The sequence below is a fragment of the Burkholderia sp. LAS2 genome, from assembly GCF_018417615.1.
Classification (GTDB): domain Bacteria; phylum Pseudomonadota; class Gammaproteobacteria; order Burkholderiales; family Burkholderiaceae; genus Burkholderia; species Burkholderia sola.
In genome coordinates, this window is record NZ_CP071052.1 from 168,591 (window position 1) to 282,521 (window position 113,931).

101 protein-coding genes and 1 pseudogene (2 of these 102 running past the window's edge) are annotated in these 113,931 nt (G+C 68.4%); 63 read left to right on the forward strand and 39 right to left on the reverse strand.

What is annotated here, in order from left to right:
• Positions 1–2,150: the 3' portion of a methionine synthase gene (gene metH, locus JYG37_RS00810; RefSeq protein WP_050017797.1), read on the forward strand. It extends 568 nt beyond the left edge of the window; only the last 2,150 of its 2,718 coding nucleotides appear in the window; its start codon lies beyond the left edge, outside the window; the stop codon is at positions 2,148–2,150.
• Between the two features lie 94 nt (positions 2,151–2,244).
• On the opposite strand, the gene JYG37_RS00815 is transcribed toward metH, so the two are convergent.
• Positions 2,245–2,568, reverse strand: a complete 324-nt coding sequence (locus JYG37_RS00815) for a DUF1840 domain-containing protein (protein ID WP_006489103.1) — start codon at positions 2,566–2,568, stop codon at positions 2,245–2,247.
• Between the two features lie 200 nt (positions 2,569–2,768).
• On the opposite strand from JYG37_RS00815, the gene argS reads away from it, so the two are divergent.
• The 6 genes from argS (at position 2,769) to JYG37_RS00845 (ending at position 10,935) form a co-directional block, all read left to right on the forward strand.
• On the forward strand, positions 2,769–4,550 hold the full coding sequence (gene argS, locus JYG37_RS00820) for an arginine--tRNA ligase (RefSeq protein ID WP_050017796.1): 1,782 nt from the start codon (positions 2,769–2,771) through the stop codon (positions 4,548–4,550).
• 121 nt (positions 4,551–4,671) lie between these two features.
• Positions 4,672–5,571: an SPOR domain-containing protein gene (locus JYG37_RS00825; RefSeq protein ID WP_124556186.1), complete on the forward strand. Its 900-nt coding sequence runs from the start codon at positions 4,672–4,674 to the stop codon at positions 5,569–5,571.
• 70 nt (positions 5,572–5,641) lie between these two features.
• Positions 5,642–6,280, forward strand: coding sequence for a thiol:disulfide interchange protein DsbA/DsbL (locus tag JYG37_RS00830; RefSeq protein ID WP_011694426.1), 639 nt, complete (start codon positions 5,642–5,644; stop codon positions 6,278–6,280).
• A gap of 19 nt (positions 6,281–6,299) precedes the next feature.
• Positions 6,300–7,073: an SDR family oxidoreductase gene (locus JYG37_RS00835; RefSeq protein WP_050017794.1), complete on the forward strand. Its 774-nt coding sequence runs from the start codon at positions 6,300–6,302 to the stop codon at positions 7,071–7,073.
• Positions 7,074–7,494: 421 nt separating this feature from the next.
• Positions 7,495–9,090 carry an ABC transporter substrate-binding protein gene (locus JYG37_RS00840; protein ID WP_089488859.1) on the forward strand — a complete coding sequence of 532 codons (1,596 nt, stop codon included), beginning with the start codon at positions 7,495–7,497 and terminating at the stop codon, positions 9,088–9,090.
• Between the two features lie 192 nt (positions 9,091–9,282).
• On the forward strand, positions 9,283–10,935 hold the full coding sequence (locus JYG37_RS00845) for an ABC-F family ATP-binding cassette domain-containing protein (RefSeq protein ID WP_050017792.1): 1,653 nt from the start codon (positions 9,283–9,285) through the stop codon (positions 10,933–10,935).
• A gap of 13 nt (positions 10,936–10,948) precedes the next feature.
• On the opposite strand, the gene JYG37_RS00850 is transcribed toward JYG37_RS00845, so the two are convergent.
• The 3 genes from JYG37_RS00850 to JYG37_RS00860 form a co-directional block, all read right to left on the reverse strand.
• Positions 10,949–11,197 carry a DUF6429 family protein gene (locus JYG37_RS00850; protein WP_176016579.1) on the reverse strand — a complete coding sequence of 83 codons (249 nt, stop codon included), beginning with the start codon at positions 11,195–11,197 and terminating at the stop codon, positions 10,949–10,951.
• 30 nt (positions 11,198–11,227) lie between these two features.
• Positions 11,228–13,015, reverse strand: a complete 1,788-nt coding sequence (locus JYG37_RS00855; protein WP_089488861.1) for an SWIM zinc finger family protein — start codon at positions 13,013–13,015, stop codon at positions 11,228–11,230.
• 76 nt (positions 13,016–13,091) lie between these two features.
• Positions 13,092–14,168: an MBL fold metallo-hydrolase gene (locus JYG37_RS00860; protein WP_050017789.1), complete on the reverse strand. Its 1,077-nt coding sequence runs from the start codon at positions 14,166–14,168 to the stop codon at positions 13,092–13,094.
• 303 nt (positions 14,169–14,471) lie between these two features.
• Here JYG37_RS00860 and aceK point away from each other — a divergent pair, with 303 nt between their 5' ends.
• The 9 genes from aceK to bioB all read left to right on the forward strand — a co-directional run bounded on the left by aceK (position 14,472) and on the right by bioB (position 24,578).
• Positions 14,472–16,289: a bifunctional isocitrate dehydrogenase kinase/phosphatase gene (gene aceK / locus JYG37_RS00865; RefSeq protein ID WP_050017788.1), complete on the forward strand. Its 1,818-nt coding sequence runs from the start codon at positions 14,472–14,474 to the stop codon at positions 16,287–16,289.
• Between the two features lie 56 nt (positions 16,290–16,345).
• Entirely contained in the window at positions 16,346–17,113 is a 768-nt protein-coding gene (gene can / locus JYG37_RS00870; protein WP_069620181.1) for a carbonate dehydratase, read from the forward strand.
• Between the two features lie 111 nt (positions 17,114–17,224).
• Positions 17,225–17,902, forward strand: coding sequence for an SDR family oxidoreductase (locus JYG37_RS00875; protein WP_050017786.1), 678 nt, complete (start codon positions 17,225–17,227; stop codon positions 17,900–17,902).
• A gap of 39 nt (positions 17,903–17,941) precedes the next feature.
• Positions 17,942–18,379, forward strand: coding sequence for a YchJ family protein (locus tag JYG37_RS00880; RefSeq protein WP_050017785.1), 438 nt, complete (start codon positions 17,942–17,944; stop codon positions 18,377–18,379).
• 106 nt (positions 18,380–18,485) lie between these two features.
• The gene (locus JYG37_RS00885) at positions 18,486–19,757 is read left to right on the forward strand and encodes a dienelactone hydrolase family protein (protein WP_050017784.1); all 1,272 of its coding nucleotides are present in this window, start codon (positions 18,486–18,488) and stop codon (positions 19,755–19,757) included.
• Positions 19,758–20,269: 512 nt separating this feature from the next.
• Entirely contained in the window at positions 20,270–21,616 is a 1,347-nt protein-coding gene (gene bioA, locus JYG37_RS00890) for an adenosylmethionine--8-amino-7-oxononanoate transaminase (RefSeq protein WP_176016582.1), read from the forward strand.
• A complete protein-coding gene (gene bioF, locus JYG37_RS00895) occupies positions 21,613–22,800 on the forward strand; it encodes an 8-amino-7-oxononanoate synthase (protein ID WP_213345798.1) in 1,188 nt (395 codons plus the stop codon). The genes bioA and bioF overlap by 4 nt, the downstream gene beginning before the upstream one ends.
• A complete protein-coding gene (gene bioD / locus JYG37_RS00900; protein ID WP_050017781.1) occupies positions 22,797–23,519 on the forward strand; it encodes a dethiobiotin synthase in 723 nt (240 codons plus the stop codon). The genes bioF and bioD overlap by 4 nt, the downstream gene beginning before the upstream one ends.
• Positions 23,520–23,558: 39 nt before the next feature.
• Positions 23,559–24,578: a biotin synthase BioB gene (gene bioB / locus JYG37_RS00905; protein ID WP_050017780.1), complete on the forward strand. Its 1,020-nt coding sequence runs from the start codon at positions 23,559–23,561 to the stop codon at positions 24,576–24,578.
• A gap of 78 nt (positions 24,579–24,656) precedes the next feature.
• Here the strand turns inward: bioB and JYG37_RS00910 are convergent, their stop codons facing one another.
• Entirely contained in the window at positions 24,657–25,574 is a 918-nt protein-coding gene (locus JYG37_RS00910; protein ID WP_050017779.1) for a LysR family transcriptional regulator, read from the reverse strand.
• A gap of 259 nt (positions 25,575–25,833) precedes the next feature.
• Here JYG37_RS00910 and JYG37_RS00915 point away from each other — a divergent pair, with 259 nt between their 5' ends.
• The 6 genes from JYG37_RS00915 to JYG37_RS00940 all read left to right on the forward strand — a co-directional run bounded on the left by JYG37_RS00915 (position 25,834) and on the right by JYG37_RS00940 (position 31,777).
• Positions 25,834–26,616: a 5-oxoprolinase subunit PxpA gene (locus JYG37_RS00915; protein WP_050017778.1), complete on the forward strand. Its 783-nt coding sequence runs from the start codon at positions 25,834–25,836 to the stop codon at positions 26,614–26,616.
• 22 nt (positions 26,617–26,638) lie between these two features.
• Positions 26,639–26,881: an acetyl-CoA carboxylase gene (locus tag JYG37_RS00920; protein ID WP_213345799.1), complete on the forward strand. Its 243-nt coding sequence runs from the start codon at positions 26,639–26,641 to the stop codon at positions 26,879–26,881.
• A 4-nt stretch (positions 26,882–26,885) separates the two neighbouring features.
• The gene (locus JYG37_RS00925; RefSeq protein ID WP_050017777.1) at positions 26,886–28,343 is read left to right on the forward strand and encodes an acetyl-CoA carboxylase biotin carboxylase subunit; all 1,458 of its coding nucleotides are present in this window, start codon (positions 26,886–26,888) and stop codon (positions 28,341–28,343) included.
• Positions 28,340–29,215, forward strand: coding sequence for a 5-oxoprolinase subunit B family protein (locus tag JYG37_RS00930; protein ID WP_006495445.1), 876 nt, complete (start codon positions 28,340–28,342; stop codon positions 29,213–29,215). The genes JYG37_RS00925 and JYG37_RS00930 overlap by 4 nt, the downstream gene beginning before the upstream one ends.
• On the forward strand, positions 29,205–30,200 hold the full coding sequence (locus JYG37_RS00935; protein ID WP_006483468.1) for a 5-oxoprolinase subunit C family protein: 996 nt from the start codon (positions 29,205–29,207) through the stop codon (positions 30,198–30,200). The genes JYG37_RS00930 and JYG37_RS00935 overlap by 11 nt, the downstream gene beginning before the upstream one ends.
• 221 nt (positions 30,201–30,421) lie before the next feature.
• Positions 30,422–31,777 carry a purine-cytosine permease family protein gene (locus tag JYG37_RS00940; RefSeq protein WP_089488865.1) on the forward strand — a complete coding sequence of 452 codons (1,356 nt, stop codon included), beginning with the start codon at positions 30,422–30,424 and terminating at the stop codon, positions 31,775–31,777.
• A gap of 23 nt (positions 31,778–31,800) precedes the next feature.
• Here JYG37_RS00940 and JYG37_RS00945 read toward each other — a convergent pair whose 3' ends face one another.
• From JYG37_RS00945 to JYG37_RS00965, 5 genes are all read right to left on the reverse strand, one after another.
• The gene (locus tag JYG37_RS00945) at positions 31,801–32,889 is read right to left on the reverse strand and encodes a suppressor of fused domain protein (protein ID WP_089488866.1); all 1,089 of its coding nucleotides are present in this window, start codon (positions 32,887–32,889) and stop codon (positions 31,801–31,803) included.
• A 61-nt stretch (positions 32,890–32,950) separates the two neighbouring features.
• The gene (locus tag JYG37_RS00950; RefSeq protein WP_124593463.1) at positions 32,951–33,676 is read right to left on the reverse strand and encodes a copper homeostasis protein CutC; all 726 of its coding nucleotides are present in this window, start codon (positions 33,674–33,676) and stop codon (positions 32,951–32,953) included.
• Positions 33,677–33,785: 109 nt separating this feature from the next.
• Positions 33,786–34,190 carry a hypothetical protein gene (locus JYG37_RS00955; protein WP_213345800.1) on the reverse strand — a complete coding sequence of 135 codons (405 nt, stop codon included), beginning with the start codon at positions 34,188–34,190 and terminating at the stop codon, positions 33,786–33,788.
• The gene (locus tag JYG37_RS00960) at positions 34,187–34,573 is read right to left on the reverse strand and encodes a hypothetical protein (RefSeq protein WP_050014335.1); all 387 of its coding nucleotides are present in this window, start codon (positions 34,571–34,573) and stop codon (positions 34,187–34,189) included. The genes JYG37_RS00955 and JYG37_RS00960 overlap by 4 nt, the downstream gene beginning before the upstream one ends.
• A gap of 150 nt (positions 34,574–34,723) precedes the next feature.
• Positions 34,724–36,010, reverse strand: a complete 1,287-nt coding sequence (locus JYG37_RS00965) for a sensor domain-containing phosphodiesterase (protein ID WP_050014334.1) — start codon at positions 36,008–36,010, stop codon at positions 34,724–34,726.
• A gap of 312 nt (positions 36,011–36,322) precedes the next feature.
• Here JYG37_RS00965 and JYG37_RS00970 point away from each other — a divergent pair, with 312 nt between their 5' ends.
• Positions 36,323–37,984 (forward strand): Na+/H+ antiporter, encoded by a 1,662-nt coding sequence (locus JYG37_RS00970; RefSeq protein ID WP_213345801.1) that lies wholly within the window; start codon positions 36,323–36,325, stop codon positions 37,982–37,984.
• Between the two features lie 378 nt (positions 37,985–38,362).
• On the forward strand, positions 38,363–39,784 hold the full coding sequence (locus JYG37_RS00975) for a glycoside hydrolase family 1 protein (protein WP_213345802.1): 1,422 nt from the start codon (positions 38,363–38,365) through the stop codon (positions 39,782–39,784).
• A 94-nt stretch (positions 39,785–39,878) separates the two neighbouring features.
• Here JYG37_RS00975 and JYG37_RS00980 read toward each other — a convergent pair whose 3' ends face one another.
• Together JYG37_RS00980 and JYG37_RS00985 are read right to left on the reverse strand one after the other, a co-directional pair.
• Positions 39,879–43,451, reverse strand: coding sequence for an indolepyruvate ferredoxin oxidoreductase family protein (locus JYG37_RS00980; protein WP_089488870.1), 3,573 nt, complete (start codon positions 43,449–43,451; stop codon positions 39,879–39,881).
• Between the two features lie 1,644 nt (positions 43,452–45,095).
• The gene (locus JYG37_RS00985) at positions 45,096–45,653 is read right to left on the reverse strand and encodes a DapH/DapD/GlmU-related protein (RefSeq protein WP_050014330.1); all 558 of its coding nucleotides are present in this window, start codon (positions 45,651–45,653) and stop codon (positions 45,096–45,098) included.
• 337 nt (positions 45,654–45,990) lie between these two features.
• On the opposite strand from JYG37_RS00985, the gene JYG37_RS00990 reads away from it, so the two are divergent.
• On the forward strand, positions 45,991–46,605 hold the full coding sequence (locus JYG37_RS00990) for a glutathione S-transferase family protein (protein ID WP_050014345.1): 615 nt from the start codon (positions 45,991–45,993) through the stop codon (positions 46,603–46,605).
• 31 nt (positions 46,606–46,636) lie between these two features.
• Here the strand turns inward: JYG37_RS00990 and JYG37_RS00995 are convergent, their stop codons facing one another.
• Both JYG37_RS00995 and JYG37_RS01000 read right to left on the reverse strand, forming a co-directional pair.
• On the reverse strand, positions 46,637–47,605 hold the full coding sequence (locus JYG37_RS00995) for an ion channel (protein WP_050014329.1): 969 nt from the start codon (positions 47,603–47,605) through the stop codon (positions 46,637–46,639).
• A 165-nt stretch (positions 47,606–47,770) separates the two neighbouring features.
• Positions 47,771–48,790 (reverse strand): sulfate ABC transporter substrate-binding protein, encoded by a 1,020-nt coding sequence (locus JYG37_RS01000; protein WP_050014328.1) that lies wholly within the window; start codon positions 48,788–48,790, stop codon positions 47,771–47,773.
• Positions 48,791–49,241: 451 nt separating this feature from the next.
• On the opposite strand from JYG37_RS01000, the gene dapA reads away from it, so the two are divergent.
• Positions 49,242–50,135 carry a 4-hydroxy-tetrahydrodipicolinate synthase gene (gene dapA / locus JYG37_RS01005; RefSeq protein WP_050014327.1) on the forward strand — a complete coding sequence of 298 codons (894 nt, stop codon included), beginning with the start codon at positions 49,242–49,244 and terminating at the stop codon, positions 50,133–50,135.
• Positions 50,136–50,138: 3 nt separating this feature from the next.
• Here the strand turns inward: dapA and JYG37_RS01010 are convergent, their stop codons facing one another.
• Positions 50,139–51,182 (reverse strand): LysR substrate-binding domain-containing protein, encoded by a 1,044-nt coding sequence (locus tag JYG37_RS01010; RefSeq protein ID WP_213345803.1) that lies wholly within the window; start codon positions 51,180–51,182, stop codon positions 50,139–50,141.
• Positions 51,183–51,287: 105 nt separating this feature from the next.
• On the opposite strand from JYG37_RS01010, the gene JYG37_RS01015 reads away from it, so the two are divergent.
• The gene (locus JYG37_RS01015; protein ID WP_213345804.1) at positions 51,288–52,568 is read left to right on the forward strand and encodes an MFS transporter; all 1,281 of its coding nucleotides are present in this window, start codon (positions 51,288–51,290) and stop codon (positions 52,566–52,568) included.
• 55 nt (positions 52,569–52,623) lie between these two features.
• On the opposite strand, the gene JYG37_RS01020 is transcribed toward JYG37_RS01015, so the two are convergent.
• Positions 52,624–54,825, reverse strand: a complete 2,202-nt coding sequence (locus JYG37_RS01020; protein WP_213345805.1) for a TonB-dependent receptor — start codon at positions 54,823–54,825, stop codon at positions 52,624–52,626.
• A gap of 142 nt (positions 54,826–54,967) precedes the next feature.
• The gene (locus JYG37_RS01025) at positions 54,968–55,606 is read right to left on the reverse strand and encodes a glutathione S-transferase family protein (protein WP_124557506.1); all 639 of its coding nucleotides are present in this window, start codon (positions 55,604–55,606) and stop codon (positions 54,968–54,970) included.
• Positions 55,607–55,717: 111 nt separating this feature from the next.
• On the opposite strand from JYG37_RS01025, the gene JYG37_RS01030 reads away from it, so the two are divergent.
• Positions 55,718–56,638, forward strand: coding sequence for a LysR substrate-binding domain-containing protein (locus JYG37_RS01030; protein ID WP_213345806.1), 921 nt, complete (start codon positions 55,718–55,720; stop codon positions 56,636–56,638).
• A gap of 15 nt (positions 56,639–56,653) precedes the next feature.
• On the opposite strand, the gene JYG37_RS01035 is transcribed toward JYG37_RS01030, so the two are convergent.
• The 3 genes from JYG37_RS01035 to JYG37_RS01045 are packed head-to-tail and all read right to left on the reverse strand — an operon-like array spanning position 56,654 to position 60,650.
• On the reverse strand, positions 56,654–58,879 hold the full coding sequence (locus JYG37_RS01035) for a xanthine dehydrogenase family protein molybdopterin-binding subunit (protein WP_213345807.1): 2,226 nt from the start codon (positions 58,877–58,879) through the stop codon (positions 56,654–56,656).
• Positions 58,876–59,877 (reverse strand): FAD binding domain-containing protein, encoded by a 1,002-nt coding sequence (locus tag JYG37_RS01040; protein ID WP_209926721.1) that lies wholly within the window; start codon positions 59,875–59,877, stop codon positions 58,876–58,878. The genes JYG37_RS01035 and JYG37_RS01040 overlap by 4 nt, the downstream gene beginning before the upstream one ends.
• A gap of 17 nt (positions 59,878–59,894) precedes the next feature.
• A complete protein-coding gene (locus tag JYG37_RS01045; RefSeq protein ID WP_213345808.1) occupies positions 59,895–60,650 on the reverse strand; it encodes a (2Fe-2S)-binding protein in 756 nt (251 codons plus the stop codon).
• A 559-nt stretch (positions 60,651–61,209) separates the two neighbouring features.
• On the opposite strand from JYG37_RS01045, the gene JYG37_RS01050 reads away from it, so the two are divergent.
• Complete coding sequence (locus JYG37_RS01050; RefSeq protein WP_213345809.1) at positions 61,210–61,494, forward strand: hypothetical protein; 285 nt, start codon at positions 61,210–61,212, stop codon at positions 61,492–61,494.
• Between the two features lie 267 nt (positions 61,495–61,761).
• Here the strand turns inward: JYG37_RS01050 and JYG37_RS01055 are convergent, their stop codons facing one another.
• Positions 61,762–62,385, reverse strand: a complete 624-nt coding sequence (locus tag JYG37_RS01055; RefSeq protein ID WP_050014317.1) for an RBBP9/YdeN family alpha/beta hydrolase — start codon at positions 62,383–62,385, stop codon at positions 61,762–61,764.
• A gap of 356 nt (positions 62,386–62,741) precedes the next feature.
• Between JYG37_RS01055 and JYG37_RS01060 the strand changes: the two genes are divergently transcribed.
• The 4 genes from JYG37_RS01060 to JYG37_RS01075 are packed head-to-tail and all read left to right on the forward strand — an operon-like array spanning position 62,742 to position 65,382.
• Complete coding sequence (locus JYG37_RS01060) at positions 62,742–63,683, forward strand: 2-hydroxyacid dehydrogenase (RefSeq protein WP_213345810.1); 942 nt, start codon at positions 62,742–62,744, stop codon at positions 63,681–63,683.
• A 30-nt stretch (positions 63,684–63,713) separates the two neighbouring features.
• Positions 63,714–64,646: a hydroxymethylglutaryl-CoA lyase gene (locus tag JYG37_RS01065; protein WP_213345811.1), complete on the forward strand. Its 933-nt coding sequence runs from the start codon at positions 63,714–63,716 to the stop codon at positions 64,644–64,646.
• A gap of 26 nt (positions 64,647–64,672) precedes the next feature.
• Positions 64,673–65,179, forward strand: coding sequence for a YbaK/EbsC family protein (locus JYG37_RS01070; protein WP_089488878.1), 507 nt, complete (start codon positions 64,673–64,675; stop codon positions 65,177–65,179).
• Positions 65,176–65,382 (forward strand): DUF1289 domain-containing protein, encoded by a 207-nt coding sequence (locus JYG37_RS01075; RefSeq protein ID WP_006477621.1) that lies wholly within the window; start codon positions 65,176–65,178, stop codon positions 65,380–65,382. The genes JYG37_RS01070 and JYG37_RS01075 overlap by 4 nt, the downstream gene beginning before the upstream one ends.
• 254 nt (positions 65,383–65,636) lie before the next feature.
• Here JYG37_RS01075 and JYG37_RS01080 read toward each other — a convergent pair whose 3' ends face one another.
• Positions 65,637–66,539, reverse strand: a complete 903-nt coding sequence (locus tag JYG37_RS01080) for a DMT family transporter (protein WP_069620148.1) — start codon at positions 66,537–66,539, stop codon at positions 65,637–65,639.
• A 112-nt stretch (positions 66,540–66,651) separates the two neighbouring features.
• Here JYG37_RS01080 and JYG37_RS01085 point away from each other — a divergent pair, with 112 nt between their 5' ends.
• Positions 66,652–67,143, forward strand: a complete 492-nt coding sequence (locus JYG37_RS01085) for an Lrp/AsnC family transcriptional regulator (RefSeq protein ID WP_050014344.1) — start codon at positions 66,652–66,654, stop codon at positions 67,141–67,143.
• A gap of 49 nt (positions 67,144–67,192) precedes the next feature.
• Here the strand turns inward: JYG37_RS01085 and JYG37_RS01090 are convergent, their stop codons facing one another.
• A complete protein-coding gene (locus JYG37_RS01090) occupies positions 67,193–68,089 on the reverse strand; it encodes an alpha/beta fold hydrolase (RefSeq protein ID WP_050014311.1) in 897 nt (298 codons plus the stop codon).
• A gap of 239 nt (positions 68,090–68,328) precedes the next feature.
• Here JYG37_RS01090 and JYG37_RS01095 point away from each other — a divergent pair, with 239 nt between their 5' ends.
• Positions 68,329–69,288: an NAD(P)H-dependent flavin oxidoreductase gene (locus tag JYG37_RS01095; protein ID WP_213345812.1), complete on the forward strand. Its 960-nt coding sequence runs from the start codon at positions 68,329–68,331 to the stop codon at positions 69,286–69,288.
• 117 nt (positions 69,289–69,405) lie between these two features.
• On the opposite strand, the gene JYG37_RS01100 is transcribed toward JYG37_RS01095, so the two are convergent.
• From JYG37_RS01100 to JYG37_RS01110, 3 genes are all read right to left on the reverse strand, one after another.
• A complete protein-coding gene (locus JYG37_RS01100) occupies positions 69,406–70,368 on the reverse strand; it encodes a LysR family transcriptional regulator (protein WP_050014309.1) in 963 nt (320 codons plus the stop codon).
• A 196-nt stretch (positions 70,369–70,564) separates the two neighbouring features.
• Positions 70,565–71,641 (reverse strand): porin, encoded by a 1,077-nt coding sequence (locus tag JYG37_RS01105; protein WP_011546370.1) that lies wholly within the window; start codon positions 71,639–71,641, stop codon positions 70,565–70,567.
• A gap of 345 nt (positions 71,642–71,986) precedes the next feature.
• Complete coding sequence (locus JYG37_RS01110; RefSeq protein ID WP_050014308.1) at positions 71,987–72,478, reverse strand: hypothetical protein; 492 nt, start codon at positions 72,476–72,478, stop codon at positions 71,987–71,989.
• Between the two features lie 345 nt (positions 72,479–72,823).
• Here JYG37_RS01110 and JYG37_RS01115 point away from each other — a divergent pair, with 345 nt between their 5' ends.
• From JYG37_RS01115 to JYG37_RS01140, 6 genes are all read left to right on the forward strand, one after another.
• Positions 72,824–73,855 (forward strand): bile acid:sodium symporter family protein, encoded by a 1,032-nt coding sequence (locus JYG37_RS01115; RefSeq protein WP_050014307.1) that lies wholly within the window; start codon positions 72,824–72,826, stop codon positions 73,853–73,855.
• A 187-nt stretch (positions 73,856–74,042) separates the two neighbouring features.
• Positions 74,043–75,887, forward strand: coding sequence for an EAL domain-containing protein (locus tag JYG37_RS01120; protein ID WP_213345813.1), 1,845 nt, complete (start codon positions 74,043–74,045; stop codon positions 75,885–75,887).
• Positions 75,888–76,274: 387 nt separating this feature from the next.
• Positions 76,275–77,294: a LacI family DNA-binding transcriptional regulator gene (locus tag JYG37_RS01125; protein WP_050014304.1), complete on the forward strand. Its 1,020-nt coding sequence runs from the start codon at positions 76,275–76,277 to the stop codon at positions 77,292–77,294.
• A complete protein-coding gene (locus tag JYG37_RS01130; protein WP_089488881.1) occupies positions 77,291–78,571 on the forward strand; it encodes an AGE family epimerase/isomerase in 1,281 nt (426 codons plus the stop codon). Before JYG37_RS01125 ends, JYG37_RS01130 begins: the two co-directional genes overlap by 4 nt.
• Complete coding sequence (locus JYG37_RS01135) at positions 78,568–79,476, forward strand: carbohydrate kinase family protein (RefSeq protein ID WP_089488882.1); 909 nt, start codon at positions 78,568–78,570, stop codon at positions 79,474–79,476. The genes JYG37_RS01130 and JYG37_RS01135 overlap by 4 nt, the downstream gene beginning before the upstream one ends.
• Positions 79,477–79,594: 118 nt before the next feature.
• Complete coding sequence (locus JYG37_RS01140; protein WP_027785622.1) at positions 79,595–79,816, forward strand: hypothetical protein; 222 nt, start codon at positions 79,595–79,597, stop codon at positions 79,814–79,816.
• Between the two features lie 22 nt (positions 79,817–79,838).
• On the opposite strand, the gene JYG37_RS01145 is transcribed toward JYG37_RS01140, so the two are convergent.
• Positions 79,839–80,033 (reverse strand): DUF2905 domain-containing protein, encoded by a 195-nt coding sequence (locus JYG37_RS01145; RefSeq protein ID WP_021163761.1) that lies wholly within the window; start codon positions 80,031–80,033, stop codon positions 79,839–79,841.
• Between the two features lie 18 nt (positions 80,034–80,051).
• Positions 80,052–81,242 (reverse strand): class I SAM-dependent methyltransferase, encoded by a 1,191-nt coding sequence (locus tag JYG37_RS01150; RefSeq protein WP_213345814.1) that lies wholly within the window; start codon positions 81,240–81,242, stop codon positions 80,052–80,054.
• Positions 81,243–81,255: 13 nt separating this feature from the next.
• Here JYG37_RS01150 and JYG37_RS01155 point away from each other — a divergent pair.
• The 9 genes and pseudogenes from JYG37_RS01155 to JYG37_RS01195 all read left to right on the forward strand — a co-directional run bounded on the left by JYG37_RS01155 (position 81,256) and on the right by JYG37_RS01195 (position 88,413).
• Positions 81,256–81,997, forward strand: a pseudogene (locus tag JYG37_RS01155) (SDR family oxidoreductase).
• 75 nt (positions 81,998–82,072) lie between these two features.
• On the forward strand, positions 82,073–82,477 hold the full coding sequence (locus JYG37_RS01160; RefSeq protein ID WP_027785625.1) for a dihydroneopterin aldolase: 405 nt from the start codon (positions 82,073–82,075) through the stop codon (positions 82,475–82,477).
• Entirely contained in the window at positions 82,474–83,469 is a 996-nt protein-coding gene (gene ttcA / locus JYG37_RS01165; protein ID WP_050014299.1) for a tRNA 2-thiocytidine(32) synthetase TtcA, read from the forward strand. The genes JYG37_RS01160 and ttcA overlap by 4 nt, the downstream gene beginning before the upstream one ends.
• A gap of 136 nt (positions 83,470–83,605) precedes the next feature.
• Entirely contained in the window at positions 83,606–84,967 is a 1,362-nt protein-coding gene (glmU, locus tag JYG37_RS01170) for a bifunctional UDP-N-acetylglucosamine diphosphorylase/glucosamine-1-phosphate N-acetyltransferase GlmU (protein WP_124630947.1), read from the forward strand.
• 54 nt (positions 84,968–85,021) lie between these two features.
• Positions 85,022–86,839 carry a glutamine--fructose-6-phosphate transaminase (isomerizing) gene (gene glmS / locus JYG37_RS01175; RefSeq protein WP_124630948.1) on the forward strand — a complete coding sequence of 606 codons (1,818 nt, stop codon included), beginning with the start codon at positions 85,022–85,024 and terminating at the stop codon, positions 86,837–86,839.
• Positions 86,840–86,969: 130 nt separating this feature from the next.
• Positions 86,970–87,335 carry a type II toxin-antitoxin system RelE/ParE family toxin gene (locus tag JYG37_RS01180; protein WP_011546384.1) on the forward strand — a complete coding sequence of 122 codons (366 nt, stop codon included), beginning with the start codon at positions 86,970–86,972 and terminating at the stop codon, positions 87,333–87,335.
• On the forward strand, positions 87,328–87,648 hold the full coding sequence (locus JYG37_RS01185; protein WP_050014296.1) for a helix-turn-helix domain-containing protein: 321 nt from the start codon (positions 87,328–87,330) through the stop codon (positions 87,646–87,648). Before JYG37_RS01180 ends, JYG37_RS01185 begins: the two co-directional genes overlap by 8 nt.
• 70 nt (positions 87,649–87,718) lie before the next feature.
• Positions 87,719–88,195 (forward strand): hypothetical protein, encoded by a 477-nt coding sequence (locus tag JYG37_RS01190; RefSeq protein ID WP_124630949.1) that lies wholly within the window; start codon positions 87,719–87,721, stop codon positions 88,193–88,195.
• Positions 88,195–88,413: a DUF6566 family protein gene (locus JYG37_RS01195; protein WP_006477594.1), complete on the forward strand. Its 219-nt coding sequence runs from the start codon at positions 88,195–88,197 to the stop codon at positions 88,411–88,413. The genes JYG37_RS01190 and JYG37_RS01195 overlap by 1 nt, the downstream gene beginning before the upstream one ends.
• Before the next feature lie 128 nt (positions 88,414–88,541).
• On the opposite strand, the gene JYG37_RS01200 is transcribed toward JYG37_RS01195, so the two are convergent.
• Together JYG37_RS01200 and JYG37_RS01205 are read right to left on the reverse strand one after the other, a co-directional pair.
• A complete protein-coding gene (locus tag JYG37_RS01200; RefSeq protein WP_050014294.1) occupies positions 88,542–89,378 on the reverse strand; it encodes an FTR1 family iron permease in 837 nt (278 codons plus the stop codon).
• A gap of 12 nt (positions 89,379–89,390) precedes the next feature.
• Entirely contained in the window at positions 89,391–89,723 is a 333-nt protein-coding gene (locus JYG37_RS01205) for a cupredoxin domain-containing protein (protein WP_006488047.1), read from the reverse strand.
• Between the two features lie 323 nt (positions 89,724–90,046).
• Between JYG37_RS01205 and JYG37_RS01210 the strand changes: the two genes are divergently transcribed.
• Entirely contained in the window at positions 90,047–90,247 is a 201-nt protein-coding gene (locus JYG37_RS01210) for a heavy-metal-associated domain-containing protein (RefSeq protein WP_050014293.1), read from the forward strand.
• Positions 90,248–90,319: 72 nt separating this feature from the next.
• Here JYG37_RS01210 and JYG37_RS01215 read toward each other — a convergent pair whose 3' ends face one another.
• Positions 90,320–91,810, reverse strand: coding sequence for an aldehyde dehydrogenase (locus JYG37_RS01215; protein ID WP_124630951.1), 1,491 nt, complete (start codon positions 91,808–91,810; stop codon positions 90,320–90,322).
• 88 nt (positions 91,811–91,898) lie between these two features.
• Positions 91,899–92,450 carry a cupin domain-containing protein gene (locus JYG37_RS01220; RefSeq protein ID WP_011546390.1) on the reverse strand — a complete coding sequence of 184 codons (552 nt, stop codon included), beginning with the start codon at positions 92,448–92,450 and terminating at the stop codon, positions 91,899–91,901.
• A gap of 455 nt (positions 92,451–92,905) precedes the next feature.
• On the opposite strand from JYG37_RS01220, the gene JYG37_RS34715 reads away from it, so the two are divergent.
• The 11 genes from JYG37_RS34715 to JYG37_RS01270 all read left to right on the forward strand — a co-directional run bounded on the left by JYG37_RS34715 (position 92,906) and on the right by JYG37_RS01270 (position 105,759).
• Positions 92,906–93,088 (forward strand): hypothetical protein, encoded by a 183-nt coding sequence (locus JYG37_RS34715; protein WP_006488040.1) that lies wholly within the window; start codon positions 92,906–92,908, stop codon positions 93,086–93,088.
• Between the two features lie 283 nt (positions 93,089–93,371).
• Positions 93,372–94,157 carry a gamma-glutamyl-gamma-aminobutyrate hydrolase family protein gene (locus tag JYG37_RS01225; RefSeq protein WP_050014291.1) on the forward strand — a complete coding sequence of 262 codons (786 nt, stop codon included), beginning with the start codon at positions 93,372–93,374 and terminating at the stop codon, positions 94,155–94,157.
• A 28-nt stretch (positions 94,158–94,185) separates the two neighbouring features.
• Positions 94,186–95,523 carry a glutamine synthetase family protein gene (locus JYG37_RS01230; RefSeq protein WP_050014290.1) on the forward strand — a complete coding sequence of 446 codons (1,338 nt, stop codon included), beginning with the start codon at positions 94,186–94,188 and terminating at the stop codon, positions 95,521–95,523.
• A gap of 35 nt (positions 95,524–95,558) precedes the next feature.
• On the forward strand, positions 95,559–97,001 hold the full coding sequence (locus JYG37_RS01235) for an aspartate aminotransferase family protein (RefSeq protein ID WP_050014289.1): 1,443 nt from the start codon (positions 95,559–95,561) through the stop codon (positions 96,999–97,001).
• Between the two features lie 62 nt (positions 97,002–97,063).
• Positions 97,064–98,179 carry a polyamine ABC transporter substrate-binding protein gene (locus tag JYG37_RS01240; RefSeq protein WP_050014288.1) on the forward strand — a complete coding sequence of 372 codons (1,116 nt, stop codon included), beginning with the start codon at positions 97,064–97,066 and terminating at the stop codon, positions 98,177–98,179.
• Positions 98,180–98,365: 186 nt separating this feature from the next.
• Positions 98,366–99,520 carry an ABC transporter ATP-binding protein gene (locus JYG37_RS01245; protein ID WP_089488887.1) on the forward strand — a complete coding sequence of 385 codons (1,155 nt, stop codon included), beginning with the start codon at positions 98,366–98,368 and terminating at the stop codon, positions 99,518–99,520.
• Positions 99,521–99,530: 10 nt separating this feature from the next.
• A complete protein-coding gene (locus JYG37_RS01250; protein ID WP_050014286.1) occupies positions 99,531–100,517 on the forward strand; it encodes an ABC transporter permease subunit in 987 nt (328 codons plus the stop codon).
• Positions 100,514–101,353: an ABC transporter permease subunit gene (locus JYG37_RS01255; RefSeq protein ID WP_027813303.1), complete on the forward strand. Its 840-nt coding sequence runs from the start codon at positions 100,514–100,516 to the stop codon at positions 101,351–101,353. Before JYG37_RS01250 ends, JYG37_RS01255 begins: the two co-directional genes overlap by 4 nt.
• A 114-nt stretch (positions 101,354–101,467) precedes the next feature.
• Positions 101,468–103,033: a DUF3138 family protein gene (locus tag JYG37_RS01260; RefSeq protein ID WP_050014284.1), complete on the forward strand. Its 1,566-nt coding sequence runs from the start codon at positions 101,468–101,470 to the stop codon at positions 103,031–103,033.
• 94 nt (positions 103,034–103,127) lie between these two features.
• Positions 103,128–104,432, forward strand: a complete 1,305-nt coding sequence (locus JYG37_RS01265; RefSeq protein ID WP_089488888.1) for an NAD(P)/FAD-dependent oxidoreductase — start codon at positions 103,128–103,130, stop codon at positions 104,430–104,432.
• Positions 104,433–104,457: 25 nt separating this feature from the next.
• Positions 104,458–105,759 (forward strand): NAD(P)/FAD-dependent oxidoreductase, encoded by a 1,302-nt coding sequence (locus tag JYG37_RS01270; RefSeq protein WP_213345815.1) that lies wholly within the window; start codon positions 104,458–104,460, stop codon positions 105,757–105,759.
• A gap of 55 nt (positions 105,760–105,814) precedes the next feature.
• Here JYG37_RS01270 and gor read toward each other — a convergent pair whose 3' ends face one another.
• The 6 genes from gor to JYG37_RS01300 all read right to left on the reverse strand — a co-directional run bounded on the left by gor (position 105,815) and on the right by JYG37_RS01300 (position 111,464).
• Positions 105,815–107,170 (reverse strand): glutathione-disulfide reductase, encoded by a 1,356-nt coding sequence (gor, locus tag JYG37_RS01275; protein ID WP_089488890.1) that lies wholly within the window; start codon positions 107,168–107,170, stop codon positions 105,815–105,817.
• A gap of 241 nt (positions 107,171–107,411) precedes the next feature.
• Positions 107,412–107,636: a hypothetical protein gene (locus JYG37_RS01280; protein ID WP_050014343.1), complete on the reverse strand. Its 225-nt coding sequence runs from the start codon at positions 107,634–107,636 to the stop codon at positions 107,412–107,414.
• A gap of 373 nt (positions 107,637–108,009) precedes the next feature.
• Positions 108,010–109,131, reverse strand: coding sequence for a porin (locus JYG37_RS01285; RefSeq protein ID WP_050014280.1), 1,122 nt, complete (start codon positions 109,129–109,131; stop codon positions 108,010–108,012).
• A gap of 335 nt (positions 109,132–109,466) precedes the next feature.
• On the reverse strand, positions 109,467–110,213 hold the full coding sequence (locus JYG37_RS01290; RefSeq protein WP_050014279.1) for a YoaK family protein: 747 nt from the start codon (positions 110,211–110,213) through the stop codon (positions 109,467–109,469).
• 58 nt (positions 110,214–110,271) lie between these two features.
• A complete protein-coding gene (locus tag JYG37_RS01295; protein ID WP_050014278.1) occupies positions 110,272–110,799 on the reverse strand; it encodes a chromate transporter in 528 nt (175 codons plus the stop codon).
• Positions 110,796–111,464: a chromate transporter gene (locus JYG37_RS01300; protein ID WP_176017039.1), complete on the reverse strand. Its 669-nt coding sequence runs from the start codon at positions 111,462–111,464 to the stop codon at positions 110,796–110,798. Before JYG37_RS01300 ends, JYG37_RS01295 begins: the two co-directional genes overlap by 4 nt.
• Positions 111,465–111,560: 96 nt before the next feature.
• Here JYG37_RS01300 and JYG37_RS01305 point away from each other — a divergent pair, with 96 nt between their 5' ends.
• The gene (locus tag JYG37_RS01305) at positions 111,561–112,445 is read left to right on the forward strand and encodes a transcriptional regulator GcvA (RefSeq protein ID WP_050014276.1); all 885 of its coding nucleotides are present in this window, start codon (positions 111,561–111,563) and stop codon (positions 112,443–112,445) included.
• 119 nt (positions 112,446–112,564) lie between these two features.
• On the opposite strand, the gene tssF is transcribed toward JYG37_RS01305, so the two are convergent.
• Positions 112,565–113,931, reverse strand: partial view of a type VI secretion system baseplate subunit TssF gene (tssF, locus tag JYG37_RS01310; RefSeq protein WP_213345816.1) — the 3' portion only. Its footprint extends 511 nt past the window's final position; 1,367 of the gene's 1,878 nt are visible here — the last part of the coding sequence; its start codon lies beyond the right edge, outside the window; it ends in the stop codon at positions 112,565–112,567.

Consider the following 113,931-nt stretch of genomic DNA (forward strand, 5'->3'; position numbering starts at 1 on the left):
ACATCTTCGCGGTCGCGACCGGCATCGAGGAGCACAACAACTACGCGGTCGACTTCATCGAGGCGACCCGCTGGATCAAGCAGAACCTGCCGTTCGCGAAGGTGAGCGGCGGCGTGTCGAACGTGTCGTTCTCGTTCCGCGGCAACGACCCGGTGCGCGAGGCGATCCACACCGTGTTCCTGTACCACGCGATCCAGGCGGGGATGGACATGGGCATCGTGAACGCGGGCCAGCTCGGCGTGTACGCCGATCTCGACCCGGAGCTGCGCGAGCGCGTGGAAGACGTGATCCTGAACCGCCGCGACGATTCCACCGATCGTCTGCTCGAAATCGCCGACAAGTTCAAGGCGGGCGGCGCGAAGAAGGAAGAGAACCTCGAGTGGCGCAACCAGCCGGTCGAGAAGCGGCTTTCGCATGCGCTCGTGCACGGCATCACGACCTTCATCGTCGAGGATACCGAAGAAGTGCGCGCGAAGATCGCCGCGGCCGGCGGCCGTCCGATCAACGTGATCGAAGGGCCGCTGATGGACGGGATGAACATCGTCGGCGACCTGTTCGGCCAGGGCAAGATGTTCCTGCCGCAGGTCGTGAAGTCGGCGCGCGTGATGAAGCAGGCGGTCGCGCACCTGATCCCGTTCATCGAGGAAGAAAAGCGGCTGCTCGCGGAAGCGGGCGGCGACGTGCGCGCGAAGGGCAAGATCGTGATCGCGACCGTGAAGGGCGACGTGCACGACATCGGCAAGAACATCGTGTCGGTCGTGCTCCAGTGCAACAACTTCGAAGTCGTCAACATGGGCGTGATGGTCCCGTGCAACGAGATTCTCGCGAAGGCGAAGGTCGAGGGCGCGGACATCATCGGGCTGTCGGGCCTCATCACGCCGAGCCTCGAGGAAATGGCGTACGTCGCGTCCGAAATGCAGCGCGACGACTACTTCCGCGTGAAGAAGATTCCGCTGCTGATCGGCGGCGCGACGACGTCGCGCGTGCACACGGCCGTGAAGATCGCGCCGCACTACGAAGGCCCGGTCGTCTACGTGCCGGACGCGTCGCGCTCGGTGTCGGTCGCGTCGAACCTGCTGTCGGACGAAGGCGCGGCGAAGTATCTCGACGAGCTGAAGTCCGATTACGAACGCATTCGCGACCAGCACGCGAACCGCAAGGCGCAGCCGATGGTCACGCTCGCCGACGCGCGCGCGAACAAGACGAAGATCGACTGGGCCGGCTACCAGCCGGTGAAGCCGAAGTTCATCGGCCGCCGCGTGTTCAGGAACTACGACCTGAACGAACTCGCGAACTACATCGACTGGGGCCCGTTCTTCCAGACCTGGGATCTCGCGGGCCCGTACCCGGCGATCCTGAACGACGAGATCGTCGGCGAATCGGCGCGGCGCGTGTTCTCCGACGCCAAGTCGATGCTCGCGCGCCTGATCCAGGGCCGCTGGCTGACCGCGAACGGCGTGATCGCGCTGCTGCCGGCCAACACGGTCAACGACGACGACATCGAGATCTACAGCGACGAGTCGCGCTCGGAAGTGCTGCTCACGTGGCGCAATCTGCGCCAGCAGAGCGTGCGCCCGGTGGTCGACGGCGTGATGCGGCCGAACCGTTCGCTCGCCGATTTCATCGCGCCGAAGGAGTCGGGTGTGGCCGACTACATCGGGATGTTCGCGGTGACGGCCGGCCTCGGCGTCGACGTGAAGGAAAAGCAGTTCGAAGCCGATCACGACGACTACAGCGCGATCATGCTGAAGGCGCTCGCCGACCGCTTCGCGGAAGCGTTCGCCGAAGCGATGCACGCACGCGTGCGGCGCGAGCTGTGGGGCTATGCGAGCGGCGAGACGCTCGACAACGACGCGTTGATCGCCGAGAAGTATGCGGGCATCCGCCCGGCGCCCGGCTACCCGGCCTGCCCCGACCACCTCGTGAAGCGCGACATGTTCGACGTGCTGCACGCGGACGAGATCGGCATGAGCGTGACCGATTCGCTGGCGATGCTGCCGGCGGCGAGCGTGTCGGGCTTCTACCTCGCACATCCGGACAGCCGTTACTTCTCGGTCGGGAAAATCGGACAGGATCAGCTGGAGGACTACGCGCAACGTATGGCGCTGTCGCTCGACGACGCGCGCCGCGCGCTCGCGCCGCAGCTCTGATCGACGCAAATTTCATCAGACAAAAGAAAAAGCCCGCTCGAACGCGGGCTTTTTTCGTGTCGGGCGAACCGTTCGATCCGCCAGGCAAGGACGCTCAGAAGCCCCAGTGCACGTCGGCCTGGCCGGCCTTCGCTTCGCGCAGCATCGTCAGGAACGGCGCGACGCGCTGGGCCAGGCTCGGCGGCACTTCATGGTGCGCGTGGTCGGCTTCGTCCTCGTGGAAATGGCCGGCGTGCTCGGCGCGCTCCTGCTTCGCCTGCGCGACCGCGCCTTCCAGCTTGGCGATCGCGTGGTCCAGTTCGTCGTGCGTAATGACACCGCGCTCGCCCAGCTGCTTGCCGACGAGACCCAGCACATACACGGCGAAATCCTTCAGCACGTCGAGATCCTGTGCCGCCTTGCTCTTGAACGTAATCATGACAATTCCCTTTTCATCTTGTTGTGCCTGCGCGGCGCGGTTGGGGAACGCCGACAGACCGGCGTCCGGCCTCGCGGACGCGGGCCGCCTGAGCGGCATATTAGCACCTGTTAAAATTCTGCGATCCCTGAAACGCGCGCTTAAAAAGCGCGCCGGCGGGCCCGCGTTTCCGGCCGCCACCAACGAAGCCTTCTACCAGCATGCTGCCAGCACACAAACAGACCCTCGAAGCCCTGCTCGCGGATAGCGTCAAGCAGGTCGCACACGCGCTGAAAGGCGCCGACGCGGCGTTCGTCGCCCCCGCCATCACGCTGGAGCGCCCGAAGGTCGCCGCGCACGGCGACGTCGCGTGCAACGTCGCGATGCAGCTCGCGAAGCCGCTCGGCGCGAACCCGCGCCAGCTCGCCGAGCAGATCGTCGCCGCACTGACCGCGCAGCCGGCCGCGCAAGGCCTCGTCGAAGCCGCCGAGATCGCCGGCCCCGGCTTCATCAACCTGCGCCTGTCGGCCGCCGCGAAACAGGCGGTGATCGCCGCCGTGTTCGACCAGGGCCGCGCGTTCGGCACGTCGGATCGCGAGAAAGGCAAGCAGGTGCTGCTCGAATTCGTGTCGGCCAACCCGACCGGCCCGCTGCACGTCGGCCACGGCCGCCAGGCCGCGCTCGGCGACGTGCTCGCGAACGTGATCGCGAGCCAGGGCTATGCGGTACACCGCGAGTTCTACTACAACGACGCGGGCGTGCAGATCGGCAACCTGGCGATCTCGACGCAGGCGCGCGCCCGCGGCCTGAAGCCGGGCGACGCGGGCTGGCCGGAAGCCGCGTACAACGGCGAGTACATCGCCGACATCGCGCGCGACTACCTGAACGGCGAAACGGTCGCCGCGTCGGACGGCGAGCCGGTGAAGGGCGCGGGCGACGTCGAGGATCTCGACGCGATCCGCAAGTTCGCGGTCACGTACCTGCGTCGCGAGCAGGACATGGACCTGCAGGCGTTCGGCGTGAAGTTCGACCAGTACTACCTCGAGTCGTCGCTGTACAGCGAAGGCCGCGTCGAGCAGACGGTCGACGCGCTGGTCAAGGCCGGCATGACCTACGAGCAGGACGGCGCGCTGTGGCTGCGCACGACCGACGAAGGCGACGACAAGGATCGCGTGATGCGCAAGTCGGACGGCACGTACACGTACTTCGTGCCGGACGTCGCGTACCACGTGACGAAGTGGGAGCGCGGCTTCACGAAGGTGATCAACATCCAGGGTTCGGACCACCACGGCACGATCGCGCGCGTGCGCGCCGGCCTGCAGGGGCTGCACATCGGGATCCCGAAGGGCTATCCCGACTACGTGCTGCACAAGATGGTCACGGTGATGCGCGACGGCCAGGAAGTGAAGATCTCGAAGCGCGCGGGCAGCTACGTGACGGTGCGCGACCTGATCGAATGGTCGGGCGGCGCGGCCGCGGGCCAGGAAGCGGCACCCGACCTGATCGACGAGGCGACCATCACGCGCGGCCGCGACGCGGTGCGTTTCTTCCTGATCTCGCGCAAGGCCGATACCGAGTTCGTGTTCGACATCGACCTCGCGCTGAAACAGAACGACGAAAACCCGGTCTATTACGTCCAGTACGCGCATGCGCGGATCTGCTCGGTGCTCAACGAACTGAAGTCGCGCTACAACGTCGACGTCGCGCAACTGCCAGGCGCCGACCTGTCGCAACTGACGAGCGCGCAAGCGGCATCGCTGATGCAGAAGCTCGCCGAGTATCCGGACATGCTCACGCACGCGGCGAACGAGCTGGCGCCGCACGCGGTCGCGTTCTACTTGCGCGATCTCGCTGGCGAATTCCACTCGTTCTACAATGCGGAGCGCGTGCTGGTCGACGACGAAGCGCCGCGCAATGCGCGCGCCGCGCTGCTCGCCGCGACCCGGCAGGTGCTCGAGAACGGTCTGGCGGTGCTCGGCGTATCCGCGCCCGCCAAGATGTAAGGATGTCAGCGCGGCCCCGAACCGGGCCGCGAATGGCCGCGGCAGCACCGGCCGGCGGATGCCCGTCGCCCGGATGCCCGCCGCGGCCCTCTCACGATTCTTTTTGCAGGTGACTCAAGCAATGGCACAACCACGCCGAACTTCGAAGCAATCGAAACAAGCAGGAGGGACATTTCTTGGAATCGTGCTGGGCCTGATCGTCGGCCTCGCGATCGCGGTGGTGGTGGCGCTGTACATCACGCGTTCGCCGTCGCCGTTCGTGTCGAAGGTCGCGCCGCCGCCGGCCGACAACGGCGCGAGCCAGCCGCAGCAGTTCGACCCGAACCGCGCGCTGCAGGGCAAGACGCCCGGCCAGCCGGTGCCGCAGGCCGCGCAATCCGCGCCGCCCAACACCGCGCCCGGCCAGGCCGCGAACCAGACCCAGAACGGCCTGCTGCCCGAGCCGCAGATCGTCGAAGTGCCGCCGTCGGGCAACACGAACGGCGCCACCGGCTCGAACAACACCGCCGCGTCGAACAATCCGTCGTCGGGCAACGGCGTCGCCGTCGCACCGAAGCCGGCCGACACCACGCCGCCGCCGAAGAAGACGCAGCAAGCGCAGCAGCAACAGCAGCAAGGCGGCGAGGACGACCTCGCACGCTTCGCCGCGCAGAAGCAGGCGCAGCAGGCCGCCGCGCAAAAGCAGCAGCAACAGCAGCAGGCCGCGAACACGCCGAAGCCGACGTCGTCGGCCGCAGCCGCCGCGGCAACCACGGCGAAGCCGCCGACCGCGAACGACGCGAACACCGGCTACTTCCTGCAGGTCGGTGCATACAAGACGGAAGGCGATGCCGAGCAGCAGCGTGCGCGCCTCGGCTTCCAGGGCTTCGAGTCGAAGGTGTCGAAGCGCGACGTCAGCGGCGTGACCTACTTCCGCGTGCGCGTCGGCCCGTTCTCGAAGTTCGAGGATATGAACTCGGCCCGTCAGCGCCTGTCCGATGCAGGTGTCGACACGGCGGTGATCCGCTTCACGAAGCAGTAAGCCAACCGGCCGCGTCCACGCAGAACCCGTTACGTTCCGTAACCCGAGCAACTGATTCGACGTTCACAACATGAAAAAACTACTTAGCACGCTCCTTCTGTCCCTGGGCCTGGCCGCCGGCCTCGCGCAGGCTTCGCCTGCCGCGCCGGCCGCCGGCAAGGACTTCGAGGTGATGAAGTCGCCGCAGCCGGTGTCCGCGCCGGCCGGCAAGGTCGAGGTCATCGAGTTCTTCTGGTACGGCTGCCCGCATTGCTACGAATTCGAGCCGACGATCGAGGCCTGGGTGAAGAAACAGGGCAACAACATCGACTTCAAGCGCGTGCCGGTCGCATTCCGTGACGATTTCCTGCCGCACTCGAAGCTGTTCTACGCGGTGTCCGCGCTCGGCATTTCCGAGAAGGTCACGCCGGCGATCTTCAACGCGATCCACAAGCAGAAGAACTATCTGCTCACGCCGCAGGCGCAGGCCGACTTCCTGGCCACGCAAGGCGTCGACAAGAAGAAGTTCATGGATGCGTACAACTCGTTCAGCGTGCAGGGCGAGGTGAACCAGTCGGCCAAGCTGCTGAAGGACTACGCGATCGACGGCGTGCCGACGGTCGTCGTCCAGGGCAAGTACAAGACGGGCCCCGCTTACACGAACAGCATCCCGGGTACCGCGCAGGTGCTCGACTTCCTCGTGAAGCAGGTTCAGGACAAGAAGCTCTGATCCCCACCCGCGCGCCGGCATGACTACTCCGCTGAAGGTCTTCATCACCGGCGCGTCGAGCGGCCTCGGCCTCGCGATGGCCGAGGAATACGCCCGCCAGGGCGCCACGCTCGCGCTCGTCGCACGGCGCACCGATGCACTCGATGCGTTCGCGCGGCGGTTCCCGAAGCTGTCCATCTCCGTCTATTCCGCCGACGTGCGCGACGCCGACGCGCTCGCGACGGCCGCCGCGTCGTTCATCGCCGCGCACGGCTGCCCCGACGTCGTGATCGCGAACGCGGGCATCAGCCAGGGCGCCGTCACGGGCCAGGGCGATCTCGCCACGTTCCGCGACGTGATGGACATCAACTACTACGGGATGGTCGCGACGTTCGAGCCGTTCGTCGGCCCGATGACGGCCGCCCGCCACGGCACGCTGGTCGGCGTCGCAAGCGTCGCCGGCGTGCGCGGGCTGCCCGGCTCCGGCGCGTACAGCGCGTCGAAATCGGCCGCGATCAAGTATCTGGAAGCGTTGCGCGTCGAGCTGCGTCCGGCCGGCGTCGGCGTCGTGACGATCGCGCCCGGCTACATTCGCACGCCGATGACCGCGCACAACCCGTACAAGATGCCGTTCCTGATGGACGCCGACCGCTTCGCCGCGCGTGCGGCGCGCGCGATCGCTCGGCAGCACGCGTTCCGCGTGATTCCGTGGCAGATGGGCGTCGTCGCGAAAGTGCTGCACGTGCTGCCGCGCTGGCTGTACGATCGCCTGTTCGAAAAGGCGCCGCGCAAGCCGAAGGCCGGCGCGCACTGAGTGCGTCGCGGATCCGGCGCGCGTCTCGCCGGATCGCTGTCGCGCCGCAGCCTGATCTGCATCGCCATACCGCGCGAATCCGCGCGGATCTCTCCCCTCGTGTCGCACCGCTGCGGCGACCTGTTGGTTCCATTGAGCGCGCTGCGCCGCGCATTTCCGTCGCGCATTCGCAGCCGCCCGCCTCGCCCCGACCCGGAACGTCGCCTCCCACGCCGCGCTCGCACTACCCGCTCCGCCGCATCAACACCCGTTCCGTCGCGAACGCAGCCGTTTTTCGGTCAATTCGCTGCGTTCCGACGCCTTTTTTCACGCGTCGCGCGCTTTGACGGTATCCTATTCGCCAGCCGCGCGGCCCTGCCCGCTTCCGGGCCGCGCCTGCCTCCGTCATCCAGCGAAAAACACACGCCACGTGGGAGATCCTATGCACGTCAAGCCGTTCGCCGTGGCCGCGCTCGCGGTCGCCCTTGCCGCCCCCGGCCTCGCCGCCGCCAAGCCGCTTACCGTCTGCACGGAATCGAGCCCGGACGGCTTCGACGTCGTGCAGTACAACTCGCTCGTCACGACCAACGCATCGGCCGACGTGATCTTCAACACGCTCGTGTCCTACGACGAAGCCGCGAAGAAAGTCGTACCCGCGCTCGCGGACAAATGGGAAGCGAGCGCCGACGGCCTCACGTACACGTTCCACCTGCGCCCGAACGTCGCGTTCCAGACCACCGACTATTTCAAGCCGGGCCGCGCGCTCAATGCGGACGACGTCGTGTTCACGTTCGCGCGGATGCTCGACGACGCGAATCCGTGGCACAAGGTGGCCGGCGCGAGCGGCTTCCCGCATGCGCAGTCGATGGGCCTCGTGAAGCTCGTGAAGTCGGTCACGAAGGTCGACGACAGCACGGTGAAATTCGTGCTGAACGAGCCGAACGCGACGTTCGTGCCGATCCTGACGATGGGCTTCGCGTCGATCTACTCGGCCGAATACGCGGACCAGCTGCTGAAGGCCGGCAAGCAGGCCGACCTGAACGCGAAGCCGGTCGGCACCGGCCCGTTCGTGCTGAAGAGCTATACGAAGGACGCGCTGATCCGCTACGACGCGAACCCGACGTACTGGGGCACGAAACCGAAGGTCGACCGGCTGATCTACGCGATCACGCCCGACCCGTCGGTGCGCCTGCAGAAGGTGAAGGCCGGCGAATGCCAGATCGCGCTGTCGCCGAAGCCGCAGGACGTGCTCGCCGCGAAGGGCGAAAGCGCGCTGAAGGTCGTGCAGACGCCCGCGTTCATGACCGCGTTCGTCGCGCTGAACACGCAGAAGAAGCCGCTCGACAACGACAAGGTGCGCGAGGCGCTGAACCTCGCGTTCGACCGCGCGACCTACCTGAAGGTCGTGTTCGACAACACCGCGACGGCCGCGAACAATCCGTATCCGCCGAACACGTGGAGCTACGCGAAGGACGTCGCGCCGTATGCGTACGATCCCGCGAAGGCGAAGCAGCTGCTCGCGCAGGCCGGCTTCCCGAACGGCTTCTCGACGACCATCTGGACGCGCCCGACCGGCAGCGTGCTGAACCCGAACCCGAAGGTCGGCGCGGAACTGCTGCAGGCCGACCTCGCGAAGGTCGGCGTGAAGGCCGAGGTGAAGGTGATCGAATGGGGCGAGCTGATCAAGCAGGCGAAGCTCGGCCAGCATGACATGCTGTTCATGGGCTGGGCCGGCGACAACGGCGATCCGGACAACTACCTGTCGCCGCTGTTCAGCTGCAACGCGGTGAAGTCGGGCATCAACTTCGCGCGCTTCTGCGACGCGCAGCTCGACAAGCTGATCGCCGACGGCAAGTCGACCGCCGATCAGGCCAAGCGCGCGAAGCTGTACGAATCGGCGCAAAAGATCATCCACGATCAGGCGCTGTGGATTCCGCTCGGCTACCCGACCGCGGCCGCGTTGACGCGCACGAACGTGAGCGGCTATCACGTGAGTCCGTTCGGCCGGCAGAACTTCACGACGGTCGCCGTGCAGTAACCGTGCGTGGCGCGCAAGCGACGGCGTTCGCGCCGCTCGCTTGCGGCCCGCGCGCCGCGCTTGCTACACTGCGCGCTCATTCCTCATACCGGACGCCAGCCAAAGTGAACAACTAAGCCTTCCCGAAATGTTTTCGCCGCCCGTGCCACGCACGCCGCGCGCGAAGGTCTTCATGCATTTTTGGAGGTGCTTATGGCTGCAGCCACGCCCACCGGCGCGCTCGTCGCGCTTCATCACGTTTCCTTCCGCTTCGACGACGGCGTCACGCTGTTCGATTCGCTCGACCTGTCCATCGACCGCACGCCGACCGGCATCGTCGGCCGCAACGGCGTCGGCAAGAGCCTGCTCGCGCAACTGATCGCGGGGCGGCGCACGCCGAGCGCGGGGACGATCGAGCGACATACGCACGTCGTCTACGTCGCCCAGCAGCACGATCTCGACCGCGACGACGCGGCCGCCGCCCCGCCGACCGTCGCGCAGATCGCGGCGCTCGATGCGCCGCTCGGCGCGCTCGCGCGTCTCGCGGACGGTCGTGCGACGCCGCACGACTTCGACCTGATCGGCGATCGCTGGGATCTCGCGGAGCGGCTGCGCACGGCGCTCGACGCGGCCGGCCTGCACGACGTCCACGCCGACATGCCCGCGCATGCGCTGAGCGGCGGCCAGCTCGCGCGCGTCGCGCTGATCGGCGCGCTGCTGTCGGGCGCCGGCCTGCTCGTGCTCGACGAACCGACCAACCATCTCGACGCCCCGGGCCGCGCGTGGCTGCGCGCGGCGCTCGACGGTTGGCGCGGCGGCGTCGTCATCGTGAGCCACGACCGTGCGCTGCTCGCCGGCGTGCAGCGCATCGTCGAGTTGACGCCGCACGGCGCGCGCTCGTATGGCGGCAATTACGCGCTCTACCGCGCGCAGCGCGACGCGCAACAGGAGGCCGCACACGCGGCGCTCGACCATGCACGCACCGAGCGCGGGCGCGTGCGGCGCAGGCTCGAACAGGAACACGACACGATCCAGCGCCACGCGGCCGCCTCGCTGCGCGACGCGAAGACGGCCAACCTGTCGTCGATGGCGCGCCAGAGCCGCAAGGGCGCGGCGCGCGCGATCATGGGGTCGGTCCGGCGTCATCAGAGCGACTTCAAGGCGACACTCGACACGCGCGTGCAGGAGGCAGCCGCGCGCATCGAAGCCGACGCGCCGGTGCTCGTCTCGCTGCCGGGCACGGAAGTCAGCGCGCGCCGCCAGCTGTTCACGCTCGAGCGCGCGCGATTGCCGTGGCGCGTCGCGGGCGACGCCGACGCGATCACGTGGTCGGCGAGCGGCGCCGTGCGCATCGCGCTGACGGGCCCGAACGGCTGCGGCAAATCGACGTTGCTGAGGATGCTCGCGGGCGAGCTCGCGCCGCGCTCAGGTACCTGCACGACGCACGTGAGCGCCGCGTATCTCGACCAGCGGCTCGCGCTGCTCGACCCGGAGCGCTCGATCGTCGAGCAACTGGGCCTGCTCGATACGCCGCTCGCCGAAGGCGATCTGCGCAGCCGTCTCGCGCTGCTGCAGCTCGACGCGACGCGCGCGACGCAACCGGCGCGGCAACTGAGCGGCGGCGAACGGCTGAAGGCCGCGCTCGCCTGCGCGTTGTGGCGCGGCACGCCCGCGCAATTGCTGCTGCTCGACGAGCCGACCAATCACCTCGATCTCGAATCGGTGCGCGCGATCGAAGCGGCGCTGGCCGGCTTCCCCGGCGCGATCGTGGTCGCGTCGCACGACGCCGCGTTTCTCGCGGCGCTCGAACCGACGCACACGATGCAATGGCATCGCGACGGGTGGCGCTACGAACCCGCCGCGTGATTGGCGCTGACGATCACTTATCTGTGCGCGCACCGCCCGAAACGACGAATTTCTGCGTGAAGAGACGCTCCGATTCCCGCAGGCCTTCCTCCGTCAGGAGGACAGATTTCGCCTTGTTGATCGAGTCGCCGATCAACCCGCGCTCATGCAACCGATTCAGCACATCCCAATCGAAGCCTTTCCATGCGCGATTGCCGTCGTGCAGCGTCAGACGCAAGAGCGCGAGGACGGTGTCGTCGACTGCCTGCAGATCGATATTCATTTCCATGCCCTCCCGTGCCTGTCAGCCGGATCACGCGTCGAGCTTCCCGAGCAGCTTGATGAAATTGCGCTTCGCGCGGTAGGTCTTGCGAATCGCTTCGAGTTCGTCGTCGAATACCGTCTGCTGGCGATGCGCAACGCGCAGCGCGCGAATTTCGCGCACGACGCCGAACGCCTCGTCGTATCGTGCGCTGCCCGCGCCATGGTCGAGCGCGAACGGCAGATAGCGGTGATACAGCGCGATCGCGTCCTCGGGATGCGTCTTCGCCCGCGCAGCGGCCACCGCCGGCCATACGAGGGCTTCGACCGGCCCCTCCTGGAACGCGGCCCACGCTGCGTTGTCGTCCCGCTCCGCAAGCAAGAGCTTCACCAGCTCGGTGCGCGGCGGCGGTTCCCAGCGTCGTGCGCCGTTGCCGGGCCTCCCGGCCGCTTCGCGCTTGCGAGCAGCAGACTGCAGATGCGAGATCGCGCGCGCCTTCACGGTAGCGTCCCGCCCCGTCCGCTTTGCGACCTTCATCAATGCACGGAATGCGTCGGCCGTCGGGTGGTCCGCGAAGCGCTCCCACGCCAGTGCGTCTGCTCGATCGAACGCACGCCGGCGCAAATATTCGTCGATGCAGAAGCCCATCAGCCGATCGTCGTGCCGGTCCTTCATCTCGCGCATTCCGCGTTCGGCCCAGGCCAGCCCTTCATCGAATCGACGGTGCTCCGCGCACAGTTCCGCGATCTGCGCATACCGGTACGAAGCGGACAGATCCTTCGACCAGATGCCGATCAGCGCGTCGACATCACCATCGTGCCTCGCCAGCGACTCCAGCGCATGCTCGAGATTCAGGCGCGCCGTTTCGTACGAGCCCCGATCGTCCCGCCCCGGCAGCAGCGGCGGCAACTCGGCCCAACGAGCCTCGACCTGTTCCCGATAATGGGTCAGACCCGCATCGCCCAATACTTCCGCATAGGCCGGCACCACGTCGCGAAACGTATCCCACTGCCCGCCGGCCTGCAGGCGGAACAGGCGTTCGGCCAGTTTCACCGGATCCGGCCGCGTCTGAATGCATGCGTCGAGATGCAATGCCGCGAGTTCCTCAATCCCCGGCGCCACGCTGCCGTCCGAGTCGTCGATCTGCTCGAGACTCGCTTCGGCCTCGGCAATCGCCAGTTCCGCCAGCTCGACCACCTGCGCGGCATGGGATCTCGTCAGTTGCCGCCGCAGCATGTCGGCGAGCTCGAACAGGCCTTCTCCGTAGGTGTGCGCCTCGTCCCAGCCGAGCGGCCGCGACACGCGCGCCAGTTGTCGGACGGCGGCACGCAGGCTCGCCACATCATCGACATTCGCGCTGCGTGCGTCGAACAGCAGCCTGTCTCGCAACGAGCGGTCGCGCTCGGCCGCATCGAGCAGCCAGTGCCGCAACGCGCGCTCGTCGAGCGTCTCCAGATAGTCACGAATCAGCTCCGTCTGCGTCTTGCGCTTGCGACGCGGCTTCGACGACGGCTCGCGCTCCGCTTCACGGAAGACTTCCTCTCCGCTGTTTTCGAGCCACGACAACGCGACGGCCACCGCATGCTTGCAGAACGCGCCTTCGCCGCCCACCGGGCAATTACACGTGTAGCCGAGCGTGTCGTCGTCGCCCACCGACAATTCGACGCGATAGCGATACGTGCCGCGCACGGTCGCCGACAGCTCGCCGTCGCGCTCGGTCAGCCGCGAGACGGCGCCGTCGTGGTAGTACGCGGTACCGCGCTCGAAGGATTTCGGGTCGGCCAATGCGCGTATTTCCGCGAGCGTGATGACGTCGGCTAGAGAGGTATTGCGAGACATGGATCGCTACGGGTATTCGGATCGGGATCTGGAAATCGCACCAAAGCGCGCCGCGCAACTGCGCCAATGCGCATGCTCACGGTCGCACGAAGCGAATCACGCCGTCGTCCCCCTGCTCGCGCACGAGCTCGCCCGCGAGCCACAGCAGGTTCAGGTGCGCGAGCGCCTCGCCGAGCGCGAAAGTCATCTGGTGGATGTCGAGCTCGCGGCGGCGGAACATGATCGGCACGATATCGGCCGCGCTCATCGGCTGCTCCGCGCACGCGACGCGCACTTCGGCCAGGCGCGCATCGTGGTGTTCGCGCAGTTGCGCGATGCGCGTGCGCACGCCGCGGAACGGCTTGCCGTGCGACGGCAGCACGAGCGTGTCGGGCGCCATCGTCTCGTAGCGGCCGAGCGATTCGAGGTACAGCGCGAGCGGGTTCGCTTCCGGCTCGAGATCGAACACCGACACGTTCGTCGAGATGCGCGGCAGCACCATGTCGCCGGAAATCAGCACGCCGTCCGCTTCGCTGTGGAGCGCGCAATGTTCAGGCGAATGGCCGAAGCCGGTGACGACGCGCCACGTGCGCGCGCCGATCGTCACCGCGTCGCCTTCGCGCAGGCGCCGGTAGCGCGGCGGCACGGCCGGCACGAGGTCCGAGTAATAGCCGCGGCGGTTGCGCAGCTTGTCGAGCGCGGCCGGATCGGTCAGCCCGTGGCGCGCGAAGTGCTCGGCAGCCGCCGCGCCGCCCGCGTTCGAACCGTTGCCGGCCGCCATCAGGCAGCCGAACAGATATTCGCCGAGCGTCATCCACAGCCGCACGTTCCAGCGGCCCTTGTCGCCGCCTTCGCACAGCCAGTTCGCGAGGCCGAAGTGGTCGGGGTGGCAGTGCGTGACGAGCACGCGCAGCACGGGCAGGCCGTCGAGCTGCGTGTCGAAGATCTGCTCCCAGTGCGTGCGGATCGCGTCGGACGAGATCCCGCAATCGACGATCGTCCAGCCGGCCTGCCCGTCGATTTCGTCGCGCAGCAGCCAGAGATTGATGTGGTCGAGCGAGAACGGCAGCGGCATGCGCAGCCAGCGCACGCCGGGCGCGACCTCGAACGTGTCGCCCGCGGCGGGCAGCGTATCGGCGAAGGGATAGTCGAGTTGGTGTTCCAGGGCGTTCATCGGTGGGGCGTCTCGTCGTTATCGGTGCGAATGCGCGCCGGCGGCAGGCGCGGCGGGCGGTGCGTCGATTCTATCGCCGTCGCGCGAAACAGGTTCTCGACGACCGCCGGCCCGCCGCAAAAAAGTTCGTGTCAGAATCGGCTCCGTACCCGTATCTTTACGCGAAGATGCACCGAACGGCGCCCAACGGCGAACAACACGCCGATTGACGGCCGCTCGCGCGTCACCCCGAAAGTCATTGAAACGCCGACTTGGGCGCTAAAATGGCGGGTGCTTACAGCCCCTTGAACGAGCCTGCACGCGATGAATCACTTCCCCAAACTGCTGTCGTCGCAGATCGGTTTCGACGTCGCGCAGACGATGCTCGAATACTTCGATCGCCATTACCGGATCTTCCGCGAAGCGGCGGTCGATGCGAAGACGCTGTTCGAGCGCGGCGACTGGCACGGGCTGCAGCGGCTCGCGCGCGAGCGGATCACGTCGTACGACGATCGCGTGAAGGAATGCGTCGAGGTGCTGGAAGACGAATACGACGCGGAGAACATCGACGACGAAGTGTGGCAGCAGATCAAGCTGCACTACATCGGGCTGCTCACGTCGCACCGCCAGCCCGAGTGCGCGGAAACCTTCTTCAATTCGGTGTGCTGCAAGATCCTGCACCGCTCGTATTTCAGCAACGATTTCATCTTCGTGCGCCCGGCGATCTCGACCGAGTATCTGGAGAACGACGAGCCGGCCGCGAAGCCGACCTACCGCGCGTACTATCCGGGCACCGACGGGCTCGCGGTCACGCTCGAGCGCATCGTCACGAACTTCCAGCTCGAGCCGGCGTTCGAGGATCTCTCGCGCGACATCGGCTGCGTGATGCAGGCGATCGACGACGAATTCGGCCGCTTCGACGAAGCGCCGAATTTCCAGATCCACGTGCTGTCGTCGCTGTTCTTCCGCAACAAGAGCGCGTACATCGTCGGCCGCATCATCAACGCCGACCGCGTGCTGCCGTTCGCGGTGCCGATCCGCCACGTGCGCCCGGGCGTGCTCGCGCTCGACACCGTGCTGCTGCGCCGCGACCTGCTGCAGATCATCTTCAGCTTCTCGCATTCGTACTTCCTCGTCGACATGGGCGTGCCGTCCGCGTACGTGGATTTTCTCTGCACGATCATGCCGGGCAAGCCGAAGGCCGAGATCTACACGTCGGTCGGGCTGCAAAAGCAGGGCAAGAACCTGTTCTACCGCGACCTGCTGCACCACCTGTCGCATTCGAGCGACCGCTTCATCATCGCGCCCGGGATCAAGGGCCTCGTGATGCTCGTGTTCACGCTGCCGTCGTTCCCGTACGTGTTCAAGATCATCAAGGATCACTTCCCGCCGCCGAAGGAAACGACGCGCGCGCAGATCATGGAGAAGTACCAGCTCGTGAAGCGCCACGACCGCCTCGGGCGGATGGCCGACACGCTCGAGTATTCGAGCGTCGCGCTGCCGCTCGCGCGGCTCGATCATGCGCTCGTGCGCGAACTCGAGAAGGAAGTGCCGTCGCTGCTCGAGTACGAGGACGACAAGCTCGTGATCGAGCACCTGTACATCGAGCGCCGGATGACGCCGCTGAACCTGTATCTGCAGAACGGCAGCGACGCGGACGTCGAGCACGGCGTGAAGGAATACGGCAACGCGGTGAAGGAGCTGATGAAGGCGAACATCTTCCCCGGCGACATGCTGTACAAGAACTTCGGCGTCACGCGCCACGGCCGCGTCGTGTTCTACGACTACGACGAGATCGAGTACCTGACCGACTGCAACGTGCGACGCGTGCCGCCGCCGCGCAACGAGGAAGACGAACTGTCCGGCGAACCGTGGTATACCGTCGGCCCGCACGACATCTTTCCGGAGACCTACGGACCGTTCCTGCTCGGCGACCCGCGCGTGCGCGACGTCTTCATGAAGCATCACGCGGACTTTTTCGATCCCGTGCTGTGGCAGGCGAGCAAGGACAAGCTGATGCAGGGCGAATTGCCCGATTTTTATCCGTACGACACGGCCCTGCGCTTCAGCGTGCGCTACCCCGCGCGCTTCGACGCGACGGGCCGCAACGACGGCGCAGGCGACGCGCAGCGCGCCGCCTGACGCCGGCAACACCCGATCCGATATCGACTTGATTTCCGCCAACGGAATCCACACCGATGACTACCCAAGACAATCCGCTTTCACATCTGTTCGACAATAACGATGCCTGGGTCAAGCGCCAGCTCGCCGACGATCCCGATTTCTTCGCACGGCTCGCCGACCAGCAGGCGCCGGAATATCTGTGGATCGGCTGCTCCGATTCGCGCGTGCCGGCGAACCAGATCATCGGCCTGCCGCCGGGCGAAGTGTTCGTGCACCGCAACATCGCGAACGTGGTCGTCCACAGCGATCTGAACTGCCTGTCGGTGATCCAGTTCGCGGTCGACATCCTGCGCGTGAAGCACATCATGGTCGTCGGTCACTACGGCTGCTCGGGCGTGAACGCGGCGCTGCACAACCGCCGCGTCGGCCTCGCCGACAACTGGCTGCATCACGTGCAGGACGTGCGCGAACGCCATGCGGCGCTGCTCGACGAATGGCCGGTCGGCGAAGCGCGGTATCGCCGCCTGATCGAGCTCAATTCGATCGAACAGGTCGTCAACGTGTGCCGCACGACGATCGTCAACGACGCGTGGGCGCGCGGCCAGTCGCTCACCGTGCACGGGCTCGTGTACGGCGTGCACGACGGCCGGATGCGCAACCTCGGGATGTCCGTGTCGAACTTCGACGCGCTCGACGCCACCTACAGGCGCTGCGTGGCGGCGCTGACCGCACGCGGCCAGCACGCGCCCGACAACGACATGGTCGCGGCCGACGCCGCGCAGCTCGAAGACGTCGCGCAGGCGGTCGCCGCCACGCTGAAGCCGTGCGACGATGCGCAGTAACGTGCAGTGACGCGCCAGTCGCCTGACGGCGGCTGCCACGCGGGCGCGGCGCGCATCGAACGAATCTGACACCGGCACTGCCTCGGCGGCGCCTACCCAAGGAGCGACGGCATGAAAACCGTATTGATCGTCGGCGCATCGCGCGGCCTCGGCCGCGAATTCGTCCGGCAATACCGGCGCGACGGCTGGAACGTGATCGCCACCGCGCGCGACGCGGCGTCGCTCGATGCGTTGCGTGCGCTGGGCGCGCAGCCGCATGCGCTCGATATCGCGCAGCCCGCGCAGATCGCGGCGCTCGGCTGGAAGCTCGACGGCGAGCGGCTCGATGCGGCCGTGCTCGTGTCGGGCGTGTACGGGCCGCGCACCGAAGGCGTCGAGACGATCACCGCCGAGGATTTCGACGCGGTGATGCATACGAACGTGCGCGGGCCGATGCAGTTGCTGCCGATCCTGCTGCCGCTCGTCGAGGACGCGCGCGGCGTGCTGGCCGTCGTGTCGAGCCGGATGGGTAGCATCGCCGAGGCGACCGGCACGACCGGCTGGCTGTACCGCGCGAGCAAGGCCGCGCTGAACGACGCGCTGCGCATCGCGTCGCTGCAGACGCGCCATGCCGCATGCATTGCGCTCCATCCCGGCTGGGTGCGCACCGACATGGGCGGCGCGCAGGCCGCGATCGATCCGGAAACGAGCGTGACCGGCATGCGTCGCGTGATCGCCGAATCCGGTTCGGACGTGTCTCAGGCGAACGGCCGGTTCTTCCAGTACGACGGCATCGAGCTCAGTTGGTGAGCCGCGCCGGCAACCGGGCGTTGTTAATTCACATTGCGCATGATTTCGAACCGACCTGACGCGTGCCCGTGCGGCGGCGCATCCCCCGCGCCCGCCGGCAACGCGCCGGCACCGCGCTACGCGGCCTGCTGCGGCCGCTTCATCGACGGCGGCGAAGCCGCCCCGACCGCACTCGAATTGATGCGCTCGCGGTACAGCGCGTACGTGCTCGGCGCGACCGATTACCTGCGCGCGACATGGGCCGCGCGCACCTGCCCGCCCGATCTCGACACCGACCCTGACGCGCCGGACGCGCCGCGCTGGCTCGGCCTCGCGGTCAAACGGCACGTACCGCTCGACGACCGGCATGCGGAGGTCGAATTCGTGGCGCGCTACAAGGTCGGCGGACGCGCTTACCGGCTGCACGAGACGAGCCGTTTCGAGCGCGACGAGCAGGGATTCTGGCGCTATGTCGACGGCGAAGTAAGTGAACGCTGACAAATAGTTGCCATGTCAGACGCCGGGTAATTCCCGCATTGCACAACCTGATTTTGTCGGGCTACGATGGGCTCGACTTGGTCATGTTGCATGGCAGGGCTTACGGATGGCGTTCAGCAAGGTATTGGTGGGATGGATGGCGGCGTGTGCGCTGTCGGCCGCTCAGGCCGGTACGCTGCCGAGCGCCAATACGGGTGCGGGCGCCAGCGGGTCGCTCGCTCATGCCGAGCATTTCGACTACGCCGACTCGAACCTGCCGCAGGTCGCCGCCGATCTCAACGAGCAGATCCTTCGCATTCCGGCCGATGCGTCGGGCGCCATCACGCTCGAGGCCACGCTGTTCAAGCCGAACGGCCCCGGCCCGTTCCCGCTCGTCGTCTTCAACCACGGCAAAAATACCGGCGATCTCCATCTGCAGCCGCGCAGCCGGCCGCTCGCGTTCGCGCGCGAATTCGTGCGCCGCGGCTATGCGGTGATCGCGCCGAATCGCCAGGGCTTCGCCGGTTCCGACGGCACGTACCAGCAGGAAGGCTGCAACGTCGGCAAGAACGGCCTCGCGCAGGCCGCCGACGTCGATGCGACGGTGCGCTACATGTCGCGCCAGCCGTACGTCGATGCGTCGCGCATCGTCGTCGCCGGCACGTCGCACGGCGGGCTCGCGTCGGTCGCGTACGGCACCGAAGCCGCGGCCGGCGTGCGCGGCATCATCAACTTCTCCGGCGGGCTGCGCCAGGACCTGTGCGACGGCTGGCAGCGCAACCTCGTCGACGCGTTCGACCACTACGGCGCGCATACGGCCGTGCGGTCGCTGTGGCTGTACGGCGACAACGATTCGGTGTGGACGCCCGCGCTGGTCGCGCAGATGCACGATGCGTACGTGTCGCACGGCACGCAGGCCCGCTTCATCGATTTCGGCCGCTACAAGGACGATGCGCACCGGCTGATCGTCGATCGCGACGGCGTGCCCGTGTGGTGGCCGGCCGTGAACGCATTCCTCGCCGAACTGAACCTGCCGACCGCGGTGCGCTATGCGGTCGCGGACCCGCACGAGCCGAAGGCCACCGGCTACGCGTCGATCGATGCGGTCAACGCGGTGCCGTACGTCGACGAAGCCGGCCGCGAAGGCTATCGCCGCTTCCTGAACCAGCATCCGAGCCGCGCGTTCGCGGTGTCGTCGGAAGGCGCGTGGTCGTGGGCCGAAGGCGGCGACGACCCGATGGCGCTCGCGCTCGACAACTGCGCGAAGCAAGGCGCCGGCGCGTGCCGGCTGTATGCGGTCAACGACCGCGTCGTGTGGAACGCCAACACGACGCAGACGGCCGACAACGGCGACGATCGCACCCGCGATACCGATACGCGCGCGCTGGCTTCGCGCTGACGCTCGGCTGTCGTTCCTCTCGCTTCCCCTTTGCGCACCGTCGATTCAAGATCATCGCGGTGCTCCGCCGCATGCTCGTCAAATCGAGCACGCACCGCGTAATGCTCGTTTTTACGAGCAATCGACTTGAATTCGCGCCAGATCTCGTCCAGCCGTCCGGGCCTTCCGCGCCCCTGTCGATCTGACGATGCACGAAGCAAGACCGCCCCTCGTCGCCGCCCAACCCGCACCATCATCGTTCCCCATATTTCGCCACCCGGCCGCCCCTCGCCCTGCGATTTTTTCTGTCGGGGGCGTCACTCGAACGTCGTCATCTGCGCGCATTTCGCCCGATCCGCCGCGTTCCGTTCCGAGCCCCTCCGAACTGCGTCGAACTCCCGCCCAGCAAGGCTGTGCGGCGTTTGTAACCGCTAGTGCAACGCGCGGCGGAACACGCTAATCTCTGCGCGTTTCGTATCCCGCCGCGCGGCATCCCGTCGATGCCGCGCGGTCGTTTTACCCCCGGAGTCGCCTTGAGTACGCCAGCCACCGACGACTGGGTCGCGCGCAGCCTGCGCGCGGTCTGGCATCCCTGCACCCAGATGAAGCACCACGAGCGCCTGCCGCTCGTCCCCGTCGCGCGCGGCGCGGGCGTGTGGCTGGTCGACCGTGACGGCCGCCGCTACTTCGACGCGATCAGCTCGTGGTGGGTCAACCTGTTCGGCCATGCGAACCCGGACATCAACGCGGCGCTGAAGGACCAGCTCGACACGCTCGAGCACGCGATGCTCGCCGGCTGCACGCACGAACCGGCGATCGAGCTCGCCGAACGCCTGCATGCGCTGACCGCGCGCACGCTGGGTCATGCGTTCTTCGCGTCGGACGGCGCGTCGGCCGTCGAGATCGCGCTGAAGATGAGCTTCCACGCGTGGCGCAACCGCGGCCGCGCGAACAAGCAGGAATTCGTCTGCGTCGCGAACAGCTATCACGGCGAGACGATCGGCGCGCTCGGCGTGACCGACGTCGCGCTGTTCAAGGATGCGTACGACCCGCTGATCCGCCACGCGCACGTGGTCGCGTCGCCCGACGCGCGCGGCGCGCTGCCGGGCGAGACGGCCGCCGACGTCGCGGGCCGCGCGCTCGCGGACGTGCGGCGCCTGTTCGCCGAACGCGGCGACCGGATCGCCGCGCTGATCGTCGAGCCGCTCGTGCAGTGCGCGGCCGGCATGGCGATGCACGATCCGTCGTACGTGCGCGGGCTGCGCGCGCTGTGCGACGAATTCGGCGTGCACCTGATCGCCGACGAGATCGCGGTCGGGTGCGGGCGCACCGGCACCTTCTTCGCGTGCGAGCAGGCCGGCGTCTGGCCCGATTTCATGTGCCTGTCGAAAGGGATCAGCGGCGGCTACCTGCCGCTGTCGCTGGTGCTCACACGCGACGACGTGTTCGCGGCGTTCTACGACGACGACACGACGCGCGGCTTCCTGCACTCGCATTCGTACACCGGCAATCCGCTCGCGTGCCGCGCTGCAGTCGCGACGCTCGACCTGTTCGCGCGCGACGACGTGCTCGCGAGCAACGCGCGCAAATCGGCGACGCTGCGCGCGGCGCTCGCGCCGCTCGACGCGCACCGCCAAGTGCGCCATCTGCGCGAGCGCGGCACGCTGTTCGCGTTCGACGTCGCGCTCGACGGCGACGCGGCGCGCGGCTTCTCGCGGCGCTTCTTCGAACACGCGCTCGAACGCGAGCTGCTGCTGCGCCCGATCGGCACGACCGTGTACCTGATGCCGCCGTACGTGATGAATGACGACGACATCGCGTGGCTCGCGCAGCGCACGCGCGACACGCTCGACGCGACGCTGGAGGACCTCGGCCGATGAGCCTGCTCGACACCCTGCAACGCGGCCTCGCCGACCTCGACGCGCAAGGGCTGCGCCGCGTGCGCCGCATCGCCGACACCGCGTGCGACGCGCGCATGACCGTGAACGGCCGCGAGATCGTCGGCTTCGCGAGCAACGACTACCTCGGCCTCGCCGCGCATCCGGCGCTCGTCGCCGCGTTCGCGGAAGGCGCGCAGCGCTACGGCTCCGGCAGCGGCGGCTCGCACCTGCTCGGCGGCCATTCGCGCGCGCACGCCAAACTGGAAGACGAACTCGCCGGCTTCGCGGGCGGCTTCTCCGATGCGCCGCGCGCGCTGTACTTCAGCACCGGCTACATGGCGAACCTCGCGGCGATGACGGCGCTGGCCGGCAAGGGCGCGACGATCTTCTCCGACGCGCTGAACCACGCGTCGCTGATCGACGGCATGCGGCTGTCGCGTGCGAACGTGCAGGTCTATCCGCACGCCGATACGGCCGCGCTCGCCGCGCTGCTCGACGCATCGGATGCGGAAACGAAGCTGATCGTCAGCGACACCGTATTCAGCATGGACGGCGACCTCGCGCCGCTCGCCGAGCTCGTCGCGCTGGCCGAGCGCCACGGCGCGTGGCTCGTCGTCGACGACGCACACGGCTTCGGCGTGCTCGGCCCGCAGGGTCGCGGCGCGCTCGCGGCCGCCGCGCTGCGTTCGCCGCATCTGGTGTACGTCGGCACGCTCGGCAAGGCGGCCGGTGTCGCAGGCGCGTTCGTGATCGCGCATGAGACCGTGATCGAATGGCTGATCCAGCGCGCGCGCAGCTACATCTTCACGACGGCCGCGCCGCCGGCCGTCGCGCATGCGGTATCGGCAAGCCTGAAGGTGATCGCGGGCGACGAAGGCGACGCGCGCCGCGCGCACCTCGCCGCGCTGATCGGCCGCACGCGCGCGCTGCTGCGCAATACGCGCTGGCAGCCGGTCGATTCGCACACGGCCGTGCAGCCGCTCGTGGTCGGCAGCAACGACGCGACGCTCGCGGCGATGCGCGCGCTCGACGCGCACGGCCTGTGGGTGCCGGCGATCCGGCCGCCGACGGTGCCGGCCGGCACGTCGCGGCTGCGCGTGTCGCTGTCGGCCGCGCATTCGTTCGACGATCTTGCTCGGCTCGAAGCCGCGTTGATCCAGGCCAGCGAGGAGGCCGCGGCATGACCGCCGCCCCGCTGTCCGTCTTCGTCACCGGCACCGACACCGAAATCGGCAAGACCTTCGTGTCGGCCGCGATGCTGCACGGCTTCGCACGGCATGGCCTGCGCGCGGCCGCGCTGAAGCCGGTCGCGGCCGGCGCGTACGAACGCGACGGCGTGTGGCGCAACGAGGACGCGGACCAGCTCGACGCGGCCGCGAACGTCGTGCTGCCGCCCGAGCTGCGCACGCCGTTCCTGCTGAAGGCGCCGGCCGCGCCGCATATCGTCGCCGCGCAGGAAGGCGTGACGCTCGACCTCGACACGATCGTCGCGTGCCATCGCGAAGCGCTGACGCGCGCGGACGTCGTCGTCGTCGAAGGCGTCGGCGGCTTTCGCGTGCCGCTGAACGACACGCAGGACACCGCCGATCTCGCGGTCGCGCTCGGCCTGCCCGTCGTGCTCGTCGTCGGCGTCCGGCTCGGCTGCATCAGCCACGCGTTGCTGACGGCCGATGCGATTCGCCAGCGCGGCCTCGCGCTCGCGGGCTGGGTCGCGAACCATGTCGACCCGGCCATGTCGTTCGCCGACGAGAACGTCGCGACGATTCGCGACTGGCTCGCGCGCGAGCACCGCGCGCCGCTCATCGGCCGCATTGCGCACATGACGCCGGCCGCCCCCGAATCCGCCGCGGCGATGCTCGACATTGCCGCGCTCGTCGAGTCGCTGCGCACCGCGCGGCCTTGACCCAACCGATCCCCCATCCCGCCAGGACAGGAAAACGAAATGACCCAAGCCCAGACCGCCACCGTGCAACCCGACGCGATTCCCGTGGCTGCACCGGCCCCGCAGCGCTGGCGCGTCGCCGACGTCGTCGCGCTGTTCGCGCTGCCGTTCAACGACCTGATGTTCCGCGCGCAGCAGGTGCATCGCGAGCACTTCGACGCGAACGCGGTGCAGCTGTCGACGCTGCTGTCGATCAAGACGGGCGGCTGCGAGGAAGATTGCGGCTACTGCTCGCAGTCGTCGCATCACGACACGGGCCTGAAGGCCGAGAAGCTGATGGACGTCGACACGGTGCTCGACGCCGCGCGCGCGGCGAAGGCGAACGGCGCGAGCCGCTTCTGCATGGGCGCCGCGTGGCGCAATCCGAAGGAGCGCCACATGCCGGCGCTGACCGAGATGGTGCGCGGCGTGAAGGAGCTCGGCCTCGAGACCTGCATGACGCTCGGCATGCTCGAAGACGAACAGGCTCGGCAGCTCGCCGACGCGGGCCTCGACTACTACAACCACAACCTCGACACGTCGCCGGAGTTCTACGGCCAGGTGATCTCGACGCGCACGTACCAGGATCGCCTCGACACGCTCGACCGCGTGCGCGACGCGGGCATCAACGTGTGCTGCGGCGGCATCATCGGGATGGGCGAATCGCGCCGCGAACGCGCGGGCCTGATCTCGCAGCTCGCGAACCTGAACCCGTATCCGGAATCGGTGCCGATCAACAACCTCGTCGCGATCGAAGGCACGCCGCTCGAAGGCACCGCGCCGCTCGACCCGTTCGAGTTCGTGCGCACGATCGCGGTCGCGCGCATCACGATGCCGAAGGCCGTCGTGCGCCTGTCGGCCGGGCGCGAGCAGCTCGACGACGCGATGCAGGCGATGTGCTTCCTCGCGGGCGCGAACTCGATGTTCTACGGCGACCAGTTGCTGACGACGAGCAACCCGCAGACGCAGCGCGACCGCGCGCTGTTCGAGCGCCTCGGCATCCGCGCGAGCCAGGCCGACGCGCTGGCGGAAAACGCGTAAGCGGCAACGGCCGGCGCGCCGCGCCCGCCAACGAAAAGCCGGGGCGCGCCCCGGCTTTTTCACGCCCGCGCGCACGGTTCAGGTCGCGCCGCCCAGTACGCGCGGCTCCATGAACGTGTGCCGGAAATAGTCGCGCACCGCGTGCATCGCGGGACTCAGCTCGATGTTCTTGCGCCAAGCGAGGCCGACGCTCATCGGCGGCACCGGGTCGCGCAGCACGATCGTCTCGATGCGCCGCCCTTCGAGCGACCACGGGCGATACACCATGTCGGACAGGATCGCGACACCGCTGCCGTTCGCGACCATGCTGCGCACCGCCTCGACCGACGAGGTGCGCAGGATCACGTTCGGCCGGTACGGCGTCTCGTTCCAGTAACGCAGCGCGGTCTGCCCGGCCTCGTCCACCGTCAGCATCACGAACGGCTCGTGCGCGACCTCCGCGAACGTGACGCTCTCGCGCCGCAGCAGCGGATGATGCGCGCCGACCCACAGCCTGCGCACCGAATGGATCACCGGCTCCAGCACGAGCTCCGGATTCGACACGTTCGACGTGAGCAGCACGGCCATGTCGTAGCGGCCCGCGATCAGCCCTTCCTCGATCGACTCGCGGTTCAGCTCGTGCAGGTGGATCGTCAGGCGCGGATAGAGCGTATTGAGCCGCAGCACGTGATGCGGCAGGAAGTAGCCGAGCACCGTGTAGCTCGCGGCGATCGCGAGCGTGCCGGTCAGCGTGCTTTCGAGATTCGGGATCCGCATCGCCTCGTCGACCGACGACAGGATCGTGTACGCGTGATTGAGAAAACGCCGCCCGGTATCGGTCAGCGTCACGCCCGCCGACGTGCGCACGAACAGCTGCGTGCCGAGACTGTCCTCCAGTTCCTTGATCGCGCTCGTCACGGCCGACTGCGAGATGGTGAGCTGGATCGCGGCCTGCGAGATCTGTCCGAGCTCGGCGGTCGCGACGAAGTACTTGAGCTGTCTGAGCGTCAGGGCCATGCGCGGTGGAAAACTGATGGGGGCATGGCAACCATCATATCAACCGTCCGTTTCGCGGCAATCCGGGCCCGCCCGACCCGCGCGCATCCGCCTGCCGCGGCGCCGGGCGGCCGCTTTCGGCGATATCTGAAAAATCGATACGCTCGCATATAAAAATAGAACTATTTTGACGCACCCCGCACGGCTAACCTGCGTTCAACACGGTGTCGACACGCGCTGCAGCGCACGCGAAACCGGAGAACCTGGAGGAACGAACCGTATGAGGAAGCACAGTGTCGACCTGAATTCGGACATGGGCGAAGGTTTCGGCCCGTGGACGATCGGCGACGGCGTCGACGAGCAGATCATGCCGCTCATCAGCTCGGCGAACATCGCCACCGGTTTTCATGCCGGCGACCCGAACATCATGGCGCGCACGGTGCAGCTCGCGCGCGACGCCGGCGTCGGGATCGGCGCGCATCCGGGCTTTCGCGATCTGGCGGGCTTCGGTCGCCGCACGATCACCGAAACGCCGCAGGCGCTCGTCCACGACATCCTGTATCAGCTCGGCGCGCTGCGCGAGTTCGCGCGGCTCAACGGCGTGGGCCTGCAGCACGTCAAGCCGCACGGCGCGCTCTACATGCACGCGGCGGCCAACGAGGCGTTCTCGCGGCTGCTGATCGAGACGCTGCAGCGCGTCGATCCCGGCCTGTGGCTGTACTGCATGGAAGCGTCGGTCACGTATCGCGTGGCGCGGGAGTACGAACAGCCGGTGATCCGCGAGTTCTACGCCGATCGCGACTACGACCGCAGCGGCTCCATCGTGTTCACGCGCCGCGTCGGGCGCCCCGACCCGCAGCAGGTGGCCGACAAGGTGCTGCGTGCGTGCATCGACGGCAAGGTGCGCACGATCGACGGCGACGACATCGACATCGATTTCGATTCGGTCTGCATCCACAGCGACACGCCCGGCGCGCTCGAACTCGTGCGCGAAACGCGCGACGCGCTGGTCCGAGAAGGCATCCGGACCGCCGGCCCGCAACCGCTCGCCGCTCATCACTGAACCCGATTCAAGGAGACGCAAGATGGCATTGCACGACATCGTCAGCCCGCTGCCGGGCACGTTCTACCGACGCCCGTCGCCCGAGGCGGACTACTACGTCGCGGTGAATGCGACGGTCGCGGCCGGCGCGGTGGTCGGCCTCGTCGAAGTGATGAAGCAGTTCACCGAGATCGAAGCCGATGCGGCGGGCCGCGTCGTCGAGCTGCTCGTCGACGATGGCGAGCCGGTCGACGCCGGCCAGGTGCTGATGCGGATCGAGGAGTGATGCGATGAAGCCGGCAAACGCCCCCGACACCTTCTATCGACCGTCGCGGATCAAGACCGTGCTGGTCGCGAACCGCGGCGAAATCGCGGTGCGCGTGATCCGCGCGGCACGCGAGCTCGGCATGCGTGCGGTCGCCGTGGTCAGCGACGCGGACCGCGACAGCCTCGCCGCGCGCATGGCCGACGAAGCGATCCACATCGGGTCGTCGCATGCGGCGAAGAGCTATCTGAATCCGGCCGCGATCCTCGACGCCGCGCGGCAATGCGGCGCGGACGCGATCCATCCGGGCTACGGCTTCCTGTCCGAGAACGCGGCCTTCGCCGCGCAGGTCGAGGCGGCCGGGCTGATCTTCGTCGGCCCGGACGCGCAGGTGATCGCGACGATGGGCGACAAGGCGCGCGCCCGCGACACCGCGCGGCGCGCGAACGTGCCGACCGTGCCCGGCAGCGACGGCGTCGTCCAGTCGCTCGACGCGGCCCGCGCGGTCGCCGCGCGCATCGGCTATCCGATCATGATCAAGGCGGCCGCGGGCGGCGGCGGGCGCGGCATCCGCGTCGCGCACGACGCCGCGCAGCTCGACGCCGAACTGCCGCTCGCGCAGCGCGAGGCGCAGGCCGCGTTCGGCGACGGCGGCGTCTATCTCGAACGCTTCATCGCGCGGGCGCGGCACATCGAGGTGCAGGTGCTCGGCGACGGCCGCGACGTCGTCCACCTGTTCGAGCGCGAATGCTCGCTGCAGCGGCGCCGCCAGAAGATCCTCGAGGAAGCGCCGTCGCCGTCGCTCACGCCGGCGCAGCGCGACGCGCTGTGCGCGTCGGCCACGCGGCTCGCGCGCGAGGTCGGCTACCGCAGCGCGGGCACGCTCGAATACCTGTTCGACGATGCGCGCGGCGAGTTCTACTTCATCGAGATGAACACGCGCATCCAGGTCGAGCATCCGGTGACCGAGGCGATCACCGGCATCGATCTCGTGCGCGAAACGCTGCGCATCGCCGACGGCGAGCGGCTGCGGTTCGCGCAGGCCGACATCGCGATGCGCGGCGCCGCGCTCGAATGCCGGATCAACGCGGAAGATCCGCTGCAGGATTTCCGCCCGAATCCGGGCCGGATCGACGCACTGGTGTGGCCGACCGGGCCCGGCGTGCGCGTCGATTCGCTGCTCTACCCGGGCTACGTCGTGCCGCCGTTCTATGATTCGCTGCTCGCGAAGCTGATCGTGCACGACGAGAGCCGCGCGGCCGCATTGCGGCGTCTGTCTCGCGCGCTCGGCGAGCTGCAGGTCGGCGGCCTGAAGACCACCGCGCCGCTGCACGTCGCGCTGCTCGCGGACGACGACGTGCGCGCGGGCCGCTATCACACGAATTTTCTCGAAGCGTGGATGCCGTCATGGCGCGAGGCCGCGACGGCCGCCGCCCGGCAGCACGAAACTGCGGACGCCGCGCGCGTCGGGGAGGCCCTGTGACGACCCGTTATACGTTCGGCGGCGACGAATTCGTGTTCGTCGAGATCAGCGAGGCGATGTCGCTCGACGCCTTCTTCAAGGGCACGGCGATCACGCGCGAATTGCAGCGGCGCGCGGTGCCGGGCATTACCGAGATCTGTCCGGCGAACGCGTCCTACCAGGTGCGCTACGACCCGGACGTGATCGAGCCCGACACGCTCGTCGCGCTGCTCAAGGCGATCGAGGCCGAGGTCGGCGACGCGCCGCTCGAACTCGATACGCGCATCGTCGAGGTGCCGGTGCTGTACAACGACCCGTGGACGCACGAGACGCTGATGCGGTTTCGCGAGCGTCATCAGGACCCGTCGTCGACCGACCTCGAATATGCGGCGCGGATCAACGGCAAGCGCGACGTCGACGACTTCATCGCCGCGCACTCGGGCTCGCCGTGGTTCGTGTCGATGGTCGGCTTCGTCGCGGGCCTGCCGTTCATGTACCAGATGGTCGAGCGCGCACGCCAGCTCGAAGTACCGAAATACCTGCGGCCGCGCACCGACACGCCGAAGCTGACGGTCGGCCACGGCGGCTGCTTCGGTTGCATCTACTCGGTGCGCGGCGCGGGCGGCTACCAGATGTTCGGCGTGACGCCGGCGCCGATCTTCGATCCCGCGCAGCGGCTCGACTACCTGCGCGATTTCATGGTGTTCTTCCGGCCCGGCGACATCGTGAAGTTCCAGCCGATCGATCGCGACGCCTATGACGCCGCGGTGGCGGCCGTCGAAGCGGGTACCTTCTCGCTGCGCGTGCGCCCCGTGAAATTCTCGCTCGACGCGTTCCGGCGCGATCCCGATGCGGTCAACCGTTCTCTCGTCGAGGTGCTGCATGCCCGCTGACGCGCACAACCTGATCGAGGTCGTGAAACCCGGCCTCGCGACGTCGGTCCAGGATACGGGCCGGCAAGGCTACTACCACGTCGGCATCCCGCCGTCGGGCTCGCTCGACCAGTACGCGTCGCGCGCGGCGAACCTGCTGGTCGGCAATCCGGAACAGGCGGCCGTGCTCGAATGCACGCTGCTCGGCCCGGAGCTGCTGTTCCATGCGGACGCGCTGGTCGCCGTCACGGGCGCCGAGATGACCCCGAAGATCGACGGCGTCGGGCAGCGCTGCAACGTCGCGCTGTGGATTCGCGCGGGCAGCGTGCTGTCGTTCGCCTACGTGAAGGGCGGCGCCCGCGCGTACCTGGCCGTCGCGGGCGGCATCGACGTGCCGGTCGTGCTCGGCAGCCGCTCGACCTACACGCTCGGCGCGATCGGCGGCCACGCGGGCCGGCGCCTGCAGAAAGGCGACCGTTTGCCGATCGGCGCGGCGCGCGGCACGCTTCGCGAAGGGCGCGAACTGCCGGCGTCGGTCAGCCGGCCGCTGGACAGCCAGGTCGAACTGCGCGTGCTGCCGGGGCTGTACCACTACCGGCTCACCGACGCGTCGGCGCACACGTTCTTCGATGACGAATGGACGGTCGCGCCCGAGGCGGACCGCATCGGCTACCGCTACAAGAACGGCCGGCCGCTGCAGTTCCGGCCGCGCGAGCAGCCGTTCGGCGCCGGGGCCGATCCGTCGAACATCGTCGACGCGTGCTATCCGATCGGCTCGATCCAGGTGCCGGCCGGGGTCGAGCCGATCATCCTGCATCGCGATGCGGTGTCGGGCGGCGGCTACGCGACGATAGGCACGGTCATCAGCGCCGACATGGACCTGATCGGCCAGATGCAGCCGAACCATCGCGCGCGCTTCGTGCGCGTGACGATGGCCGACGCGCTCGCCGCGCGCCGCGAGTACCAGCGGCGCCTCGCGCTGCTGCGCGCCGTACTGAAGGACTGAGCGCCACGCGCCCGGCCGTCGCGCCGGGCGCCGTGCGCCGCCCTCCGCTTTCATCCTTCGCTTCCGTTTCCCGTCCGTGCGGCCGCGCGCGGCGCGGCGGGGACGCCTGCGCGCCGTTTTCGCCGGACCGGTTGCCCGCCCCGACGTCGGGGCAACCCCGCGGCTCGCATGGGCCGCGGCCCAGACGTCGTCCGCTGTTTCGCTCATCGAGGAGCACGCTCATGGCCAACCTGGCTCAGGCCCGCACCGACGAGGATCTCGACCTGTCGACGCTCGCCATTCCCGATCACGCACGCATGCCGCCCTTTGCGCTGACGATGGCGTGGTGGGCCGTCTGCAGCGCGGTGTTCTACATCGTCGTCGGTGCGACGCTCGCGCTCACCTACGGCGCGCGCAACGCGCTGATCGGGATGGCGCTGTCGGTCGTCTCGTACGGCATCGTCAATTCGATCATCAGCCGCTACGCGATCCGTACCGGCCTGTCGGTCGCGCTGTTCTCGCGCGTGCTGTTCGGCAGCGCGGGCGCGGCGCTCGCGACGCTGATCTTCTTCGCGACGGCGATCTACTACGCGGTGTTCGAGGGCTCGGTGATCGCGGTCGCCGCGCATCATCAGTTTCCGGCGCTCGACTACAAGTGGGCCGCGCTGATCGTCGTCTGCTACAGCGTGCCGCTCGTGTTCGGCAGCGTGCAGCACTGGCTCGACAAGTTCAACGGCGTGCTGCTGCCGTTCTACCTGTTCGGGTTGCTCGCAGCGGTCGGGCTCGCGACGGCCGAGTACGGCTATCACGCCGCGTGGCTCGATTTCGGGCCGGCGGGCGGCGCCCCGGCCGGCGGCTGGTGGCAGTGCTTCGTCTACTACATGGGCGTATGGGTGCTGATGATGTTCACGTTCGACTACGCGCGCTTCGGCCGCAAGGCCGACGCCCGCTATCACGGCCGCTTCAACTTCGGGATGCCGTTCTACCTCGTCACGTTCCTCGTCAACGGCGCGGCCGGCATCTATCTCGTCAGCACGATTCCCGGGCTCGGCACGCTGTCGGAAGTGTCGGTCGTGCTCGCGCTGCTGAAGCTGATGGGCGTGTGGGGGCTGCTGTTCGTGTGGGTCACGCAGTCGCGCATCAATACCGCGAACTACTACCTCGCGACCGTCAACATGCAGGCGTTCTTCCAGAAGGTCGCGGGCGTGCGCGCGCCGAAATTCGTGTGGGCGGTCGTGGTCGGCGCGGTCGTCTATGCGCTGATGATGGCCGACATCTTCTCGCGGATCCTGCAAGCGCTCGCGTACCAGGGCATCTTCGTCGTCGCGTGGGTCGGCGTCGCGCTCGCGCACATCCTGTCGGCGCGCTACGGGCAGCTCGTCGGCGACGACGTCGAATGCCGCGACGCGCACGTGCCGGTGTTCAATCCGGGCGGCCTGACCGCGTGGTTCGCGGGCGCGTTCGCGGGGCTCGCGCTGAACCAGGCGACCGGGTTCGCCGCGTCGCTGTCGGCGCCGGCCACCTTCGTCGTGTCGTGGCTCGTCTATCGCGCGCTGCTCGGCACCGCGAAGCGGACCTGGTTCGTGCGCAACACGTGACGCGCCGCGGCTCGGCGCCGGCCCTAGCCGATCGTCTGCACCGGATGGCCCTGCGCGTCGCGGATCACCGTCGGCTCGACCCGCCAGCGCACGCCGTCGAGCCCGTCGATCGCATACTCGCCGGCGCGCGGCTTCAGCGTGCGCGCCAGCGCCTGCACCGTCGCGTCGGTGAGCCGCAGCGTCAGCGTGCCGTCTTCGTCGCTCACGCCGTTCGCGTCGCCGCGCACGAACCGCACCGCGCCGTCGTGACCGACGAGGCGAAACGGCCGGTCGAACGGCAGCCGCAGCGGCAGTAGCGTGACGAGTTCGTCGACCTGCCGCGCGCCGACGGTGATCTCGATCACCGGCGCGCGCAGCAGCCGCTTGCGGGTGCCCCAGCCGAGCACGTCGGTGAACAGGTAACCGCTCGCCGAGCCGTCGCGCTGCGTGCCCGCGTCGACCTGCTCGCGCACGTCCGCGCGTTCGAGCAGCGACGCGCGGACGAGATCGGTCACCCACAGCGGCATGTGCGGCAGCAGCGTGTCGAGCAGCGCACGCGTGCGCCAGCGCTTCGCGGCGCGTTCCTCGTCGAGCGTCAGCCCGACGACCTGCAGGAACGCGAGACGGCCGTGCGGCGTGTCGATCGCCGGCAGCTCCGGATCGAACGCGAAGCCCATCGAACAGAGCGCCGTATCGGTATCGAGCGCGATCGGGCCGTTGGCCGTCATCCAGTGGCCGTCGTCGAACGCGTTGCCGCTCTGGAACACGTAGCGCGCGAGATTCTGCAGGAAGCTGAACACCCAGCGCGGCGGCTCGTCGTCGCCAGCCACGCACGCGACGCGCATCGTCAGCTCGAAGCCGAAGCCGCTGACGGCCGGATCGTCCGACTCCTTCGCATACAGCTCGCTCAGCCCGTACGTGACGAAATGCCAGTGCGGCACGGGCGCCGCGCGCCGCCACACGCTGATCCCGTCGAGCGGATCGGGGCCGCCGAGCCGCCACTTGACCAGCGTGCCGTAGTGCTTCGGCTCCTGCCCCGGATAAAGGCGCGCGAGCGCGGCGTCGATCGCGTCCCAGCCGGGCGCGGCATCGTCGTCCGCGCCGTCGTGCGTGTCGTGCGTGGCGTCCGTCATGTGGCCCGCTCTCCCCGATGATGTCGTGTCGTGTTTGTGTCGTGCGGTGTCGGAACGTACGTCACACGTGCGACGCCGCGCCGTCGAGCGCCGCGCGCACGCGCTCGACGTGCAGCGCGTCGACGGGCGCCAGCACCTCGCCGCGCGGCCGCACGCCCGAACCGAAATGCACCGCGCGCACGCCGGTCGCGCGCACGAAATCGCCGACCGCGTCGATCGTGAGCCCGGAGCCGGCCAGCACCGTGCAGGTCGTGCCCGCCGCCTGCCGCACGAGCCGCGTGATCGTCGCGACCGCGTCGAGCACCGACGGATGGCCACCCGACGTCAGCACGGACGTGACGGCCGGCACGCGCAGCAGCGCGTCGAACGCGGCGTTCAGATCGCGCGCGACGTCGAACGCGCGGTGGAACGTGAGCGCGCGCCCGTCGGCGGCGGCCGCGATCCGGGCGAGCGCGCCGAGATCGACGTCGCCGCGCGGATCGAGCGCGCCGAACACGACGCCGTTCGCGCCGGCCGCGACTGCCGCGCGCACGTCGCGCTCGATCACGCGCAGGTCGTCGGCGTCATAGACGAACGAGCGGCTGTGCGGACGCACGATCACGTTGACGGGAATCGGCACGGCGGCCACGACGGCCTCGATCAGGCCGACGCTCGGCGTCAGCCCGCCTTCGGTGATCGCGGTCACGAGTTCTAGGCGGTCGGCGCCCGCGCGGGCGGCGACCTTCGCATCGCCGACGGTCGTGGCGATCACTTCGAGGAGAATGGGAGAAGCGGCATGTCGGTTCATGGGCGGCCCGCGAATCGTCTGGACAATTCGCGCATCCTAGCCGAGCCGCGCGACGGACGCCAGCGTGCCGGCCGCCGCAGACTTCAGCCGCGCATTTCAGCCCGGTACGTCAGCCGCGCCGCACGAGCCAGACGCCGACGAGCGCGGACAACGCCGTGACGGCGGTGCCGGGTACGAACCGGAACATGCGCGCGTTGAAGTACGCGCCCTGCTGCTGCATCACGTCGACGATCGCCGGCGTGAGCACGAGCATCGCCCAGCCGATCATCCCGAAGGCGGTGGTCGCGGCCGCGACGAGCAGCACGATGCCCGCGCCGCGCGCACGCGGCCGGAATGCGCCGGCAAACATGCCCGCGGCGAGCAGCACGGCCGACACCGCGAACAGCACGGCGACGAATACGGTCGTCGCGCCCGCCTGACCGACCTTCATGAACGCGACCATCTGCGCGGCGATCACGCAGAAGCCGGCGATCGAGAACAGCACGATCGCCAGCGCGTTGCGCACGACGCTCACGCAACGGCCTGCCGGAAATACGCGGTCGCCGGGCGCCGGAACAGCAGGTAGACGAACACCGCGAACAGCAGGACGCCCGGGATCAGCACTGCGAGCATCGACGCCGGCATGTTGATCAACGAGAACGCGATGCCGAACACGAACGTCACGATATAGGCGTTGCGCGACCATTCGCGCCCCTTGAGGATCGCGATGCCGATCACGACATTCGCGGCCTCGACGATCATGCTGATGCCGAACGTCGCCCACACGGGCAGCAGGTAGTGCGACATCAGCGCCTGGGTGGTCGGCATGCCGATCGAGAACGGCGTATAGACGCAGGTGATCGCGTTGGTCACGATGATGATCCACGCGAGGATGGTCAGCGAAATCGGTCGCTTCATGGCGTTTTCCTTTTATATTCGCCGCCATGGTGGCCCCCGGGACGGCGCGCGCGGTCACGACGGCCGCGGTCGCGCCATTGTCGGGGAAGCGCGCGGCGAACGCAACGGCCGCCCCCGCGCCGTGGGTCGCCGCATCCCGACCGTGTGCCGCTACGCCGCTTGCGCGTCCTCGTCGATCCAGTCGATATCGCCGCACAGCACGCGCTGCGCATCGCCGACGCGCACGGCCACCGACAGCGTCACGCACGGCTGCGCCTCGTTGATCGACAGGTACGGCCGCGTGACCTGCACGCGCCCCGGTTCGGCGATCGCCGAGCGGAAATACGGCCGGCGCAGCCAGTTCGCGCCCTGCGCGTCCGCCAGCGGCGAAAAGCGCGCCTCGGCGAGCGCGCGATCGGCGCGCAGCACGACGTTGCGGCCCGACTGCCGGCCCTGCGCGTCGAGCAGGAAGCAGCGTGCGGCCGCGTCCAGCGCGAGGAAGTTCCAGCACACCTCGTCGAGCGGCTCGCCGCCCGCGAGGCGCTCGGCCGCCCGTTCGAACGCGCGCAGGTACGGTGCGAGCCGCTGCGCGTCGCGCCGCTCGCGCGCTTCGGTCTGCTGACGAAAGCGCTCGGTCAGCTCGCCGATGCAGCCGGTCGCGGCCGCGCTGTCGGGCAGCCCCGGCGCCGGGCGGCCGAAGTAGTAGCCCTGCACGAAATCGGCCTCGCACGACAGCGCGATCTGCGCTTCGTGCTCGGTCTCGATCCCTTCGACGAGCACCAGCTTGCCGGCCTCGTGCAGCAGCGTCACGAGCCCGTGCAGGATCGCGGTGAGCCCCGTGCGGTGCGCCGCGTGCGACAGCATGATCCGGTCGAGCTTCACGATGTCCGGGTTCAGCTGCCAGATCCGTTCGAGGTTCGAGTGACCCGCGCCGAAATCGTCGAGCGCGATCAGGAAGCCGTGCGTGCGGAACTCGCGCACGGCCTCCGCGAGCCGCTCGACGTCCTCCGCGCGCTGTTCGAGCACTTCGAGCACGATGCGCCGCGGCGGCATGCCGAGCCGTTTCAGGTTCGCGAGCAGCGCGGCCGCCTGGAACGGATCGGTGAGCACGCCCGGATGGACGTTGAGAAACAGCCACTCGCGCTCCGCGCCGAGCAGCGCGAAGTTCTCCAGATGCAGCGCCTGCGCGAGCCGGTCGAGCTGCAGCAGTTCGTCCCGGCGCGCGGCTTCGCCGAACACGTCGAGCGGCGACACGGCGCGGTCGAGCGCATCGTGCGCGCGCAGCAGCGCCTCGTAGCCCACCGCACGCTGGTGCGACAGGCTGAATATCGGCTGGAACACGGTCGTGAGCGTCAGGTCGCGGTGCTGCGTCGCCAGCCGTTCCAAGCCCGAGCTCATCTCCCGCTCGAACCGGTACGGCGACGCGGCGGCCGGACGCTCCTGTTGCACGATCGTCATACCTTCCTCCTGGTGATGCAGTCGAACGCGACGTCCGGCGTCCGGCGAAAACGACGAACGGGACGGCGCGCCATGTCATTGGTTGGACCCTCGGTGACCCGGCGCAAGCCGGGCGGCTGCTCTCCCTCAAGCAAGCTCCGTGCGAGGTGCCGACAACCCGTGCGCCATGCGGCTGTGCCGGGCGGCCGCACCACCGTGGCGCGTGTTCGACGCACCATTCCCGTGCGCACGCACCGGCCACTCGAGCGCACCCGTTACGCCGACACGCTACACTCCGTACGATCGTTTCATTCCGCGTTATTCGCCGTCTCGATGGAAATCGTTTTCACAGTCCTCATCCTGCTGCTGACCGTCGCGCTGTCCGGCGCCGTCACGCGTCTCCTGCCGTTGCAACTGCCGCTGCCGCTGATGCAGATCGCGTTCGGCGCGATGCTCGCGTGGCCGAAGCTGAACCTGCACGTCACGTTCGACCCCGAGATCTTCATGCTGCTGTTCATTCCGCCGCTGCTGTTCGCGGACGGCTGGCGGATTCCGAAACGCGAGCTTTACCTGCAGCGCCGCGCGATCCTGATGCTCGCGTTCGGGCTCGTGTTCATGACGGTACTCGCAGTCGGCTACTTCGCGCATTGGCTGATTCCCGAGTTGCCGCTGCCGATCGCGTTCGCGCTCGCGGCGGTGCTGTCGCCGACCGACGCGGTCGCGCTGTCCGGGATCGCCGGCAAGGGTCGCATTCCGCCGCAACTGATGCACATCCTCGAAGGCGAGGCGCTGATGAACGACGCGTCGGGCCTCGTCGCGCTGAAATTCGCGATCGCGGCCGCGCTGACGGGCGTATTCTCGCTGCGCGCCGCGTCGGTCACGTTCGTGATCGTCGCGGCCGGCGGGCTCGCGACGGGCGCGATCGTCGCGTGGCTGTTCAGCGCGCTGTCGACGCGCTTCCTGAATGCCGAGCAGGAAGGCGACCCGGCGCCCGGCATCGTGATGACGCTGCTGGTGCCGTTCGCGGCCTACCTGTTCGCCGAGCACCTCGACCTGTCGGGCGTGCTCGCGGCCGTGTCGGCCGGGATGATGATGAACTACACGAGCTTCTCGCGTAAAAGCACCGTCGCGTCGCGCGTGCGCGCCGAAAGCACGTGGGCGCTGATCGAGTTCGTGTTCAACGGCATGGTGTTCATCATGCTCGGGCTGCAGCTGCCGCACATCATCGGCCGTGCGCTCGTCGACGCGCACCATACGAGCGACGCGCTGGTCGGCCGGATGATCTTCAACGTGTGCGCGATGATGCTCGCGCTGTATGCGATCCGCTTCCTGTGGGTGTGGCTGCTGCGCTGGTTCGCGAGCCGCCGCGCCGCGCGCCATGGCCTCGCCGGCACGATGGCCGGCGTGCGCACGATCGCGGTGATGACGGTCGGCGGCGTGCGCGGCGCGGTCACGCTCGCCGGCGTGCTGTCGATCCCGGTCGCGCTGTCCGACGGCGCGCCGCTGCCGGGCCGCGACACCGCGGTCTTCATCGCGTCGGCCGTGATCCTCGGCTCGCTGATCGTCGCGGTGATCGGCCTGCTGCTGCGCGGCGTGCGCTCGTCGCGCAACCCGCTCGGCGACGAGGAGCGCATCGCACGCTCGGCCGCCGCGCAGGCCGCGATCCGCGCGATCGATGCGTCGCACGACGCGATCTCGACCGATCTCGACGAATCGGGCGCGGCGCGCTGCGCGGACATCTCCGCACGCGTGATGGATCAATACCGCCGACGGCTCGCCGCGCTGGCCGACGACGGCCCCACGCCGCGCGCGGAAGCGAAGCAGGCCGAAACGATGGAGCTGCAGATGCGGATCGCGGCCGTGCGCGCGGAACGCTCGGCGCTGTACCGGCTGCGCGGCGACAGCAAGATTTCCGACGAGACGCTGACGAAGCTGATTCGCGAGATCGACCTGTCGGAAACCGCGCTGTCGACGCGCAAGAAAGGGATCGTCTGACAGTAAGGCAGCGCGGTGCGCCGACCGTGCAGCCACGTGTGAAGCCCCTGCCTGCCGGCAGCCCGAGGCCGAGCCCCGTGTCATACGGCGCTCGGCCTCGTTGTTTTGGCCGATGCATGCGCGGCGCGGTCTTCAGCGGCTTTCAAAAAAATTAAACAATACATCCTTATTATTTTCTGCACGCCGACGCGATACCGATTCCCGCTCGTGCGTCGAGACGATCGACGCCATGCAAATCGGTCTCGTCACGTGTCATCGCTAACCGGGGCCGCACGGAATCGTTGATGCGATGCATGCGAAGTGTCCCCGGCTCCATGCCCATTTAATTGCTCTCCTAATCAAAATGCGCACGTCATTCCGCGCGAAACGACCGAACCCATGATCAAACCCCTCTCGCTCCAGAGCCGGCGACGCTTTCTCGCACAAGGCGCCGCCGCCCTCGGCAGCGGCATGCTGTCCGCCTGCGGCGGCGATTCGATCGACTCCGCGGACGCATCGGCCCGCTTCGCCAACGATTTCGTGTGGGGCGTCGCCACCGCGGCGCCGCAAATCGAAAGCCGCGACGGCCGAGGCCGAAGCAACTGGGATGTGTTCGCCGACCAGCCCGGCACGATCGCCGACGGCTCGACGAACGCACGCTGCATCGAATTCGAGCAACGCTACGCGGGCGACTTGTCGCTGCTCGCGAACGCGGGCGTCCGGGCGTTCCGTTTCTCGACCGCATGGCCGCGCGTGCAGCCGGACGGCGCCGGCACGCCGAGCGAAGCGGGGCTTGCCACCTATGACCGCATGGTCGATGCGATGCTGGCGCGCAACCTCACGCCGTACCTGACGTTGTTTCACTGGGACATCCCCGTATGGGCCGGCGATTTCCGCGACCGCGACATCGCGTACCGGCTGGCCGACTACGCGCAGATCGTGGCGCGCCGCGTCGGCGATCGCGTCAAGCACTGGATGATGCTGAACGAACCGAACGGCGTCGCGCTGTCGGGCTACGCGTACGGCGCATCGCCGCCGCGTGCGCAGTCGATGGGGGCGATGTTCGCCGCGATCCACCATCAGAATCTCGCGCAGGGATTGATGTTCCAGGCCGTGCGCGCGAACGTGCGGGGCGCCGCGCAGATCGGCACGACGATCAGCGGGCGGCCCGTCCTCGCGGTGACGAATTCGGCCGCCGACCAGGCCGCCGCCGCGCAGTTCGATGCGATCTGGCATCGCGCGTTTCTCGATCCGCTGTACGGCAAGGGCTATCCGGCAGAGCTGCAGACGGCGCTGGCGCCGCTCGTCCGGCCGGGCGACATGACGACGATCGCCGCGAACCCGGATTTTCTCGGCGTGCAGTATTACAACTGCTTCTACGTGAAGGCCAACGCCGGCGGCACGGGTTTCACGCTGGCCGCCAGCCCGGCAAACGAAATCCAGACGATGGGCTACCCGGTCGAGCCGTACGGGATGTCCGAGATGCTGCTGCGCGTCCACCGCGACTATGGCGCACCGCGCATCCTCGTCACCGAGACCGGGTTCGCGATCGCCGAACCCGCGCCAAGCGGCGGTTTCGTCGACGACGGCCCGCGCATCGACTATCTCGCGCGCTATCTGAACGCCGCGCACGATGCGTATCGGCAGGGCGTCCGCCTGGGCGGACTGTTCTGCTGGGCCGGCATGGACAGCTGGGAATGGTCGAGCGGCTTCGCGAAGAAATTCGGGCTGGTCCACGTCGACCCGGCAACGCAGGAACGCCTGCCGAAACGCAGTCTCGCGTACTACTCGCGCTGCATCGCCGGCAATCGCGTCGCGTAGGCGGCAAGAGCGACGCGGGCGAGGATGCCGCGAGCCGACGCGCCCGCCAGCCGTCGCGTGGCGCGGCACCCGATTGCCGCGCCGCGCGTTCGCGTTACTTCGCGACGACGACCGGAATCCCCTTCAGCATCCCCGCGCCCTTCATCTCGTCGAGCGCGTGCTGAACGGCCGCGCTCGTCGCCGCGTCGATGCCGAGCTGCAGCGCGAGCTCGCGTTCCGTGCGCTTCACGCCGGCCAGGTTGCGCACCTTCACGTGGCCGAAGCCGCGTACGCGCGCGTGCAGGTCGGCCAGTTGCACGACCTGCGCCGCATTGCCGGCGGTCAGCACGGCGAGCGCACGCGTGAGCGTGGTCTCGTAGTCGTCGGCCAGCGCGCGCTCCATCTTCCGCTCGACCGTGCGGCCGAACGGATCGAGCCACGTGCCGCGCAGGCTGCGCACGCGCGCGAGCATGCCGAGCACCGGCCACATCCACTGGCCGAACACGCGCTTCTTCGGCGTGCTGCCGTCGCTGCCGGCCTTCGCGACCGTCGGCGGCGCCAGGTTGAACTTCACGCGGTACGTCTGCCCCGGCACGCCTTCGAACTGCGCTTCGAGCGCGGTGCGGAACGCGTCGTCCGTGTACAGCCGCGCGACTTCGTATTCGTCCTTCACCGCGAGCAGCCGGTAGAACGTCGTCGCAACCGCGCGCGTCAGCGCGTCGTCGCCCTTCGCGCGCGCCACGTTCACCAGTGCCCGATAGCGCTCGACGTAGCGCGCACCGCCGTACGCGTCGAGACGCGCCTCGCGATCGGCGATCAGCTCGGCGAGCGTCTCCGGCGCCACGTGGGCGGCCACCGCGTGACGTGCGTTCCACAACGCATCGAGGCTCGCCGCGTCGCCGGCCGCCATCCGGCCGATCGAGAACGCGAGCTTGTTCATCGGCACCGCGACGTTGTTCAGCTCGATCGCGCGCATCATCGCGGCGAGCGACACCGGCACGAGGCCGAGCTGCCACGCGTAGCCGAGCATCAGGATGTTCGCGCCGATCGAATCGCCGAGGAACTTCGCGGCGAGCGCCTGCGCGTCGCAGCTCGACAGGTAGCCGTCGCCGGCCGCGTGGCGCATCTTCTCGAGCAGCGCATCCGCATGCAGGTTCGCGTCGGGGTTCTGCACGAATGACGCGTTCGGGATCCGGTGCGTGTTGACGACGATCCGCGTGCGCGCGTGACGCACCGTCTGCAGCGCCTCGGCGCTCGCACCGACGACCATGTCGCACGCGAGCAGCACGTCGGCCTGCTGCGTATCGATGCGCACCTGGTTCAGCCAGCGGTCGCTCGACGCGATCCGCACGAACGACAGCACCGAGCCGCCCTTCTGCGCGAAGCCCATGAAGTCGAGCACCGACGCGCTCTTGCCTTCGAGGTGCGCGGCCATGCTGATCAGCGCGCCGACCGTCACGACGCCCGTGCCGCCGACGCCCGTCACGAGCATGTCGAACGGCGCCGCGTCGAGGTGCGTGGCCGGCACCGGCAGCGCGTCGACGCGCGCGGCGAGCGCCGCTTCGTCGAACGCCGCGCCAGCGGCCTTCTTCAGCGCCGCGCCTTCGACCGTCACGAAGCTCGGGCAGAAGCCGTTCACGCACGAATAGTCCTTGTTGCACGACGACTGGTCGATGCGGCGCTTGCGGCCGAGCGGCGTCTCGAGCGGCTCGACCGACAGGCAGTTCGACTGCACGCCGCAGTCGCCGCAGCCTTCGCACACCGCGTCGTTGATGAACAGACGCTTGTCCGGGTCGGGGAATTCGCCCTTCTTGCGGCGGCGGCGCTTCTCGGCCGCGCAGGTCTGGTCGTAGATCAGCACGGTGACGCCCGGCGTCTCGCGCAATTCGCGCTGCACCGCATCGAGTTCGCTGCGGTGATGGAACGTCGTGCCGGTCGGGAACTGCCCGTGATGGCCGTCGTACTTCTCCGGTTCGTCGGACACGACGACGAAGCGCGACACGCCTTCCGCCTCGACCTGCCGCGCGATCTGCGGCACCGAGATGCTGCCGTCGACCGGCTGGCCGCCCGTCATCGCGACCGCGTCGTTGTAGAGGATCTTGTACGTGATGTTCGCTTTCGCGGCGACCGCCTGGCGGATCGCGAGGATGCCCGAGTGGAAGTAGGTGCCATCGCCGAGGTTCTGGAACACGTGCTTCGTGTTCGTGAACATCGCGTGCGCGGCCCAGTCGACGCCTTCGCCGCCCATCTGGATCAGGCCGGTGGTGTCGCGCTCCATCCACGACGCCATGAAGTGGCAGCCGATGCCGGCCTGCGCGATCGAGCCTTCGGGCACCTTCGTCGACGTGTTGTGCGGGCAGCCCGAGCAGAAGTACGGCGTGCGCTTCACCGCATCGGCCTCGTTCGACAGGATCTGCGGCGCGACGAGATCGACGACGCGCTCGCGGCGGTCGAGCGCCGGCTTGTGCCGCGCGAGCCAGTCGGCGAACACCGGCAGGATGCGCGACGGACGCAGTTCGCCGAGTTCGGACAGCAGGCACGCGCCCGCCGCATCGTGCTTGCCGAGCACGCGCGGGCGCGCGCCTTCGGTGCGGTTGTACAGGTAATCCTTGATCTGCTGCTCGATCACCGGCCCCTTTTCCTCGATGACGAGCACTTCCGACAGACCGTCGACGAAGGTTTCGATCCGTGTCATTTCGAGCGGATACGACAGGCCAACCTTGTAGATTCGCACGCCGGCCGCGTCGAGATCGGCGACCGTCAGGTCGAGGCGGCGCAGCGCTTCCATCAGGTCGAGGTGCGCCTTGCCGCAGGTGACGATGCCGACGTTCGCGTGCGTGCTCGGCGCGATCCACTTGTCGATGCTGTTGGCACGCGCGAAATGGCGGACCGCGTCGAGCTTCGCCGCGAGGCGCGCCTCGATCGTGAGGCTCGGCAGGTCGGGCCAGCGGTTGTGCAGGCCGCCCGCCGGCGGCGTGAAGCCTGCCGGCGCCGGCCAGCGCGTCTGCAACGCATCGAGGTCGACGGTGGAGCCGGACTCGACCGTTTCCGAGATCGCCTTGAAGCCGACCCATGCGCCCGAGTAGCGCGACAGTGCCCAGCCGTACAGGCCGAATTCGAGCATGTCGGCGATGTTCGACGGGTTCACGACCGGCATGTGCCACGCCATCATCGCGAAGTCGCTCTGGTGCGGCATCGACGACGACACGCAGCCGTGATCGTCGCCGGCGACGACCAGCACGCCGCCATGCGGCGACGAGCCGTACGCGTTGCCGTGCTTCAGCGCGTCGCCCGCGCGATCGACGCCCGGGCCCTTGCCGTACCACATCGCATACACGCCCTCGACCGTGCGTTCGGGGTCGGCCTCGACCCGCTGCGTGCCGAGCACGGCCGTGCCGCCGAGTTCCTCGTTGATCGCGGGCAGGAAGTGCACGCCGCTCGTGTCGAGGAGTTTCTTCGCCTTCCACAGCTGCTGGTCGACCATCCCGAGCGGCGAGCCGCGGTAGCCGCTGACGAAGCCGGCCGTGTTGAGACCTTGCTCGGTATCGACCGTGCGCTGCATCAGCAGCAGGCGGATCAACGCCTGCGTGCCGGTCAGGAAGATCCGGCCGCGCGTCGCGGTCAGGTTGTCGGTCAGGCGGTAGTCGGACAGGGCGGGCGGGCCGTCGACGGGCAGGCGGGCGGTCATGTGGGGAAGTCTCCGGATTGTGCTGTTGTGCTGTTCTCGGCCGTGCGCGGCGGGCGCCGGGTGACGCATGAGTGCGGCAGCGAATGGCTCTATTTTTTCGCGCGCCGCCGAGAATGTTTTTTCTCATCTTGCTCGGACCGGCGTGCGGTGAGAAAAACTGTGCAGCTTTTTAGCGGGATTTGAGAGAGTTTTCGCGCGGGGTGCCGGAGTGGGATGGGTCGGTGCTTCGCAGCGGTCGGGCAGTCTGGCGGAAAAGGCGGCGCGGGCCGTCAGGCGCGCAGCTTGGCCGGAGAATGCCGCTCGACGCCCGTGCGACAAGGGTTTCAGCGGCATCGGACCATCACTCTCACCATTGAAATGCACAGGATTCCGATTGATCGGCGGCGACGGATGTCCACAATGTCGCGCCCTTCGGCCGACCGGGCTCGCGCGCTCACCGTTCGATTGCACAGCGTTTCGAGTGGCGTCGGGGGCGGGATGTCCACATCCGGAATCGGCATGCAGGGCACTCGGGGCAGCGACGCTCACCGTTGAAATTCACAGCGCGGCAAGTGGGTTGCGGCGGTGGATATCCACATGGGAAATCGCGCGTTTCGTCGGTCCGACTTTCGCACTCACCGTTCGAATACCCTGGGCTTCGACTGGCTGCGGTGGCAGTTGTCCACGTCCGGATCTGCATTGCCTCGTGACCATCCGCGCACCCTCACCGTTGAAAACCACAGCGCTTCGAGTGTTTGAGTGGGCTGGATATCCACATGGACGGGCGCTCCCCGATGTATGGCAAAGGCACGCTTCGAAGGGTACCGACGACGGGCAATCCATGCCGGAAGCGGCTCATCACCCGATCGGGCGCCGATGCTCACCGTCGAAATACACAGTGCCGCGAGTCGTTTCGGCGGACGGATATCCACACGAGCATGCACATCGTCGTTGCTCCCGCTCTTGCGCTCGAACCTGACAGAAACACCGTTTCGCGCGGCATCGGCGGTCCAACGGCCGCATCCTGACGGGCTGCACGCCGATCGCGAGCTGACGCTCACCATTGAATTACACAGCGTGCCGAGTCGCTGGAGAAGGCGACCGGCGCATCGAAATCCGCACGTTGCGAACCGCGCGCCTGCGCTCACCGTTAGAATGCACAGCCCTTCGATTGGGGGCCGGAGCCGGATATCGACGTCGCGCGGCCCGGAGGTGATGGTCACGCATTCACGCCATTCGGCTAGAATGCGCGTCGCCCCGAGCCACGGCAACGGCTGGAAACCCACGCCAGTGCGGGCGCACCGCCAGATCGGGCGCGACACTCACCGTTGAATTTCACAGCATTTCGCTTCGTCTTGCCGCGAGTTGTCCACAACCCGCTTGATGTCTCGCGCACCGTCCGGTCTCCTCACCTGTGAAAACCACAGGTCGCCGACTCGTTTCGATGCCCGGATATCCACAACCGGGCGCACGACCAGATCTTCATCTGCCGATCGACGGACGACCCGGCGCGCGACAACCGCGAAATGCCGCAATGGCTTGTCCGGACGGCCTCAGCGGCACACTCACCGTTCAAATGCACAGCGTTTCGACTCGCTCTGGCGGAGGGTTGTCCACATCCCTCCGTCGACGCTTCATCACGCCGGCACGCGGGCCCGGGCGACTTTATTCCGCAATCGCTCGAATGATCTTCGCCGGATTGCCGCCGACCAGCGTATTCGGCGGAACGTTCCGGGTGACGACGGCTGCGGCCGCGACGACCGCGTTCTCGCCGATCGTCACGCCGCCGATGATCGTCGCGCCCGCGCCGATCCATACGTTGCGGCCGATCACGATCGGCTTCGCGACCACGCAATCGCGCCGCCGCGAAGGCTCGACCGGATGGCCGGACGTGATCAGGCTGACGTTCGGGCCGATCATCACGTCGTCGCCAATCTCGAGCCCGCCCAGGTCGTAGAACGTGCAGTTCTGGTTGACGAACACGTTGCGCCCGACCTTCATGCCGGTGCCGCCCGTTGCGTAGAACGGCGGGATCAGCGTGAAACCGTCGTCAACCTGCGTGCCGATCAGTTCACCGAACAATGCGCGTACGTCCGCCGCATCGTCGAACGTCAGGCGGTTGAGCCGCGCAGTGATCGCCATTGCTCGTTGAACCTCGGCCACCATGGCCGCCGATTCGGGCGTTCTGCGCGGAATGATCGTGATGCGGTCGTCGTTTGCCATGCGTGAGAGGGGCTCCGGTGAGTGCGGCGTTGGGTGATGCGTCGGCGATCGCGGACGGCGATGGCGTTCCTCTGTGCGGGTACGACCGAACGGGTCGGGCATCGCGTAGTCATGCGGATTTACGCCGGGGATTTCGATGAATTTTCATCACTAGTTTTTATATAACCAGTTACCCACTGAACGCCCATTGTGCAAGGCGCTACGCGGTATTTCGCCCGATTCACCGGATGCAATCGAACCGGACGCCCCCCGCCGCGCGCCCCTGTCCCAACCTCCTGCGCTCGGGTACGCTTGAGCATCCACCGGATCGACACCTGCACCCAAACGCGGAGGCATGATGAAGCTCTACTACTGGCCGAAGACCCGGGCATTCCGGGCGCTGTGGATGCTCGAGGAAATCGGCGTGGTGTACGAACTCGTGCCGATCGACCTGCGCTCGCACGAACAGGGCAGCGATGCGTTCGTGCAGGTCAACCCGATGGCCAAGCTGCCCGCGCTCGACGACGGCAGCGCGCCGTTCGCCGAATCGGGCGCCGTGCTGCTCTATCTCGCCGACCGCTGCTCGGCTGCCGGGCTCGGTGTCGCGCCCGACGATCCGCTGCGCGGCCGGTTCCTCCAGTGGATGTTCTTCACGCCGACCTGCCTCGAACCGGCGATGGCCGAGAAATTCACCGGCGCGTCGGGCAACCCCGTCGCGTTCGGCTGGGGCAACATCGCGCGCGTGCAGCGCGCCCTCGCGCAAGCGCTCGCCCATAGCCGCTGGCTCGTCGGCGAACGCTTCACCGCCGCCGACCTGCTGCTCGCGAGCACGCTGAAGATCGCGTTCGACGCGCATCTGCTGCCGCACGAAGGCGTGCTCGGCGACTACGTCGCGCGCGCCGAGGATCGCGACGCGTTCCGCCGCGCGGTCGCGATCGAACAGCGCGAAGCGGCGCGCCTGCTGCACGCGTGACGCGCAGCGGGGCCGCACCCGCCGCCCTCGATCACGCCTGCCCGACGGGCCCCGGCGCCGACGTGTCCGCGTCGATCACCACGCCCGGCGAACCGCGTTCGTCGGTGTCGTCGTCGATCGGCACGACTTCATGAAAATGCGTGTAATCGATGTGCGTGATGCCGTCCTCGTCGTGCATCAGGTCGACATAGCGGTGGCGCCAGCGGATCTCGCCATGCGCCCACGCATGACGCGCCTGCATGACCTGCGCGGTGGTCTCGTCCGAACCCTCGATCGTGATCAGCAATTGCGCGTCGCGCGCGGCGAGCGATTCGGGCGTCTCGCCGAACAGCGCGCTCGACTCGTCGATCACGTGCATCAGGTTCCAGCCGAGCAGGAAGATCGGATGCTCGTTGCGCACGAGCGGCAGGTCGTGAATCTTGCGCAGCGCGTAGCCCTCGTGCGTGCCTTCGACGCGCATCAGCCGCAGTTTCGCCTGCGCCTCGGCAATCACGTTCTGGCGGGCATTCGCGGCGCGCACCATCAGCGTCATCCGGCCGTTCAGCGGCCGCACGATCGCGTTGCGCGCGAACAGGATCTTCGCCTGCGGCCGCGAAAAACGCGCGAACACGAGCCCGGTGGCCAACGCGATGCTCGACATCCCGACGAAGATCTCGAACGTCGCGACGAGATGCGCATAGACCGTCTGCGGATGCATGTCGCCATAGCCGACGGTCGCGAGCGTCTCGACGCTGAAGAAGAATGCGCCGCCGAAGCCGGGCGGCGCCTGGTTCGCGATCGGCTCATGGCCGAGCAGATAGAGCATCGCGAAGCCGCTGTTGAGCAGCAGGAACAGCACCGCGAGCGACAGGAAGAACACGGGCCAGCTCACCGTCAGCGCGCGGTGATAGAAGTCGCGCCAGCCGAGCGGCGGCATCCCGTACGCGATCACCGGGCGGGTGCCCGACCAGATCTTGCGGCCACGGCCGCGGGAGGCTGGGGAAGACGAATCGACGTTCATCGCGCGGCGCCGGTTGCAGGAAGGCGATGAGCGTAGCACGCGCGGCGGTGGCCGGGAATGCAGGCCGCTTCGGAACCGGAAGCCGCCGCGCAGCCGCAAAAAAAGCCGGCCGCACGAGCGGCCGGCTAAATCGTCATGCGGGGTCGCGCGTGGCGCGCGCCGCGATCACTTCCGGTCGACGATCACCTGGTCGAACGTGCCGCCGTCGGCGAAATGGGTCTTCTGCGCGTTCGCCCAGCTGCCGAAGACCTGCTCGACGCTGAACGTCTTCAGCGCCTTGAACTCGGCCGCATGCTTCTTCAGCACGGCCGCGTCGCGCGGGCGCAGATGGTGCTGCGCGATGATCTCCTGCGCTTCCGGCGTGTACAGGTAGTCGAGATACGCCTGCGCGACCTTGCGCGTGCCTTTCTTGTCGACCACCTTGTCGACGACCGCGACGGGCGGCTCCGCGAGGATGCTCGCCGACGGATACACGGCGTCGAACTGCGCGCCCGATGCGCCCGTGTCCATCAGCGCGACTTCGTTCTCGAACGTGACGAGCACGTCGCCGATGCCGCGCTGCGTGAACGTCGTCGTCGCGCCGCGGCCGCCCGAATCGAGCACCGGCACGTTGCGGAAGATCGCCTTCTCGAAGTCGAGCGCCTGCGGGTCGGTCGCGCCCTTCTGCTTCTGGAAGCCCCACGCGGCGAGATACGCATAGCGGCCGTTGCCCGACGTCTTCGGGTTCGCGATGATCACCTGCACGCCCGGCTTCGCGAGATCGCTCCAGTCCTTGATCGCCTTCGGGTTGCCCTTGCGCACGAGGAACACCATCGTCGTCGAGTACGGCGAGCTGTTGTCCGGGAAACGCGCGCGCCAGTCCTTCGGCAGCAGCTGGCCGCGCTCGGCGAGCAGGTCGATGTCGTTCGGCTGGTTCATCGTCACGACGTCGGCCTGCAGCCCCTGCAGTACCGACAGCGCCTGCGCGCTCGACGCGCCGTGCGACTGCTTGATCGTGACCGTCTCGCCGGTCTTCTGCTTGTAGGCCGCGGCAAAGCTCGCGTTGATGTCCTTGTACAGCTCGCGCGTCACGTCGTACGACACGTTCAGGATCGACGTGTCCGCGTGCGCGGCCGTCGCCGCCACGACCAGCGCCGCCGCCGCGCCCGTGTGCAGCCAGCGACCGATCCCCTTGATGCTTGCCATCGTGATATGCCCCGTTTCCAGTGGTGGTGAATGTGCGTGACCGCCCGCGTACGCGCTGTCATCGAAACGTAAGCGGGCATTCTAGCGGCCGGCCGCGGCGCGCCTTCCAATCAGTCGTGGAAAGCAAATCTCGAAATATGCTAAACGACGGCCGGGGCTCGCGCGCGCCGCCGCCCCGGTGTTAAGATCGCCGCTCAGCCCACTCACGGTTCATCCATGTCCGCTTTCCTGCGCTCGCCCTCGATCCTCGCCGCCGTCGCGGCAGGTGCGCGCGCGGCCGGGCTGAAACTGAAAAAACGACTCCTCGACTGACGGGGACGTCGCGTCCCGTCAGGCGAATGCCGGACGGGATGCCCGCAGGTCGTTTCTTTCTCCTTGCTCGCACGCCTCGCTCCGGCACTCCGCCGGCGGAACGGTTCCTTCCCACTCCGTTTCCACCATGAGGCTTTGCATGAACACACGTTTCGAAGGTATCTGGCTGCCGATCATCACGCCGTTCCACCACGGCGAAGTCGACCATGCCGCGCTCGCGCGACTCGCGCGCCACTATGCGGCCGCAGGCATCGCGGGCTTCGTCGCGGGTGCGACGACCGGTGAAGGCGTGCTGCTCGACGCGCGCGAACAGGACGCGGTGTTCGCGACGCTGCGCGACGCGGCGCCCGGGCTGCCGATCGTCGTCGGGCTGACCGCGAGCGCAACGCATTTCGCGGCCGCCCGCGCGCGCGAACTCGCGGCGTTGCGGCCCGACGGGCTGCTCGTCACGCCGCCCGTCTACGTGCGGCCGACGCAGGACGGCATCCGCCGCCATGTCGAAGCGATCGTCGACGCGGCCGACCTGCCGGTGCTCGTCTACAACATCCCGTACCGCACCGGCGTGAACGTCGAACTGGACACGCTGCAGGCGCTCGCCCGCGATCCGCGCGTCGCGGGCATCAAGGAATGCGGCGGCACGCTCGACCGGATGAGCCGGCTGGTACACGACACGCCGCTCGCGATCCTGTCCGGCGACGACAACCAGAACTTCGCGGCGATGTGCGCGGGCGCGCACGGCGCGATCGCGAGCAGCGCGCACGTGCTGCCCGAATGGCATGTGCGGATTCACGCGTGGCTGCGCGACGGGCGGCTCGCCGACGCGCGGCGCCTGTCGGTCGCGCTGCAGCCGCTCGTCGCGGCGCTGTTCGCGGAACCGAACCCGGCGCCGGTGAAGGCCGTGCTCGCCGCGCAAGGATGGTGCGAGGACGGGTTGCGGCTGCCGTTCGTGCCGGCGAGCGACGCGTTGCGGGCGCGGTTGGAGAAGCTCTGTGCGGGGCTCGAGGCGATCGAGCCGGACGCCGCCGCGGCATAGGAATCACGCGGCAAGCGCCTGCTCCGTCGCTCCCCGCACCGCCTGCGTCACGATCCGCGCGAGCCGCTCGACCGTCGGCGTCGCCGACGACGTGCGTCGCAGCAGGATCAGCGGCAGGCTCGGCAGCGCCGGCAGCCCGCACGACGCGGCATCCAGCACGCGCACCGACGCGGGCAGCCCGTAATGCGAGCGCACCGTCAGCCCGAGGCCGGCCGCCGCGGCCGCCCATAGCCCGGCCAGGCTCGGCGTCGTGAACGCGACGCGCCACGGCACGCCGGTGCGGTCGAGCGCATCGGTCGCCGCGCCGAAGAACCGGCACGGCCGGTCGAACACGACGAGCGGCAACGGCTCGTCCGTCCCCCGCACCGCACGACCGCCCGCTTCGCCGACACCGCCCTCCCCACCCGCATCCCCGCCGCCATCCGGCATCCCGACACCCCCGCCCGCCACCGCGCCGATCCATTGCATCGGCACGTGCGCGATCGCTTCGCCGTCGATCCCCGCCCGCGACACGAGCGCCGCCGACGCCGGATCGCCCCACACGAGCGCCAGATCGAGCTGGTTCGCATCGAGCCGGTCGAGCAGGTCGGCATTGCGCGCCACGCGCGCCTCGATCTTCACCTTCGGATGCGCGCGCGCGAACCGCCCGAGCACGTCCGGCAGGATCGCCTCGCCGAAATCCTCCTGCAGCCCCACCCGTACCCAGCCGTCGAGCTTCACGCCGCGCACGGCCGCGGCCGCCTCGTCGTTCAGCTCGATCATCCGCTGCGCGTAGCGCAGCATCGCGTCGCCGGCGTCGGTCAGCGCGAGCCCGCGCCCGGCTTTCACGAACAGCGGCGTGCCGGCCTGCTCCTCGAGCTTGCGGATCTGCGCACTCACCGCCGACGACGAGCGCGCGACGCGGTCGGCCGCCTTCGCGAAACTGCCGAGATCCACGCCCGCGACGAGGCTGCGCAACGCCGCGACGTCGAAGTTGGGCCGCGCCAGCGCCGCGTCGGCGCCCGCGAGCGGCTCGCCGCCGTCGCGCGCAATGTCGTGTTCGGGCATCTCAATCATCCTGATTTATCGAACGATTCATCAAAAACTTTCCGATTTTCAGGACAAATGTAGGCCGCCAGACTGTGGACGTCAACTTCGAATCGGGCCTCCGTCATGGATACCTCGTGCATCGCTTCCCCCTCTTCGATTGCCCGCGACGTGCGCGGGCCGGCCCATCGCTGGCGCGTGCTGGGCGCCGGCGTCGCCGCGAACCTGAGCTTTTCGGCTGCCGCGGCCGGCATTCCGACCACGGCCGTCTGGATGCGCTCGGCCTACCACCTCGACAACGGCGCACTCGGCCTCGTGCTTGGCGCGCTCGGCTTCGGCGTCGCGCTGTCCGAGCTGCCGTGGGGCATCGCCGCCGACCGCTTCGGCGACCGCCGCGTGCTGCTGACCGGGCTCGTCGCGACGGCCGCGATGCTCGCGCTGATGATGTGCACGATCGCCCCGACCGCGCACGCGGTGCCGCCGCTGATGCGGGTCGTCGCGGCCATGGGCTGCGTCGGGCTGCTCGGCGGCAGCGTGAACGGGTCGAGCGGGCGCGCGGTGATGCGCTGGTTCGGCGAGCGCGAACGCGGGCTCGCGATGAGTATCCGCCAGACGGCCGTGCCGCTCGGCGGCGGCCTCGGTGCGGCGCTGCTGCCGTCGCTCGCGTCGCATGCCGGCTTCGCCGCGGTGTTCGGTGCGCTGATGCTGCTGTGCGCGGGATCGGCGGCGCTCACCTGGCGCTGGCTGCACGAGCCGCCCGCCGCGCCAGCCCCGGCGCACGTCGCCACGTCCCTAGCCACGCCGCTCGCCGTGCCACAGCCGCAGCCCGCCGGCCACGCGCGCAACCCGCTCGCGAGCGGCCCGGTGTGGCGCATCGTGCTCGGCATCGGCCTGCTGTGCGCGCCGCAGTTCGCGGTGCTCACGTTCGCGACGGTGTTCTTGCACGACTTCGGCCGGCTCGGCCTCGCCGGTATCAGCACGGCGATGGTCGCACTGCAGCTCGGCGCGATGGTGATGCGCGTCTGGAGCGGCCGCCATACCGACCGGCACGGCAACCGGCGCGCGTACCTGCGCGGTTCCGTGTTCGTCGCGGCCGGGTCGTTCACGTTGCTCGCGGCCGCGACGGCCGGCAGCCCGCATGTGCCGCTCGCCGCGATCGTCGCGATTCTCGTGTTCGCCGGCGTGTGCGTGTCGGCATGGCACGGCGTCGCGTACACCGAGCTCGCGACGCTCGCGGGTGCGAACCACGCGGGCACCGCGCTCGGGATGGCCAACACGGTCGTCTACCTCGGCCTGTTCGCGACACCGCTCGCGATTCCGCCGCTGCTCGCCGCGACTTCTTGGAGCGTGGTGTGGCTCGCCGCGGCGTTGATCGCCGCCGCGACCTACCCGCTGTTCGCGCGCTGACGGGCGCGCGCGGCGGCCGACGGCGTCGAGCGGCGGCCGCCGTCGCGCGGTGCGGTCAGAACTTGTACACGGCCGACAGCATCGCCGAACGGCCGTCGCCGAACTCGACCGCCGATGACCGCGATTCGCTGCCCGACACCTGCCGCACGCGTTCGACGTACGCGCGATCGAACAGATTGTCGACGTTCAGCTGGATGCGCAGCCGGCGGCTCACGTCGTAGCTCGCCATCAGGTTGTGCACCCAGTACGCGCCGAGCTTGCCGTCGCCCTGCGACGTCACGTTGCGCCGACCGACGAAGTGCGAACCGTAGCCGAGCGTCCAGCCCGCCGGCAACCGATAGGTCGTCCACACGTTGAACGCGTGCCGCGGCGTGTTGCCGAGCGCCTGCCCGTCGCGCCGCGGCGACGACGGCGAGCTGAGCGTCACGCTCGCGAGGTACGTGTAGTTCGCGAACACGTCCCAGTGCGGCGTCACCTTGCCGGCGGCGCCGAGCTCGACGCCGCGCACGCGTTGCCGGCCCACGAGCGCATAGCTGCCGTCGGCCATTCGTTCGCGCGCGTTCTTCTTTTCGGTCTGGAACAGCGCGCCGTTCAGCGCGATGCCCGCGAGCCCCTCCCATTTCGCACCGAGTTCGAAGCTCTCGTTTTTCTCGGGCGCGAGCGCGCCGGTCGCCGCGCTCACGCCGGAGCCGGTGGTCACGAGGAATTCGGCGGACGGGTTGAACGACGTCCCGTACGCGAAATACGCGCGACCGTTGTCGGTCGGCTTGAACACGAGCCCCGCGCGCGTGCTCAGATGCCGATCGGCCGTATCCGCGCGCTCGGAGGGCTTGCCGGCCGCGGTGCCTTCCGACCGGCCGTCGATCCAGTCGTGCCGCAGCCCGACGTCGATGTCCCAGTAGCGGCCCACCGAGATCGTGTCGAACGCGTACAGCGCCTTCACGACCAGCGCTGTGTCGTTGCGCGCGCTGTCCTGGCGCTGCGCCGGGCCGCGCCACACGCCGGGCGGCGCGGCGAGCGCGAAGCCGTCGGCCGGGTAGAAGCGGTTGAGCCCGTACGAATAGGTCGTGCGGCCGTACGTCTCGCGCGAGATCTCGAAGCCCGTGACCAGCGTATGCCCGATGCCGAACGTCGAGAACGCGCTGGTGACGTTCGTCTGGTTCGCCCACATCGCGGTCGACGCATCGCGGCCATAGCCCTGCGGCCCGGCCGGCTTGTAGCGCCCCGGCGGCAGGCCCTGCAGGTTCACGTGCGACGCCGAAATCACCGTGTCGCGATTCAGGTGCGCATAGCGGCTCAGGTTCTGCACCTTCAGGCCGGACGACACGTCGTGTTCGGCCTTCACGGTGAACGTATCCGACGTGATGCGTTCGCGGTCGAGATTGCGCCAGCCGAAATAGCGGTCGCGCGACACGCCGGCCAGCACCTGGCCGTTGTGCGCCGGCAGCCCGTAGTCGGGCAGGTTGTTGTCGTACTGGTGGAAATAGCCGAGCGTGACGCGGGTCGGCGTGCCGAGACCGAACGCGAGCGACGGCGCGATGCCCCAGCGCCGCTTGCGGATGTCGTCGCGGCCGGGCACGTCGTTGACGTGCGCCATCGCATTCAGGCGGAACGCCGCGCGGCCGTCGGTGCCGGCCAGCGGCCGGTTCGCATCGAGCGTCACGCGGCGGTAGTCCGACGTGCCGAGCATCGTGCCGGCCTCGGTGAACGCGCCGGCCTTCGGTGTCTTGCTGACCAGGTTCACCGAGCCGCCCGTCGTGCCCGCGCCGCCGAACACCGAATTCGGCCCCTTGATCACCTCGACCGCCTCGACGTTGAACAGGTCGCTGCGATTGTTCTGCGCGCTGTCGCGCAGCCCGTCGAGCTGCAGGTTCGCGTTCGCGCCGAAACCACGGATATTGAACATATCGCCCGACCCGCCGCCGCCCTCGCCGGCGTTGAACGTGATGCCCGCGACGTTCGACAGCGCCTCGCGCAAGCTCAGCACCTGCTGTTCGTCGAGCACCGCGCGCGGGACGACGGTGATCGTCTGCGGCACGTCGAGCAGCGGCGTCGCATATTTGGCGGAACCCGACCGGTCGACGCGCGACCCGGCGTCGCGCGCGCCGTGCACGACGATCGGGTCCAGATGCGGCGCGCGGCGCGGCTCGCCTTCCTCCGCGCAGGCCGGCGCGGCCGCACAGGTCATCATCGCGAACGCGACGGATGCGGTCGCGCGGCGCGGCGGCGTCGCGCTCGACTGGATACAACGGCTCATGTTCACTCCATTCCATTGATGAGAATGCTTCTCATTCAATAGAATTGAGTGCGACATGACAATTGGACACGTCCGAACTTCGCGGTCCGAACGAACCGCCGCACGGAACGGCCGCGCCGCCGGCTGCCCGCGCGCCGCCGTGTCAAACCGCCTCGCGCGCCAGCGCACGCCGCGCGGCCGGCCGTTCGGCCTCGCGCTGTGCATGCACGGTCCATGCGGGATGCCGCGTCATGTCGAGCCCGATCGCGACGCCCCAGCGATACAGCACGAGCAGGAACGGATCGACGATCGAATGCGCACCCGGCTCGGCCCACGTGCGGCCGTCGGCCAGCAGAGCTTCGATCGACGCGTTCGCGGCGTCGATCGTGCTGCGTCCGTGCGCGCTGACCGCGCCGTGCAGCGCCGGATCGTCGATGAAGCGACCGGGCCGCCACAGCGCGCCGTAGCCGACGCCGTGCACCCAGCCGACCAGCCAGGCGAGCCATTCGTGGCACCGCGCCTCGCGCAGCGGATCGCCGAGCGGCAGCAATTGCGCGTCTGGATAGCGGCGTGCGAGATACGTGAGGATCGCCGGCGTTTCGGTCAGCACGCGCGGCTCGCCCGGAATCGCGAGCACGGGTACGCGCGCCTTCGGGTTGATCGCGAGATAGCGCGCGTCGAGGTTCTGCCGCTCCTTCACCGAGACGATTTCGACGTCGAACGGCGCGCCGGTTTCCTCCAGCGCGATGTGGGCGGCGAGCGAGCAGGCGCCCGGCGAAAGATAGAGACGATAGGCGTTCATGGCGGCTTGGCGTGACGGGCTGTGGAAGACGGAACCGAGTGTAGGAACGCATGCCGATGCGCGACAAACGATGAATTGTCGTGCTCGGACATTAGTGTTACTAATACCCGCATGCGACGCATCCACCTCCCTCCGCTGCAGACGCTGCGCGCGTTCGAAGCCGCCGTGCGGCTGCAGAGCTTCACGCGCGCGGCCGACGAGCTCGCGCTCACGCAAGGCGCGGTCAGCCAGCACATCCGCGCGCTTGAGGCGCAGCTCGGCTATCCGCTGTTCACGCGCGAACGCAACGGCGCGACGCCGACGCATGCCGCGCACGCGCTCGCATTGCAGGTGCGCCAGGGCCTGAGCGTGCTCGAACGCGCGTTCGAACCCGCGCTGACGGTGCGCAGCCGCCCGCGCACCTGCGACGTGACGCTGAACGTGAGCGTGCTGCCGAGCGTCGCCGAGCGCTGGCTCGCGCCGCGCCTGCCGCGCTTCTCGGCGGCACACCCGCACATCGCGATCGTGCTGCATCCGAACGTCGCGCTCGCGCCGCTGCGCAAGCGCGACCGCATCGACGTCGCGCTGCGCTACGGGCCCGGCACGTGGCCCGGCGTCGTCGCCGAGAAGCTGATGAACGAGACGATCTTTCCGGTCGCGAGCCCCGCGTACCGCAATCGCGACGGCGTCGCCCCGCGCACGCCGGCCGACCTCGTGCGCGCGACGCTGCTGCGCCATCCCGCGCAGCCGTGGGAACCGTGGTTCCAGGCCGCGCGGCTCGACCTCACCGAATCTGCGCGCGCACCGCGCTTCACCGATGCGAACACGCTGATCGACGCCGCGCTGCAAGGCCGCGGCGTCGCCCTCGCGCGCCGCTCGCTGATCGAGCCCGAACTCGCGAACGGCGCGCTCGTGCGCGTGTCGACGGTGCGCATCGCCGACGTGTACGCGCACTACGTCGTGTGGCGCCCCGGCCATCCTCAGGAAGCGGCGATCCGCACGTGGCTCGACTGGCTGCGCGGCGAAGTGCGGCGCAGGACGCCGCGGCGCTGACGCCGACGGCGACGCTCACGCGCGCATCGGCATCGCCACCTTGTCGAGCGTGATCGGCAGATCGCGCACCCGCACGCCGGTCGCGTGATAGACCGCATTGGCGATCGCGGCCGGCACGCCGGTGATGCCGATCTCGCCGATGCCGCGAATGCCGAGCGGATTGAAATGCGTGTCGTTTTCGTCGACGAAACTCACGTCGAGCTCGCCGATGTCCGCGTTCACGGGCACGTGATATTCGGCGAGATTCGCGTTCGTGAAGCGGCCGTACCGCACGTCGAGATGCGAACCCTCCTCGAGCGCGGTGCCGAGCCCCCACACCATCCCGCCGATCAGCTGGCTGCGTGCCGTTTTCGCGTTGAGCAGGCGGCCGACGCTGTAGACGCCGACGATGCGCGGTACGCGAATCGTGCCGAGTTCGGCATCGACGCGCACTTCGGCAAACACCGCGCCGAACGAATGGGATGCATAACGCGACTTCTCGTCGCCCGGCTTCGTCGTCGCCTGCGCGTCGATCGGCCGGCCGCCCGCACGCGCGATCACCGCCGCGGCCGGATCGCGCCGCGACGGCTCGCCGCGATGCACGACCCAGCCGTTGTCGACCGTCACGTCATCGGCCGCGGCGCCGTGCAGCGGCGAACCCGGATCGGCGATCGCCAGCGCGATCAGCTTCGCGCGCGCCTGCAGCGCGGCCTCGCGCACGGCGGGCGCCACGCTCGCCGCCGACTGCGAGCCGCCCGATACCGGCGCGCGCGGCAGGCTCGAGTCGCCGAGCGCGAAGCGCACGTTCTGCGGCGCGAAACCGAGCGCGTCGGCCGCGACTTGCGTCATCACCGTATAGGTGCCGGTGCCGATGTCCTGCGTGCCCGACGCGACCTCGGCCGTGCCGTCCGGCAGGATGCGCGCCCGCGCCGACGCTTCGCTGCGGTTCGCCGGATACGTGGCGGCCGCCATCCCGAGGCCGATCAGCGTGTCGCCGTCGCGCAGCGTGCGCGGCGCGCCGGTGCGGCGCGACCAGCCGAAGCGCCGCGCGCCGACCTCGTAGCATTCGCGCAGCTTGTTGCTCGACCACGGCTTGCCGTCCTGCGGGTCGACCGCCGCGTAATTCGCGAGCCGCAGCGCGACCGGGTCCATGCCGAGTTGCCACGCGAGCTCGTCCATCGCCGATTCGAGCGCGAACGAGCCCGACGCCTCGCCGGGCGCGCGCATGAACGTCGGCGTGCCGACGTTCAGCGGCACGATCCGGTGCGTGGTCGCGTGGTTCGGCACCGCGTACATGATCCGCGACGGCATCCCGCACATTTCCATCCAGTCCTCGAACGTCGACGTGGTGGCGATCGTGTCGTGGCGCATCGCCGTCAACGTGCCGTCCTGGCGGGCGGCCAGCACGATGCGCTGTTCGGTGAACGGCCGCCCGCCGACCGAGCCGAACATCTGCGGCCGCGTCAATGCGAGGCGAACCGGGCGCCCGACCTGCTTCGCGGCCATCGCGCACAACGACACGTGCGACCACGACGAGCCCTTGCAGCCGAAGCCGCCGCCGAGAAACGGCGAAATCACGCGCACGTGTTCCGGTGCGATGCCGAACACGGCGGCCACCGCCGTGCTCGCGCCCGACACGCCCTGCGTCGCATCGTGCAGCGTGAGCGTCGGGCCGTCCCAGCGCGCCATCGTCGCGTGCGGCTCGATCGGGTTGTGGTGCTGCATCGGCGTCGTATAGGTCGCGTCGATGTGCACCGCGCCTTCGCGCAGGCCTGCATCGACGTCGCCGCGCTGCGTATCCATCGCGCGGCCCTGCTGCTTCGGCGGCATGCGCGCGCCGCGCTTCGCGTGCGCGAAATCCGCGACGGCATCGGTCGCGCGATAGCGCACCTGCACGGCATGGGCGGCGTCGGTCGCCTGCTCGAGCGTTTCGGCGACGACGACCGCGACGGGTTCGTTGCTGTAGCGCACCGTGTCGTCCTGCAGCAACGTGAGGCGGCGCCCGGCCGGCGGCGACAGCGGCGGCCGGCCGCCGTTGGGCAGCCGCATCGCGTTCTCGTGCGTGATCACGATCAGCACGCCCGGCATCGCGCGGGCGCGCGCCGCATCGATCGACTCGATCCTGCCGGATGTGATCGTGCTCGTGACGAGCACCGCGTGCGCGAGCCGCGTATCGGAGAATTCGGCCGCGTAGTGCGCGCCGCCCGTCACCTTCAGTACACCGTCGACACGGTCGAGAGGCTGTCCCGTCATCGTGTTCATGCGGCACCTCCCGTCATGGCGGCTGCCGTTTCGACCGCACGGACGATCGCCCGCTGCGCGAGCGCGACCTTGAAGCCATTGCCGTCGAGCGGACGCGCATCGCGCAATGCCAGCGCGGCCGTCTCGCGCAGCGTCGCATCGGTCGGCGTGCGGCCAACGAGATGCGCTTCCGCTTCGGTTGCACGCAACGGCTTGTGCGCGACGCCGCCGAGCGCGATTCGCGCGTCGGCGACGCGCGGGCCGTCCATCCGCAGGGCGGCCGCGACCGACACCAGCGCGAACGCGTAGCTCGCGCGATCGCGCACCTTCAGATAGTGCGCATGGTCGGCAAAGCGCGGCGGCGGCAAGTCCACCGCGGTGATCAGCTCGCCCGGTTCGAGCGTCGTGTCGAGATCGGGACGATCGCCCGGCAAGCGGTGAAACGACGCGATCGGAATCTGCCGTGCACCGCGCGGGCCGCTCACCTGCACGACCGCATCGAGCGCGGCGAGCGCGACGCTCATGTCCGACGGGTTCACCGCCACGCACTGCGGGCTCGCACCGAGGATCGCGTGCATCCGGTTGTGGCCGCCGATCGCCGCGCAGCCGCTGCCCGGCTCGCGCTTGTTGCATTGCGCGAACGCGGGGTCGTAGAAATACGGGCAGCGCGTGCGCTGCATCAGGTTGCCGCCGACGGTCGCCATGTTGCGCAATTGCGCGGACGCGCCAGCGAGCAGCGCCTGCGACAGCAGCGGATAGTCGGCGCGCACGCGCGGATGATCGGCCGCATCGCTGTTGCGCACGAGCGCACCGATGCGCACGCCGCCGCCGGGCAGCGCATCGACCGTATCGAGGCCCGCGATCCGCGTGATGTCGATGAGCGTGACGGGCCGCGCGACGCCGCCCTTCATCAGGTCCAGCAGGTTCGTGCCGCCGCCGATGAAGGCCGCGCCGGGCCGCTGCGCCGCGCGCACGGCGCCGGCGACGTCGGTCGCGCGTTCGTAGGAGATTGCTTCCATTGCGGTGCCCTCCCCGCCTAGCCGTGCGCCGCATGCGCGGCGCGCACGGCGGCGACGATGTTCGGGTACGCGCCGCAGCGGCACAGGTTGCCGCTCATGCGCTCGCGGATCTCGTCGTCCGACAGCTGCGCGGGACGGCGCCGCACGTCATCCGTGGCGGCGCTCCCGGCCCCCGCCGCGAACTCGTCGAGCAGCGCGGTCGCCGAGCAGAGCTGGCCGGACGTGCAGTAGCCGCACTGGAACGCATCGCATTCGACGAACGCACGCTGCACCGGGCTCAACACGCCGCCGCGCGCCAGCCCTTCGACGGTCGTGATCCGCTCGCCCTCGTGCATCACCGCGAGCGACAGGCACGCGTTGATGCGCCGGCCGTCGACGAGCACCGTGCACGCGCCGCACTGCCCGCGATCGCAGCCCTTCTTCGTACCCGTGAGGCCCGCGTATTCGCGCAGTGCGTCGAGCAGCGTGACGCGCGGTTCGAGCTGCAGCGTGTATGCGCGCCCGTTGATGTCGAGATGCACGGGCCGCGCCGGCACCGTATCGCGGCGGGGCGCGGCCGGCGTGGACGCCGCGTGCGGCGACTGCGGATGAACGTGCGATGCGGCGCTGACGGTCGCGGCAGCCGCCGCGGATTGCAGGAAACGGCGCCGCGCGGCGCTGGACGGCGTATCGTGCGCCAATGGCAGCGGCGCTGAACGGCCGGGCCCGAGCGGCGACGGGGCAGCGTCGCGCGCCGGTTCGGCGGACGGGGAATCGGATCGATCGCTGGACATGGCTTCTGCTCGCTCCGTGGTTGATGGACGCGGGTGTGCGCCGCGTGCCCGGATGGCAGCGCGGTCGGCACGCGCATCGGCAACGAGCAATTCGGGTGCCGCGAAACTGCGGGGGGCCGCATACAGGTGCAGCGCCGGCCATCGTGCGCGGCGCGCACCGGGCGGCAGACGGACCGAGTTGGCGGTGAGAACGCTTCCATGACGCCACGCTGGCGCGCGGCTGGCCGTTCGCTGACGAAGCGGCAATAACGCCCGATTTTTGGGCGCGGCCGGCCGCGCATCGGTCGCAAGTTGCCGATCGCGTTTGCGATGCCGCGCATGGCGCCCGCGTCGCCGTGGCCGGGTCGCGGCGTGGCGTGGCGCGCCGTGTAAATGCGCGCAGCATCCGCCTCTGCTGGAAAATTCCGCCATGCGTGCCGGTGGATCGCCGCGACGGCATTCGGTCAGCCGGACGAAACCATTTCGCGATCGCGCCGGAATCGCAAACGATTCACCGAAACGTCGCATCGCGGCCGCATACTCGAAAACGTTTCCCGATCAGCCTGCCAGGAGAGAAGTCATGCGTCGCGTTTCCGTCGCCGTCGTTCTGTGTACCGCCGTGTTCGTCGCCGCGTGCAGCGACGACGCACCGCACGACGCCCACGCGACCGACACCGTGCCGCAGGCCGGCGCATCGAGCGGCGCCGCGAGCGCGTTCAACAGCGACGCGACCGCGAATACCGCCGCATCCGAGGCCGCGCCGCTCGCGCCGCCCGTCGTGCATTACCCGCCCGATGACGACGACGATGCGACGCCCACTGGGAACGCAGCCGCTTCAAGCGCCGCCGCGTCGTCGCCGGGCTGATCCCGCTGCCACGCGATAGGAGTCGGTACTGTTCAGGCAGCGCAGTGGGCGCGCGCGTCGAGCCGCCACTGACATGACGTAACGGTCGGCGACGGCGCGAACGGCACGGTGTCGCGCCGCTTCGCGGGCCACGTCGGGTACGGCCGGCCGAGCGATTCGGACCCGGCCGCGGCCGTCAGGGCCACGAGGCCCGCCTGCGCATTGCAAGCGCGACGGCCCGCCCTACCGCGACAGCCACCGCGCGGCATGCGCCGCGCAACCGGCCCGTCAGACCGCGTGCGCGAGCGCGCGATCGACGAGCGCGGCCTCGAAGCCGTCGTCCGCGTCGCGAAAACGCAGCGGCGCCGCGCAATGCACCAGCGTGTCGATGAAGTATTTCGCGCGCGGCCACGGCCCGTAGCCGGCCGCCGTGTTGATGTGCCCGGCATCGCCGAGGTTCACGAACGCGCTACCCAGGCGCTGCGCGAGCGTGCGCGCATCGCCGAGCGGCATCCACGGATCGGTCTCGCTGCCGATCACGATCGACGGCACCGCGAGCCGGCGTGCGTCGAACGGCCCGGCAAACGTGAATTTCTTCGGGCTCGCCGGCGCGACGAACAGCACGCCCGCGACATCGCCGACGTGCGGCCACTGCGCGAGCGCATGCGCGGTCGCGAGGCAGCCGAAGCTGTGCGCGGCGAGCACGAACGGGCCGCGCTCGCGATCGAGCAGCGCGCGCACCGCTTGCGCCCACCCCGCGAGATCGGGCGCATCCCAGTCGTGCTGCTCGACCCGCAACGCGCGCGGGAACTGCCGCTCGAGCCAGGTCTGCCAGTGGGCGCCTTCGCTGCCGTGCAGGCCCGGGACGGTGACGAGCCGCGGCGGCCACGCCGATTTGCTGCATGCGCGCATGATTGCCCTCGCTTGCTTGAAGACGAGGTTCGATTGTGGCGTCGCGTACGCGGCGGCCGAACCAATATTTTGTGCTTTGCTTTTGCGCGGCGCGGTGACCGGCGGCGGCCCGGCGACTGCGCGACGGCGGCCCAAGCCAGCCGCATGGGCCGCATGGCCCGCACCGACGGCGCAATGTGCGGCGAAACCGTAGAATGTGGGCTTCCCGTCAGCGTCACACGGAACCGGTCCCCGCGCCGACGCGCCGGGCCGTTCGTCAGGAGTCGTCCAATGTCCGCTACGTCCGCCGGCGCGCCGCGCCCGGCTTCGCTCGCCGTTCCCGTGACGCGCCTCGCCGGCGCGCGCGCCGTCACGCAATGAAGATCCTGTTCCATTCACCGCATCAGGAAGCCGGCGCATGGCGCGACGAGATCGCGCGGGCGCTGCCGGAAGCCGAACTGCGCGCGTGGCAGCCGGGCGATACGGCCGCCGCCGACTACGCGCTCGTGTGGCGCGCACCGCGCGAGTTCTTCGCGCCGCGCGACGGCCTGCGCGCGATCTTCAACCTCGGCGCGGGCGTCGATGCGCTGCTCGCGCTCGACCGCGCGCATCCGGGCACGCTGCCCGCACACGTGCCGCTGGTGCGGCTCGAGGATTCGGGCATGGCGCGGCAGATGGTCGAATACGTGACGCACGCGGTGCTGCGCTACCTGCGCCGCTTCGACGAATACGACCTGCAACAGCGCGAACGCCGCTGGCAGCCGCTCGAACCGCATGCGCGCGCGAGCTTCACCGTCGCGGTCCTCGGCCTCGGCGTGCTCGGCGCCGAGGTCGCCCGCGCGCTCGCCGCGCTCGGCCTGCCGGTGCGCGGCTACAGCCGCAGTGCGAAGCAGCTCGACGGCATCGCGACCTTCGCCGGCGACGGCGCGTTCGACGCGTGCATCGACGGCGCGAAGGTGCTCGTCAACCTGCTGCCGAGCACGCGCGACACCGACGGCATCCTGTCGGCGCGCGCGTTCGCGCGGCTCGCGCGCGGCGCGTACGTCGTCAACGTCGCGCGCGGCGCGCATCTCGTCGAAGCCGACCTGCTCGACGCGCTCGCGAGCGGCCAGGTCGCCGCGGCCACGCTCGACGTGTTCCAGCACGAGCCGCTGCCTGACGACCATCCGTTCTGGCGCGCGCCGCGCATCACGATCACGCCGCACAGCTCGGCCGAGACGCTGCGCGCGGAAGCCGTCGAGCAGATCGCCGGCAAGATCCGCGCGTTCGAGCGCGGCGCGCCCGTCAGCGGGATCGTCGACTACGCACGCGGCTACTGAATTCCGCCCTACACGAAACCGGAGACAACCATGACGTTCCCCACCGCCGTCAAGATCGTCGAAGTCGGCCCGCGCGACGGCCTGCAGAACGAGAAGACCTTCGTGCCGACCGACGTGAAGATCGCACTCGTCGACCGGCTGTCGCGCGCCGGCTTCCGCAACGTCGAGGCCGCATCGTTCGTGTCGCCGAAATGGGTGCCGCAGATGGCCGACGGCGCCGACGTGATGGCCGGCATCGAGCGCCGCGCGGGCACCGTGTACTCGGTGCTCACGCCGAACCTGAAGGGTTTCGAGAACGCGGTCGCCGCGCGCGCCGACGAGGTCGTGATCTTCGGCGCGGCGAGCGAAGCGTTCTCGCAGCGGAACATCAACTGCAGCATCGCCGAGAGCATCGCGCGCTTCGAGCCCGTCGCGAAGGCCGCGAAGGACGCGGGCCTGCGACTGCGCGGCAGCGTGTCGTGCGCGCTCGGCTGCCCGTATCAAGGCGAGGTGCCGGTCGCGTCGGTCGTCGACGTCGTCGAACGCTTCGCCGCGCTCGGCTGCGACGAGATCGACATCGCCGACACGATCGGCGTCGGCACGCCGAAGCGCACGCGGGAGGTGCTCTCCGCGGTCACGCGCGTGTTCCCGCGTGAACGGCTGTCGGGCCATTTCCACGACACCTACGGCCAGGCGCTCGCGAACATCTACGCGGCGCTGTTCGAAGGGATCGAGATCTTCCACGCGTCGGTCGCGGGCCTCGGCGGCTGCCCGTACGCGAAGGGCGCGACCGGCAACGTCGCGACCGAGGACGTGCTGTACCTGATGCAAGGCCTCGGCATCGAGACCGGCATCGATCTCGCGCAGGTCGTCGCGGCCGGCGACTTCATCTCGAACGCGATCGGCCGCGCGAACGTGTCGCGCGCCGGTCGTGCACTGCTTGCCAGGGCGCAGGGCGCGGCCGACGCCGCGAACTGCGTCTGATCACGCCCTCCCACGGACGCCTCCCCATGACGACACCCGCTTCATTCGATTCCCTCCCCGATTCCGCGCGACGCGTCGCGCTGCTGCTGCGCGAGCGCGGCCATGCGAAAGGCATCGTGATGCTCGCCGAAACCGGCAAGACGTCGGCCGAGGCCGCGGCCGGGCTCGGCTGCTCGGTCGCGCAGATCGCGAAGTCGATCCTGTTTCGCCGGCAGGCCGACGGCGCGCCCGTGCTGGTCGTCGCGAGCGGCGTGAACCGCGTCGATGAAAAGAAGGTCGCCGCGCAGGTCGGCCCGGTCGGCCGCGCGGACGCGAAGTTCGTGCGCGACAACACCGGCTATGCGATCGGCGGCGTCTGCCCGATCGGCCATCTGGTCGAACCCGTCACGCTGATCGACGCCGACCTGCTCGCGCTCGACAGCCTGTGGGCCGCCGCCGGCCATCCGCACGCGGTGTTCAACCTGTCGCCGCACGAACTCGTGTCGCTGACGGGCGCGCCGGTCGCGGACGTCGCGTTGCGGGAGCCCGCATGAGCGACGTGACGATGCCGGTCGCCACGGTCGCGTCGCCGTGCACCGACGTCTGCCGGATCGATCCGCGCACCGACTGGTGCGCGGGCTGCCTGCGCACGCGCGGCGAGATCAAGGGATGGCGTGAGTCGGACGACGACGCGCGGCGCGCGCTGCTTGCGCGGCTCGACGCGCGGCGGCGGCTGATCGCGGGCAGCGAGACATAAAAAAAAGCCGTTCAGCCTCACGGGCGAACGGCATCGAGATCGGAATCCTGTGAACGTGATCAACGTCACAGCCCGCATCATACGAGCGACGCGACCGCATCGCATCGGGTGTTTCCCTACAACTTCTTACAGCGCTTTTCGCGCACGCGCACGGCGTCCGCGCGACGTCATTCCGCAGGCACGCTTCACTCGCGACACGCGCATTCGACGCGCCGCGGCGTGAGCGCGCCGCCGCGCCGAATCCTCTGACCGTTTCAGTTGCCGACCGCCGTGCGACGGGCCGGCACGATGCGCCAGCCGAGGTTCACGCCGGCCGCCGCGAGCAGGATCAAGAGCGCGCCGAATACCTGCGTCCACGCGAGCGTCTGCCCGAACGCGACGCGATCGACGGCGATCGCGACGACCGGATAGACGAACGACAGCGCGCCCGTCATCGCGGTCGGCAGCTTCTGGACCGCGCCGTACAGCAGCACGTACATCAGCCCCGTGTTGACGATGCCGAGCACGATCAGGTCGGCCCATTGCCCGGCCGTCGCCGGCAACGTGTCGAAGTGCGCGAACGGCGCGAGCAGCAGGATGCCGAGGCCGACCTGCAGCAGCGCGAGCAGATGCGGCGGCGTGCCCTTCAGGTGCTTCGTGATGATCGACGAGATCGCGTACAGGAACGCCGCGCCGAGCGACAGCGCGACCCCTTCCAGGTATTCGCCGGGCACCGCGAGCACGGCCGGTTCGACGCGCACCACGAACACGAGCCCGGCGAATGCGAGCGCGAGCCACGCGAGCGTCGACGCGGTGATCCGCTCGCGGAACACGATGGCGCCGAGCGCGACGAGCATGAACGGCTGCGTGTTGTAGACGGCGGTCGCCATCGAGATCGACGCGCGCGAATACGCGGCGAACAGCAGCAGCCAGTTCGCGACGATCGCGAGGCTGCCGAGCGTCGTGAGCACGAGCATCCGCGGCGAGAACAGCGAGCGGCGCAGGAAGCCGAACGCCGCGCAGACGATCGCGAGCGTCGCCGTGCCGAACACGCAGCGGAAGAACACGACATTGGTCAGCGGCTGCTGCGACGACATCACGAGCCAGCCGATCGTGCCGGACATCAGCATCGCGACGATCATCTCGGCGGCGCCGCGGCGAATTTCATTCGAGGCCATCAGGAACTCCGTTGAAGAGCTTGGATGAGTTCGATTCTAGAAACTTGCTTTCGCTGAAACCACGGCTAAACTGAAGCGAATCAGCCGATTGACCTTCGAAAGCAAAGCGATCATGCCGAAACGCCTTTCCCCGCCCGCCGTCGCGTCGCTCGACGCGACCGACCGTGCAATCGTCGCCGCGCTGGCCGACGACGCCCGCATCGCGACCAGCGAACTCGCGCGGCAGATCGGGCTGTCGGCGCCCGCGACGGCCGACCGCGTGCGCCGGCTGGAAGCGCAAGGCGTGATCGCCGCGTTCACCGTCGAGCTCGACCCGCGTGCGCTCGGCTACACGCTGCAGGCGATCGTCCGCGTGAAGCCGCTGCCGGGCCAACTGCATCTGGTCGAGGAATTGCTGCGGCGGATTCCCGAATTCGTCGAATGCGACAAGGTGACCGGCGACGACTGCTTCATCTGCCGGCTCTACCTGCGCACGATCGAGCACCTCGACGACATCCTGTCGAAGGTGACGGAGCGCGCGGAGACGAGCACCGCGATCGTGAAATCGACGCCCGTGCCGCGCCGCCTGCCGCCGCTCGTCGAGGACGACCACGCGCACCGCTGAGCCGCGGCGCGCACCATCGGGCCGCCGGCGGCGCGCGCCGCCCAGCCCGTCACGCGGCCGCGTCCCGCGCGTCGAAGAACGCGAGCAGTTCGTCGATCAGCGCGACGGGCGCCTCTTCCGGAATATAGTGCCCGCAGTCGAGCGCGCGGCCGCTGACGTCGCGCGCGACGCGACGCCACTCGTCGAGCGGATCGAAGCAGCGGCCGACGACGCCGTGCTCGCCCCACAGCACGCGCAGCGGGCACGCGATCTTGTTGCCGCGTTCGAGGTCCGCACGATCGTGCTCGAGATCGATCGTCGCCGATGCGCGATAGTCCTCGCACATCGCATGCACGGCGCCCGGCTGCGCGAGCGCCGCCCGGTACGCGTCGAGCGCCTCGGGCGCGAATGGCGCCAGCCCGGCCGACCGGTTGCCCATCACGCGCTCGACGTACGCATCGGTGTGCGCGCCGATCAGCGTCTCGGGCAGCGGCTCGGGCTGGATCAGGAAGAACCAGTGGAAATACGCGGTCGCGAACGCGCGATCGGTTTTCTCGTACATCGCGAGCGTCGGCGCGATGTCGAGCAGCATCATCCGCTCGACGGCCTCCGCGTGATCGAGCGCGAGCCGGTGCGCGACCCGCGCGCCGCGATCGTGCGCGCACACGTGGAACTGCGCGAAGCCGAAATGCCGCATCACGGCGACCTGGTCCGCCGCCATCGCGCGTTTCGAATACGGCGCGTGCCGCGCGTCGCTCGGCGGCCGGCCCGATGCGCCGTAGCCGCGCAGGTCGGTGGCGATCACCGTGAAGTGATTCGCGAGCGTCGCGGCGACGCGATGCCAGATCATGTGGGTCTGCGGATGGCCGTGCAGCAACAACAGCGGCGGACCCGCGCCTCCTTTGACACCGAAAATGTCGGTGTCCTGCACCGTCACGCGAAACGGTGCAAACGCCTCAAACGACATGGTTTGTTTCTCGTTGGTTTGTTATGGCGGCTATTTTATGAGCGCCGGCGCATCTTCACAGCGGCGTAAGCACGCGAAAGCGTAGAAAGAGAACACTCACTCGATTGCCGGCACACCGCGGAGTTTGTTAAGCTCGCGTAGAATCGCACGACCGTTCGTATTAATATGAACGAACGCGTTCCGCCGCTACACTCGAATCATCGTCCGACCGCAACGCCCCCGGAGACTGGAGACATCACATGGCATTGCCCACCGTCCTGCAAAACCTGACGCTGCCCGTCATCGCGTCGCCGATGTTCATCGTCAGCTACCCCGAACTCGTGCTAGCGCAATGCAAGGCGGGCATCGTCGGTTCGTTCCCCGCGCTCAATGCGCGTCCGGCCGAACGACTGGACGAGTGGCTCACGCAGATCCAGGCGGAACTCGCCGACCACAAGGCGAAACATCCCGATGCGGTGATCGGCCCGATCGCGGTCAACCAGATCGTCCACCAGTCGAACGCGCGGCTCGAGCACGACGTGCGCGTGTGCGTCGAGCACAAGGTGCCGATCTTCATCACGAGCCTGCGCGCGCCGGCGCGCGAGATCGTCGACGCGGTGCACGGCTACGGCGGCATCGTGCTGCACGACGTGATCAACCTGCGCCACGCGCAGAAGGCGCTCGAAGCGGGCGTCGACGGGCTGATCCTCGTCGCGGCCGGCGCCGGCGGCCACGCGGGCACGACGTCGCCGTTCGCGCTGGTCGGCGAAGTCCGCAAGATCTTCGACGGCCCGATCGTGCTGTCCGGCTCGATCGCGAACGGCGGCTCGATCCTCGCCGCGCAGGCGATGGGCGCGGACTTCGCGTACATGGGCACGCGTTTCATCGCGACGCAGGAAGCGCACGCGATCGACGACTACAAGCACGCGATCCTGAACGCGAAATCGTCGGACATCATCTACACGAACCTCTTCACGGGCGTGCACGGCAACTACATCCGCGAGAGCATCGAGAAGGCCGGCCTCGATCCGGACGCGCTGCCGGAATCGGACAAGACCAAGATGAATTTCGGCAGCGACAAGACGAAGGCGTGGAAGGACATCTGGGGCGCCGGCCAGGGCGTCGGCCTGATGGACGACCTGCCGAGCGTGGGTGCGCTCGTCGAGCGGCTCAAGCGCGAGTACGACGACGCGAAGGTGCGGCTCGGCATCCCGCGCTGACGGATGCGGCGGCCGTCGCGGCCGCCCTCGACGCGAGCGTCGTCGAGCCAAACGAAAAGCGCGAACCGGCAACCGGTTCGCGCTTTTTCATTGCCCCGCCGCGGCGGACGACGCGGCTCAGACCGCGCGCTTCATCCGCGTGATCGGCAGCACGCGCAGGTGCGATTCGATCGACGGGCACAACGACTGCCCTTCGAAACGCGCGGCCAGGAAATCGACGAAAGAGCGCACCTTCGCGGACACGTGGCGACGGCTCGCGTACACCGCATAGATCGGTGCCTCGTGCGGCGGCACCGAATCGAGCAGCACCGGCACGAGCCGGCCCGATTCGATGTCGTCGCCGACCACTTCGGTGCCGAGCAGCGCGATGCCCGCGCCGGCGAGCACGGCCGCGCGCAGCCCTTCGAGATGGTTCACGATCAGGTTGCCGTTCAGGCTCACGCGCGACGCGGCGGCCGCGTCGATCACCAGCGAATCGAGCATCGTCGAATTCGAATCGCGCCGCAGGTAGTTGTGGTTCGCGAGATCGGCGATCGTCTGCGGCGTGCCGCGCTTGTCGAGATACTCGGGCGACGCGACCAGCAGGATGTGCGCGGTCGCGATCTGGCGTGCGACCAGCGACGACGATTTCAATCCGTTCGGCGCCGCGCGCACCGCGACGTCATAGCCTTCCTCGATCAGGTCGACCACGCGATCGGACAGCGTCATGTCGACGGTCACGTCGGGGAACCGGCCCGCATAATCGGTGACGGCCTGCATCACGTGCCGCAGCCCGAACGCGGACAGCGACGTCACGCGCAGCCTGCCCTGCGGCACCACGCTCGCGGCGCCGACGGCCTGGCCGGCTTCGTCGAGTTCGGACAGCGCCTGCACGAGGCGCTCATAGTATTCGCGTCCCGCCTCGGTCGGCGCGACGCGTCGTGTCGTGCGATGCAGCAACCGCGCGCCGAGCTGCTGCTCGAGGTGCATCACGTGCTTGCTCGCCATCGCCGCCGACATCTGCATGCGCTCCGCCGCGCCGACGAAGCTGCCCACTTCGACGACGTAGCGAAACACATTCATGCTGACGAGGGTATCCATCGAACTAGCTCGCAATCCCGGGGAATCAACCAATTACGAGATAGGGTAACAAAGGCGGGCAGACATAAAGGTCAAGAAAGGCAAAACGGCGCCGCGGGTGGCGGCGCCGCTTCGGGCCGGAAACGACGGACGGGAAAACATGCAGCCGGCACGCGCAATTCGCGCGCGCGGCCGGCGCACCGGTCGCGCGCGTGCGTCAGAATTTCGCGCGAATGCCTGCGCCGAACGTGTTGCCGGTCGACAGGCCGCTGATGTGGTCGTTCATGTAGGCCGCGTAGACGTCGGTGCGCTTGGACAGCGGATAGTCGTAGCCGACGGCCCAGGTCTGGCGCGTCTGGTCGAGGCCGCCCGCGTCGCGCGAGTATGCATACGACGCCATCGCGTTGCCCACGCCGATCGGCACCGACACGCCGCCCTGCGCGGTGTTCACGTGCCAGCTGCCCGCGACCTGGTCGTTCTTCGTATACATGTACTGGCCGAACAGCTTCACGAGCTTCAGGTCGTAGGTCGCGCCGACCAGCGCGATGCCCTGGCTCTTCATGCCGGTCACGAGCGCGCTCAGGTCCTGCGGGCCGTTGTTGAAGTTCACGTACTGATACACGGCGGTCGCCGCGAACGGGCCGTTCGCGTAGTTGAACTGCGCGCTCCACTTCTTCGAGCGGTTGTCGCCGGCCTGGTTGCCAAGTGCGTACATCGCGCCGAAATTCAGCCCACCGAACGAAGGCGACGTGTATCCCACCGCGTTGTTCCAGCCCGAATCGCCGACGGCGCCCTGGTCGCTCGGATAGGTCGGGAACGTGCCGAGGCCGAGGAACACGTGGTACACCATCGGCGAGAAGGTGTACGAGTCGTAGAACGGGTTGAACAGGATCGTCGACAGGAACAGATGCGTCGTCAGGCGGCCTGCCGTCACCGTGCCGTACGGCGAGCTGATGCCGACGTACGCGTTGCGCGCGAAGAACGTGTCGCCCTGGAAGCGGCCGTACTGGCCGTTCTGCGCGCGGAAGAAGCTCTCCAGCGTGAAGATCGCCTTGTAGCCGTCGCCGAGATCCTCGGCGCCGTGCAGGCCCCAGTACGACGTCGACATCCCGCCGCCCGACACGTTCCACGCACGATCGCCGCCCGGGAACTTGGTGGCGCCGACCCATTCGTCAACCTGCCCGTAGAGCGAGACGCTCGACTGCGCATGGACGGGTGCGGCGGCCGCCACGCAGGCGGCTGCGGCGATCAGCTTGACGGACGTGCGCGACGCGCGACGGGCGAATGCTTTCATGGGATCTCCAGGTTTTGTCGGATAGTCGATAAGTGGCGCGAGCGTTGTTGTTTGGAGCCGAGTGCTTGCGTCGTATGGGGCGCAGCCATCTTTACGGATCATTCGTCCGGTCAAAATTGCGCACACTTATTGCGGGTATAGCGCCGGCATTAACTTCGCGGGATGTATCCATGGCCGGATGCACGGCGGCGGCCCGGCGCGAATGCGGTCGCACCGGCGGGCGGCGGCGCGGCATGCGCGTACCGGGCGCGAAAGATAGCGCAATGCGGCGGGAAAATCAGCGGAAATCTGCGCGCGACTGTGGCGAATTCGCATCAGCCGGCAAGGGGACGTGCGCGGGGGCGCTCAGTTTCGGTAGAACGGGGAGAAAGAAGGCGAGTGCGCAGGCTCTTCCTGCGAGCGGGGCGGCGGCATCGGGCGACCGCCGCGCTCCTCGTTGTAGCGGGCGACGTCGGCGCGGATCGAGCCGGCCCGCAGCGGGACGTTGCCGCCGCCCGGCGGGCGCGGCATCTGGCGGACCTCGGCGCTGATCGGCCGATACGGGCTTTGCGCGGCGTAATGGCCGTAGGACGGCGTCGGGCGCAGCCCCCAGCGGGAGCCGGCGCCGCTCACGCCGCCGGGACGCACGCCGGCAGGCGGCGCAACGCGACGCCAGACCGGACCGCCGCCGGGGCTGCCGGCCGGCCGAGCGTACGCGCGCATGTCGCCGCCGCCGAAGCCGTGGCCACCGAACCCGTGACCGCCATGGGGCGGCTGGGCCAGCGCGAGCGGCATCAGCAGCGCGCCGAGCACGCCTGCCACCCATCGTCCGATCTTCCGTTTCACCCGTTCCGTCATCGTTCCGTGCCCATCGACGCCCGCCGTCGGTTCCTTTCGGCCGACCCAAGGCTTTCAGCAGTAATTTATGAGCGGGCGGAAAGTGTGTCGAGCCAAAAAGTGTTATGTCGCCGGCATCGGTGTAACACCATGTTACTGCTAGGTTTTTTCGCTTCGGCACGCGATCGCGGCAGAACATTCTTCTGCGGTTTCGCGCGTGGCCGGGTCGACGCGGCGGCCCTCATTGCATGCAATCGATTCATCAATCGATTCGCACAATGAATTTGTTTGGTGAATCGCCAACCGGGACAATAACGCGATCCGCGCGCGCGACGCGCGCTTCGCCGTTTCCGAATCGAGTTCCCGATGGCCCGTCCCCGTTTTCTCCCCGACAACTTCACGCTCGCGCTCGTCGGCACCGTCGTGCTCGCGAGCCTGCTGCCCTGCCGCGGCCCGGCCGCCCATGCGTTCAACTGGGCAACCAACATCGCCGTCGGCCTGCTGTTTTTCCTGCACGGCGCGAAACTGTCGCGCGAAGCCGTGATCGCCGGCGCGACCCACTGGCGGCTGCACGCGGTCGTGCTGCTCAGCACGTTCGCGCTGTTCCCGCTGCTCGGCTTCGCGCTGAAACCGGTGCTGCAGCCGCTCGTCACGCCGACGCTGTATGCGGGCGTGCTGTTCCTGTGCACGCTGCCGTCGACGGTCCAGTCGTCGATCGCGTTCACGTCGATCGCGAAGGGCAACGTGCCGGCCGCCGTGTGCGCGGCATCGGCGTCGAGCCTGCTCGGGATCTTCGTCACGCCGGCGCTCGTCGGGCTGATGATCACGTCGCAGTCGGCCGCGACCGCGTCGCCGTGGAGCACGGTCGGCAGCATCGTGATGCAGCTGCTCGTACCGTTCATCGCCGGCCAGTTGCTGCGGCCTGCGATCGGCGGCTGGATCGACCGCAATCGCGGCGTGCTGCGCTTCGTCGACCAGGGCTCGATCCTGCTGGTCGTCTACGTCGCGTTCAGCGAGGCCGTCAACGAGGGGCTGTGGCACCAGATTCCGCCGCGCGCGCTCGGCGGCCTGCTGGTCGTCAACCTCGTGCTGCTCGCGATCGCGCTGCTGCTGACCGCGTTCGTCAGCAAGCGGCTCGGCTTCAACCGCGCCGACCGGATCACGATCATCTTCTGCGGATCGAAGAAGAGCCTCGCGGCCGGCGTGCCGATGGCGAAGGTGATCTTCTCGGCGAACGCGGTCGGCGCGATCGTGCTGCCGCTGATGCTGTTCCACCAGATCCAGCTGATGGCGTGCGCGGCGCTCGCGCAGCGCTGGGGCGCGCGCGACACGAGCGGCGAGCACGACGAAGGCGACACGGCAGCCAGGTCCGGCGCGCTGAGCGCGGGCAAGCGCTGACGCGCGCGGGGGGCGATGGCTGTCGCTGGCCGCCTTCCGCCTTCCGCCTTCCCGTTCCAGCTCCCCACCCCGATGCGCGTCCGGCTCGATGCACCGGCAACGCCCGTCGTGTCACGAAATCTTCATTCAATTCTCCGCGAGCGGTGCCGTTAAGCCGATCGTCCCGTCGATTCGGCTGCCCTCGCCCATGCCCGCGCCCTCCTCCGATTCCGCCGCCCCCCGCACCACGCGCCTGATCGCGGAGCGCGCGCTCGCCGCCGTGTTCCAGCCGATCGTCGACCTCGGATCGGGAACGGTCGTCGGTTACGAAGGGCTGATCCGCGGCCCGCGCGGCACCGACCTCGAGCCGCCCGCCGCGCTGTTCGCGCAGGCCGCGCGCGAAGGCGAAACCATCGCGCTCGAACGGGCCGCCGCGCTCACCTGCCTCGACGCGTTCGCGGCGCTCGGCTGCGACGGCAAGCTGTTCCTCAATTTCAGCGCGGGCACGATCCTCACGCTCGCCAGCGAACGCGAGCGCGCACGCCAGTTCCTCGGCCGCGCGCGGATCGGCGCCGAACGCATCGTGATCGAGCTCACCGAGCAGAACGCGATTCCCGATCTCGCGGACATCGGGCCGGCGGTCGCGACGCTGCGCGACGCCGGCATCCAGTTCGCGCTCGACGACTACGGCACCGCGAACGCGAGCATGAACCTGTGGCTGCGCCTGCACCCGGACGTCGTGAAGATCGACCGCTTCTTCATCCACGACATCGCGCACGACCCGCTCAAGTTCGAGGCCGTGAAGGCGATGCAGCACTTCGCGCAGGCGAGCGGCGCGAAGCTGATCGCGGAAGGCATCGAGAACGAATGCGACCTGATCGTCGTGCGCGACATGGGCATCTGCTGCGTGCAGGGCTTCCTGCTCGGCCGGCCGCACGCGCAGCCGTCGCGGGTGGTCGCGCCGGCCGCGCGCGACGCGATCCGCGCGCCGCACATCGCGGTGTTTCCCGGCGTGACGCGCGCGGTGCGGCCGGCCGGCACGATCGCCGGGAAGATGCTCGTGCCCGCGCCGGCGCTGCCGCGCGACGCGACCAGCAACGACGTGCTCGACCTGTTCAACCGGATGCCCGATCTGCACGCGGTCGCGCTCGTCGAGCGCGGGCGGCCCGTCGCGCTCGTCAATCGCCGCGGCTTCATCGACCGTTTCGCGCTGCCGTATCACCGCGAGGTGTTCGGGAAAAAGCCGTGCCTGCAGTTCGCGAACGATGCGCCGCTGATGATCGACAACGCAACCACGTTCGAGCAGCTCGCGACGCTGCTCGCGCGTCACGACCAGCGCTATCTCGCGGACGGCTTCGTGATCACCGAACACGGCCGCTATGTCGGCCTCGGCACCGGCGAGAGCCTCGTGCGCACGGTGACCGAGATGCGCATCGAGGCCGCGCGCTACGCGAATCCGCTGACGTTCCTGCCCGGCAACATCCCGATCAGCGCGCACATCGACCGCCTGCTCCAGCGCGACGCCGGCTTTCACGCGTGCTACGTCGACCTGAACCAGTTCAAGCCGTTCAACGACCAGTACGGCTACTGGCAGGGCGACGAAGTGCTGAAGTTCGCCGCGACGGTGCTGGCCGGCGTGTGCGATCCGCAGCGCGACTTTCTGGGCCACGTCGGCGGCGACGATTTCCTCGTGCTGTTCCAGCGCGACGACTGGCGCGAGCGCGCCGCCGACGCGATCGCGCGCTTCAACGACGGCGCGCAGCTGTTCTACACGCAGGCCGACCGGCAGGCGGGCGGGCTGCGCGGCGAGGACCGCCACGGCAATCCGGCGTTCTTCGGGTTCGTGACGATGGCGATCGGCGCGGTCGGCGTGCCGGCCGGCGCGCACGGCGCGCAACGCTACGGCAGCGACGAGATCGCGTCGGTCGCGGCGCTCGCGAAGCGGCGGGCGAAGCAGCAGCCGGACGGGCTCGCGGTCGTCGATCTCGATGCCGGCCGCGCCGCGCTGCGCGATCGCGGCGAACCGCCGGCCGTGGCGATCGGGGCGGGCTGAACGGCGGGCAGGCGTCGCGGGCGCACGGGAAACGCTCGCGCAACGTGCGGCGGCGCCGATGCCCGGCCGGCGCAAGGTTCAGCTGTTGCGCAACCGCGCCGTTGGTCGCAGGCTGCTGCCACGGCGCGGCGCGCCGTGACGCTCGCCTCGGCCCGTAGTCCGGCGGCCCCCGGCTACCCCTTTTCGGCGCGCCGTCGGCGCCGCCCCACGCCCGCACACCCACCTTGCCTTTTTCTCGTTTTGTTTAGTATTTTTAGTAACGATGTTTTCGCAGATTAGCGCCTAAAAACCCGTTATTTGCGGGTATTCCCCGGTTATCCGGCCCGAATTCCGCGAGATTTTTTACTATACAATCGCTTCCACCCTAAACAAACCGGACCCCGAACGATGGGTACGACCATTCGCGACGTGGCGCGGGCGGCTGAGGTCTCGATCGGCACCGTCTCCCGCGCGCTGAAAAACCAGCCCGGCCTGTCCGAAGCCACGCGCGCGCGCATCGTCGAGATCGCGCGGCAGCTCGGCTACGATCCCGCCCAGCTGCGGCCGCGCATCCGCCGGCTCACCTTCCTGCTGCACCGCCAGCACAACCGCTTTCCCGCGAGCCCGTTCTTCTCGCATGTGCTGCACGGCGTCGAGGACGCGTGCCGCGAGCGCGGCATCGTGCCGACGTTGCTCACGGTCGGCCCGAACGACGACGTGCTGCGCCAGATGCGCCCGCATGCGCCCGACGCGATCGCGGTCGCCGGCTTCATCGAGCCCGAGACGATCGAGGCGCTCGCCGCCACCGGCCGGCCGCTCGTGCTGATCGACCTGTGGGCGCCTGGCTTACGCTCGGTCAACATCGACAACGCGACGGGCGCGGCGCTCGCGATGCGCCACCTGCTCGCCACCGGCCGCTCGCGGATCGCCTTCATCGGCGGCTCGGCCGCGCACTACAGCATCGCGCAGCGTGCGATCGGCTACCGGCGCGCGTTCTTCGAAGCCGGGCGGCTGTTCGATCCCGCGTACGAAGTGACGATCGACGCGGGGCTCGACCCCGACACGGGTGCCTCGCGTGCGATGGAGCAACTGCTCGACGCGCCCGGCCCGCGCCCCGACGCCGTGTTCGCGTACAACGACGCGGCCGCGCTGGCCGCGCAGCGCGTGTGCATCGCGCGCGGCCTGCGGATTCCGGACGACATCGCGATCGTCGGCTTCGACGACATCCCGGCCGCCGCGCACGCGAACCCGCCGCTCACGACGCTCGCGGTCGACAAGGAAGCGCTCGGCCGCCGCGGCGTCGAACTGCTGCTCGCGGAATCGCCCGAGCGCACCGAGATCTCCCTGCCCGTCGAGCTGATCGTGCGGGCCAGCAGCCAGCCCGCCGGCTCCCCGGCATTCGATACCGCCACGGTCCAAGAATCATGAACATGCCCCCGGTCCACTCCCGCGCCGCCGCGCCGGCCAGCCACGCGCAAGCGGCACCGTTCGTCGCGAGCTTTCGCGACCCGTCGTTCCTGCTGTCGCACATCGAAGACACGCTGCGCTTCTACGCGACGAACGCATTCGACCCGACGGGCGGCTTCTACCATTACTTCCGCGACGACGGCAGCGTCTACAACCGCACGTCGCGCCACCTCGTCAGCACCTGCCGGTTCGTCTTCAACTACGCGATGGCGTACCGCCATTTCGGCGATCCGCGGCATCTCGACTACGCGCGCCACGGGCTGCGTTTCCTGCGCGACGCGCACTGGGACGACGCGCTGCAGGGCTACGACTGGGAACTCGACTGGCGCGACGGCGCGAAGCACGCGACGCTCGACGGCACGCGCCACTGCTACGGGCTCGCGTTCGTGCTGCTCGCGGCCGCGCACGCGACGATGGCCGGCATCGGCGAAGCGCGGGCGCTGATCGCGTCGACCTACGAGCTCGCCGAGCACCGCTTCTGGGATGCGGCCGCGGGCCTGTACGCTGACGACGCGACGCCGAACTGGAACGTGTCGACGTATCGCGGCCAGAACGCGAACATGCATATGACGGAAGCGCTGCTCGCCGCGTACGAGGCGACCGGCCACCTGACGTACCTCGATCGCGCGGAAAAGGTCGCATCCCACATCACGCAGCGCCAGGCCGCGCTGTCGGGCGGGCTCGTGTGGGAGCACTACCATGCGGACTGGTCGATCGACTGGGACTACAACAAGGAAGACAGCTCGAACATCTTCCGTCCGTGGGGCTTCCAGCCCGGGCACCAGACCGAATGGGCGAAGCTGCTGCTGATCCTCGAGCGGCACCGTCCGCTCGACTGGCTCGCGCCGCGCGCGGCCGAGCTGTTCGACGCGGCGCTCACGCACGCGTGGGACACCGATCACGGCGGCCTCTGCTACGGCTTCGGCCCCGACTTCACGATCTGCGACCACAACAAGTATTTCTGGGTGCAGGCGGAAACCTTCGCGGCGGCCGCGATGCTCGGCGCGCGCACCGGCAGCGAGCGCTTCTGGGACTGGTACGACGAGATCTGGCGCTACAGCTGGGCGCATTTCGTCGATCACCGCTACGGCGCGTGGTACCGGATCCTCACCTGCGACAACCGCAAGTACAGCGACGAGAAGAGCCCGGCCGGCAAGACCGACTATCACACGATGGGCGCCTGCTACGACGTGCTCGCGACCCTCGCGCGCCTGCAACGCAGCGAGCCGACGCAATGAGCGGCGGCACGTTTCCGGCTTTCGTGTCGGCGGGCGACATCCTGACCGACATGGTGCGCGCGGGCGACGCGCAGTGGACGTCGGTGCCGGGCGGCGCCGGCTGGAACGTCGCGCGCGCGGTCGCGCGGCTCGGCCTACCGAGCGCGCTCGCCGGGTCGATCGGCGAAGACTGCTTCTCCGACGTGCTGTGGCGCACGAGCGAAGCGGCCGGGCTCGACCTGCGCTTCCTGCAGCGCGTCGCGCGGCCGCCGCTGCTCGCGATCGTCCACGAGACGCGGCCGCCCGCATACTTCTTCATCGGCGAAGCGAGCGCCGATCTCGCGTTCGATCCGGCGCGGCTGCCGGCCGGCTGGACCGAGCACGTGCAATGGGCGCATTTCGGCTGCATCAGCCTCGTGCGCGAACCGCTCGCGGGCACGCTGGCCGCACTCGCAGCCGACCTGCACGCACGCGGCGTGAAGATCAGCTTCGATCCGAACTACCGGAACCTGATGACGGCCGCGTTCCGGCCGACGCTGGAGAAGATGGCCGCGCTCGCCGACCTGATCAAGGTGTCCGACGAAGACCTGCGGCACCTCTTCGGCGGCGACGGCCCCGACGCGATCGCGGCGGTGCGCGCGCTGAACCCGCGGGCGGCCGTGCTCGTCACGCGCGGCGCGCAGGCGGCGACGCTCTACGCGGACGGCGACGTGCACGAGGCCAGCCCGCCGCGCGTCGAGGTGGCCGATACCGTCGGCGCGGGCGACGCGTCGATCGGCGGCCTGCTGTTCAGCCTGATGGCCGCGCCGCAGCGCGGCTGGCGCGAGCATCTCGCGTTCGCGCTCGCGGCCGGCGCCGCCGCGTGCCGGCACACCGGCGCGCACGCGCCGACGCTCGACGAGGTCGTCGCGCTGCTCGAAGGTTGAACAGGCGTTGAAGGGACGCGCAGGCAGGTGACCGGTCGCTGATCGGTCACCAATAAACCGCGTTCACCATGCTGCGCCGCAGTGCTACGATGAAGCGTCCTTTTTGCGGGAGAGCACGATGGACACGAACACGTTCACGAAAGGCATCTACACGGCCAAGGCGCATACCCAGCATGCGGGCAACGGGCAGTTCCAGGGTTACGTGATCCTCGCGCGCGACGACGGGGACGACACCGAGAACATGCGCTACGACGTCCACTCGACGAGCCCCAGCGAGGAAGAAGCGTTCGACGAGGCGAAGGCGCTCGCGCACCGGATCCTCGGCGAGATCGAGCTGTGACGCGCCCCTTTTTCGGCGCGGCTCAGAGCAGCCGCGCCACCATCGATACCAGCATCGTCAGCACCAGCGTCGACATGAACGGGAACGGGTAGCGCCGCCCGCCGAGCGTCAGCGTGACGTCGCCCGGCATCCGCCCGATCCCGAGCTTGCCGAGCCACGGCCAGCAGCGCGTCAGGATCATCACCGCGACGAACGTCGTCAATAGCCAGCGGAGCATGTCAGGGCCCTGGCTCCGTCAGAGCGCGTGCGAGCGGTCGCCGCGCGCGAACGCGTCGAGCGTGCCGTCGATCCCGCGCGAAAACGCGATCACCTTGAACAGCTCGCCCATCTCGGCTTCCGAGATCAGCTTCTGCACCGCGTTCGAGGCCGGCAGGAACGCGCGGACGTCGGACGGATCGATCGCGGCCAGCGCGTCGGTGACGCCTGCGTTCAACAGGAAGCGCGCCTGCGACGTGTAGCCGAGCAGATCGGCGCCGGTCGCGACGCCCGCGTCGTAGATGCCGGTGAATTCGACGTGCGCGGTAATGTCCTGCAGGCCCGGGTACACGAACGGGTCGTCGTGCGCGTGGTGACGGTAGTGGCACATCAGCGTGCCGCGGTCGCGCTGCGGGTGGTAGTACTCGTGCGCGGGAAAACCGTAGTCGACCAGCAGCACCGCACCGCGCGCAAGCATCGTGCAGACGGTGCGCGTGAACGCGAGCGCGGCCTCGTGCGTTTCGGTCACGTAGCCGTCGCCGACGTCGAGCGTCGCGAGCACCGCCGGCAGGCCGGCGGCGCCGACCGGCCGGTCGGCGAACACGAACGCGTGCCGCGCGTCGAGCGCGACGCCGCGCTCGCGCCACGCGCCGTCCACCTTCGCGAAGAGGCGCACCGGCATCGCATCGAGCACCTCGTTGCCGACCACGACCCCGTCGAACCGCTCGGGCAGCGCGTCGAGCCAGCGCACCTTCGCGGTCAGCGCCGGCACCGCGGCTTCGATCGTGTCGCGCTGCCGTTCGCGCAGCTCGCCGGACAGGTCGACGATCAGGTATTCGTCGAGTTCGACGCCCGACGCATCGAGCGCCGCGAGCAGCCCGGCCGCGAGCTTGCCGGTGCCGGCGCCGAATTCCATCACGCGGCGCGTGCCGCTCACCGCGAGCGCTTCGGCGATGGGGTTCGCGAGCGTCTGCGCGAACAGCGGCGACAGCTCGGGCGCGGTGACGAAGTCGCTGCCATCGTCGGCGCGGCGCCCGAACTTGCGCGCGCCGCCGCTGTAATAACCGAGGCCCGGCGCATACAGCGCGCGTTCCATGAAGCGGTCGAACGGCAGCCAGCCGCCGGCCGCCGCGATCTCGTCGCGCAGTTGCGCGGCGAGGGTTTCGGACTGCGCGAGCGCGTCAGGGCCGGGAGCAGGTAAACTAGCGGGTTCGTGAGCTTTCGGGTTCATCCCGGCATTGTAAATGACCGTTTCAGCCGATACGTCGACCCCACGCGTGGTGCTCGTCACGGGCGCCGTGGGCAGCGCGGCGGACGCCGCGTCGATCGGCCGCGCGCTCGCGACGGGTTTCGCCCGCCGCGGCTGGGACGTCGCGCTGCAGCGCAGCCAACGCGCGCCGCGCGGCCGCCGACGCGCTCGTCGCCGAAGTCGCGGCGCTCGGCCGCCGCGGGGTCGTGCTCGACGCCGATCTGGCCGTGGAAGCCGATGCCGCGGGCCTCGTCGCCGCGTGCGGCGAAGCGCTCGGCCGGCCCGCATGTGCGGTGTTCGTCAGCGCCAGCGCCGGCGCCGACGACGCGCACACGGTGGACGCTGCGTCGCTGGCTGCCGCGCTCGCGCGCAACGTGACGGCGCCGCTCGCGCTGGCCCGCGCGCTCGCCGACGCGACGCCCGACGCCGCGCGCAACGACGAAACGCTGCGCGCATGCGCGATCCACGTACTGGATCAGGCCCTGTTTCACCCGGCGCCGGCGCAGCTGTCGCACGCGCTGATGCAGGCCGCGTTGAACCGCGCGACGTCGGCGCTCGCGCTGGCGCTCGCGCCGAAGGTGCGGGTCGCGGCGCTCGTGCGCGGCCACGCGCCGCACGCGGACGACATCGCGGCGGCCGCCTGCTATCTCGCGAGCGCGCCCGGCGTGACGGGCGCGACGCTGACCGTCGACGGCGGCGAGCACCTGGTGCCGCCGGCCGCCGGCCCGAATGAATGAACCGCGCGGGCGCGGCCTGACCGCCGCCGTCCGCGCCGCTTTGCGTGCGCGCACGCCAATTTGACTGGGACGACCATGTTTTCCGCTCTCCTGCACCCCCGCCTCGCGGATTGCCGCAGGCTCTACCTGCGCGACTACGAGGTGCACATCAACATCGGGGCCTTCGAACACGAGAAGCGCGGCGAGCAGCGCGTCGTCATCAACGTCGACCTGTTCGTGCCGCTTGCGCAGTCGACGCCCGTCGACGACCGGCTGCATGAAGTCGTCGACTACGACCTGATGAAGCAGAGCGTCGCGCAGTGCCTCGCGCGCGGCCACATTCACCTGCAGGAAACGCTGTGCGATTCGATCGCCGCGCACCTGCTGGCGCACGACGCCGTGCGCGCGGTACGCGTCCGTACCGAGAAACCGGACGCCTATCCGGACTGCGACGCCGTCGGCGTCGAAGTCTTTCGCATCAAGGACGAGGAGCGCGCATGAACGCCCCCCACATGAACGACACGGCGGCCGACGCCACGACCGCCGACACCGGCCGCCCCGCGCTGACGCGCCGCGAGCAGAAGGAAGCGTACGAGAACAACAAGCTGTTCAAGCGGATCGTGCGCCAGGTCGGCCAGGCGATCGGCGACTACAACATGATCGAGCAGGGCGACAAGGTGATGGTGTGCCTGTCGGGCGGCAAGGACAGCTACGCGATGCTCGACGTGCTGCTGCGCCTGCGCGAGCGCGCGCCGATCGACTTCGACATCGTCGCGGTGAACCTCGACCAGAAGCAGCCGGGCTTCCCCGAGCACGTGCTGCCCGAATACCTGAAGCAGGTCGGCGTGCCGTTCCACATCGAGAACCAGGACACCTACAGCATCGTCAAGCGGCTCGTGCCGGAAGGCAAGACAACCTGCTCGCTGTGCTCGCGGCTGCGCCGCGGGATCCTGTACCGCGTGGCCGGCGAGCTCGGCGCGACCAAGATCGCGCTCGGCCATCACCGCGACGACATCGTGCAGACGCTGCTGCTGAACATGTTCTACGGCGGCAAGCTGAAGGGAATGCCGCCGAAGCTGCAGTCGGACGACGGCAAGAACATCGTGATCCGCCCGCTCGCGTACGTGAAGGAAACCGATCTCGAGAAATACGCGGAGCTGCGCGAATTCCCGATCATCCCGTGCAATCTGTGCGGCAGCCAGCCGAACCTGAAGCGCGCGGAAATGAAGGCGCTGATCCGCGACTGGGACAAGCGCTTCCCGGGCCGCGTCGACAACATGTTCAACGCGCTCGCGAAGGTCGTGCCGTCGCATCTGATGGACACGACGCTGTACCCGTTCCAGTCGCTGCGCGCGACGGGCGAAGCCGACCCGCAAGGCGACATCGCGTTCGACGAGGAGCCGTGCGCATCGGGCGACGACGCGACGGCGCCGGGCGCCGGCAAACCGATCGCGGCCCGACCGATCTCGATCGTCCAGTTCGACGACCTGTAAGCAGGGACCGAACACCCGCCGAAACCGGCGCCAACGGCGTCGTTTCGGCGGTGTCGCCGCGCCGCGACAGGCCCGGAGCGACAAGGGCCGCATGCTAAAATGGACGGCTTCGAACTCCCTGACCCAAGCGCGCGCCATGAATATCGTGATTTTGGCGGCAGGCACCGGCAAGCGCATGCGTTCCGCGCTGCCGAAAGTGCTTCACCCCCTGGCCGGCAGGCCGCTCCTCTCTCACGTCATCGACACCGCGCGCACGCTGCAGCCGTCCCGGCTCGTCGTCGTCGTCGGCCACGGCGCCGAGCAGGTCCAGGCGGCCGTCGCCGCGCCCGACGTCCAGTTCGCGGTGCAGGCCGAGCAGCTCGGCACCGGCCACGCGGTGCGCCAGGCGCTGCCGCTCCTCGATCCCGCGCAACCGACGCTCGTGCTGTACGGCGACGTGCCGCTCACGCGCGCGTCGACGCTGCGGCGTCTCGTCGACGCCGCGCACGACGGCCGCTACGGGATCCTGACCGTCACGCTCGACGATCCGACCGGTTACGGCCGCATCGTGCGCGACGCGGCCGGCTTCGTCACGCGCATCGTCGAGCAGAAGGATGCGTCGCCGGACGAGCTGCGGATCGCCGAGATCAACACCGGCATCATCGTCACGCCGACGGCCCAGCTGTCGATGTGGCTCGGCGCGCTGAAGAACGAAAACGCGCAGGGCGAGTACTACCTGACCGACGTCGTCGAACTCGCGATCGAGGCCGGCTTCGAGGTCGTCACGTCGCAGCCCGACGACGAGTGGGAAACGCTCGGCGTGAACAGCAAGGCGCAGCTCGCGGAACTCGAACGCATCCATCAGCGCAACGTCGCCGATGCGCTGCTCGTCGACGGCGTCACGCTCGCCGATCCGGTGCGCGTCGACGTGCGCGGCACGCTGCGCTGCGGCCGCGACGTGTCGATCGACGTGAACTGCGTGTTCGAAGGCAACGTGACGCTCGCCGACGACGTGACGATCGGCGCGAACTGCGTGATCCGCAACGCATCGATCGGCGCGGGTACGCGCATCGACGCGTTCACGCACATCGACGGCGCCGTGCTGGGCGCGCACACCGTGATCGGCCCGTACGCGCGGCTGCGCCCGGGCGCGCAGCTCGCGGACGAAGCGCACGTCGGCAACTTCGTCGAGGTGAAGAACGCGGTGATCGGCCACGGCTCGAAGGCGAACCACCTCACGTACATCGGCGACGCCGACATCGGCGCGCGCGTGAACATCGGCGCCGGCACGATCACCTGCAACTACGACGGCGCGAACAAGTTCCGCACCGTGATCGAGGACGACGTGTTCGTCGGCTCCGACACGCAGCTGGTCGCGCCCGTGCGCGTCGGCCGCGGCGTGACGATCGCGGCCGGCACGACGATCTGGAAGGACGTCGCCGAAGGCGTCCTCGCGTTGAACGAGAAGACGCAGACCGCGAAGAGCGGCTACGTCCGCCCGGTCAAGAAAAAGAGCTGAACCATTTGCGGGCGCCCGCGCGGCGCCCGCTTCGACTGACAGGATTGACCATTCATGTGCGGCATTGTCGGCGCAGTTGCGCAGCGTAATATCGTTCCGGTGCTGATCGAAGGATTGCGGCGCCTCGAATACCGTGGCTACGACTCCTGCGGCGTCGCCGTGCTCGAACCGGGCGCGCCGAAGCGCGCGCGCAGCGTCGCGCGCGTCGCCGATCTCGATGCGCAGGTGCGCGACACGCATCTCGAAGGCACGACCGGCGTCGCGCACACGCGCTGGGCCACGCACGGCGCGCCCGTCACGCACAATGCGCACCCGATCTTCTCGTCGAACGCGCTCGCGCTCGTGCACAACGGCATCATCGAGAACTTCGAGACGCTGCGCGAAACGCTGCGCGCGAAGGGCTACGAATTCGTATCGCAGACCGACACCGAAGTAATCGCGCACCTCGTGCACAGCCTGTATCGCGGCAACCTGTTCGACGCGGTGCGCGAAGCCGTGCAGCAACTGCACGGCGCGTATGCGATCGCGGTGACGCACAAGGACCAGCCGCATACCGTCGTCGGCGCGCGCCAGGGTTCGCCGCTCGTCGTCGGTCACGGCGACGGCGAGAACTTCCTCGCGTCCGACGCGCTCGCGCTGGCCGGCAGCACCGACCGCTTCACGTTCCTCGAGGAAGGCGACGTGTGCGAGCTGTCGCTCGACGGCGTGACGATCGTCGATCGCCACGGCGCCACCGTGCAGCGTGAAACCCGTGTCGTCAGCGCATACGGCGGCGCGGTCGAGCTCGGGCCCTATCGCCACTTCATGCAGAAGGAAATCTTCGAGCAGCCGCGCGCGATCGGCGACACCGTGCCGCAAACCGAAGCGTTCGATGCGACGCTGTTCGGCGACGCCGCGCCCGCCGCGTTCGCGGAGATCGACAGCCTGCTGATCCTCGCGTGCGGCACGAGCTACTACTCGGGCCTCACAGCGAAGTACTGGCTCGAATCGATCGCGAAGATCCCGACCCAGGTCGAGATCGCCAGCGAATACCGCTACCGCGAGTCGGTGCCGAACCCGCGCCAGCTCGTGCTGGTGATCTCGCAATCGGGCGAGACGGCCGACACGCTCGCGGCACTCAAGCATGCGCAGTCGCTCGGCCACACGCATACGCTCGCGGTGTGCAACGTCGCGACGAGCGCGATGGTGCGCCTGACCGAGATGCAGTTCCTGACGCACGCGGGCACCGAGATCGGCGTCGCGTCGACGAAGGCGTTCACGACGCAGCTCGTCGCGCTGTTCGTGCTGGCCGCGACGCTCGGCAAGCTGCGCGGGCACGTCGACGCCGCGCAGGAAGCGCAATTCGTGAAGGAGCTGCGCCATCTGCCGGCCGCGCTGAACAGCGTGCTCGCGCTCGAGCCGCAGATCATCGCGTGGTCGGAGGAATTCGCGCGCAAGGAAAACGCGCTGTTCCTCGGCCGCGGGCTGCACTATCCGATCGCGCTCGAAGGCGCGCTGAAGCTGAAGGAAATCTCGTACATCCACGCCGAGGCCTATCCGGCCGGCGAACTGAAGCACGGGCCGCTCGCGCTCGTCACGGAAGCGATGCCGGTCGTCACGGTCGCGCCGAACGACACGCTGCTCGAGAAGCTAAAGTCGAACATGCAGGAAGTGCGTGCGCGCGGCGGCGAGCTGTACGTGTTCGCGGATGCGGACACGCAGATCGTCAACGACGACGGCCTGCACGTGATCCGGATGCCGGAGCACTACGGGCAACTGTCGCCGATCCTGCACGTCGTGCCGCTGCAACTGCTCGCGTATCACACCGCGTGCGCGCGCGGCACCGACGTCGACAAGCCGCGCAACCTCGCGAAATCGGTGACGGTGGAGTAATACCCGGCGACGGGATGGCCCCTCGCCGGGCCGTCCCGACCGCGTGCGGGCGCGAAGCAGGCCGTTTGGCCAGGTCGAAATATGTACCACGTAGTGGTATATAATCCTGTGCTAACTCGACCGGCTCGACATGTCTGCTTCCGTACGACGCGTCTTCAAGACGAAGTGGTTTCACAAGGCAGCCGGGAAAGCGGGAATCGCCGATGGCGAGCTCTGCCGCGCGGTGCGGGAACTGGCCCGCGGCCAGGGCGTCGATCTCGGCGGCAACGTGTGGAAGAAGCGTCTGGACGGCAATCGGCAGCGCGGAATCGTGCTGGGCAAGGTCGGGCACACGTGGGTGTTCGTGTTCCTGTTCGCGAAATGCGACCGCGACAACATCGACGCATGCGAACTGCGCGCGTTCAGAAAGCTCGCCGCGGACGTAGGTCGACACACCGACAGCGACATCGCGACGCTGGTCGCACTGAAAGAGCTTGTGGAGATTTGCAATGGCTAAGGGTCGATTCAAGAGCGACGCGACGGAGGCGGTCCACAGCGCCGCGTCGGGGCTGTATCGCGCCAACCTGATCGACAAGAAGACGATGCGGGAATATGACGATCTCTGCATCGAAGCTGCGCCGCAGTTCGATCCGGAAGCGATCGCCCGCATCCGCAAGTCGGTCAACGTCAGCCAGAGCGTGTTCGCGCTCTACCTGAACACGACGACATCGACGATCCGCCAATGGGAACAGGGTGACAAGCGGCCCAGCGGCATCGCCGCGCGCATGCTCCAGATCGTCGAGAAACACGGGCTCGAGGTGTTCTCCTGAGCCGGCTTCTCCGAATGCCCCTGCACGGCCCCGGCTGGACGCGCGCCGCAACGAATATGACGGAGAGACAATGGTAAGACTGTTTGGATGCGGATTGCTGGCGCTGATGTTCGCGTCGACGGGCGGGGCCGCCGAGCACTATGTCGAGGTCTGGAACCCGCCCGAGGCGCGGCACCCGGCGGCGCGTACGCCGGACACCCGTACGCCGGCCGCCCGTACGCCGGCCGCCCGCCCAGACGCCGGCGCGCGCACCGGCAAGCGCGTGGAGAAGCACGCGAGCGCCACGCCGAAAGCCGCTGCGAAAGCGCCCAAGCGCCGCGTCGCGCAGGCCGTGAAAGCCGGCTCGAACCGCCCGGCCGCGACCGACACCCCGGCCGCCCCGCGCCCCGTCGCGCACCCCGCGCCCGGGCGTCTCACGGTGATGCAGCCGGCCGCGCCGGACGCGACGCGCGCGCTCACCTTCTCCGACATCCCGCGTCAATACACGCCGGACGGCAACGTGCTGCAGGTCGGCACGCAAGGCCGCTCCGCGGAGGTGACTCGATAATGGAAGCGCAGACCTACCACGGCTACCAGATCTGGGGCCACGCGATCCTCCAGCAGGACGAGATCATGCAGCCCGAGCGCTTCGCGGCGAGCGGCACGATCACGCAGAACAACCGGCTCGTCGAGGCGTCGGGCGTGCTCGGCGTGTTCGACACCGAAGACGATGCGCGCGACGCAGGGCTCGAATGGGCGCGCGCGTGGATCGACAACCACAGCTGACCGGACGCAACCGCGCGCATCCACGGCGGCCGTCGCCGGAGCCGCGCAGGTGCGGCGCGCACCGCAAATGAAAGAAGGGGCGTCCATGACGCCCCTTCTTTCATTCGAACCCGGAAGTCCGCAAACACTCACGCCGCGGCATGCGGCGGCCTCACCGTCTGCTGCGGCCGGCCGACGAGCCGCGCCAGCACGACGATCGCCACCAGCGTCGCGACGTACGCGGCGATCTGGATGCCCGCCGGACGCGCGGTATAGCCGATCAGCGTATGCAGCGCCTTGCCGACGATGCTCGATTCCTTGAGCAGCCACGACGTATCCCAGACCGCATCGCCCCACGACGGCACGAGGCCGGCGGCCAGCAGGAAGCCGACGCACTGGCTCGCCATGCCCGCGGCAAGCAGCACGATCAGCGCGTTCGTGACGGAGAACAGGCGCTTCAGCGGAATCTGCAGCAGGCCCGCATACATCGCGTAGCCGAGCCCGGCGCCGCCGAGCACGCCGAGCAGCCCGCCGGCGATCATCTGCGGCGTCTGCCCGGGCTCGCCCGCCGCGATCCCGTACAGGAACAGCACGGCCTCGGAGCCCTCGCGCAATACCGCGACGCCGACCACGATCGCGAGCCCGGTCAACGGCCGGCTGCCGGCCGCGACCGCGCGGCCGACCTCGCCCATGTGCAGCGCCATTTCGCGGCCGTGCCGGCTCATCCAGATGCAGTGCCACGCGAGCATCAGCGTCGCGACGAACATCACGCCCGCGTTGAAGACTTCCTGCCCCATGCCGGACGCCCATTGCGAGATCACGTCGGCGAACGCCGCGATCAGGCCGGCGCCGACCACGCCGCCGACCAGCCCGCCGGCGACCCACCAGCCGCGCCGCGGCACGCCCTTCGTGGCGGCCATCACGATCGAGACCACCAGCGCGGCCTCGAGCACTTCACGAAAGACGATCAGGGCAGTAGACAGCATGTCGGTATCGGCTTACTTGACGGTCAGGTGCGTCTTCGACTGCGCTTCGTGATACTCGTCGTGGAACTCGTAGGTGCCGGCCTTCAGCGGCCCGACCAGGATCTCGACCGACTTGCCGGCCGGCACGACCTTCTCCGCCTTGAAGTCGTCGCTCTCGAATTCCGCAGGCGTCGCGTCGAGGTTCTTCACGACGAATTTCACTTTCTTGCCGGCAGGGATCGTCACGCCATCGGGCGAAAACTTGTGGTCCTTCAACGTCAGGTTGACGACGTCGTCGGCAGCGAAGGCAGACGTGGCCGAGGCGCCCAGCAGGGCCAGTGCGAAACCGATAGCGAAACGGGTCATGTTCGTAATGAGCGGAAATATTGAAGAGAATCGATACTAAGATCGATTCGCATTTTCACCTCGGAGTACCCTTACTCGGGTCATGGGAATCATGCGTCGTCGATCCCGTGTACCCGTTGCCGCGCAAGGCTCCGCCGAATTTCGCCGACAATGGGCGGCCGTCAATCGGGAAATATTCGGACTGACGCGCGCACGCGAATGGCTATTCGTCATACTTCAGCATTACAAATGGCTGATGCGATGCGCATCGCCGCACTTGACCTTCCCACCATGGCAAGCTTCATGCTGAATGTACTCGTCAACCATCCACCCCGGAGAACACGATGGAATTCGAAGTCCAGGACATGACCTGCGGCGGCTGCGCCAACGCGATCACGCGCGCGGTAACGGCCGCCGACCCCGCCGCGAAGCTCGACATCGACGTCGCGGCGAAGACCGTCAAGGTCGACTCGGCGCAAGGCGCCGCGCGCGTGCAGTCGATCATCGAAGCCGCCGGCTTCCATCCCGCGCTGCGCACCGCGTAACGCGCGCCGAAGGCCGCGGGCGCAGCGCCGGGCGGCGACGCGCCCGCGGCCGCGCCCATGCCCGGCGGCGTGTCAGCGCAGCCGGATCAGCGTCGACTTCAGTTCGGTGTACTTCTCGAGCGCATGCAGCGACTTGTCGCGGCCGTTGCCCGACTGCTTGTAGCCGCCGAACGGGAAGTTCATGTCGCCGCCCTCGTCATAGCAGTTCACCCACACGGTGCCCGCACGCAGCCGGCGCGACACGTCGTGCGCGGTCGTCAGGTTCGACGTCCACACGGCCGCGGCCAGCCCGTATTCGGTGTCGTTCGCGATCCGCACGGCCTCGTCGACGTCGTCGAACACGATCACCGACAGCACCGGCCCGAAGATTTCCTCGCGCGCGATCTTCGCATCGGGCTTCACCTCGAACACCGTCGGCTCCACGTAGAAGCCGCCCGTCTCCTCCTTCACGCGCGCACCGCCGGTGACGAGCCGGCCTTCGCTGCGCCCGGCCTCGATATAGCCGAGCACGCGCTCGAGCTGGATGCCGTCGACGATCGCGCCCATCGACACCGACGGATCGAGCGGGTTGCCGGGCACGTACGCGCGCGCGGCCGCGACGAGCTTCTCGATGAACGCATCCTTGATGTCGCGATGCACGAGCAGCCGCGAGCCGGCCGTGCACATCTCGCCCATGTTGTAGAAGATCGCGCCGGCCGCCGTTTGCGCCGCGCGGTCGAGATCGGGGCAATCGGGCAGCACGATGTTCGGCGACTTGCCGCCGAGTTCGAGCCACGCGCGCTTCAGGTTCGACTGCGCCGCATACTGCATGATCAGCTTGCCGACCGCCGTCGAGCCCGTGAACGCGATGCAGTCGACGTCGCGATGCAGCGCGAGCAGCTTGCCCGGTTCGCCCGCGCCCGGCACGACGTTGAACACGCCGGCCGGCATGCCGGCCTCGAACGCGAGCTGCGCGACGCGGATCGCGGTCAGCGGCGATTTCTCCGACGGCTTCAGCACGACGCTGTTGCCGGCCGCGAGCGCGGGGCCGAATTTCCATGCGGCCATCAGGATCGGGAAGTTCCACGGCACGACGGCGGCCACCACGCCGACCGGCTCGCGCGTGACGAGACCGACGAGATGGTGATCGGCCGGCGCGACCTCGCCGCCGACCTTGTCGATCGCCTCGGCGAACCATTCGACGCAGTACGCGGCGCCCGGCACGTCGACCGTCGTCGTGTCGCCGATCGGCTTGCCCGCGTCGAGCGTCTCGAGCAGCGACAGTTCGTCGAGATGCGCGCGCATCAGCGCGGCCCAGCGCAGCAGCACGGCCTTGCGCGCGCGCGGGTTCAGGCCGGCCCATACGCCCGCGTCGAACGCGCGCCGTGCCGCCGCGACGGCCGCGTTCACGTCCGCTTCGCCGCAGTCGGCGACCTTCGCCAGCACGCGGCCATCGATCGGGCTCACGCAGTCGAACGTCTTGCCGTCATGCGCGTCGCGCGACGCGCCATCGATGAATGCGCGCCCTTCGATCTCGAGCGACGCCGCCTTGTGTTGCCAGTCAGCCAAAGTCAACTTTTTCATCAGGATGCCTCAGTGTTTTGACATTCGCGATGCGGCACGCCGCGTGCGTGGCGCGCAGACAGCCCGCAGCGAATGCGGTGACGCGCGGTCAGAAGGTTGCCGGCGAATTGGCCGACACGACCTCGCAGATCAGTTCCGCGCTGGGATTGCGAAAACGATGCGGCAAACGGCTTTCGAAGTAGTAGCCGTCTCCGGGGTCGAGCAGCCACGTCGCGCTATCGACGGTCAGCTCGAGCCGGCCCGACACGACGACGCCGCCCTCGTGCCCCGCGTGCACCAGCATCTCGGGCCCCGTATCGGCCAGCGGCTGGTAGATCTCGCGCAGGATGCACATGTTGCGGTCCTTCACGTTCGCGCCGACCAGGTGAAACGCGAGCGACTCGTTGCCGAGGTTCGGCATCTCGTCGCGACGCGACACGACCGCGCGCGATTCGACGAGCTCGAACGTGAAGAATTCCGCGAGACTCATCGGGATGCATTCGAGCAGTTTCTTCAGCGAGCCGACCGACGGGCTCACGCGGCCCTGTTCGATCAGCGAGATCGTGCCGTTGGTGACGCCGGCGCGTTTCGCGAGTTCGCGCTGCGACAGGCCATGCTTGTTGCGCACGAAACGCAGGCGCTCGGCGACTTCAGTGGACATCGATTCGGTTTCGGACACGATAAGTGCGATGACAAAGTGAAACGACGCGGTGGACTGCCGTTGAATATTCTAATCACTTTATGCCGCACATCAGCGGGGAAAACCCTGAAAGGCGTTCGAAATAATGGACGGCGCATCGGCTATTCCTTTTGCGAATCTTTTGTTCGCACTGCTCGGGAAAGCCCTGATGCAGGACCGTTAAAAAACATTTGACGCCGTTATTGGCTCGTATATGCTGGCTCTCAGGTCAGCGTCATCAGGCTTTCACAGGCATCGAAAAGCGTTATCGCAACGCAACAATTGATGCTCGTCAATGTAAATGACGCACGGCCGGCACCTTGATTATTTTAAACGCCCAGCGCGTCGAAACGATCGGGTGTTCAATACTTTCAACAAACCAGTCGAGTGTAATCGTGAGAGTCCGTGGCCCTCTGGTGAGGTGGGATCGAGGCGATGTGCGAAGTTTGCGCAGCGCCGTTCCCGCTTCCGATGGCAGTTGCGGCTGGCATAGTCCTCGCCTGCTTCACCTGTCGATCTACACCATCCTGTCCCGTCGTTCCGTTCGGCGCCACAACGCCGTTTCCGCACGCGCATTCGTCGCCGTCGATACCGACGAAGTGGCGTCGCTGCTGCCGTAGCGCCTCTCCTTTCTTCACGTCGTTCGTTTTATCTGTCGATTCGCCAACCGCATCGTCCGTGCGGTGACGGAACGCGTTCGCGCATGCGTTGCCGCGTCGCGTATCGCCATGAAACGAACGGCGGCCTGACCGTCGCGCGCAGCGCGGATCGCCACGCCATCCCGTTGCGCCCATTCACCAGCGGCCCTGCGCCTAGCGCCAGGCCGCGGGGTCGTGTCGCGCCCGCGTTTTGCCGCATTCGGGCCGACGCGCGTCACGTCCCTACGGATTACTGATTGACGTCATGGAAAGGAAACCTCTCGTCGGCATCACCGCCGACCTCACCCAGATCGGCGCGCACGCGTCGCATACGGTCGGCGACAAATACGTCGCCGCGATCGTCGACGGCGCGCAGGCGCTCGCGATGGTGCTGCCGGCCCTTGGCGAACGCCAGTCGGTCGGCGACATCCTCGACACGGTCGATGGCCTGCTATTTACCGGCAGCTACTCGAACGTCGAACCGCATCGGTACGGCGGCGAGCCGAGCGAGCCCGGCACGAAGCACGACCCCGCACGCGACGCGACGACGCTGCCGCTGCTGCGCGCGGCCATCGTCGCGGGCGTGCCCGTGCTTGCCGTGTGCCGCGGCTTCCAGGAGCTGAACGTCGTCTGCGGCGGCACGCTGCACCAGCGCGTGCACGACGTGCCGGGCTTCGCCGATCACCGCGAGGACGACGACGCGCCGATGGACACGCAATACGGCCCCGCGCACGTCGTGCGCCTGACGCCCGGCGGCAAGCTGCATGCGCTCGCCGGCGGCCGCGACGAAGTGCACGTGAACTCGCTGCACAAGCAGGGCATCGCGCAGCTCGGCTCCGGCCTCGCCGTCGAGGCCGTCGCGCCGGATGGCCTGATCGAGGCCGTGAGCGTCGTCGACGCACCGGCGTTCGCGCTGGCCGTGCAGTGGCATCCGGAATGGCGACACGCGCAGGACCCGCTGTCGAGCGCGATCTTCCGCGCGTTCGGCGATGCGTGCCGCGCCCGCCGCGCCGAACGCACCCGCGCCATGGCCGCCGCCGCGCTCGCCTGAGCGCGCCCACCAGACAACGAGAACAGACATGCAAGACATCGAAGACTTTCTGAAGCAGCACCGGATCACCGAGATCGAGGCGATCATTCCCGACATGGCCGGCATCGCGCGCGGCAAGATCACGCCGCGCAACAAGTTCACGTCCGGCGAATCGATGCGCCTGCCGCAGGCCGTGATGGTGCAGACCGTCACCGGCGACTATCCGGAAGACGGGTCGCTGACCGGCGTGACCGACCCCGACATGGTGTGCGTGCCCGACACGTCGACGATCCGCCTGATCCCGTGGGCCGTCGATCCGACCGCGCAGGTGATCCACGACTGCGTGCACTTCGACGGCTCGCCGGTCGAGATCTCGCCGCGCTACGTGCTGCGCCGCGTGCTGGACCTGTACAAGGCGAAGGGCTGGAAGCCGGTCGTGGCGCCCGAGCTCGAGTTCTATCTGGTCGACATGAACAAGGACCCCGACCTGCCGCTGCGTCCACCGGTCGGCCGCACGGGTCGCCCCGAAACCGGCCGCCAGTCGTATTCGATCGAGGCCGTCAACGAATTCGACCCGCTGTTCGAGGATATCTACGAATACTGCGAAGCGCAGAACCTCGACATCGACACGCTGATCCACGAAGTCGGCGCCGCGCAGATGGAGATCAACTTCATGCACGGCGACGCGCTGTCGCTGGCCGACCAGGTGTTCCTGTTCAAGCGCACGGTGCGCGAGGCCGCGCTGCGTCACAACATGTACGCGACGTTCATGGCCAAGCCGATGGAAGACGAACCGGGTTCGGCGATGCACGTACACCAGAGCATCGTCGACGAGGAAACGGGCCAGAACCTGTTCACGTCGCAGGAAACCGGCGGCGCGACGTCGATGTTCTACAACTATCTCGCGGGGCTGCAGAAGTACACGCCGGCGCTGATGCCGATCTTCGCGCCGTACATCAACTCGTATCGCCGCCTGTCGCGCTTCATGGCCGCGCCGATCAACGTGCAGTGGGGCTACGACAACCGCACGGTGGGTTTCCGCATTCCGCACTCGGGCCCGGCCGCGCGCCGCATCGAAAACCGGATTCCGGGCGTCGACTGCAACCCGTACCTCGCGCTCGCGGCGACGCTTGCAGCCGGCTATCTCGGCATGACACAGCGTCTGGAGCCGACCGAGCCGCTGGTGAGCGACGGCTACAGCCTGCCGTACCAGTTGCCGCGCAACCTCGAGGAAGGGCTGACGCTGATGGCCGCGTGCGAGCCGCTCGGCGAGATCCTCGGACCCAAGTTCCTGAAGGCGTATTTCGCGCTGAAGGAAACCGAATACGAAGCGTTCTTCCGCGTGATCAGCTCGTGGGAACGCCGCCATCTGCTGCTGCACGTTTAAGCGCGCATCACCGCATACGGAATCACGGAGGAAACATGACTTACCGCAACGAATCTGCCTGGATCCAGCCGGCCGCGCCGAGTGCCGCGGCCGCCGCGCCGCGCGCGACGCAGGCACGCACGACCGCCGAATACCGCGCGCTCGACGCCGCGCACCACATCCACCCGTTCTCCGACATGGGCGCGCTCAACCGCGCCGGCAGCCGCGTGATCGTGAAGGCCGACGGTGTCTACCTGTGGGACTCGGACGGCAACAAGGTGATCGACGGGATGGCTGGCCTGTGGTGCGTGAACGTCGGCTACGGCCGCAAGGAACTCGCCGACGCCGCGTATCGCCAGCTCCAGGAGCTGCCGTTCTACAACACGTTCTTCAAAACCACGCATCCGCCGGTGATCGAACTGTCGGCGATGCTGGCCGAAGTGACGCCCGCCGGCTTCAACCACTTCTTCTATTGCAACAGCGGCTCGGAAGGCAACGACACCGTGCTGCGTCTCGTGCACCAGTACTGGCGCGTGCAGGGCAAGCCGCAGAAGAAGTACGTGATCTCGCGCAAGAACGGCTATCACGGCTCGACGATCGCGGGCGGCACGCTCGGCGGGATGGGCTACATGCACGAGCAGATGCCGTCGAAAGTCGAGCACATCGTGCACATCGACCAGCCGTATTTCTTCGGCGAAGCGCAGCCGGGCGAGACGCCCGAAGCATTCGGCCTCGCACGCGCGCAGCAGCTCGAAGCGAAGATCCTCGAGCTCGGCGCGGAGAACGTCGCGGCATTCATCGGCGAGCCGTTCCAGGGCGCGGGCGGCGTGATCTTCCCGCCCTCGACGTACTGGCCGGAAATCCAGCGGATCTGCCGCAAGTACGACATTCTGCTCGTCGCCGACGAAGTGATCGGCGGGTTCGGGCGCACCGGCGAATGGTTCGCGCACCAGCACTTCGGCTTCGAGCCGGACTTGATCACGATGGCGAAGGGCCTGACGTCGGGCTATGTGCCGATGGGGGCGGTGGGCATTCATGAGCGCGTCGCGCGCCCGATCATCGATAACGGCGAATTCAATCACGGCCTCACGTATTCGGGCCATCCGGTGGCGGCGGCCGTCGCGGTCGCGAACCTGAAGCTGCTGCGCGACGAGGGGATCGTCGAGCGCGTGAAGACCGACACCGGCCCGTACTTCCAGGCGCTGATGCGCGAAACCTTCGCGCGTCATCCGATCGTCGGCGAAGTGCACGGGCACGGGATGGTCGCGAGCCTGCAACTGGCCGAAGCGCCGGCCGAACGCCGCCGCTTCGCGAACGGCGGCGACGTCGGCACGATCTGCCGCGACTTCTGCTTCAACGGCAACCTGATCATGCGGGCGACCGGCGACCGGATGCTGCTGTCGCCGCCGCTCGTGATCTCGCGCCAGGAAATCGATGAACTCGTGTCGAAGGCGAAGAAGGCCGTCGATGCCACCGCCCAGCAACTGGGCATTTCGTAACGGTTTTGCCTACAGGCGTGCGGCGGGCGCCGCACGCCGCCATCACCCAAGGGAATTCCACCATGCGTGCCTGCTTACTTCGCCAAGCCTGTTCCATCGCGGCCCTTGCCGCGGTGGCCGCGTTCACGTCGGTCGCCAGTCCGTCGGCTCATGCCGAGGACCTGAACGTCTACAACTGGTCCGACTACATCGCGCCGGACACGATCCCGAACTTCCAGAAGCAGACGGGTATTCACGTCAAGTACGACAACTACGACAGCGACGACACGCTGCAGGCGAAGCTGCTGGCCGGCAGCTCCGGCTACGACATCGTCGTGCCGACGTCGAACTACATGGCCAAGCAGATCCAGGCCGGCGTGTACCAGAAGCTCGACAAGTCGAAGATTCCGAACCTCGCGAACCTCGACCCGCTGCTGATGAAGATGATCTCGGATGCCGATCCGGGCAACCAGTACGGGGTGCCCTGGGCATACGGCACGGACGGCATCGGCTACAACGCACAGGCGGTGAAGAAGGCGCTCGGCGACAAGGCGCCGGTCGACAGCTGGGCGCTGGTGTTCGATCCGGCCAACATGGAGAAGCTGAAGAGCTGCGGCGTGTCGTTCCTCGACCAGGCCGTCGACGTGTTCGCTGCCACGCTGCAGTACATGGGCAAGGACCCGAACAGCAAGAACCCCGGCGACTACCAGGCTGCGTTCGAAGTCCTGAAGAAAGTCCGCCCGTACATCACCCAGTTCAACTCGTCCGGCTACATCAACGACCTCGCGAACAACGACGTATGCGTCGTGCTCGGCTGGTCGGGCGACGTCGGCATCGCGCACCGCCGCTCGGCCGAAGCGAAGCGTTCGTACGACATCAAGTTCTCGAATCCGAAGGAAGGCGGCCTGCTGTGGTTCGACGTGATGGTGATCCCGAAGGATGCACCGCACCCCGAGGCCGCGCTGAAGTGGATCAACTACATTTCCGACCCGAAGGTCAACGCGGCGATCACCAACACGGTGTTCTACCCGACCGCGAACAAAGCCGCGCATCAGTTCGTCACGCCGGCCGTCGCGCAGGACCAGACCGTCTATCCGCCCGAAGACGTGCTGAAGAAGATGGTGCTGATGAAGCCGATGCCGGCCGAGATCCTGCGCCTCGAGAACCGTCTGTGGGCCCAATTGAAGACGGGCCACTGATCGCGATGCCTCACGGCGGCGCAGGCATCGCGGTCCGCCTGCCCGCCTGACATTCGCGGACCTCCGTCCGCCCGCGCGCCACGCGCGCTGTTCCATCCGGCACGAGCCGTTGCTCGCGAGTCGCGTTGCGCGCCTCGCGTGGGGACGCTCACGCCTGCAATCCGTGAAGAACGAATGGTGACTCCCATGCAATCGATACCCTCTTCCGCTGCTGCACGCCAGACCCAACCGGCCGCCGCACCCCGTACGCAAAACGATGCGTTCGTGCGCATCGAAAACGTCGTGAAGAAATTCGGCGACAGCACGGCCGTCGACAACGTGAACCTGACGATCGCGAAGAACGAGCTGTTCGCGCTGCTCGGCAGTTCGGGCTGCGGCAAGTCCACGCTGCTGCGCATGCTCGCCGGGCTGGAAACGGCGACCTCCGGCAAGATCTTCGTCGACGGCGAGGACCTCGCGTCGCTGCCGCCGTACCGCCGCCCGGTCAACATGATGTTCCAGTCGTATGCGCTGTTCCCGCACATGACGGTCGAATCGAACGTCGCGTTCGGCCTGAAGCAGGAAGGCACGCCGAAAAACGAGATCAGGGAACGCGTGGCCGATGCGCTCGCGCTCGTGCAGATGACCAAGTACGCGAAGCGCAAGCCGCATCAGCTGTCGGGCGGCCAGCAGCAGCGCGTCGCGCTCGCCCGCTCGCTGGTGAAGCGCCCGAAGCTGCTGCTGCTCGACGAGCCGATGTCCGCGCTCGACAAGAAGATCCGCCAGAAAACCCAGCTCGAACTGGTGAACATCATCGAGAAGGTCGACGTGACCTGCGTGATGGTCACGCACGACCAGGAAGAGGCGATGACGATGGCGAGCCGCCTCGCGGTGATGAGCGAAGGCAAGATCGTGCAGATCGGCTCGCCCGGCGAAGTGTACGAATACCCGAACAGCCGCTTCTCGGCCGAATTCATCGGCTCGACCAACCTGTTCGAGGGGCGCGTGGTCGAGGACGAGCCCGATCACATCTTCGTCGAAAGCGACGATCTCGAGAACCGCATGTACGTGAGCCACGGCGTGACCGGCCCGCTCGGGATGCCGGTCGGCATCTCGGTGCGCCCGGAGCGCGTGCACGTGTCGCGCGAGAAGCCGGGCGCGCGGCACAACTGGGCGCGCGGCGTGGTGACCGACATCGCGTACATGGGCAGCTACTCGCTGTACCACGTGCGTCTGCCGAGCGGCAAGACGGTGGTGTCGAATCTGTCGAGCTCGCACCTGATGAACGACGGCGCGCCCGCGTGGAACGACGACGTGTTCGTGTCGTGGTCGCCGGCCAGCGGCGTCGTGCTGACGCAATGAGGACGCGACGATGAGAACCTCCGCTTCCACGCCTTCCGCGCCGGTGTCGACCGGCGCCGCACGCACCGGCGCGGGTCACGCCCGCCGCCGCCGCTTCGCCGCGCTGTCGCGCTTGCTGCCGTCGGGCCGCACCGTCGCGATCGGCGTGCCGTTCCTGTGGCTGGCCGTGTTCTTCGCGCTGCCGTTCGTGCTGGTGCTGAAGATCAGCTTCGCCGACCAGGTGATGGGCATCCCGCCGTACACGTCGCTCGTCGAGTTCAAGGACGGCGTCGTGCACTTCGCGCTGCAGCTGTCGCACTACGCGTTCCTGCTGCAGGACGACCTGTACATCGCCACCTACCTCAGCTCGCTGAAGATGGCTGCCGTGTCGACGGTGCTGTGTTTGCTGATCGGCTATCCGATGGCGTACTACATCGCGCGTTCGGAGCCGAACCGCCGCAACGTGCTGATGATGGCCGTGATGCTGCCGTTCTGGACGTCGTTCCTGATCCGCGTGTACGCATGGATCGGCATCCTGAAGGACGACGGCCTGCTGAACCACACGCTGATCGCGCTCGGCATCATCCACACGCCGCTGCGGCTCTATCACAGCGATGCGGGCGTCTACATCGGAATGGTCTATTCGTACCTGCCGTTCATGGTGATGCCGCTCTATGCGCACCTCGTGAAGATGGACCTGACGCTGCTCGAAGCCGCGTACGACCTCGGCGCGAAACCGTGGGTCGCGTTCACGCGCATCACGCTGCCGCTGTCGAAGAACGGGATCATCGCAGGCAGCCTGCTGGTGTTCATCCCGGCGGTCGGCGAGTACGTGATTCCCGAACTGCTCGGCGGCGCCGACACGCTGATGATCGGCCGCGTGATGTGGGATGAATTCTTCAACAACATGGATTGGCCGATGGCGTCCGCGGTGACGGTCGCGATGGTGCTGCTGTTGCTGGTGCCGATGGCGCTGTTCCAGTACTACCAGGTCAAGGAACTGGAGGACGCGAAATGATCAAGCCGAGCAAACCGCTGTCGACGGGCGTTCTCGCCTTCGGCTTCCTGTTTTTGTACATCCCGATCATCAGCCTCGTCGTGTATTCGTTCAACGAATCGAAGCTGGTGACGGTGTGGTCGGGCTTCTCGCTGAAGTGGTACGCGGCGCTGCTGGACGACGACGAGCTGCTGACCGCCGCGTGGCTGTCGCTGAAGATCGGCCTGTTGACGGCCACCGCGTCGGTCGTGATCGGCACGTGGGCCGGCTTCGTGCTCGCGCGCTTCGGCCGCTTCAAGGGCTTCACGCTGTACACGGGGATGATCAACGCGCCGCTGGTGATTCCGGAGGTGATCCAGGGGATCTCGCTGCTGCTGCTGTTCGTCGCGCTGGAGCAGATGTTCGGCTGGCCGAAGGGGCGCGGGATGGCGACGATCTGGATCGGCCACGTGATGTTGTGCGTGTCGTACGTGGCGATCATCGTGCAGTCGCGCGTGAAGGAGATGAACAAGTCGCTCGAGGAGGCCGCGCTCGATCTCGGCGCGACGCCGCTGAAGGTGTTCTTCGTGGTGACGCTGCCGCTGATCTCGCAGGCGCTGCTGTCGGGGTGGCTGCTGTCGTTCACGCTGTCGATCGACGATCTGGTGCTGTCGGCGTTTCTGTCCGGGCCGGGCTCGACGACGCTGCCGCTGGTGGTGTTCTCGCGCGTGCGGCTGGGCTTGAACCCCGAGATGAATGCGCTGGCGACGCTGTTCATCACGGCCGTGACGATCGGCGTGATCGTCGTGAACCGGATGATGATCGCGCGCGAGCGGCGCCGGATGGCCGACTTGAAGGCCGCGTTCGCGCTGGCCTGAACGCTCGACTCCTTCAACGATAACAAGCAGTGCAGACAAGCATGACGCGCCGCCCCAGGGGGGGCGCGCGATTCGATCCCGTTTTTGACAGGCGCACGACTAGGAGAATCCGCAATGAAGAAGAAACTGATCTGCCTGCTGGTGGCCGGCGCGTTGCCGGGCGTCGCGCTGGCCGGTTCCACCTCCGCCGAAATCAAGGCGCTGCAGGCGCAGGTCGCGGCGCTGCAGAAACAGATGAAGGCGATGCAGGCGCAACTCGCCGCGAAGCCGGGCGGCGCGAGCGGCGGCATGGCCGGCGGCGGCAACGCGGTCGCGGTCGCCGCCGATCCGGGCTCGCCGGATTACGGCCGCGCACGCGCCACGCTGACCAACGACGAGGTCAGCGAAATGAAGCAGCAGATCGCGAACCAGCAGCTGAAGGTCGACTCGCTGACCGACGCGGCCACCACGGGCCCGCTCGCCGGCCTGTCGGTCACCGGCTACATCGATCCGACCTACATCTACAACCGCGCGGCCGGCACGTCGTCGTTCCTGTTCGCGAACCACGAGAACGCGTACAACTACTTCAACAGCACGTTCGGCGACCTCTACCTCGACATCAAGAAGACGTTCGGCGTCGGCCCGATGGCGCCCTCGGCCGAAATCACGCTGATGCCGAACCGCGGCAACGGCATCACGCTGCTGCAGAACTCGCGCGGCTCGATCACCGACAACCTGCTGAACACGGCGGTCATCAACGTGCCGATCACCGCGGAAACGACGCTCGTCGCCGGTTTGATCCCGAGCTTCGGCGGCTACGAAGTGCAGCAGTCGAACCAGATGCTCACGCTCACGCACAACCTGCTGTACGATTTCTCCGATCCGGGCAGCTACGTCGGTGTCGGCGCGAACTACACGAAGGGCGCCTGGGCGTGGAAGTTCTTCCTCGGCAACGAGCAGTACCGCACCTACGGTTCGGTCACGCAGACGGGCACCAATGCGCTCGGCGACCCGATCACCACGAGCAACAAGGTGCCGACCTTCACCGCGCGCGCGGACTACACGTGGTCGAGCGCGCTCGATCTCGGCGGCTCGTTCAACATCGGGCGGCAGACGCTGTCGAGTGCGATCGATTCGGACGGCGTCGTCCACTACGGCCCGGGCGGCGCGGCGCCGAGCGGGTACGGTTCGTTCTTCTTCGGCGAACTCGACGCGACCTACACGCTCGCCGATATTCAGTACAACGCCGAAGTCGACTACGGCCGGCAGCAGCATGCCGCGTTCAACGGCGGGCTCGCGCAGTGGTACGGGCTGTCGCTGCTCGCGCACCGCAAGTTCAACGCACCGGTGGTCGGCCGCATGGGCGTGACGCTGCGCTACGACCTGCTCGCGAACTCGAAGAACGGCGGCGGCGGCGGCGGCATCGCGCTGAACGGCAACGGGATGGACCCGAGCAACGGCTTCGGCGTCGATGCGGACTGCCTCGCGCAGTCGAAGGCCGGCGGCGGCCTGGGCTTCGAGTGCAAGGGCGCGGTGCGCCAGGACGTCGCGCTCGACCTGCTGTTCTATCCGACCCAGCAGATCACCGTGAAGGTCGAATACCGGCACGACTGGGCGAACAACAAGGTGTTCCTGCGCAACGACGGGTCGTACGGCAAGTCCAACGACCTGCTCGCGACGCAGTTCATCTATTCGTTCTGATGCAGCACGCGCGGGGCGCCGTGCCGCACGCACGGCGTCCCGCGCCGTTTTACGGCTGCGCGCCGTTCGCAGCCTTGTCGAGGGAGTCAGTTTCATGACGCAGTCTTTCACCCGCCGCGCCGATGCGCTCGCGCGCGACTCGTATTACGAAGCCACGGCCACACGACCCGTGGCCGACGATCCGATCCTCGAGGATGCGATCGACGTCGACGTCTGCGTGATCGGCGCCGGCTTCGCGGGCCTGTCGACGGCGCTCGACTGCCGCACGCGCGGGCTGTCGGTCGCCGTGATCGATGCGCACCGGCCCGGCTGGGGCGCGTCGGGCCGCAACGGCGGCCAGGCGATCACCGGCTTCGCGAAAGACGAGGTGATCGAGAAACAGCTCGGCGCCGACGGTGCGCGCGCCGCGTGGTCGCTGTCGCTCGACGGCGTCGCGCTGATCGCCGAGCGCATCGCGCGCTACGGGATCGACTGCGACTTCACGCGCGGCTACCTGACCGTCGCGACGAAGCCGCGCCGCGTGGACGACCTGCGCGCGTGGATGAACGCCGCGACGTCGCGCTGGGGCCACCCGTCGCTCGCGTGGCTCGATACCGGCGAGATCCACGCGCGCATTGCGTCGACGCGTTATCTGGCCGGCGTGCACGACCCGCTGTCGGGCCATCTGCATCCGCTCAAGTATTGCCTCGGCCTCGCCGATGCCGCACGCCGCGAAGGCGTCGCGCTGTACGCGCACACGCCCGCGCTCGACGTCGTGCGCGGCGCGCGGCCGGTCGTGCGCACGCCATCCGGCGAAGTGCGCTGCCGCTTCGTCGTGTCGTGCTGCAATGCGGGCCCCGGCGGCGTGCTGCCGGCCGCGACCGCCGCGCGCATCGCGCCGATCGCGTCGTACATCATCGCGACCGAGCCGCTCGGCCGCGCGCATGCCGACGCGCTGATCGCCCGACGCGAAGCCGTGTGCGACAACAACTTCTTCCTCGACTACTTCCGGCTGTCGGCCGACGACCGGATGCTGTTCGGCGGCCGTGCGAATTCGGCCGGCGCGTCGCCCGCCGCGCTCGCCGAAGCGATCCGGCAGCGCATGGTCGGCGTGTTCCCGCAGCTCGGCGACGTGCGCGTCGAGCACGCGTGGGGCGGCTTCGTCGACGTCACGCGCAACCGCGCGCCTGACTTCGGCGCGATCGATCCGAACTTCTTCTACGTCCAGGGCTTCAGCGGGCACGGCGTCGCGCTCACCGGGATCGCCGGACGCGCGGTCGCCGGCGCAATCGCGGGCGACACGCGCGCGTTCGATCTGTTCGCACGCGTGCGTCACCGGCGCTTTCCCGGCGGCGACGCATGGCGGCAACCGGCACTCGAGCTCGGGATGCTGTATCACCGCGTCCGCGAGCTGTTCTGAGCCCTTTCACTCCGCCCTCCTCATCATGCAGACATTCGCCAACCAGCCGCACGTCGCGTCGTACTACGCGGCGACCGTCAACGACACGACCCGCCACGCGCCGCTTGCCGGCACGATCGACGCCGACGTGTGCGTGATCGGCGCGGGCCTCACGGGCCTGTCCGCCGCGCTCAACCTCGCCGAGCGCGGCCATTCGGTGACCGTGCTCGAAGCGTCGCGGGTCGGATGGGCGGCGAGCGGCCGCAACGGCGGCCAGTTGATCGGCGGCTTCGCGTGCGACATCGACACGTTCGCGCAATTCATGCCGGAAGGCGACGTGAAGCGGATCTGGGACATGGGGCTCGAAACGCTGTCGCTCGTGAAGTCGCGCATCGCGCGGCACGACATCGACTGCGCGCTGGTGCCCGGCTACCTGACCGCGGCGAACACCGAGCGCGACGCCGATGCGCTGAAACGCTGGCGCGACGAAGCCGCGAAGCGCTTCGGCTACGACCGCTTCCACTTCGTCGAAGCGGACGAACTCCGCGACTACGTGCAGTCGGCCCGCTATTGCGGCGGCCTGTACGACCCCGACAGCGGCCACCTCCATCCGCTCAACTACACGCTCGGTCTCGCGCGGGCGGCCACCGACGCGGGCGTGCGCATCCACGAGGACAGCTGCGTGACGCACGTGCGCGACGTGTCCGGCGGCCACGTCGTCGAGACGAGCAGCGGCAACGTGCGCGCGCGCTTCGTCGTGCTCGCGTGCAACACCTACGTCGGCACGCTCGCGCCCGCATTGTCGAAGAAGATCATGCCGGTCGGCACCTACGTGATCGCGACCGAACCGCTCGGCGAAGCGCGCGCCGCCGCGCTGATGCCCGCGCGCGCGGCGATCTGCGACAGCCGCTTCGTGCTCGACTATTTCCGGCCGGCGCCCGACACGCGGCTCGTGTGGGGCGGCAAGGTCAGCTATTCGACGCGCGAGCCGCGCGATCTCGCCGCGGCGATGCGCGCGGACATGCTGAAGACGTTCCCGCAGCTCGCGGACGTGAAGGTCGACTATGCGTGGGGCGGCTTCGTCGACATCACGATGAACCGCGCGCCGCATTTCGGCCGCATCACGCCGACGACCTACTTCGCGCAGGGGTTCTCGGGGCACGGCGTGAACACGACCGCGCTCGCGGGCAAGCTGATCGCCGAGGCGATCGACGGACAGGCGAGCCGCTTCGACCTGTTCGACAAGATCCGGCATCGCGACTTCCCGGGCGGCGCGGCGCTGCGCACGCCGGCGCTGGTGCTCGCGATGAGCTGGTATCGGCTGCTGGACGCGTTCGGCGTGCATTGAGCGGCGTACGCCCGCGAAACACGGCCGCGTTGAAAACGCGGCCGCCCGCTTCCCGCTAGTCGCCCACCTTCTGCCGCATCGTCACGAACTCCTCGGCCGCGGTCGGATGAATGCCGATCGTGTCGTCGAACTGCGTCTTCGTCGCGCCCGCGCGAATCGCGATCGCGATGCCCTGAATGATCTCGCCCGCGTCGCGGCCGACCATGTGCGCGCCGATCACGCGCTGGCTGTCGCGCGCGACGACGAGCTTCATCAGCGTGCGCTCGTCGCGGCCCGACAGCGTGTGGCGCAGCGCCTTGAACGACGTGCGGTAGATGTCGACGTCGCCCAGCGTGCGGCGCGCATCGGCCTCGGTCAGGCCGACCGTCGCGACCTCCGGCTGGCTGAACACGGCCGACGGCACGTACGCGTGATCGACCGCCACGCGCGAGCCGCCGAACAGCGTGCGCGCGAGCAAGCCGGCATCGCGCGTCGCGACCGGCGTGAGCTGCGGCCGCGACGTGACGTCGCCGATCGCGTGGATCGACGGCACCGACGTCGCCGAATACGCATCGACGGCAATCGCGCCGCGTGCATCGAGCAGGATGCCTGCCTGCTCGAGCCCGATCCCGTCGACGTTCGGCACGCGGCCGGTCGCATAGAGCACCTGATCGTACGGCCCGTGCCGCGCGTCGCCGACACGCACGAACAGCGCGCCGTCGTCCGCGCGCTCGATCGATTCGATCACCGCGCGCGGGTGAATCGTGACGCCCTGCTTCGTCATCTCGTCGGTCAGGAACTGGCGCACGTCGTCGTCGAAGCCGCGCAGGATTTTTTCACCGCGATAAAACAGGTCGACGTGGCTGCCAAAGCCGTTGAAGATGCCCGCGAACTCGACCGCGATATAGCCGCCGCCGACCACCGCGATGCGCTTGGGGCACGTCGCGAGCGACAGCGCCTCGCGCGACGTGATCGCATGTTCGATGCCAGGCCGCGGCGGCAACGACGGCCGCGAGCCGGTCGCGATCGCGATGTGGCGCGCGCGGATCGAGCGATCGCCGATCGCGACCGTATGCGCATCGACGAGCGTCGCGCGGCCGGCGTGCATGTCGACGCCCGATTGCCGCAGCAGGCTGATGTAGATGTCGCTCAGCCGGTTGATCTCGCGATCCTTCGCGGCGATCAGCGCGGGCCAGTCGAGCGTGCCGGCGCCGAAGGTCCAGCCGAAGCCCTTCGCGTCGTCGAGTTCATGCGGGTAATGCGATGCGTAGACCAGCAGTTTCTTCGGGATGCAGCCGCGCAGCACGCAGGTGCCGCCGATCTGCTCTTCTTCCGCTATGCCGACGCGTGCGCCGTATGACGCGGACATGCGCGCGAGCCTCACGCCGCCCGAGCCGGCGCCGATGACGAACAGGTCGTAGTCGAAATCCATCGCATTCCCTCATCGCAGTTCGGATGGGGTGACGATAGCAAGATTCGGGGATTCGTGCGGCGCGCGGTGCGTGCCGCGCGTCCAATAAAAAACGGCGAGAGACGTGGCCTCTCGCCGGTCAAACCGGCTGGCGGTTGTGCCATGCGTCACCGATCGACCGCATGCCCGACCTGCCGATTGCGCGGCACCGGTCGGCCCAGGCGCGCGAAGGGCGCGCCCGCGGCCGGACCGGCCGCCATGCTCATGCCTGCGACGTGTCGCTGCCGTCCGTCGCCTGCGTATCGTCCGCCTGCTGCGGCTGCTCGTCCTTCTTCTCGAGCAGGCCTTCGATCGCCTCCGCGCCCTTGAAACCGGCGACGGCCGCGGCCGCCTTGGTCAGCAGGCCCGCATCCGGATCCACCTTTTCCACGCCTTCGACGGCAGCCACTGCGCCGGCGATTTCGCCCACAACGTTCAGGATACCCATCGTCATCCCCTTTCAAGAAAATCGTGAGCGCATCGTCCCACGAAAGAAACCGGCGGACCGCGTTTGTCATCGCCGGATACACAAGTTACGCACAGGCCGCCCGCGCTCGCGGCGCGCGACCGGAACGACGCACGCGCACGCCTGACGGCATGCCACGCGCGATGCACGCAGCGTAGCGGAAAGCCCGCGCGCGGACTGTAAAAGTGTGTTCTGGATCGCCGACGGATCGCTTACGGCGCGGGCCTGGCGCAATGGAGCGTTTGCCGAATAATCGGTTGCGCGTATGAAGGTCGCGTGACGAAAAAAAAGAGGCTCCGCGCGGAGCCTCTTCGATGCGCGCCGGACGACGCCGGCGCACGCGTTCCGACGTTCGTCAGAAGATATTGCGCAGGCCGATCGCGATGCCCGTCTGGTTGCTGCGGCCAGGCAGCTCGACGTTCGCCGCGCCGTTCGTCTTGTTGAAGTCGACGGTGCCGTAGATTTCGGTGCGCTTGCTCAGCGCGTACTCGGCGATGCCGACGATCGCGTAGCGGTTGCCGCTCGCGAGCGTGCCGTTCGTGGTCATCGCATTGCGCATGTGGTCGTAGTAGAACGCGCCCGTCAGCGTCAGCGGCGCGCTGACCTGCCAGCTCACGCCCGCGAACGGACCGTCGTCGATGCGGCCGGTGCCCTTCGCGACCGGAATCGACTGCTGCGCGAGCAGGCTGTCGACGAAGCCCGTGTCGTCCTTCGAGCGCAGGTAGCCCGCGTAGATCTTCGCCTTGCTGAACGCGTACACGACGTTCGCGTGGTAGATCGTCTGCTTGCGCGCCGAGTTGTCGCTGTTCTGCTGCGCGCCGGCCGCGATGCTGAGCGGGCCCATCACGTACGACAGCGATACGCCCCATGCATTGCCCTTGCCGAGCGAGCCCGGAATCTGGCCCGAGAAGCCGCCGGCGCCGGTCGATTCGTAGTTGGTGCCGGTCGAGTACATCGCCTTCGCCGTCAGGCCCTCGAACTTGCCCGTGTACTTGATCTGGTTGTCCGCATACAGGCCGCCGCCGAGCGCGACCGGCAACCATGCGTTTTCGAGGTAGTTGCCGACGGTCAGAGGATCGTAGGTATCCGCCAGCAGGTCGAACAGCGGCGTCTTCTGGCGGCCGAGCGTCACGGTGCCGTACGGGCTCTGCAGGCCGACGTACGCCGCGCGGTTGAACAGGCGGCCGCTGTCGGCGAATGCGCCGTTCTGCAGGTTCACGCCGCTCTCGAGGTTGAACACGGCCTTCAGGCCGCCACCGAGGTCTTCCGTGCCGTAGATCCCGAAGCGGCTGTTCGTGATCGCGCCGTTGGTCATCGACAGCAGGCCGTCGTTCTTCGCGTTGGCGTTGGTCAGGTAACGGATGCTGGCATCGGCCACGCCCCACAGCGTGACCGAGCTTTGTGCTGCTGCGTACTGGCTGGCGAAGGCCAGCGCCGCGCCCCCTGCGATGACTGCGAGTCGGGTGGTCTGCTTCATGAGCGTTCCTTTTTTAGGTGTCTCCATTCATGACCGGCCGCGTGCGCAGCCGGGTGGCGATCGCGGCGCGCTCATGGCGCGCGCGACGTGGGGTGAATCATAGGATGAGTACGGAGGCTGAAAGAAATTGAAATGCGCGGCAATCGCGCGATTGTCGTCCGGGAACAACGTTTCCCGCGCGGGGCGTGTTTTCGTGCGGCGGCGGCACGGTGGGCGGCGGCGCCGGGGGGCACGCACGGCGCTGCAAGGTTCGGCGATGGTGCGGCGTGGTCACGCGGATCGCGGAGAAATCGCCGGTGCGATCGTTGCGGCGGGTTGCGGGTTGCAGCCTGCCGTCAGGCCGTTTGCGTCGCCCCGTCGCTGCTGTCGCCCTGACCACCCTGACCGCCCGCGCCACCCGCACCGCCGTTCCCCGCGCGACGCCACGCACGCCGCACGATTTCCGCGAACGCGCCGACGAGCAGCAGCACGGCGCCCCACAGCGCGATGTCCGGCACGAGCCGCGTCACGAGGCCGCCGACCACCGCGCCGCCCAGGAAACAGAAACTGATCGTCGCGAGCAGCGCCGAGTCGTGCAGCGCGCCCGCGTCGTAGCGCGGAATCAGCCCGACGAACAGCTTCTGCGCGGCGCGCCGCAGGTTGCCGGTCGTCATCACCGACGTGTACGACAGTGCCTCGAGATGGGTGAACGACAGCGTCTGCAGCGTCGCGACGAACGAGATGCCCGGGATCAGCCATGCGCTCGACGCGCCGACGACGCCGCTCGCGGCGACGCCGAGAAACGCGATTTCGACGATCAGGCTCACGAACGCCGTATGCCGCATCCAGCCGCGCTGCGCGGCCAGGGCGAGCAGATGCGCGACGAACACCGCGAGCACGAAGCCGCCGAGCGGCGGCACGTGATGCAGCGCGGCGGCCCATTCGCCGGCCGACAGGTTGATGCCGAGCAGCGCGACGTTGCCGGTCATCGTGTTCGCGAACACGTGGCCGTGGCCAACGTACGTGTACGCGTCGAGGTAGCCGCCGGACAGCGTCAGCAATGCGGCGACAGTGAGATTGCGGCTGGCGCCGTCGAGATCCATCGATCCTCCCGTGAAAAGTCGCGCCAGTATCGCGCACGGGAGGGCGGTTGTGCGCCGTTCACTGCCCGATGCCCGTGAGCCCGATCAGCGCGCCGCCCGCGAGCAGCCACAGCGGATGGATGCGCGTGCGCCACGCGAGCACCGCGCATGCGGCCGTGATGCCCCACTGGATCGCGGTGCGGTTCGACGCCTCGGAAATCAGCACCGCGCTGGCCGCGACGAGCCCGGCCGTCACCGGCATCATCCCCTGCTGCACGTAGCGGCGCCACGGCCGGTCGCGAAAGCGCTCCCACGCATGCAGCGCGAGCACCGTCACGATCGACGACGGCCCGAACTTCGCGACCGACGCGACGAGCAGCCCGGCCCAGCCGGCCACGTGCCAGCCGACCAGCGACACGATCATCATGTTCGGCCCGGGCGCCGCCTGGGCCAGCGCGAACAGCGCGGTGAACTCGTGCGCGCTCATCCAGTGGTGCACGTCGACGACCTGCCGCTGCATCTCCGGCAGGATCGTGTTGCCGCCGCCGAACGCGAGCAGCGACAACTGGCTGAAGATCGTCGCGATGGCGATCAGCGTGTCGCTCATGGCCGGCGCTCCTGTTGCGTGTGGGGCGAGTCGTGCGCATCGTGCGTGTCTCGCGCGGCATCCGGCACCGGCCGCGGCGCGCCGGCCTCGCGGCGGCGCGACGCGAGCCAGATGCTGACGGGCGTCAGCACCAGCATCGTGGTCAGCAGCGGAAGTCGCAGCACCGCGATCGCGACGAATGCGAGCGCCGCAATCGCCGCCGCGGTGCGCGGCGCCCGAAGCAGCGGCTTCGCGACCTTCACGGCCATCGCGACGAGCAACCCGGCCGCCGCCGCCGCGAGCCCCGCGAACAGGTGCTGCACGCGCGGATCGTTCTGCGTCTTCGCGTACAGCACGCCGAGCGCGACGACGACGAGCGTCGGGCCGGCGATCAGCCCGAGAATCCCGGCGAACGCGCCGGCGACGCCGCGAAAGCGCATGCCGACGGCGACCGACAGGTTGATCACGTTGCCGCCCGGCAGGAACTGGCACAGGCCGAGCAGATCGGTGAATTCGTCGGCGGAGAGCCACTTGCGCTCGTCGACGATCGTGCGCCGCGCGAACGGCAACGCGCCGCCGAACGACATCAGGCCGAGCGACAGGAAACCGGTGAACAGCTCGGCGAGGCCGACGCTGCGGGGGGACTCGGCAGGCGGCGGGAAGGCGGGCGGCAAAGCGGATTGCATGGGGCTCCTCATCAAACGGTGAATCGAGGTTACCGCCGTTCGGGATGCCGGCAAAACGATTTTATCGACGCGCCCTTGTGATCTAGAATCACAAGCATGGCACGCGATCTCCCGCCCTTTTCCGCGCTTCGGGCCTTTGAAGCCGCGGCACGACATGAAAGCTTCAGCGCCGCCGGCGACGAGCTGCATGTGACTCACGGTGCCATCAGCCGGCAGATCGCCGGGTTCGAGGCGTGGCTCGGCAAGCCGGTGTTCCACCGCTACGGCAAGCGCGTGAAGCTCACCGACGAAGGCCGCCGCTACCTGGACACCGTACGCGCGGCGTTCGACAGCATCGCGCACGCGACCGAGCAGTTGCGCAACACGGGCGCGGCGCGCGTGCTGCGCATCAACGCGCTGCCGACCTTCGCGATGAAATGGTTGCTGCCGCGCCTGTCGCGGTTTCAGCGCGACGTGCCGAACGTCGAGCTGAAGCTGTCGACGTCGAACGCGCCGCTCGACACGCTGAACGGCTTCGACGTCGCGATCCGCCGCGGCCCCGGCCACTGGCCGAATTGCACGAGCGGCCACTTCCTCGACGAAAGCGTGATTCCGGTGTGCAGCCCGGCACTGCTCAAGCGCGCGCCGATCACGCGCGCGGACGATCTCGCGCGGCACGTGCTGCTGCATTCGGATACGCGGCCGGAAGGCTGGCGCGACTGGTTCGCGGCGGCGGGTGTCGCGATGAAGGGCCGCAAGCGACAGTCGTTCGACCACTTCTACCTGGCGCTGCAGGCGGCCGTCGACGGGCTGGGCGTCGCGCTCGGCCCGTTGCCGCTGATCGACGACGAACTCGCGAGCGGGCGGCTGGTGATGCCGCTCGACGGGCCGCGTATCGCGACGCGCAGCTACTGGTGGATCGCGCCGGGCGCGCCGGCCGACGATCCGCTCGTCGCGCAGTTCTGTGCGTGGTTGCAGGGGCAGTCGAATACTGGCGCGTAATGCAAGCGATCGGCAGCGTTGCGCCGCCCACCCGGGTCAGACAACATACGGTCGAGCGCTTGGTCCGGGCTGATCCGGATCACCCCGCCGCCTCATGACGAGAATCCTGGCCGATGCGTTCAGATCAGCGGCTGCGTACCGGGCATGGCCGCGCCTCGCGTCAATTCCTGGCCGGTCTGCGCCGAACGGACCACCAGTTGGACATAACTGTTCGTCGGCCCGTACGGCGCGAAGAACCGTTCGAGCAGCTTCGTGAACACGACCAGGCTGACTTCGCGCAGCGCGGTCTCGTCAAGCGACAACATGATTTCGATGCCGCGCACGAACGACGGGAACTGATTATCCAGCGACATCCATTTCATTGCCGGCTTGTAGTCCAGTTCGGTAATCGCGTCGATGCAGCGCAGCGCGAACGGCGTCGTGCGCACCGCGTGGAGCCGCAGGAATGCTTTCAGCCCCGATAACCCGTCCCGCGTCAGATCCAGCGGATGCGGCGCAAGCGTCGACAACACGCGCCACAGCGCACCGTGGCCACGCGGCAGATCAGCCGTCAACGTCGGTCGGGTAATCAACTGGATCGGACAATCCAGCGCCTTGCTTTCGAGCAGCAAATCGCCCACCGGATTGCCGATCGACAAGCGCGCCGGCAAGTCGCCGTTTGTCACCGTCGTCACCACATCGATTTGGGGCAGCTTTGGCCGGACCGACTGTCCGTCCAGTCCGACCAGCGACAGCATCATGGATTGACGACCGGGCGATCCCGCATCGCGGTCACGAAACGCAACCCAATAGACCGCCGCCGAATCCGGGCGCGGATCGTGACTCAGCGCCTGATAGGGCCGCACCAGGGTTCTAGGCCGATCACTGTCGAGCGATACGTCCTCGTCTTTGTCCTTCTTCCTTGATAACTCGCCGAGATAGACCGCGTCGACCGAATACACGCCCAGCGGCGAATGTTTCGCCAGTCGCACGGGTTGGACCGGATAGGCGTCCTGCCCCTTCAACACAATGGGCAGGGCCGGTTGAGAAAAGAGATTCACGACGGGCGTACAAAACAGCTTGAACGCCGCCGCGTCCAGCGATGCAAGCGCCAGCGCGGCGACCGAGTCGGCAGGCGTATCGCGCAATACGACGTGCAACGTTAGTTCCCGAGCGTCGGGAGCGCTTGCTGCCCGCCGCACGCGGCCGATGTCGAGATCGACGAAATCGAACAGTTCGGGAAACGCGAAGTATTCCAGCAAGTAGCGGTAGGTGGTCGCGGTGCGGCTGGTGGTTCGGTTGTCCGGCAGCAAGCGGTCGTCATCGGCGAAACCGACCGGTTCGAACGGCACCTTCGATATGGCCCGCCAGCGCCCACATTGATCGACCTCGACATACGCGGCCGCCGCGCGCAGCAGCAAAGCGTCCAGCAGCGACGAGACGAAGGGCCGTTCGCCGGAAAGATAGATCCGGACAGGCCCGTCCGGAATACCTGCCGTGAATGGAC

Excerpts from the sequence above, each read along its gene's own strand:
- JYG37_RS00960 (WP_050014335.1), bottom strand. The coding sequence starts at position 34,573 with ATGAAGCGACCGATTTCGCTGACCATCCTCGCGTGGATCATCATCGTG.
- JYG37_RS00855 (WP_089488861.1), bottom strand. The coding sequence starts at position 13,015 with ATGTCTCGCAATACCTCTCTAGCCGACGTCATCACGCTCGCGGAAATA.
- JYG37_RS01030 (WP_213345806.1), top strand. The coding sequence starts at position 55,718 with ATGCGACGCATCCACCTCCCTCCGCTGCAGACGCTGCGCGCGTTCGAA.
- JYG37_RS00965 (WP_050014334.1), bottom strand. The coding sequence starts at position 36,010 with ATGACGATCGTGCAACAGGAGCGTCCGGCCGCCGCGTCGCCGTACCGG.
- JYG37_RS01265 (WP_089488888.1), top strand. The coding sequence starts at position 103,128 with ATGACGCAGTCTTTCACCCGCCGCGCCGATGCGCTCGCGCGCGACTCG.
- JYG37_RS01215 (WP_124630951.1), bottom strand. The coding sequence starts at position 91,810 with ATGAAAAAGTTGACTTTGGCTGACTGGCAACACAAGGCGGCGTCGCTC.
- JYG37_RS01260 (WP_050014284.1), top strand. The coding sequence starts at position 101,468 with ATGAAGAAGAAACTGATCTGCCTGCTGGTGGCCGGCGCGTTGCCGGGC.
- JYG37_RS01010 (WP_213345803.1), bottom strand. The coding sequence starts at position 51,182 with ATGCCCGAACACGACATTGCGCGCGACGGCGGCGAGCCGCTCGCGGGC.
- JYG37_RS01160 (WP_027785625.1), top strand. The coding sequence starts at position 82,073 with ATGTTTTCCGCTCTCCTGCACCCCCGCCTCGCGGATTGCCGCAGGCTC.
- JYG37_RS01090 (WP_050014311.1), bottom strand. The coding sequence starts at position 68,089 with ATGTCGTTTGAGGCGTTTGCACCGTTTCGCGTGACGGTGCAGGACACC.
- JYG37_RS00980 (WP_089488870.1), bottom strand. The coding sequence starts at position 43,451 with ATGACCGCCCGCCTGCCCGTCGACGGCCCGCCCGCCCTGTCCGACTAC.
- JYG37_RS01130 (WP_089488881.1), top strand. The coding sequence starts at position 77,291 with ATGAACATGCCCCCGGTCCACTCCCGCGCCGCCGCGCCGGCCAGCCAC.
- JYG37_RS01100 (WP_050014309.1), bottom strand. The coding sequence starts at position 70,368 with ATGGATACCCTCGTCAGCATGAATGTGTTTCGCTACGTCGTCGAAGTG.
- JYG37_RS01150 (WP_213345814.1), bottom strand. The coding sequence starts at position 81,242 with ATGAACCCGAAAGCTCACGAACCCGCTAGTTTACCTGCTCCCGGCCCT.
- JYG37_RS01035 (WP_213345807.1), bottom strand. The coding sequence starts at position 58,879 with ATGAACACGATGACGGGACAGCCTCTCGACCGTGTCGACGGTGTACTG.
- JYG37_RS00860 (WP_050017789.1), bottom strand. The coding sequence starts at position 14,168 with ATGAACGCCCTGGAACACCAACTCGACTATCCCTTCGCCGATACGCTG.
- JYG37_RS01235 (WP_050014289.1), top strand. The coding sequence starts at position 95,559 with ATGACTTACCGCAACGAATCTGCCTGGATCCAGCCGGCCGCGCCGAGT.
- JYG37_RS01300 (WP_176017039.1), bottom strand. The coding sequence starts at position 111,464 with ATGCAATCCGCTTTGCCGCCCGCCTTCCCGCCGCCTGCCGAGTCCCCC.
- gor (WP_089488890.1), bottom strand. The coding sequence starts at position 107,170 with ATGGATTTCGACTACGACCTGTTCGTCATCGGCGCCGGCTCGGGCGGC.
- JYG37_RS01185 (WP_050014296.1), top strand. The coding sequence starts at position 87,328 with ATGGCTAAGGGTCGATTCAAGAGCGACGCGACGGAGGCGGTCCACAGC.
- can (WP_069620181.1), top strand. The coding sequence starts at position 16,346 with ATGACTACCCAAGACAATCCGCTTTCACATCTGTTCGACAATAACGAT.
- JYG37_RS01025 (WP_124557506.1), bottom strand. The coding sequence starts at position 55,606 with ATGAACGCCTATCGTCTCTATCTTTCGCCGGGCGCCTGCTCGCTCGCC.
- JYG37_RS01195 (WP_006477594.1), top strand. The coding sequence starts at position 88,195 with ATGGAAGCGCAGACCTACCACGGCTACCAGATCTGGGGCCACGCGATC.
- JYG37_RS00985 (WP_050014330.1), bottom strand. The coding sequence starts at position 45,653 with ATGGCAAACGACGACCGCATCACGATCATTCCGCGCAGAACGCCCGAA.
- JYG37_RS01120 (WP_213345813.1), top strand. The coding sequence starts at position 74,043 with ATGCCCGCGCCCTCCTCCGATTCCGCCGCCCCCCGCACCACGCGCCTG.
- JYG37_RS00995 (WP_050014329.1), bottom strand. The coding sequence starts at position 47,605 with ATGAACGTCGATTCGTCTTCCCCAGCCTCCCGCGGCCGTGGCCGCAAG.
- JYG37_RS00990 (WP_050014345.1), top strand. The coding sequence starts at position 45,991 with ATGAAGCTCTACTACTGGCCGAAGACCCGGGCATTCCGGGCGCTGTGG.
- JYG37_RS01070 (WP_089488878.1), top strand. The coding sequence starts at position 64,673 with ATGACGACACCCGCTTCATTCGATTCCCTCCCCGATTCCGCGCGACGC.
- JYG37_RS01055 (WP_050014317.1), bottom strand. The coding sequence starts at position 62,385 with ATGCGCGCATGCAGCAAATCGGCGTGGCCGCCGCGGCTCGTCACCGTC.
- JYG37_RS00835 (WP_050017794.1), top strand. The coding sequence starts at position 6,300 with ATGACTACTCCGCTGAAGGTCTTCATCACCGGCGCGTCGAGCGGCCTC.
- JYG37_RS00975 (WP_213345802.1), top strand. The coding sequence starts at position 38,363 with ATGATCAAACCCCTCTCGCTCCAGAGCCGGCGACGCTTTCTCGCACAA.
- JYG37_RS01000 (WP_050014328.1), bottom strand. The coding sequence starts at position 48,790 with ATGGCAAGCATCAAGGGGATCGGTCGCTGGCTGCACACGGGCGCGGCG.
- JYG37_RS01240 (WP_050014288.1), top strand. The coding sequence starts at position 97,064 with ATGCGTGCCTGCTTACTTCGCCAAGCCTGTTCCATCGCGGCCCTTGCC.
- JYG37_RS01280 (WP_050014343.1), bottom strand. The coding sequence starts at position 107,636 with ATGGGTATCCTGAACGTTGTGGGCGAAATCGCCGGCGCAGTGGCTGCC.
- JYG37_RS00880 (WP_050017785.1), top strand. The coding sequence starts at position 17,942 with ATGATTTCGAACCGACCTGACGCGTGCCCGTGCGGCGGCGCATCCCCC.
- JYG37_RS01220 (WP_011546390.1), bottom strand. The coding sequence starts at position 92,450 with ATGTCCACTGAAGTCGCCGAGCGCCTGCGTTTCGTGCGCAACAAGCAT.
- JYG37_RS01255 (WP_027813303.1), top strand. The coding sequence starts at position 100,514 with ATGATCAAGCCGAGCAAACCGCTGTCGACGGGCGTTCTCGCCTTCGGC.
- JYG37_RS01125 (WP_050014304.1), top strand. The coding sequence starts at position 76,275 with ATGGGTACGACCATTCGCGACGTGGCGCGGGCGGCTGAGGTCTCGATC.
- JYG37_RS01110 (WP_050014308.1), bottom strand. The coding sequence starts at position 72,478 with ATGACGGAACGGGTGAAACGGAAGATCGGACGATGGGTGGCAGGCGTG.
- JYG37_RS01085 (WP_050014344.1), top strand. The coding sequence starts at position 66,652 with ATGCCGAAACGCCTTTCCCCGCCCGCCGTCGCGTCGCTCGACGCGACC.
- JYG37_RS00840 (WP_089488859.1), top strand. The coding sequence starts at position 7,495 with ATGCACGTCAAGCCGTTCGCCGTGGCCGCGCTCGCGGTCGCCCTTGCC.
- JYG37_RS01105 (WP_011546370.1), bottom strand. The coding sequence starts at position 71,641 with ATGAAAGCATTCGCCCGTCGCGCGTCGCGCACGTCCGTCAAGCTGATC.
- bioB (WP_050017780.1), top strand. The coding sequence starts at position 23,559 with ATGACCCAAGCCCAGACCGCCACCGTGCAACCCGACGCGATTCCCGTG.
- JYG37_RS00830 (WP_011694426.1), top strand. The coding sequence starts at position 5,642 with ATGAAAAAACTACTTAGCACGCTCCTTCTGTCCCTGGGCCTGGCCGCC.
- JYG37_RS01135 (WP_089488882.1), top strand. The coding sequence starts at position 78,568 with ATGAGCGGCGGCACGTTTCCGGCTTTCGTGTCGGCGGGCGACATCCTG.
- JYG37_RS00925 (WP_050017777.1), top strand. The coding sequence starts at position 26,886 with ATGAAGCCGGCAAACGCCCCCGACACCTTCTATCGACCGTCGCGGATC.
- JYG37_RS01245 (WP_089488887.1), top strand. The coding sequence starts at position 98,366 with ATGCAATCGATACCCTCTTCCGCTGCTGCACGCCAGACCCAACCGGCC.
- JYG37_RS01250 (WP_050014286.1), top strand. The coding sequence starts at position 99,531 with ATGAGAACCTCCGCTTCCACGCCTTCCGCGCCGGTGTCGACCGGCGCC.
- JYG37_RS01295 (WP_050014278.1), bottom strand. The coding sequence starts at position 110,799 with ATGAGCGACACGCTGATCGCCATCGCGACGATCTTCAGCCAGTTGTCG.
- JYG37_RS00825 (WP_124556186.1), top strand. The coding sequence starts at position 4,672 with ATGGCACAACCACGCCGAACTTCGAAGCAATCGAAACAAGCAGGAGGG.
- JYG37_RS01225 (WP_050014291.1), top strand. The coding sequence starts at position 93,372 with ATGGAAAGGAAACCTCTCGTCGGCATCACCGCCGACCTCACCCAGATC.
- JYG37_RS00845 (WP_050017792.1), top strand. The coding sequence starts at position 9,283 with ATGGCTGCAGCCACGCCCACCGGCGCGCTCGTCGCGCTTCATCACGTT.
- JYG37_RS01305 (WP_050014276.1), top strand. The coding sequence starts at position 111,561 with ATGGCACGCGATCTCCCGCCCTTTTCCGCGCTTCGGGCCTTTGAAGCC.
- JYG37_RS01200 (WP_050014294.1), bottom strand. The coding sequence starts at position 89,378 with ATGCTGTCTACTGCCCTGATCGTCTTTCGTGAAGTGCTCGAGGCCGCG.
- JYG37_RS00815 (WP_006489103.1), bottom strand. The coding sequence starts at position 2,568 with ATGATTACGTTCAAGAGCAAGGCGGCACAGGATCTCGACGTGCTGAAG.
- JYG37_RS01095 (WP_213345812.1), top strand. The coding sequence starts at position 68,329 with ATGGCATTGCCCACCGTCCTGCAAAACCTGACGCTGCCCGTCATCGCG.
- JYG37_RS00970 (WP_213345801.1), top strand. The coding sequence starts at position 36,323 with ATGGAAATCGTTTTCACAGTCCTCATCCTGCTGCTGACCGTCGCGCTG.
- JYG37_RS00940 (WP_089488865.1), top strand. The coding sequence starts at position 30,422 with ATGGCCAACCTGGCTCAGGCCCGCACCGACGAGGATCTCGACCTGTCG.
- JYG37_RS00885 (WP_050017784.1), top strand. The coding sequence starts at position 18,486 with ATGGCGTTCAGCAAGGTATTGGTGGGATGGATGGCGGCGTGTGCGCTG.
- JYG37_RS01140 (WP_027785622.1), top strand. The coding sequence starts at position 79,595 with ATGGACACGAACACGTTCACGAAAGGCATCTACACGGCCAAGGCGCAT.
- JYG37_RS01015 (WP_213345804.1), top strand. The coding sequence starts at position 51,288 with ATGGATACCTCGTGCATCGCTTCCCCCTCTTCGATTGCCCGCGACGTG.
- JYG37_RS01270 (WP_213345815.1), top strand. The coding sequence starts at position 104,458 with ATGCAGACATTCGCCAACCAGCCGCACGTCGCGTCGTACTACGCGGCG.
- glmS (WP_124630948.1), top strand. The coding sequence starts at position 85,022 with ATGTGCGGCATTGTCGGCGCAGTTGCGCAGCGTAATATCGTTCCGGTG.
- JYG37_RS01115 (WP_050014307.1), top strand. The coding sequence starts at position 72,824 with ATGGCCCGTCCCCGTTTTCTCCCCGACAACTTCACGCTCGCGCTCGTC.
- JYG37_RS01045 (WP_213345808.1), bottom strand. The coding sequence starts at position 60,650 with ATGTCCAGCGATCGATCCGATTCCCCGTCCGCCGAACCGGCGCGCGAC.
- argS (WP_050017796.1), top strand. The coding sequence starts at position 2,769 with ATGCTGCCAGCACACAAACAGACCCTCGAAGCCCTGCTCGCGGATAGC.
- JYG37_RS01210 (WP_050014293.1), top strand. The coding sequence starts at position 90,047 with ATGGAATTCGAAGTCCAGGACATGACCTGCGGCGGCTGCGCCAACGCG.
- JYG37_RS01180 (WP_011546384.1), top strand. The coding sequence starts at position 86,970 with ATGTCTGCTTCCGTACGACGCGTCTTCAAGACGAAGTGGTTTCACAAG.
- JYG37_RS00915 (WP_050017778.1), top strand. The coding sequence starts at position 25,834 with ATGAGGAAGCACAGTGTCGACCTGAATTCGGACATGGGCGAAGGTTTC.
- JYG37_RS01040 (WP_209926721.1), bottom strand. The coding sequence starts at position 59,877 with ATGGAAGCAATCTCCTACGAACGCGCGACCGACGTCGCCGGCGCCGTG.
- dapA (WP_050014327.1), top strand. The coding sequence starts at position 49,242 with ATGAACACACGTTTCGAAGGTATCTGGCTGCCGATCATCACGCCGTTC.
- JYG37_RS01075 (WP_006477621.1), top strand. The coding sequence starts at position 65,176 with ATGAGCGACGTGACGATGCCGGTCGCCACGGTCGCGTCGCCGTGCACC.
- JYG37_RS00920 (WP_213345799.1), top strand. The coding sequence starts at position 26,639 with ATGGCATTGCACGACATCGTCAGCCCGCTGCCGGGCACGTTCTACCGA.
- JYG37_RS01065 (WP_213345811.1), top strand. The coding sequence starts at position 63,714 with ATGACGTTCCCCACCGCCGTCAAGATCGTCGAAGTCGGCCCGCGCGAC.
- aceK (WP_050017788.1), top strand. The coding sequence starts at position 14,472 with ATGAATCACTTCCCCAAACTGCTGTCGTCGCAGATCGGTTTCGACGTC.
- bioD (WP_050017781.1), top strand. The coding sequence starts at position 22,797 with ATGACCGCCGCCCCGCTGTCCGTCTTCGTCACCGGCACCGACACCGAA.
- JYG37_RS01285 (WP_050014280.1), bottom strand. The coding sequence starts at position 109,131 with ATGAAGCAGACCACCCGACTCGCAGTCATCGCAGGGGGCGCGGCGCTG.
- JYG37_RS00935 (WP_006483468.1), top strand. The coding sequence starts at position 29,205 with ATGCCCGCTGACGCGCACAACCTGATCGAGGTCGTGAAACCCGGCCTC.
- glmU (WP_124630947.1), top strand. The coding sequence starts at position 83,606 with ATGAATATCGTGATTTTGGCGGCAGGCACCGGCAAGCGCATGCGTTCC.
- JYG37_RS01050 (WP_213345809.1), top strand. The coding sequence starts at position 61,210 with ATGCGTCGCGTTTCCGTCGCCGTCGTTCTGTGTACCGCCGTGTTCGTC.
- JYG37_RS01060 (WP_213345810.1), top strand. The coding sequence starts at position 62,742 with ATGAAGATCCTGTTCCATTCACCGCATCAGGAAGCCGGCGCATGGCGC.
- bioF (WP_213345798.1), top strand. The coding sequence starts at position 21,613 with ATGAGCCTGCTCGACACCCTGCAACGCGGCCTCGCCGACCTCGACGCG.
- JYG37_RS00945 (WP_089488866.1), bottom strand. The coding sequence starts at position 32,889 with ATGACGGACGCCACGCACGACACGCACGACGGCGCGGACGACGATGCC.
- JYG37_RS01020 (WP_213345805.1), bottom strand. The coding sequence starts at position 54,825 with ATGAGCCGTTGTATCCAGTCGAGCGCGACGCCGCCGCGCCGCGCGACC.
- JYG37_RS01290 (WP_050014279.1), bottom strand. The coding sequence starts at position 110,213 with ATGGATCTCGACGGCGCCAGCCGCAATCTCACTGTCGCCGCATTGCTG.
- JYG37_RS01230 (WP_050014290.1), top strand. The coding sequence starts at position 94,186 with ATGCAAGACATCGAAGACTTTCTGAAGCAGCACCGGATCACCGAGATC.
- ttcA (WP_050014299.1), top strand. The coding sequence starts at position 82,474 with ATGAACGCCCCCCACATGAACGACACGGCGGCCGACGCCACGACCGCC.
- JYG37_RS00875 (WP_050017786.1), top strand. The coding sequence starts at position 17,225 with ATGAAAACCGTATTGATCGTCGGCGCATCGCGCGGCCTCGGCCGCGAA.
- JYG37_RS01190 (WP_124630949.1), top strand. The coding sequence starts at position 87,719 with ATGGTAAGACTGTTTGGATGCGGATTGCTGGCGCTGATGTTCGCGTCG.
- JYG37_RS01205 (WP_006488047.1), bottom strand. The coding sequence starts at position 89,723 with ATGACCCGTTTCGCTATCGGTTTCGCACTGGCCCTGCTGGGCGCCTCG.
- JYG37_RS01080 (WP_069620148.1), bottom strand. The coding sequence starts at position 66,539 with ATGGCCTCGAATGAAATTCGCCGCGGCGCCGCCGAGATGATCGTCGCG.
- JYG37_RS00910 (WP_050017779.1), bottom strand. The coding sequence starts at position 25,574 with ATGGCCCTGACGCTCAGACAGCTCAAGTACTTCGTCGCGACCGCCGAG.
- JYG37_RS01145 (WP_021163761.1), bottom strand. The coding sequence starts at position 80,033 with ATGCTCCGCTGGCTATTGACGACGTTCGTCGCGGTGATGATCCTGACG.
- JYG37_RS00950 (WP_124593463.1), bottom strand. The coding sequence starts at position 33,676 with ATGAACCGACATGCCGCTTCTCCCATTCTCCTCGAAGTGATCGCCACG.
- JYG37_RS00850 (WP_176016579.1), bottom strand. The coding sequence starts at position 11,197 with ATGAATATCGATCTGCAGGCAGTCGACGACACCGTCCTCGCGCTCTTG.